The sequence below is a fragment of the Streptomyces sp. NPDC088745 genome, from assembly GCF_044751045.1.
In the GTDB taxonomy this organism is placed as follows: domain Bacteria; phylum Actinomycetota; class Actinomycetes; order Streptomycetales; family Streptomycetaceae; genus Streptomyces; species Streptomyces cremeus.
This window is the reverse complement of sequence record NZ_JBIVLB010000005.1, coordinates 1-112,098: the sequence shown is the minus strand read 5'-3', so window position 1 is coordinate 112,098 and position 112,098 is coordinate 1. Positions and strand designations below refer to the sequence as shown.

Here is a 112,098-nt window from a genome sequence, read left to right as displayed (position 1 = left end):
GCGTCCTCGTCCTCGTCGGCGTATTCGGCCTCGGCCTCGGGCTCGGCGTCCTCCTCGTACTCCGCCTCGGGCTCGCCCTCCTCCTCGGCGCCCTCCTCGTCGTACTCGGCCTCCGGGTCCTCTTCCTCGGCGTCCTCGTCGAGTTCCTCGTCCTCGTCCTCGTACTCGGCCTCGGGGTCGTGGTCCTCGTCCCCCTCCTCCTCGGCCTCCTCGTCGTGCTCGGCCTCGGGCCGGTCGTCGTCGGAGTCCTCGGGGGCGTCGTGGCCCTCCTCGCCCTCGTGGCCCTCCTCCTCGGCGCGGGCCTCCTCCTCCTCGGCGATGGCGTCCTCGTGGGTCTTGACGACCTCGCCGTCCTCGATGGTGCCGCGCCATCCGTCGTCGATGTCGCCCTTCATCGAGATGTGCCGCGCGTAGTTCTTGAGGTCGAGCCGGGCCCGGCGGCCCTGGGCGCGCCAGATGTTGCCGGTCTTCTCGAACAGCCCCTTGGGGTAGTACTCGATGACCAGGCACACCCGGGTGAGGTTGTCGCCCAGCGGATGGAAGGTGACGACGCCCTTCGTGGTGCCCTTGGCGCCCTCGGAGGTCCAGGAGAGCCGGTGGTCCGGCAACTGCTGGGTGGTGTGCGCCTTCCAGCTCCGGTTGGACCAGAAGACCTTGAGCTTCCAGTCCGACGTGGTGTCGTCGGCGGTGGTCGCGCTCTTGACGCCCTTGGCGAAGGAGGAGAAGTCCTCGTAGCGGGTCCACTGGTCGTAGGCCACCCGGACCGGCACGCCGACGTCGATGGTCTCCAGGATGACGGTGGGCTTGCCGCCACCGCCGCCCTTCTTGCGCTTGCCCTTGCCGCCGAACAGGCCGGAGAACGCGTCCTTCGCCTTGTCCTTCACATGACCGGCGCCGAGTTCCACCGCGGTACGCATCGGGCCCTTGCCCTCCGCGATCTTCCGGCCGCCGTCCAGGGCGAGCTTGGCGAAACCGGGGCTGTTGCCCTCGGCTATGTCGTTCAGCTTGTTCGTGGACTCGCCCAGCTTGCGGCCCGCGCCGGTCAGGATGCGGGTGACCTGGGCGGCCATGTAGGCCTGCGCCTCCTGCTTGAGGCGGTCGGTGATGTCGGGATCCGGCTTCAGCGAGCTCGCCGCGCCCTTGAGGTCAGCCACGGTTCTGGCCCCCCTTCGCGGTACCCGTCCTGCGGGCCGCGGTCTTCTTCGCGGTGCCGCTCGCGCCGGAGGCGGTCTTGCGGGCGCCGCCGGCCGCCTTCTTCGCCGTGCCGCCACCGGTCTTCTTCGCGGTGGACGAGGCGGTCTTCCGGGCCGTGCCCTGCTGCCCGGCGGAACGGGTGCCGCCGGTGGCCTTCTTGGCCGTGCCCGAGGAGGCCTGCTTGCGGGGGCGGGACTGGCGGCGCGGTTCGTCGCGCTCCTCCTCGGCCTCCGGCTCCTCGTCGTACTCCTCTTCGTCTTCGTCCTGGCCCTTGCCGCCCTTGTCGCCCTTCAGGCTGCTGATGTCGGGGACGACCCCGGCGGCCTTGTCCTGGACGTTCAGGGTGCGGTCGTGCAGCTTGTCCGCGAGCCCGCTGAGCTGGCGGTTGATGATCGCGCCGGTGGCGGCCTTGCCGACGCCGCGCATGTCCTCGCGGAGCTGGTCGCCCATCTCCTTGAACTGCGGGTTGTTCTGCAACTGCGAAGAGGCGAAGTCCATCAGCGCCTTCGGACTCAGCTGCAGCTTCTTGCCGGCGACGAACGTGCCGACGGCGAAGGCGAACTTCAGCTTCTTCGTCCGCCCCAGCAGATAGCCCGCGCCCACGGCGAGCCCCAGTCCGAGCCTGTTGTTCATTGTCCTTGCATCCCCTTCTGCTTCTGCTCCAGCCTGTCGAGGAGCGAGTCCTCCAGCCGGTCGAATTCGGCCTCGTCGATCTCCCCGGCCTCGAGGCGCTCCTCGAGGGCGCGGAGTTCGGCCTGGATGGCCGCCGGGTCGTAGTACTGCTTCTCCGCCTCGTCCACCACCTTCCGCAGCACCCAGCCGGTGCCGCGGACGGGGGCGAACGGCAGCAGAAGCAGCTCTCCCAGGAGCCCCACGGGGCTACTCCACGAAGCTGTACGGGGGCAGCGGGCCGTTGACCTGGAGCACCAGGTGCGGGGCCTCCCGCTGGAGGGCGTCGACGGCCTCGACGAAGTCGGCCGACTTCTCGCGCTCGACGAGGAAGGACACGTTGGCGAGCCAGCCGGTGGACTCCGGACCCGGGTTCGTGTCGACGGCGGCGCCTTCGAGGGACTGGTGGACCAGCTTCCCGTCGGACTTCTCGCGCTGCTGCACCGCGGCCACGACCCGTTCGCCCAGGGCGAGCTTCTGCTCGTACGTGCCGCCCCCCGCGGCCCTGTTGGCCTCGTTGAGGGTGCGCAGCTCGGCGTCGGAGGCCAGCACCTGGTGGAGCACGGCCTCCTCGTCGTGCGTGGCCTTCACGTTGTACTCGACCTTGCCCTCCAGGGCGTCGAGCCGCTCCAGGTAGTGCTTCTCGCGCTCGCCGAGGACGTTCTTGACCGTCTCGTCGTCCGCCGAGACGCTGCCGAAGCGCATCGGCAGGACCGCGCCCTGTGCGCCGGCCTCGGACAGCACGCTCTGGTGGGCGAGCAGGTCCCGGCGCTTGGGGCGCAGGTTCTCCGGCGCCTCGCTGACCAGGGCGGTCAGTTCACCGGTCTTGATGGCGTAGACCGGCTGCGGCGGATCGCCGACGCCGCCCATCTCCTCGGGGAGCGCGGGATGCGACGCCCGGGTGATGCCGTAGACGTACGTGCTCATTCCTGCTCCTCCTTACGGCGCGTCGTGGTGCGCCGGGCCCGCGGCTTGGACTGGGTGCTGCCCTCACGGGCTTCCTGGAACGCGCCGGAGATGGTCTCGGCGGCACCGGACAGGGCGCCCTTGGTCTTGCCGGACGCGCCCTTCTCCATCATGTCGCCGGTGATGTCGGTCAGCCCCGAGGGCTTCTTCGCGCCGGTCTCCAGGTCGAGGCGGTTGCAGGCCTCGGCGAAGCGCAGATAGGTGTCCACGCTGGCGACCACGACACGGATGTCGATCTTCAGGATCTCGATGCCGACCAGGGACACACGGATGAACGCGTCGATGACGAGCCCCCGGTCGAGGACGAGCTCCAGGACGTCGTAGAGGCCGCTGGTACCGCCGCCGCCTCCACCTTGCTGTGCCGGAACAACGGACATGTCGCCCGAGTCTCCTTCTCTGTTGGGTGCGCGGGGGCCGGTGCTACTTCTTGTCGGCCTGTCCACGCGCATAGCGGCCGACGCGGCGATATCCGGTGAGCTCGCCGTCGGGGTCCAGCTGGACCTCGTACGAAGCGAGCAGGCTCATGGTGTCGGGGACGCGCTCCAGTTCGAGCACCTCCACGCGCAACACCCAGCCACCCTCGATCTGCTCGAACGAGGACACGGATTCGGCGGGCATGCCGGTGAGTTCGGAAATCTGCTCGCGCGCCGCGCGCAGGACCTGCATGGGTCCCGGCTTCTTCGGCGGCTGCGCGGCAGGCTTCTCGTCCTTCGCGGCCTGCTCTCCGCTCTGCTCTTCGCGCTGTTCGTCGTCGGCCTTGGACGGGGTCTTCTTCGTGGTGTTCTCAGATGTGTTTGCCATGTCTGCCTCGGAGGAGCGGGTAACCGCACACGTCTGGCGCAAACCCTCCCGAGGAGAGAGTTGTTCGAATCACGCCGGGGTAACCGTCGCGCCATGACAACCACAGACAGCAGAGAGTTCCCGGAGGTCCGCACGCGCATTCCGGCGCGGCTGGACCGGCTCCCGTGGTCCCCCTGGCACTGGAGGATCATCATCGGCCTCGGCACGGTGTGGATCCTCGATGGCCTGGAAGTGACCATCGTCGGCAACATCGTCGTGCGGCTGGCCGAAGAGGGCAGCGGCATCGCGATCACCACCGCGCAGGTCACCACCACCGCGGCCGCTCTCTACGTGGCGGGCGCCTGTGTGGGCGCGCTGGTCTTCGGCCGGCTCACCGATCTCTTCGGCCGCAAGAAGCTGTTCCTCATCACGCTGGCGGTGTATCTCGTCGCGACGGCGGCGACGGCCTTCTCGGAGTCGGCGTGGTTCTTCTTCCTGTGCCGTTTCGTCACCGGGCTCGGCATCGGCGGTGAGTACGCGGCGATCAATTCGGCGATCGACGAACTCATCCCGAGCCGGCTGCGCGGCCGCATCGACCTGATCATCAACGGCACGTTCTGGGCGGGCGCGGCGCTGGGCGCGCTGGCGTCGGTGGTGCTGCTGAACACCGACGTCTTCCCCAAGGACGTGGGGTGGCGGCTGGCCTTCGGCCTCGGCGTGGTGCTCGGCGTGGCGATCCTGCTCGTACGACGGCACGTGCCGGAGAGCCCGCGGTGGCTGATGGTGCACGGGCGGGAGGAGGAGGCCGACCGGATCGTCAAGGAGGTCGAGCAGAAGGTCCACGACGAGACGGGGTCGCCGCTGCCGGAGCCGGAGGAGGAGATCACCGTCCGCCAGCGCGGGTCGATCGGCTTCCTGGAGATCATCCGGACGGTGTTCTCGCAGTACCGCAAGCGGGCGGTCCTGGGCCTGTCGCTCTTCGTCGGGCAGGCGTTCCTCTACAACTCGATCACCTTCGGGTACGCGGTCATCCTGGAGAAGTTCTTCGGGGTGGGGACCGGGTCCGCCGCGTACTACTTCGCGGTGATCTGCGTGGGGAACCTGCTGGGGCCGCTGCTCCTGGGGCACTTCTTCGACTCGGTGGGGCGGGTGCCGATGATCGCGGGCACGTACATCCTGTCCGGGGTGCTGCTCTTCGGCACGGCGATGCTCTTCCAGAACGGGGCGCTGACCGCGACGACGATGACGGCGTGCTGGTGCGTGGTGCTCTTCTTCGCGTCGGCGGGGGCGAGTTCGGCGTACCTGACGGTCAGTGAGGTCTTTCCGCTGGAGACCCGGGCGATGTGCATCTCGTTCTTCTACGCGGTGGGCACGGCGCTGGGCGGCATCACCGGGCCGATCCTCTTCAACGGGCTGGTCAGCAGCGGGAAGCCGGCGGACACGACGCTGGCGTTCTGCATCGGGGCGGCGCTGATGGTGGGGGCGGGGGTGGTGGAGGCCTTCCTGGGCGTGAAGTCGGAGCGCAAGTCGCTGGAGTCGATCGCGGAGCCGTTGAGCGCGGTCCGCTAGGCGGCGGGGTTGTGGGCCGCTCGGGCGCGGGGCGGCGGGGGGGCCGGGGGGCTCGTGGTTCCGCGCGGGCGCGTCGTGGTCGCCCGCGCGGTTCCCCGCGCCCCTGGCGGCATGCCCTTCGGGCCGCCGTCCCCCGGCTCCGTCCCGCCTTCCGCTAGCGCACCACGGTCTTCTCCACCATCAGCCGGACCGCCGCCGCGATCGACTCGGCGTCGATCCCGGCCCCGTACAACTGCTCGTCCGGCGTCGCCGAGCCGGGCATGCTCGACACCGCGAGCCGCACCAGGCGCGGCACCGGGCGGCCGTCCGCGTACGCCTCCGCGACCGCGTCGCCGAGGCCGCCCTCGGGGCGGTGGTCCTCGACGGTGACCAGACAGCCGGTCTCCTCGCCGGCCGTCCACAGCGTGGGCGCGTCCACCGGCTTGACGGAGTACAGGTCGATGACGCGGACCGCGATGCCCTCGGCGGCGAGCAGGTCGGCGGCGGCCAGCGACTCGTGCAGCGTGGTGCCCGCCGCGACCAGGGTCAGCCGGTCGTCGTCCGTGCGGCGCAGCACCTTGCTGCCGCCGACCGGGAACTCCTCGTCGGGCCCGTAGAGGACGGCGTCCTCGCCGCGCCCGGTGCGCAGGTAGCTGATGCCGTCGAGGTCGGCCATCGCGGCGACGAGCTTGGCGGTCTGGTTGGCGTCACTGGGGTACAGGACGGTGCTGCCGTGGATGGCGCGCATCATCGCCAGGTCTTCCAGGCCCATCTGGGAGGGGCCGTCCTCGCCGATGGCGACGCCCGCGTGGGAGCCGACGACGTTCAGGTTGGCGCGGCTGACCGCGGCCATGCGCAGGAAGTCATGGGCGCGGGTGAGGAAGGCCGCGAAGGTCGAGACGTACGGGACGTGCCCGCGTGCCTGCATGCCGACGCCCGTCGCGACGAGGAGCTGTTCGGCGATGTAGCACTCGAAGTAGCGGTCGGCGTGGTCCTTCGCGAAGTACTCGGTGCGGGTCGAGTCGCCGACCTCGCCGTCCAGGGCGACGACGTCGCCGCGCGCCGCGCCGAGCGCGGCGAGCGCCCGGCCGTAGGCGTCCCGGGTGGCGACCTTCTCGCCGCCCTTCTCGAAGGCCGGCAGGTCGAGTTCGCCGCCCGCCGCGGCGTGCGGGGCGCGGTCCTCGGCCGGCCGGTGCATGTCCACGTGCCGGGCGCGTACGCCGCCGAGTTCGGCGATCGCCGCGGTCGCGTCCGGGAGCGGCTTGCCGTGCTTGCCCTCCTGGTCGGCGACGGCCTCGACGCCCTTGCCCTTGACGGTGCTCGCCAGGATCGCCGTCGGCCGGCCGGTGGTCGAGCGGGCCTCGGCGTAGGCGCGGTCGACGGCCGCCGGGTCGTGTCCGTCGACCTCGACGGTGTGCCAGCCGAAGGCCTTCAGCCGTCGGGCGTACGCGTCCAGGTCGCGGCCGTGGCGGGTGGGGCCGCGCTGGCCGAGCCGGTTGACGTCGACGATCAGGGTGAGGTTGTCGAGCCCCTCCGCCCCGGCGTGCTCCACGGCCTCCCACACGGAGCCCTCGGCCATCTCGCTGTCGCCGCTGATCACCCACACCCGGTAGGGAATCCGGTCCAGCCGCCGGCCGGCGAGCGCCATGCCGACGCCGACCGGCAGCCCCTGCCCGAGCGAGCCGGTCGCCACGTCCACCCAGGGCAGCCGGGGCGTGGGGTGGCCTTCGAGCCGGCTGCCCCGGCTGCGGAAGGTGAGGAGTTCCTCGTCGGTGATGGCGCCGGCCGCCCGGTAGAGGGCGTAGAGGAGGGGCGAGGCGTGGCCCTTGGAGAGGATCAGGTGGTCGTTGCCGGGGTGGTCGGGGCGGTCGAAGTCGTAGCGCAGGTGGTGCGCGAGGAGTACGGCGGCCAGGTCCGCGGCGGACATCGACGAGGTCGCGTGCCCCGATCCGGCGGCGTCCGTGGCGCGCACGGAGTCGACCCGCAACTGCTGTCCGAGCTCGGTGAGTTCGGCGACGGAGAGACCTGAGGTTCCTTCGGTGGGCATGTTTCTCCTCGTACGGGTCTGGCCCGCCGCTCCGCCTGAGGTGCGGGGCGCGCGGGTGCGGAGGGGCCGTGGTCCCGGGACCCGTCCCGCGTGCCCGCGGGCGACGTACCCAAACTCCGTGATCGGTGTGTTTCCGGGCGTCCTGCCGGGATACTCGGCAGACTGACGCCGCCGGCGGGCGCACGGACCGTACAGACCGCACGCGCGTACGGCATCCATGGATCACGTTCGGACGGTCCGCGTCCGGGCAGCTCGCCCCACCGTCGGGAGGCACATCCCCATGACCGCATTCGGCTACTTCCTCAGCTGCGAGGAGTTCGGCCCGGCCGAGCTGGTGGAACAGGCCCGGATGGCCGAGCAGGCCGGCTTCGAGGCCCTCTGGATCTCCGACCACTTCCACCCGTGGAACAGCGAGCAGGGCCAGAGCCCGTTCGTCTGGTCGGTGATCGGCGCGCTGTCGCAGGCGGTGTCGCTGCCGGTGGAGACGGCCGTGACCTGTCCGACGGTACGGATGCACCCGGCGGTGGTGGCCCACGCGGCGGCGACGGCGTCGGTGCAGTTGGGCGGCCGCTTCCGGCTCGGGGTGGGGTCGGGCGAGGCGCTCAACGAGCACATCCTGGGCGGCCCGTGGCCGAGCGCCCGCGTCCGCCTGGAGATGCTCGAAGAGGCGATCCTGCTGATGCGCAACCTCTTCGACGGCAACGAGGTCAGCCACGAGGGCAAGCACTACCGCCTGGAGAACGCCCGCCTCTACACGGTCCCCGACGAGCCCGTGCCGATCGACGTCTCCGCCTTCGGCCCGAAGGCGATGTCGCTCGCCTCCCGCGTCGGCGACGGCCTGATCACCATGAAGCCCGACGAAGGCGCGGTGACGCGTTTCCGCAAGGGCGGCGGCGGCGCGAAGCCGGTGAGCGGGGGCTTCAAGGTCTGTTACGGACAGGACCGCGAGGCGGCCGTCCGCACCGCCCACCGGCTCTGGGCCCCGGAGCAGCTCCCGGGCGAAATGGGCCAGATCCTGCCCACGCCCCGGCACTTCGAGCAGATCTCCACGCTCGTCACCCCGGACATGGTCGCCGCGAACGTCGTCTGCGGCGACGACGTGGACGCCCACGTCGGCCGGCTGCGCGCCTACACCGGGGCCGGCTTCGACCGGGTCTACGTCAACCAGATCGGCCCCGACCAGCGGGGCTTCTTCGACTTCTACCGCACGAAGGTCCTCCCCCAGGTCCAGGAGCCCTGAGATGAGACTGACCCAGGCCGCCCACCAGCCGTCCCCCGCCTGGCGCGCGGCACTGCGCGCCCGGCTCGCCCACCTCCCGGCCCGGATCAAATCACTCGCCCTGCGCCGCCGCGACGCCTGACGGGCGGTGCGACCCGATGAGCCCCCTGCTCCCCCTGGAACGTCTCGACGTGGCCTGCTACCTCGTCCCCACCGACGCCCCGGAGGCGGACGGCACGCTGAGCTGGGACCGTACGCCGGTGGTGGTGGTCGAGGCGCGGGCCGACGGGACGGCGTACGGCACGGGCTGGACGTACGCGCCCCGGGCGGTGGGCGCGTACATCGCCCAGGAGCTCTCCCCGCTCCTGCTGGGCCTGGACGTGCTGGACATCCCGGCGGCGCACGCGGCGATGTGCGCCGCGGCCCGCGACCACGGCCGCCCCGGTCTGGTGGCGGCCGCGGTCTCCGCCGTCGACATCGCCCTCTGGGACCTCAAGTCCCGTCTGCTGGACCTCCCGCTGGCCCGTCTGCTGGGCGCGGCCCGGCGCACCGTCCCCGTCTACGGCAGCGGCGGCTTCACCACGTACCACGACACGCACCTGGCGTCGCAGCTCGGCGGCTGGGTGCACGGCCAGGGCATCGACCGGGTCAAGATCCGGATCGGCGAGGCGTGGGGCCGGGCGGCGGTCCGCGACCTGGACCGGGTCCGGCTGGCCCGTGAGGTGATCGGCTCCCGGGCGGAGCTGTACGTGGACGCCGGCGGGGCCTACACCCGCAAGCAGGCGGTACGGATCGGGGGCCCGCTCGCCGAGCACGGCGTGGGCTGGTTCGAGGAGCCGGTCCCGGCGGACGACCTGGCCGGGCTGCGCCTGGTCCGCGACGCGGTCGTCTGCGACGTGACGGCGGGCGCGGCGGGCGACCTCGCGTACTTCGCCCGCGCGGCGGCGGACCAGGCGGTGGACTGCCTGGTCCTGGACGCGACGCGCTGCGGCGGCCTGACGGTGTTCCTGCGCGCGGCCGCGCTCGCCCAGGCCCACGGCCTGGAGGTCTCGACCCGGGGCGCGCCGCACGCCCACGCGCACGCGGCGGCGTCCGTCCCGAACCTGCGCCACGTGGAGTGGTTCCACGACCACGTGCGGGTGGAGTCCCTCCTCTTCTCCGGCGCCCTGGACCCGACGGGCGGCTCACTCCGGCCGCACGCCTCCCCGGGTCACGGCGTGTCCCTCCGCCACGAGGACGCGGAGGCCTACCGGGCCGCCTGACCGGACGGGGCAGCGGCCGAAGGACACGCCCGCGCGGGGCGACCGGCCACGACGCACCCGCGCGGCGACCGTGCGGAGCCCGCGAGCGGCGGCGAAGGGGCGGGACCGGCCGCCCGGACCGCCCACGACGTCACGCCGCCCACGCCGTTCACGCCGTCCACATGACAAGACTCCCGTCTCACATGCCAACACCCCGGCATACGGTGTCCCCACCACACCCGGACCCCCGGACGAAGGGCCCCGCCATGCCGGAAGAGACCGCCACCTACACCCACGGCCACCACGAGTCCGTGCTGCGCTCCCACACGTGGCGCACGGCCGCCAACTCCGCCGCCTACCTCCTCCCCCACCTGCGCCCCGGCCTGCGCGTCCTGGACGTGGGCTGCGGCCCCGGCACGATCACCGCCGACCTGGCCGCCCTGGTCGGGCCCGCAGGACACGTCACCGGCGTCGACTCCGCCCCCGCGATCCTCTACCGGGCCCGCGCCACCGCCGCCGAACGCGGCCTGACGAACGCCGACTTCGCCGCCGCCGACGTGCACGCCCTCGACTTCCCGGACGGCGCCTTCGACGTGGTCCACACCCACCAGGTGCTCCAGCACGTCGGCGATCCGGTCACCGCCCTGCGCGAGATGCGCCGCGTCTGCCGGCCCGGCGGCATCGTCGCGGCCCGCGACAGCGACTACCGGGCGATGACCTGGTATCCCGAACACCCCGTCCTGGACGCCTGGTCGGCCCTCTACCGCCGCGTGGCGCGCGCCAACGGCGGCGAGCCCGACGCCGGCCGCCGCCTGCGCTCCTGGGCCCTGCGCGCGGGCTTCACCGACGTGACGTCCTCCGCCGCCACCTGGTGCTACGCGACCCCCGAGGAGCTGAGCTGGTGGACCGGTCTGTGGGCCGACCGCACCGTCGCCTCCTCCTACGCGGCCCGCGCGACCGGGGACGGCCACGCCACCGAGGCGCAGCTCCAGGAGATCGCGCGGGCCTGGCGCGCCTGGGGCGCCCAGGAGGACGCCTGGTTCATGGTCCCGCACGGCGAGATCCTCTGCCGCGCCTGACCGGAACGGATCACGTGCGCCGGCCGCCCCAACTACCCTCTCCGGCATGGAGATCCGGGGAACCACACTGCGCATCTACGTGGACGGCGCCGACGCCCTGGCCACCACGGCCGCCTTCTACGAGCGCATCACCGGCGTCACGGCGCAGCGCTTCAACCGCGGCGGGGTGTCCGTCGCCGCGGTGGGCTGCTTCCTCGTGATGAGCGGCCCGCCCGAGGAGATCGACCTGCTCCGCAAACTGACGGCGACGGTCGCGGTGGACGACGTCACCCGGGCCCATGTCACGCTGACCGCCGCCGGCGCGCAGATCATCGCGGGCCCGGTGCCGACCCCGGCGGGCCGCAGCCTGATCGCCCTGCACCCGGACGGCTCGGTCTTCGAGTACGTGGACCGCAACCCGGCCCGCTGACCTGCGGAAAAGGCCGGACGGCCGCTCAGGACGGCTGCCGGGCGCCGGACGCCCCGGGCAGCGGCCCGTCGGTGACCGTCGCCCACACCTCCCTCACCTCGGCCGACCCCTCCCGCAGGTCGGCGACCTCGAAGCCCGCCTCGAACACCGCCCGGGCCGCCTGCCGGTCGCCCTCCGCGACCAGCAGCCGGGCCTCGATCAGGCGGAAGCGTCCGGTCGCCCGGGTCCCGGCGTCCAGGCCCTCCCACACCGTCCGTGCCTCGGCGGTGCGTCCCACCGCGAGCAGGGCGTCGATCGCCTCCCGGCCCAGGGCGGCGGTGGCCGCCGTCCACTGCTCGCCGTCGCGGCGCTCCCCGCGGAGGTCGGCGAAGGCCTCGGCGTACAGGTCGGCGGCCCGCTCGCAGTGCTCCGCCTCGCAGTCGGCGAGGGCGAGGTTGCGCAGCAGGGGCCAGCGGGAGGCGGCCCGTCGCAGGCCGCGCTCCCAGCTCCGTACCGCCTGCGCGAGGTCCCCGGCGTGCCACTGGGCGACCCCGAGGTGGTACTCGGTGAGGGGTTCGGCGGGGGCGGTCTCCAGCATGTCGCGCCAGTGCGGGGCGACCAGCGACGGGCCGGGCGGGGCCGCCTCGCGCGGGGCCGGGAAGACCCCGGAGCGCAGCAGCTCCAGCCAGGGCCGCTGCTGTTCGCCGACGGTCGACTCGGGGAAGGGCGTGCCGGGCAGCTCGTGTCCGCCGCGCAGCACCTCCAGGGCGCCCCAGCCGGAACCGGTGTGCAGGATCTCCCCGGGTTCCTGGTCGGCGTGGGCGAGCCAGGCGGTGTACGCGGCCTCCACGGCGGCGCGGGGCAGGGCTTCGCCGAGGGCGCGCTCGGCCTCGGCGCGGGCGGCGGCCCAGTCGTCGCCGTGCACCGGGGCCGGGTCGGCGGACAGGGGCCCGTACGCCTCCAGCCAGCTGACGTCGGCGCCGGGCTCCAGGGGCACGTGCTCCAGTTGGGTACGGGCAAGGCCGGCCTGGATCTCGGCGTAGCCGCCGGTGCCGGGCTCGGTGAGCCACTCCTGCCACCGGCGGCCGTCCGCGCCCGTGCCCCAGACGAACAGCTTGCGGCCGCGCAGCCGGTCGGTGGAGGTCTGGACGAGCCCGGTGCCGGAGGCGTCGAGGGAGACGATCCACTTCCGGGCCTCCCCGGGGATCTCGTAGAAGTAGTCGGCGGGGTCGGCGCTGCGGGTGGGATAGGTGCGGTCCGCGCCGTCGGAGCGCGGGACCGGGACGCGGGCGAGGGTGTGCTCGTACCCGAAGCGCCAGGCCTCGTCGGCGGGGGCCAGGACGCGGGTGTGCTCGTCCTCGGGGACGGCGGTGTTGGACCACCAGTAGACGGGCGCGGGGCGCTCGTGCGGATTGCGGACGCGCACGCCCGCGTACAGGAAGTCGGAGTCGGCCGGCAGCCACAGGTCGATCTGGAAGGGCAGGTCGCGCAGCCGCTCCCACTCCCAGAGGCGGACCATCTCGCCGCCGTCGGGGGCGGGCACGACTGCCGCGTGCAGCGGGGCGCAGGTGAGGGCGGTGTGGCCGGTGGCGCCGATGTTCCACTCGATGCCGCCGGAGAACCAGGCGCCGTTGAGGGCGAAGCCGGCCGGTTGCAGGACGGGGTTGCGGTACACCAGCTCGCGGCCGGTGGACTTGTGGTGCAGGGAGTGGATCCGGCCGCCGAGGCCGGGGAGGACGGTCGCCCGCAGACGGTCGTTCTCGATGACTATCGCGTCGAACCCGGTGTCGGCGCGCTCGCGCCCGTATCCGTCGCGGGTGCGCACGGGAAGCGTGGTGCGCAGCGGCGCGTTGCCGATCTGCCGCTTCATGTCGCGCGGCAGCCCCTCCTTGGTCCGCTCGTCCAGCTCGTGCACCCCGCCGGGGGCGCACAGTCCCGGCAGCGGGTTCTCCGGGCCCAACGGGGCCGCGGGCAGGGTCAGTCGGTCGCGTCGCACGCTCGTGGCCACAGGAACCTCACTCGATCACCGGCACGCTCGGGCGCACGGGTCCGCGCACCCCTCTTCCGCGACCATCCGAACACGCTGGGTACCGGCCTGACCAGGGGTTCCGGCGAGCCGGATTAAGCGAAGGCGGAAAGTGGGCGCTCCCCGTAGCCTGCTTGCCGGGGTCCGCCACCGGGGCGGACGGACACAGCGGAGGGGCTGACGCCGCATGGGCACGCAGCACACGTACCGGGTCATCGTGCGGGGCGCCTGGGACGGGCTGACCGAGGAGAGCCGGACCCGGCTGCTCGCCGGGAAGGACGCGCACGGACTGGCCTCGATGCAGTTCTCGGCCGAGGGTTCGCTCACCTACGACGTGCCGCTGAAGCACTTCTCGATGCGGTACGTCGTGGAGTCGGACGCGGCGGACGGCCCGGAGATGGCGGGCGCGATCGCCGAGGACCGCGCCGAGACGCACCTGAGGTCCCTGGGCCACGCGCACACCGAACTGCGCTCCACCGTGACCGACATGGACACCATGAAGATCAACCGGAAAGCGCGGCGGTGAGGTCGACCTCGACGAGCTGGCCGGCGAATCCGAGCTGTGCCACGCCCAGCAGGGTGCTGGCGCCGGTGAGGGCGGGGGCGAGCGGGGAGGCGAGCAGCCGTGCCCACACCGCCCCGAGTGCCGCCCGGTCGTCCGTGACGACGTAGACGACGCTGCGGACGACCTGTTCGGGCCCGGCGTCCACGGCGGCGAGCGCGGCCAGCGCGTTGGCCACCACCTGGTCGGTCTGGGCGAGCACGTCGCCGGGGCCGACCAGGTCGCCCGCCGTGTCGAGCGGGCACTGCCCGGCGAGGTGCGCGGTGCGGCCCGCCTCGACCACGGTGACGTGGTGGTAGCCGGGGGTGCGGTGCAGGGTGCCGGGGTTGAGCCGGGTGATGTGATCACTCATGGGGGTCATGCTGCGGGGCCGACTCCCCTGTCCGCAAAGGGTTTCGGGGCCGGTACTCGGGGGCGGTGACCGCCCAGCGTTCGTGGTCGCGCCAGGCGCCGGCGAGGAAGAGGAAGTCCGGCGAGTAGCCCTCGTAACGGAATCCGGCCCGGCGCACCAGCGCCAGCGACGCCTCGTTGCCGGGCTGGATGTTGGCCTCCAGCCGGTGCAGTCCGAGGCGGCCGAAGGCGTGCCGGATCACCAGGTCCAGGCCCTCGGACAGCAGGCCGCGCCCGGCGGCGTGGGCGAACGCGCCGTAGCCGAGGGCGCCGCTCTGGAAGGCGCCCTCGACGATGTTGTTGATGTTGACGAATCCGGCGATCCCGCCGTCGTCCCGGGTGCAGACGAGGAAGCCGACCCGGGAGGGGCTTCCGACAAGGGCGCCCGCGTACCCGTGGAACGCCTCGACGGTCTCCGGTGCGGTCAGCCACCGCCCGTGCAGTGCGCGGCTCTCGCGGGCCCGTGCGGTGAACTCCGCGGCGTCCTCGCGGCGGAACGGCCGGATGCCCACCCGGGGGCCTTCGGCGAGGTAGGGGGCGGGGCTGGTGCGTGGTTCGGACATCCGGCCAGGCTACGACTGCCGGGCGGGGCACTTCTCGTTGGTCTTGACCACACCCAGCTCCAGCGTGCCGCCGCGCAGCTTGGTGCCGGCCTTGGGCGACTGGGTGCACACCTTCCAGTTCGGCGGCCACAGCACCTTGCGGTGCTCGCCGCTGAGGTCGTGGATCTTCAGGGCGGTCTCCGCGCTGACCGTGCTGTAGACGCGGAACAGGTTCCGGCCGACGAAGTTCGGCAGCGGCTGCGGCTCCTCGGCCGCGACCGCCGCGACCGGCGCGGGGGCCGCCGGGACCGCCGGGGCGGCCGTCGCCGCTCCCGTCGTGACCGCCGTCAGGGTCAGTACCGCACCGGCCGCCGCCATCGCCGCACGCTTGCGTACCACTTGTGCCTCCTGCGTCACTGGGGGAAGGCAGACGTCCTCCCCTCTCGCCCCCCAGCATGGGCAGACACGGCGTGCTGACGGGCAGTCGAGGCAGCCGTACGGGTGATGCGCGCTGTTACGGTCCCGGCATGACCGACACCCCGAAGCGCATCGAACGCGTCCCGTTCGCCGGCGACGAGAAGGCGACCCTGCTCGCCTCGCTGGACCAGCACCGCGACATCGCCCTGTGGAAGCTGGAGGGCCTGGACGACGAGCGGTTGCGCCGCCCGATGACTCCGACCGGCACGAGTCTGCTGGGGCTGGTGAAGCACCTGGCGGCGATCGAGTACGGCTGGTTCTGCGAGACGTTCGGCTACCCGGCCGAGGAGCTGTGGTTCGCTCCCGAGGACGACCTGACCGTCGGCCCCGACGAGACGGCGGCGCGGATCGTCGCACTGTACGGCCGGGCCAGGGCGGCCGCCGACCGGGTGATCCACGACCTGGACCTGGACCACCTGGGCACGTCCTGGGACGGCACGAGGGTGTCGCTGCGCTGGGTGCTGGTGCACATGCTGGAGGACACCGTCCGGCACACCGGCCACCTGGACATCCTCCGCGAACTCGTCGACGGCGCGACCGGCGACTACCGCGACACCTGGGAGACCGGCGCCGCCTCGTGACGGCGGGTCACACCAGCGCGGGGGCGTCCAGCGTGAGCGTCCCCGCGTCGGCGTCCAGCACCGCGGGCACGCCCAGCGGCACGGTGAGCGCCGTCGCCGCGTGGCCGAAGCCCAGCTCCTCGACGACCGGCACCCCGAGCGCGCCGAGCCGGTCGAGGAGCACCGGGCGGATCTCGCTCTCGTACGGCCCGCAGCCGGCCCACGACCCGAGGGCGATCCCGGCGATCCCGTCCAGCCAGCCGGAGCGCAGGAGTTGGGTGAGGAGGCGGTCCAGCCGGTAGGCCTCCTCACCGGTGTCCTCGACGGCCAGCAGGCCGCCGCGCGCCGAGGGCCTGGCGTGCGGGGTGCCGAGCTCGGCGGCGAGCAGCGAGACGCAGCCGCCGAGGGTGACACCCGCCGCCCGGCCCGGCACCAGGGTGCGGGCGGTGGGCAGGCCGAGGACGCGCACGGACTCGGGCTCGAAGAGGGTGGCGCGCAGGCTGTCCTGGGTGGGCCCGTCCTTGACGAAGGCGACGGTGGCGGTCATCGGCCCGTGCAGGGTGGCGACGCCCATGCGGGTGGCGAACGCCTCGTGCAGCGCGGTGATGTCGCTGTACCCGATGAACGGTTTGGGCCGCCCGTACGCGGCGGTGGCCTCCCGCATCGCCGCCCAGTCGACCAGGTCGACCATGCGCTGGGCCCCGTATCCGCCGCGGGCGCACATCACGGCGGCGACGGCGGGGTCGCACCAGGCCTCGGTGAGGTCGCGGGCCCGGTCGGCGTCGTCGCCCGCGAGGTGGCCGAACTCCGGGTGCCGGTCGAGGACGTGCGGCAGCACCACCGGGTCCAGGCCCCAGCCGCGCAGGACGTCGAGCCCCGCGTCCAGCCGTTCGGCGGGCACCGGGCCGCTCGGGGAGACGATCGCGACGCGCGCGCCCGGGCGCAGCCGGGCGGGGCGGGACAGTTCGCCGAGGCCGGGAAGCCCGCGGGTCACTTCCGGAACTCCAGGGGCGGCACATCGTCCCGCTCGACGCCGAACACCTGGACGTACAGGCCGAGTTCCGCCTCAAGCGCCCGCCGCAGGGTCTCCGCCCTGCGGAAGCCGTGCCCCTCCCCCGCGAAGGCGAGGTAGGCGTGCGGGATGCCGCGGCCCGCCATCCGCCCGACGAAGCGCTCCGCCTGCACGGGCGGGCAGACCGGGTCGTCCAGGCCCTGGAGCAGCAGGAAGGGGGCGGTGATCCGCTCGGGGCTCGGGGAGCGTTCCGCGTAGACCTCGGGGCAGGTGGCGAGCGGCCCGACCAGGGACTCCAGGTACTGGGACTCCAGGTCGTGGGTCTCGTCGTCGGCCCAGGAGACCAGGTCCAGGACGGGGTAGATGATGGTGCCGCAGGCGTAGACGTCGGTGTCGGCGAGCGAGACGGCGGTGGTGAAGCCGCCCGCGCTGCCGCCCCTGATGGCGAGCCGGTCCCGGTCGGCGGTGCCCTCCTCGGCGAGCGCCAGGGCGACGGCCGCGCAGTCCTCGACGTCGACGACGCCCCACTGGCCGCGCAGCCGCTCCCGGTACTCGCGTCCGTAGCCGGTGGAGCCGCCGTAGTTGACCTGGGCGACGCCGATGCCGCGCGAAGTGAAGTAGGCGATCTCCAGGTCGAGCACGAGCGGCGCGTGTCCGGTGGGCCCGCCGTGCGCCCACACCACGTACGGCGGCAGCTCGTCGGCGGGGGCGATGCGGCCGGGGTGGTGCGGCGGGTAGAGGTGCGCGTGGATGTCGCGGCCCTCGGGGCCGGTGAAGGTGCGGATCAGGGGTTCGGGGTAGTAGGCGGGGTCGACCGGGTCGTCGTGCGGGGAGCCGATGACGCGGGCCCGGCCGGTGGCGGTGCACAGTTCCACGACCTCGTGACCGGTGCGCGGGCTGGCGGCGACGCCGACGATCCGGTCGCCCTGCACGGCGAGGGTCGCGGCCCACGCGGTCCAGGGCCCGGCCGCGTCCACGAGTTCGCCGGTCTCGGGATCGAGTATGCCCAGCGCGGTGGCGCCCCGGCCGTGCACGACGGCGATCAGCCCGGTGTCCAGGGGGTGGAACCAGCGCTGCCCGATCTGCCAGAGCGGCCCGCCGAACTCCTCCTCGCGGCCCATGCACAGCGCCCCGCTGACGCGCCCGCCGTCCCTGCGCAGCCGGTACAGCTCCCACCAGCCGCCCCGGTCGGAGGAGAACAGCAGCGTCCCGTCCCGGTCCCACTCCACCTGGCAGACGGACTCCTCGGGGCCGCCCGCCAGACATCGGGTCCCGACGAACCCCCCGTCGGAGACTTCCGCGACCAGCGCTTCGGTGCCGTCCCACGACATCCGGGGGTGGTCCCAGCCGATGTAGGCGACCTGGGCGCCGTCGGGCGAGATCCGGGGGCCGGTGACGAAGCGGTGCCGTCCGTCGCTCAGCTCCCGTACCGCGCCGCGGTCCGCGGCGGCGGTTCCGTCCAGCGGCACGGCGGCGATCACCCGGCGCACGTCGGTGGGGGCCTCGCCGGTGAACTCCTCCAGGACGCACCACACCTCGTCGCCGCGCAGCACCGGGTCCGCCCAGCGCAGTCCGCCGCCGACGGCGGAGACGGGGGTCAGCGGGCGCGGCCCGGGGGCGCCGGGGGCGTCCGGTTCGTAGGCGTAGAGGCGCTGGTCGGAGAAGTTCACGAAGACGACGAGCGGCCCGCCGGCCGGGCGGACGGCGCCGGTCCAGGGCAGGCCGCCGTACTCGACGACCCGGCTGCGCACGTCCCACGGCGCGGGCAGCACGACGTCCTCGGCGCCGCCCGCGCGCAGCCGCACCAGGGCCTGCCTGCCGTTCTCCTCGGGGCGGGGCGCGGTCCACCACACCTCGTCGCCGACGAAGCCGGCGAACTGCGGGGCCCCGCCGTGCGACGCCGCGAGCGCGGCGTCGATCGGCGACGGCCAGCTTCCGTAAGCCCCGGTGGGCACCATGCTGCCAACTCCCCCTGCTGCGGTCTGTGCTTCGGTACGGATCCGTACGGATCCACGGCACGAGCGGTTCACGCGTGCCGTAGGTAATGGTCCAGGACGCGCACCCCGAAGTGCAGTGCTTCGACCGGGACGCGTTCGTCGACCCCGTGGAAGAGTGCACCGTAGTCGAAGCCCTCGGGAAGCCGCAGCGGCGAGAAGCCGTAGCCGGTGATGCCGAGCCGGGAGAACTGCTTGGCGTCCGTGCCCCCCGACATGCAGAACGGCACCACATGCCCTTCGGGTGCGAACTTCCGCACGGCAGCCGCCAGTTGGCGGTACGTCGCGGAGTCGGCCGGCGCTTCGACGGCGGGCGAGCGGTGGTGGAACTCCCAGTCGACGTGCTCCCCGGTGAGGGCGTCCAGGGTGGCCCGGAACTCGTCCTCGCCGCCGGGCAGAAACCTTCCGTCGATGTACGCGGTCGCGCTGCCGGGAATGACGTTGACCTTGTACCCGGCGTCCAGCATGGTCGGATTCGTACTGTTGCGCACGGTTGCTTCCACGAGGGCCGCGGCCGGGCCCAGCTTGTTCAGGACGGCGTCGACGTCGTAGCCGGGGTCGCCCGGGTCGGGCACGTCCAGGTCGTGCAGGACGGCCAGTTCGCGCAGACAGGCCCGTACGGTCGGGGTGAGGCGGACCGGCCAGTCGTGCTCGCCGATCCGGGCGACGGCGGCGGCGACGCGGCTGACCGCGTTCTGCCCGTTGACCTTGGAGCCGTGGCCCGCCGTGCCGTACCCCGTCAGCTTGAGCCAGGCCGTGCCCCGCTCCCCCGCGGCGATGGGGTAGATCCGGCGGCCGGGGCCGGCGTGGAAGGTGTACGCGCCGGACTCGCCGATGCCCTCGGTGCAGCCGTCGAAGAGGTCCGCGTGCTCCTCCACCAGGAAGTCCGCGCCGTCGACCGCGCTGGCCTCCTCGTCGGCGGTGTACGCGAGGACGATGTCCCGGCGCGGGCGCACCCCGGCGCGCGCCCAGGCCCGTACGACGGACAGCACCATCGCGTCCATGTTCTTCATGTCGACCGCGCCGCGCCCCCACACCACCCCGTCCCGCACCTCGCCGGAGAACGGGTGCACCGACCAGTCGGCGGGCTCGGCGGGCACGACGTCCAGGTGGCCGTGGACCAGCAGGGCGTCGGCGGACGGGTCGGTGCCGGGGATGCGGGCGACGACGTTGGTACGGCCCTCGGTGCGTTCCAGGAGCCGCACGTCCAGGCCGGCGGCGGCGAGGCGCTCGGCCGCGTACTCGGCGGCGGGGCGCTCGCGGCAGTCGCCGCCGCCGCGGTTGCTGGTGTCGATGCGGATGAGGTCGGAGGTGAAGGACACCACCTCGTCCAGTGCCGTCTGATCCACCACGACGTGATCATCCATACTGCTCCTCCACGGCGGCCGAGACGATCGTCGTGACCGCCTTGAAGGTACGAATGCCCTCATACATCGTGGGGCTGGTGTAGGCGACACGCCGTTCACCGGATCGGGCCACTCCGGGGACGACGGTCGCGGCGTCCGACAGGTGGGCGGCGTCGAACTCCAGCTCCACGGTGAACGGGCCGCCGCGGACGGGCTCGTGGCGTACGGCCAGCGCGGCCGCCTCCTTGGCCGCGGCCCGGATGTCGGCGGCCGTGCGGGCGGGCGGGCGGCAGACCGCCGCGTACCGCGAGACGTGCTCCTTGACGGCGACCTTGCGCGCGCCCGGCGCGTACCCGTCGGCGTCCCGGCAGGTCAGGTCGTCGCCGGTGACCAGGACGACCGGGACTCCGTACTCCGCGACGACGTGCGCGTTCAGCAGGCCCTCGCTGGCGCGCCTGCCGTTGAGCCAGACGCCCGTGATGGAGTTGGCGAGGTAGGTGTGGGCGAGGACGCCGTCGTCGCCCGCGCCCGTGTGGTAGCCGACGAAGGCGATGCCGTCGACGTCGTCGTGCTGGACGCCCTCGACCATGCTGAGCGACTTGTGGCGGCCGGTGAGCATCCGGGCGCGTTCGTCGAGCCGTTCGAGCAGCAGGTTGCGCATGGTCCAGTGGGCCTCGTTGACGAGGACCTCGTCCGCGCCGCCGTCGTGGAAGCCGAGCACGGCCGCGTTCACGTCGGAGGTGAACATCGCCCGGCAGCGCTCCCACTGCGGGGTGCCCGGCAGCACGTCGGCGGGCCAGGTGACGCCGGTGGCGCCCTCCATGTCGGCGCTGATGAGGATCTTCACTTCCGGTCCCGCCCTTCGTCGCGCGGCGCGGGCCGGTCCTCCCGCCGCCGAGGTCACTTCGGCACAGCGGATTCACCGTACTCAACGGGGCGGCCCGGCGGCCGCCGCGGGCCCGCCGGGCCGCTTGCGCCGCGCCCGCGGCAACGATGTCACGGGCGGTTCACCCGTCCGGCCGCCCGACCACGAGCCACTGCGAGGGCAGTTCGATGCGGGTGCCGTCGGGGCGGTATTCGGTGGTCGTCAGCGGCAGTTCCCCGCCGGCCAGTACGTCGAGTCCGGCCGCCCGGAAGAGGTCCGGCACCTGGCCGTCCGGCATCACGCCGGGGGCGATGCCGTGCGCGAGGACGGGCCGGAGCTTGGGCGGCGGGCCGTCGGGGCCGAGGGCCAGCTCGCGCAGGATGCGCCCGGCGCTCTCGTCGGGCTCGACCACGAAGGCCCGGCCGCGCTCGCCGAGCAGGACGGCCACCGCCGCGGCGAGCGGCGCCCGGTCCAGGGGTTCGCACTGGTGCAGGACGCAGCGCAGGTACACCTGGGCGTCGCCGAGTTCGCCGTGCAGCCGCTGGACGGCGGCGGGCTCGGTGGCGTCGGCGACGCTGAACGCCACCTGGCCGTCGGGGTCGCCGCGGCGGGCACGGGCGACGGCGGCCGGGGCGAGGTCCACTCCCGCGACGTGCTCGAAGCGGTCGGCGAGATAGAGGGTCTGGGTCCCGTTGCCGCAGCCGAGGTCGACGACGGGCAGGGCCGGGTCGGTCATGTGCGGCTCGAACAGGGCGAGGTGGATGCCGGCGGTGAGGGCGGGCTCGGCGTCCCACAGGACGGCCCCGGCCCGGTCCGGAACGTCCTGCCAGAAGCCTTCCCAGGCGTCCTTGTAGCGGCTCGTCACGCTCATGCTCAGCTCCCGGGGGTGCGATGGGCCAGGTGTGAAGATCGCTTCCACCGTCCCCCGCACTGAGGCGCACGACAAGGTGTCGACATACACCTTTGTCGGCCGTTCGAGCTGCGCCGACGGCCGTGCACGCCGCGCACGCGCCGTGCGCGCTGGGGTTGACAGAACGGAAGCGGACGGTCCCCGGAGGGTGTCCGTCCACTTCCGTCCGCCCGGTGCGGGACGCGGCGCCACGGGGGTGGCGCGGGGTGGCCCCGGGGTGGCGCGGAGGTGCGTCGCCGACGTCAGTCCTCGTGGCCGAGCTGCAGGTCGCGCTCGGTGCGCCCGCCGCCCGCGACCTGCAGGACGGTGGCCACCGGCGGATAGCCCGCCGCGATCACCGTGTACTCGCCGGACGACAGGTCCACGAAGCGGAAGGTGCCGTCGGAGCCGGTGGTGAGCGTGTCCACCACGTTGCCCGCCGCGTCCAGCAGGGTGACCCGGGCGTCCTCGACCGCCCGCCCGCCGCCCGCCCGCACGGTGCCGCGCAGCACCGCGCCGCCGGCCAGCTCGACGTCCTGCCGGGTCTCGCGGGAGGCCTGCACGCTCACCGGCAGCGCGGCGGGCCGGTAGGCGGGGGCACTGGCCGCCAGGGTGTACTCCCCCGCCACCAGCTCCGAGATGACGTAGGCCCCGTCACGGCCGCTGCGGGTGGAGGCGACCACCTCGCCCCGTACGTCCGTGAGCGTCACGGCGGCGTCCCGCACCGGGTTCCCGTCGGCGGTGAGCACCGATCCGGCGAGGCGGCCGGCGCCGCCGAGGACGACGTCCAGTTCCACCGGCCGCTCCCCCACGGTGACCGTGACGGCCTGCGGCTGGTGGCCCTGGGCCGCGGCGATCAGGACGTACGAACCGGGTCCGCGCACGCTCAGCGCGTACCGCCCGTCACCGCCGCTGGCGCCGCGCCCGACCTGCCGTCCGCCGACGTCGATGAGGGTGAGCGCGGCGCTCGGCACGACGGAGCCGTCGTGGTGCTGGACGGTGCCGCAGACCGGCACCCCTCCCGACTGCTGCACCGGAAGCGGGAGTTGGGGCGTGGGAAGCGGCGGCGCCACCAGGGTCTCGGGGGCCTCGGGTGCTTCGGCGGGGGCGTTGTGCGCGGACACCAGTGGTTTCTCCTTGAGGAAGCAGGCGATGAGCAGGCCGAGCACGAGCACCGGCACGAGGTAGAGGAAGATGCGCGGCATCGCCACGGCGTACGCCTCGATGTAGGCGTCGCGCAGCGGCGGCGGCATGGCGTGCACCAGTTGCGGGGTGATGGACGCCGGGTCCGGCAGGACGACGCCCGACGGCAGCGAGCCGGCGAGCGCGTCCACGAGCCGTCCGGCGAAGAGGGTGCCGAAGACGGCGGCGCCGATGCTGCCGCCCATCTGCCGGAAGTAGTTGTTGGCGCTGGTGGCGGTGCCGAGGTCGCCGGGTCCGACGGAGTTCTGCACGGCCAGGACGAGCACCGGCATGATCAGCCCGATGCCGACGCCGAGCACGGCCATCCACAGGCTGTACTCCAGTTGCGAGGTGCCGATCTCCAGGCGGGACAGCAGCCACATGCCGAGGGCGGCCAGCGCGCTGCCGGCGATCGGGTAGACCCGGTAGTGCCCGGTCTTGCTGATCAACTGTCCCGAGACGATGGAGGCGATGACGACGCCGCCCATCATCGGCAGCATCAGCAGCCCGGACTCGGTGGCACTGGCCCCGTCGACCATCTGGAGGAAGGTCGGCAGGTAGCTGGCCGCGCCGAAGAGGGCGATGCCGACGACGGCGCCGACGAGCCCGGTGATGTTGAAGACGGAGTCGCGGAACAGCCGCAGCGGAATGATCGGTTCGGGTGCGTAGTGCTCGACGACGAGGAACAGCAGGGACGTTCCGGCGGCTCCGGCGGCGAGCCCGAGGATGACGCGCGAGTCCCAGTCGTACTCCGTGCCGCCCCAGCTCGTGATGAGGACCAGGCAGGTGGACGCGGCGGCGAGCAGGACCGCGCCCATGATGTCGAGCCGGGGCCGGATGGTCGGCTTGGGCAACTTCAGCACCACGGCGACGACGGCCAGGGTGACGAGGCCGAACGGCACGTTGATGTAGAAGCACCAGCGCCAGGAGGCGTGGTCGGTGAAGAACCCGCCGAGCAGCGGTCCCGCGACGGAGGCGAGCCCGAAGGCCGCGCCGATCAGGCCCATGAACCGGCCGCGCCTGCGCGGCGGCACGATGTCCGCGATGATCGCCTGCACGCCGATCATGAGCCCGCCCGCGCCCGCGCCCTGGAGCGCGCGGAAGGCGATCAGCTCGTCCATGGTCCGCGACCAGCCGGCCAGCCCCGAGCCGACGACGAAGACGACGATCGCGAAGAGGAAGACGCCCTTGCGGCCGAAGAGGTCGCCGAGCTTTCCGTAGATCGGCAGGCCGATGGTCGAGGTCAGGAGGTAGGCGGTGATCGCCCAGGACATCCGGTCCAGGCCCTGGAGATCGCCGACGATCTTCGGCAGGGCGGTGGCGACGATCATCTGCTCCAGGGCCGCGAGGAGCAGCGCGAGCATCAGCCCGAAGAAGACGAGCCGGATCCGGCGGGGGCTGAACTCACCGGCGGGGGCGCCCTGTCCGGGGCCGGGCGGACTTCCGTCGGAGGCCGTGCCCGACCGGTCCGGCCGTACCGCCTGCTCGATGTCGAACACGTCCTGCCCGGCGGGGACATGACCGGACGCCCGTGCGTCCCGGTCGTCCTCCACCAGAGTGCTGCCGCCCACGTCACTGCTCCCCTCGTCGCGCCTCTCGTCACGCCTGCGCCGCCCATTTGTCGCATCGGGCGACAAGGCGGAGCAAGCGCGACGATTGACGCGCAGGGGGTACGCGGGGTGAATTCGGGCCGGTGGGAGCCCCTACGGCGTACAACGGACCGGCACGGAAGACCACTCGAACCGGTGAGTCGGCCTGCTGCCCGTAACGGCCTTGGCGGTGCGGGGAGTTACTTCTTCTCGACCTCGGCGGCGAGGTTGGCGAGCACCGCGTCGTGGATGCGGGCGAGGCCCTTGGGCGCGAAGGTGCGCTCGAAGAAGCCGCCGATGCCGGTCGCGCCGTTCCACACGGACGTGACGACGGCCTTGGCGGAACCCTCGCCGGCGGGGGTGACGGTCCAGGTGGTCACCATGGAGGAGTTGCGGTCCTTCTCCACGAGTTGGCCGTCGGTCGGCTCGGTGACCTCCAGCAGGCAGTCGCGGACCCGCTTGCTGGTGGCCTGGAGCTTCCAGTGCACGAGGGTGCCCTCGCCGTCGCCGCCCTCGCGCACCTCGTACTCGCTGAAGTGCTCGGGGAGGATCTTGCCGCGCGTGCCGCTGTAGTCGGCCAGCGTGTCGAACACCGTCTCCGCATCCGCCGCGATGATGCGCTCCGTCGTGGCCTCTACCTGCGCCATGCCTCTTCCTCCAGCACTTGAAATCCTCGCGGGGGCGCCCGCCGGGGCGGCGGGCCCCTCTCAGTGGGTGCGCTCACCCAACCACCTCGGGGGCGGGGGCCAAAATCGGGGCGACGCCCCGTCGGTAGGGGGCTAGCGTTCCGCCATGGACACCGCAGCGCCGCCCGCCCCGCCGAACACCCCCGTCCGCGTACGCCCCATGACTCTCGACGACGTTCCCGCCGTGGCCGCCTGCCGGGTGCGCGGATGGCGGCACGCCTACGCGGGGATCGTGCCGCGGTCCTCCCTCGACCGCCTGGACCTCGCCGAAGAGGCCGCCTTGCGCCGCACCCACTTCACGCAGGCGGGCCCCCGGGTGGTGAACCTCGTCGCGGAGCGCGGCGGGCAGGTCGTCGCCTGGGCCTGCTTCGGGCCGTACCGGGAAACGGACGGCACGCCCCCGCACAGCACCGCCGAGCGGCCGGCCGCCGAGCTGTACACCCTCTACGCGCTCCCCGAGCACCACGCGACGGGCGCGGGCCGGGCGCTGATGGCCGCGTGCCGGGAGCGGGCGCGCGCCGCCGGATTCGCCGCGCTGAGCCTGTGGGTGCTCAAGGAGAACGCGGTGGCCCGCCGCTTCTACGAGAAGGCCGGATGCGTCCGGGACGGCGCCGAGGAGTCCCACGAGCTCGACGGCGTCGCCCTCCGGGAGGTGCGTTACGTCAGCCTGCTGAGCGCCGCCGCTGCCGCCGCCCCCAGCCGGGGGTGATCGAGCGCCGCGTCCAGCACCTGCGTCGCCCGTACGTCGCGGAGCCGCCCGAGGCCCTCCACGCAGGCCAGCGCCACCCGCCAGTGCGGGTCGTTCGGGGCGAGCAGACCGCGCAGGGTGGTGATCAGCGCGGGCACGGACTCGGGGGCGCGGAGCTCGGTCAGCAGGCGCACGGGCTGCATCGCGTAGGCGGTGCGCAGGGGGTTGGTGGCGAGCGCGGCCGCGGCCTTCGCCGTCCGCGGGTCGCCGAGCCTGGCCAGCGCGTACGCGGCGGAGACACAGCGTTCGGGGTCGCGGTGGTTGAGCAGGAGGACGAGGGACTCGAAGGCGCGCCGGTCGCCCGCGCAGCCGAGCCGGAAGGCGGCCAGCTCCCGTGCCCAGAGCGGCTGCTCCGGTGCGGTCAGGACGCGGGCGAGTATCGCGTGGTCGTCGGTGCCGATGAGTGTCTCGTAGGCGGCGGACTCCCCGGCCTCTTCGCCCAGCCGGTCGATCAGGGACCGCAGTTCCTCGTCCATGCGGCCAGCGTAGCCAGCGCGGGGGGACGGCGGGCGGCGCAGATCACATCCGGCCACCCCCGCCGGGGGCTGGCGCGCTCGTTACTCGGCGGTTAGCCTCAAGTGAGCGGGCCGCCCCCACCACGGGGCCCAACACCCGCTGACAGATCGACTCTTGGCGGCCTGGTGACGCAGCCGCTCGGAGAGCCAGTCGGTTCGGCGTTCTCGCTCCACGCGTACGGCACCGGCCCCGGGACAGGGCCCCGCCGCTTGCAGCACCCCCTCTCACGACGCCTGCCGTCCGCCCGCGCCCTCCTGTCGCGCGCGCCGACGGTCCGTCGGCCGCCCTTCGCGCAGACGCCCCTCGTCCCAGTCGTCACTCATCCCTGGAGTCCCGTGATGGACACCCCTGTCTCCACCACCCCTCTTTCTCCCCTCGCCACCGTCGCCGTCGTCGGCCTCGGCACCATGGGCACCGGAATCGCCGAGGTCCTGCTGCGTGCCGGACGGACCGTGATCGGCATCGACCTCCACGCCGACGCCGTGCACCGGGCCGTCGCCGCCGTCGAGGCGTCCACCGCCCGCGCCGTCCGCAAGGAGCGGCTGAGCGAGATCGACCGGGCGCAGGCGCTGGCCCGGTTCCGTACCGCTGTCGACCTGTCCGCGGCCGCCGACGCGGACCTCGTGATCGAGGTCGTGCCCGAGTCGTACGAGGTCAAGCACCAGGTCTTCCGCGCCCTGGACGGCATCGTCCGCCCGGACACCATCCTCGCCACCGGCACCAACGCGCTCTCCGTGACCCGGCTCGCCGCGGACTCCGCGCGCCCCGAGCGCGTGCTCGGGATGCACTTCTTCAACCCGGCCCCGGCGATGAAGCTGGTCGAGGTGGTCTCCTCGGTGCTCACCGCGCCGACCGCCGTCGCCGCCGTCACCGACCTCGCGCACGACCTGGGCAAGGAGCCGGTGGCGGTCGGCGACCGCCCCGGCTTCGTGGCGGACGGGCTGCTGTTCGGCTACCTGAACCAGGCGGCCGCGATGTACGAGGCCAAGTACGCCTCCCGCGAGGACATCGACGCGGCGATGAGGCTGGGCTGCGGCCTGCCGATGGGCCCGCTCGCCCTGCTCGACCTGATCGGCATCGACACCGCGCGCACCGTCCTGGAGGCCATGTACGCGGAGTCGCACGACCGGCTGCACGCCCCGGCCCCCGTCCTCAAGCAGCTCGGCGCGGCCGGGCTGACCGGCCGCAAGGCGGGCCGCGGGTTCTACACGTACGAGGCTCCGGGCAGCGCGACCGTGGTCGAGGACGCCCTGACCCCTCCTGCCGCCGCCCCGCCCGCCGACGGCCGGGAGATCCGCTCGGTGGGCGTCGCGGGTTCCGGGACGATGGCCTCGGGCATCGCGGAGGTCTTCGCCAAGGCCGGGTACCAGGTCGTCCTGGCGGCCCGCAGCGGCGAGAAGGCGGAGGCGGCCAAGGCCCGCATCGGCACCTCCCTGGCCCGCTCGGTCGCCAAGGGCCGGATGACGGCCGAGGCCCGGGAGGACACCCTCGGCCGGATCGCCGCGGCGGGCTCCCTGGACGCCTTCGCCGACGTGGACCTGGCGCTGGAGGCGGTCGCCGAGGACCTGGAGGTCAAGCAGCAGCTCTTCGCGGCGTTCGACAAGGTCTGCAAGCCGGGCGCGATCCTGGCCACCACCACCTCCTCGCTGCCCGTCGTCGCCTGCGCCCGCGCCACCTCGCGGCCCCAGGACGTGATCGGGATGCACTTCTTCAACCCGGCCCCGGCGATGAAGCTGGTCGAGATCGTCCGTACGGTGCTGACCGCCGACGACGTGCACGCCGCCGTCCGCGACCTCACCGTCAGGATCCGCAAGCATCCGGTGGACTGCGGCGACCGGGCCGGCTTCATCGTCAACGCGCTCCTCTTCCCGTACCTGAACAACGCGATCAAGATGGTGCAGGAGCACTACGCGTCGCTGGACGACATCGACGCCGCGATGAAGCTGGGCGGCGGCTACCCGATGGGCCCCTTCGAGCTCCTGGACGTGGTCGGCCTGGACGTCTCGCTCGCCATCGAGCAGGTCCTGCACCGCGAGTTCCGCGACCCGGGCCTGGCCCCCGCGCCGCTGCTCGAACACCTGGTGGCGGCGGGCTGCCTGGGCCGCAAGACCGGCCGGGGCTTCCGGGAGTATGCGCGCAGGTAGGCAGGCGGGTTCGTCCGGGTGGGGCGGGCTGCTGGAAGACGGCGGCGGCCCGCCCCCTCAGGCGCGCTCTCCTGCGCGGATGGGTTACGTTCAGGGCATGCCCCAGGCCCCCAGGACTTCCCGAACGAACTCCGCACCCGACGTGCCCGAGAGCGCGGCGGGTTCGCGCGCGGCCGCTCAGCGCCTCAAGATGCGCCGCGAGCTGTCCGCCGCCGCGATGGAGCTCTTCGCGACGAAGGGGTACGAGGCGACCACCGTCGACGAGATCGCCGCGGCGGGCGGCGTCGCCCGGCGCACCTTCTTCCGCCACTTCCGCTCCAAGGAAGAGGCGATCTTCCCCGACCACGACGACACGCTGGTGCGGGCCGAGGCGGTGCTCCACGCGGCGCCCGCGCACGAGCACCCGCTCGACACGGTGTGCCGGGGCATCAAGGAGGTCATGCGGATGTACGCGGCGGCTCCCGCCGTGTCCGTGGCCCGCTACAAGCTGACCCGCGAGGTGCCGACCCTGCGGGAGGCGGAGATCGCCTCGGTGGCCCGTTACGAGCGCCTGTTCACGCGCTATCTGCTGGGTCACTTCGACGAGCACGACCACCAGCCCGGCAACGACGACCCGCTGCTCGCGGAGGTCGCCGCCTCCGCAGTGGTCACCGCGCACAACCACGTCCTGCGCCGCTGGCTGCGGGCGGGCGGCCAGGGCGACGTGGAGACGCAGCTCGACCACGCCTTCGCGATCGTCCGGGACACCTTCGGCACCGGGATCGGGGCCGGGCGCACCGCCCGCGGTGAGTCCGCTCCGGCCGAGTCCGCTCCGGCGGCCGTCCGCCGGGACGGCGAGGTGCTGGTGGCGGTGGCGCGCACGGACGCGCCGCTGGACGAGGTCATGCGGACCATCGAGGAGGCGCTGAAACAGCGTTGAAGCAGCGCTGAAACAGCACGGAGAGAGCGCGCCGGGTCCCGGGCCGGGCTACTGAGACGCACACCACGAAAGAAGCCGTTTCCCCTGGTGGGAGCGGCTTTTTTCATGCCCCAACGCGGCCGAACCGGACATCCGGCGGCCCGCTCTCGATCGATCATCGCGCAGATGCGCAGGCCAGTGACCAAGTGAGCGAATTTGTTGGCACTCAGTGCCTTGCGGCCTGTCACGGGGTGCCATACGTTGATGTTGTCCGGGTGGCCGGGACGCGGCGAACGCGCACCCCGGCTGTCCCCGCCCGCCCCCCGGTGGGCGCACCCGGACGCCTGCGTCACAGGCACCTCCCGCGCACACCCCCGCGCCGCCGAGAACACCGCAGCACCGCCGGACCGACGGCACACCTCCACCCCACCACCCCCTCACACCACCCTCAGCACCCCGACGACCCCTCAAAGCGCTCCTCCCTCAAGAGCCGCTCCGCCGGAGGCACACCGTGAAGGAAATCCTGGACGCGATCCAGTCGCAGGAAGCGACGGCCGCGGACTACGCCGCCCTCTCGCTCCCCGAGTCGTACCGCGCGATCACCGTGCACAAGGACGAGACCGAGATGTTCTCGGGTCTCACCACCCGCGAGAAGGACCCCCGCAAGTCGATCCACCTGGACGACGTGCCGGTCCCCGAACTCGGCCCGGGCGAGGCCCTGGTGGCGGTGATGGCCAGTTCGGTGAACTACAACTCCGTCTGGACCTCGATCTTCGAGCCGGTCTCGACCTTCAGCTTCCTCGAACGCTACGGCCGCCTCAGCGAGTTGACGAAGCGTCACGACCTGCCGTACCACATCATCGGCTCCGACCTGGCGGGCGTCGTGCTGCGCACCGGCCCCGGCGTGAACGCCTGGAACCCGGGTGACGAGGTCGTCGCGCACTGCCTGTCCGTCGAGCTGGAGTCCTCCGACGGCCACAACGACACGATGCTCGACCCCGAGCAGCGCATCTGGGGCTTCGAGACCAACTTCGGCGGTCTGGCGGAGATCGCACTCGTCAAGTCCAACCAGCTCATGCCGAAGCCGGACCACCTGAGCTGGGAGGAGGCCGCCGCTCCCGGACTGGTCAACTCCACCGCGTACCGCCAGCTGGTCTCCCGCAACGGGGCCGGCATGAAGCAGGGCGACAACGTCCTGATCTGGGGCGCGAGCGGCGGGCTCGGTTCGTACGCCACCCAGTTCGCCCTCGCGGGCGGCGCGAACCCGATCTGCGTCGTCTCCAGCGAGCAGAAGGCGGAGATCTGCCGGTCCATGGGCGCGGAGGCGATCATCGACCGCAGCGCCGAGGGCTACAAGTTCTGGAAGGACGAGCGCACCCAGGACCCGAAGGAGTGGAAGCGCTTCGGCAAGCGCATCCGCGAGTTCACCGGCGGCGAGGACATCGACATCGTCTTCGAGCACCCGGGCCGCGAGACCTTCGGCGCGAGCGTGTACGTCACCCGCAAGGGCGGCACGATCACCACCTGCGCCTCCACCTCCGGGTACATGCACGAGTACGACAACCGCTACCTGTGGATGTCCCTGAAGCGCATCATCGGCTCGCACTTCGCCAACTACCGCGAGGCGTGGGAGGCCAACCGCCTGATCGCCAAGGGCAAGATCCACCCGACGCTCTCGAAGGTGTACTCCCTCGAAGACACCGGGCAGGCCGCCTACGACGTCCACCGCAACCTGCACCAGGGCAAGGTCGGCGTCCTCGCGCTGGCCCCGCGCGAGGGGCTCGGCGTCCGCGACCACGAGAAGCGCGCGCAGCACATCGACGCCATCAACCGCTTCCGGAACGTCTGATGGCCACCGACCGCCAGCCCGGTAACGAGCGCCGGAAGGACCGGCCCTGGCTCATGCGGACGTACGCCGGTCACTCGACCGCCGAGGCGTCCAACGCGCTCTACCGCAACAACCTCTCCAAGGGCCAGACCGGGCTGTCGGTCGCGTTCGACCTGCCCACGCAGACCGGTTACGACCCCGACCACATCCTCGCCCGCGGCGAGGTCGGCCGGGTCGGGGTCCCCGTCTCCCACCTCGGCGACATGCGCCGCCTGTTCCAGGACATCCCGCTGGAGCAGATGAACACCTCGATGACCATCAACGCCACCGCGATGTGGCTGCTGGCCCTCTACCAGGTGGTCGCCGAGGAGCAGGGCGCGGACGTCTCCCAGCTCCAGGGCACCACCCAGAACGACATCGTCAAGGAGTACCTCTCGCGCGGGACGCACGTCTTCCCGCCCGGGCCCTCCCTGCGGCTGACCACCGACATGATCTGCTACACGGTCAACAACATCCCCAAGTGGAACCCCATCAACATCTGCTCGTACCACCTCCAGGAGGCGGGAGCCACCCCCGTCCAGGAGATCGCGTACGCGATGTCGACGGCCATCGCCGTGCTGGACTCGGTCTTCGCCTCCGGGCAGATCCCGGACGAGCGGCGCGGCGACGTCGTCGCCCGCATCTCGTTCTTCGTGAACGCGGGCGTCCGGTTCATCGAGGAGATGTGCAAGATGCGCGCCTTCGGCCGCATCTGGGACAAGATCACGCGGGAGCGGTACGGGATCGAGGACCCGAAGCAGCGCCGCTTCCGGTACGGCGTCCAGGTCAACTCGCTCGGCCTGACCGAGGCCCAGCCGGAGAACAACGTCCAGCGCATCGTGCTGGAGATGCTCGGGGTGACCCTCTCCAAGGACGCGCGCGCCCGCGCCGTCCAGCTCCCCGCCTGGAACGAGGCCCTGGGCCTGCCCCGCCCGTGGGACCAGCAGTGGTCCCTGCGCATCCAGCAGGTCCTGGCGCACGAGTCCGACCTCCTCGAATACGACGACATCTTCGAGGGCTCGCACGTCATCGAGGCCAAGGTGTCCTCGCTGGTCGACGAGTGCCTCGCCGAGATCGACCGCATCCAGGACATGGGCGGCGCGCTGGCCGCCGTCGAGTCCGGCTACCTCAAGTCCGAGCTGGTCGCCTCGCACGCGCTGCGCCGAGCCCGCATCGAGTCCGGCGAGGAGAAGATCGTCGGCGTCAACTCGTACGAGGCGACCGAACCGAGCCCCCTCACCTCGGACCTCGACACCGCGATCATGACCGTCGACCCGGCCGTCGAGGCCCGCGTGGTGGCCGCCCTCGGGGAGTGGCGCACCACCCGGGACGAGGCCAACGACCGCCAAGGTATGGGCGACCCGCTGGTCTTCCCCTCCACCGCGCAGGCCGTCGAGCGCCTCAAGGAGGCCGCCGCCTCCGACGAGAACCTGATGGAAGCCACCCTGGAGTGCGTGCGCGCCGGTGTCACCACCGGCGAGTGGGCGGGGGCGCTGCGCGAGGTGTTCGGCGAGTTCCGCGCCCCGACCGGCGTGTCCTCCGCCCCGGTGGCGGTCACCGCGGAGCCCGGGACGCCGTTGGCCCTCGTACGCGAGAAGGTGCGGCGGACGGCCGACGAGCTCGGGGCCGGGCGGCTGCGGCTGCTGGTCGGCAAGCCCGGTCTGGACGGGCATTCCAACGGGGCCGAGCAGATCGCTGTCCGGGCCCGTGACGCCGGCTTCGAGGTGGTCTACCAGGGGATCAGGCTGACCCCCGAGCAGATCGTCGGCGCCGCCCTCGCCGAGGACGTGCACTGCGTGGGCCTGTCCATCCTGTCCGGCTCGCACGCCGAGCTGGTGCCGGACGTACTGGAGAGGCTGCGGGAGGCGGGCGCCCCCGAGCTCCCGGTGATCGTCGGCGGGATCATCCCGGGCGCCGACGGAGAGGCATTGAAGAGGGCGGGCGTCGCCGCCGTCTTCACCCCGAAGGACTTCGGCATCACGGAGATCATCGGCCGTATCGTCGACGAGATCCGCACAGCGAACAAGCTCCGCCCCCTGGACATCTCGGAGGTCCCCGCATGACCGTGAATCGTCTTCGTCCCCGCCGTTCGTGTCTCGCGGTGCCGGGCTCGAACCCCCGCTTCCTGGAGAAGGCCCAGGGGCTGCCCGCCGACCAGGTCTTCCTGGACCTGGAGGACGCCTGCGCGCCGCTCGCCAAGCCCGAGGCGCGGCACACCATCGTGAAGTTCCTCAACGAGGGCGACTGGACCGGCAAGACCCGTGTCGTGCGCGTCAACGACTGGACGACCGAGTGGACGTACCGCGACGTGGTCACGGTCGTCGAGGGCGCCGGCCAGAACCTCGACTGCATCATGCTGCCGAAGGTCCAGGACGCCCAGCAGGTCGTCGCGCTCGACCTGCTCCTGACCCAGATCGAGAAGACGATGGGCTTCGAGGTCGGCAGGATCGGCATCGAGGCGCAGATCGAGAACGCGCGCGGTCTCAACAACGTCAACGCGATCGCCGAGGCCTCCCCGCGCACCGAGACGATCATCTTCGGCCCGGCCGACTTCATGGCGTCGATCAACATGAAGACGCTGGTGGTGGGCGAGCAGCCGCCGGGCTACGGCGCCGACGCGTACCACTACATCCTGATGAAGATCCTGATGGCGGCCCGCGCCAACGACCTCCAGGCGATCGACGGCCCCTACCTCCAGATCCGCAACGTCGACGGCTACCGCGAGGTCGCCCGGCGTGCCGCGGCGCTCGGCTTCGACGGCAAGTGGGTGCTGCACCCGGGCCAGGTCGAGGCGTCGAACGAGATCTTCTCGCCGTCCCAGGAGGACTTCGACCACGCCGAGCTGATCCTCGACGCGTACGAGTACTACACGTCCGAGGCGGGCGGCAAGAAGGGCTCCGCGATGCTCGGCGACGAGATGATCGACGAGGCCAGCCGCAAGATGGCGCTGGTGGTCTCGGGCAAGGGCCGGGCAGCCGGCATGAAGCGCACCTCGAAGTTCGAAGCCCCGGAGGCCTGATCACCATGCAGTTCGGACGCACCTTCGAGGAGTTCGAGGTCGGCGCGGTCTACAAGCACTGGCCCGGCAAGACGGTCACCGAGTACGACGACCACCTCTTCTGCCTCCTCACCATGAACCACCACCCGCTCCACCTGGACGGCAACTACGCGGAGAAGACGACCGACTTCGGCAAGAACGTCGTCGTCGGCAACTACGTCTACTCCCTGCTGCTCGGCATGTCGGTGCCGGACGTGTCGGGCAAGGCGATCGCCAACCTGGAGGTCGAGTCGCTCAAGCACGTCGCGCCGACCTTCCACGGCGACACGATCTACGGCGAGACCGTCGTGCTCGGCAAGACGCCGTCGAGGTCGAAGAACGACCGCGGGATCGTCCACGTCGAGACCAGGGGCTACAAGCAGGACGGCACGGTCGTCTGCGTCTTCCGCCGCAAGGTGATGGTCCCGACCGAGACGTACATCAAGGAGCGCGGCGGCGAGCAGCCGGGCCGCCCGGAGCCGAAGACGCAGGAGAAGTGACCATGGCCCGTCTCGCCCAGACCGCCGGACTGACCGACGTCCAGCAGGAAATCCTCTCCACCGTCCGCAGCTTCGTCGACAAGGAGATCATCCCGGTCGCGACCGAGCTGGAGCACCGCGACGAGTACCCCACGCAGATCGTCGAGGGCCTCAAGGAGCTCGGTCTCTTCGGCCTGATGATCCCCGAGGAGTACGGCGGTCTGGGTGAGTCCCTTCTCACATACGCGCTCTGTGTGGAAGAGATCGCCCGCGGTTGGATGAGTGTGTCCGGAATCATCAACACGCACTTCATCGTGGCGTACATGCTCAAGCAGCACGGGACCCAGGAGCAGAAGGACGCCTTCCTGCCCCGGATGGCGCTCGGCGAGGTGCGCGGAGCCTTCTCGATGTCGGAGCCGGCGCTCGGCTCGGACGTGTCGGCGATCACCTCCAAGGGGGTGCGCGACGGCGAGGAGTACGTGCTCAACGGCCAGAAGATGTGGCTGACGAACGGCGGCACCTCCTCGCTGGTGGCCGTCCTGTGCCGCAGTGACGAGGGTCACCCGGAGGGCACGGCCCCGCACAGGTCGATGACCACCTTCCTGGTCGAGAAGGAGCCCGGATTCGGTGAGGTCCGCCCAGGCCTCACCATTCCCGGCAAGATCGACAAAATGGGGTACAAGGGCGTCGACACCACCGAATTGATCATGGACGGACTGCGCATTCCGGCCAATCGTGTGCTCGGCGGGACCACCGGCCGAGGGTTTTACCAAATGATGGACGGTGTCGAGGTCGGCCGCGTCAACGTCGCCGCCCGTGGCTGCGGCGTCGCCCAGCGTGCCTTCGAGTTGGGCGTCTCGTACGCCCAGCAGCGCCACACCTTCGGCAAACCGATCGCCCAGCACCAGGCGATCCAGTTCAAGCTGGCCGAGATGGCCACCAAGGTGGAGGCCGCCCATGCGATGATGGTCAATGCAGCACGCAAAAAGGACAGCGGGGAACGAAACGACCTCGAAGCAGGGATGGCCAAGTACCTGGCCTCCGAATACTGCAAGGAAGTCGTCGAGGACGCCTTCCGCATTCACGGCGGTTACGGGTTCTCGAAGGAGTACGAAATCGAGCGCCTCTACCGCGAGGCACCCATGCTGTTGATCGGTGAAGGTACCGCCGAGATCCAGAAAATGATCATTGGGCGGCGTCTGCTGGAGGAGTACCGGTTGCAGGGCTGATTGTCACCTTTGCGTAGATTTGGACGCGAAGAAGATCACACCCTGTCATCAGCTTCCGGCCGCTGACTCGCTTTCCGGCTTGCCCAGTTGCGGCCCGCAACCGATAGCATCGCCGGAAAGCCGCCGTCCCCCGTCTCCGCGCGGCATCATCCGCTACGAAGGTCTTCCATGCCCCACAGCCAAACCTCTGCACCACGCGACGGCGTCCCTTCGGGTCTCATCCCCAAGGGCCGCCTTGCTCGCGGAGCATCGCCGTGGCTCCTGCCGACCGTCGCGACCGCCGCCCTCACGCTGGCCAAGTCGCGGAAGTCGGGTCGCTGGGCCGCCGCAGCCGTTCCCACCACCGCGCTCGCGGCGGGGATGCTGTGGTTCTTCCGCGACCCCGAGCGCGAGATCGCCCAGGGCCGGGTGATCTCGCCGGCCGACGGTGTGGTGCAGAGCATCATGCCCTGGAAAGACGGACGTACACGCGTCGCGATCTTCATGAGCCCGCTGAACGTCCACGTCAACCGCGCGCCCCTGGCGGGCACGGTGACGTCCGTCGAGCACGTGCCCGGCGGTTTCGTTCCCGCGTTCAACAAGGAGAGCGAGAACAACGAGCGCGTCGTCTGGCACTTCGACACGGAGCTCGGCGACATCGAGATGGTGCAGATCGCGGGCGCTGTGGCCCGCCGCATCGTTCCCTACCTTCCGCAGGGCACCAAGGTGGAGCAGGGCGAGCGGATCGGCCTGATCCGCTTTGGATCGCGCGTGGACATCTACCTTCCGGAAGGTGTCGAAGTAGCGGTCGAGGTGGGACAGACCACTACCGCGGGGGTGACTCGAATTGACCGTGACTGATCCAGAGACGCAGGCCGGCTGGGTTCCTGAGGCCGAGGCCGACGGCGACACGGAGGACATGCCGCTCAGTCTGAGACTGTCGATAGCGGACACCCTCACGCTCGGCAACGCCACGTGCGGCTTCATGGCGGTGTACTTCACCACCACCGGAATCCTCATCCCGCACCTCCAGGGCAGTGCCGAGACCGGCATGGCGCGCAACAGCGCCGCCACCGCCGTGATCCTGATGCTGCTCGCCGCGATCTTCGACCTGTGCGACGGGCTGGTGGCCCGCAAGCTGCGCAGCTCGCCGATGGGCGCGGAGCTGGACAACCTCTCCGACCTGATCAGCTTCGGGCTCGCCCCCGCCTATTTCGTCCTCGTGTACGGAATGGTGGCGGACGACGCCCAGCAGAAGGTGGCGGCGCTGGCCGCGATCGTGGTGCTGCTGGCGGTGGTGCTGAGGCTTGCGCGGTTCAGTTGCGTGACCATGAAGGACGGCATGTTCCAGGGCATGCCGAGCCCCTTCGGAGCGCTCACGGTCGTCTCGATCGTGCTCCTCGAGCTTCCCTTCGTCGCCACCCTCCTCGCCGTGATCGGCGTGGCGTGGCTGATGGTGAGCCGGGTCGAGTACCCCAAGCCGCGGGGCATCCTCGCGGTCGCGATGCTCAGCTGGATCGTCGGGGCGATGGGCATGCTGGTCGCCTGGGCGTTCAACGCCCCCGGCGGTGAGCTGCTGCTCCAGACCGGCTGCGTGCTCCAGGTGGTCCTGGGCGCCGTGATCCCGCTGTTCGCCACGGCGCGCCGGGTGAACACCTTCCGCGGCAACCGCCGCGAGGCGCGGGCGGCGCAGCTCCCGTAGTCCCGTCTTTTTTCACGTCAGAGGGCCCCCGCCCGGTGCGAACCGGTGCGGGGGTCCTCTTTCGTGTGGCCCTCAGGGGCCTCAGGTGGACGTCTGAGCGCCTGCGGGGGTGAACGGGGCCCCTCGGGGGGAGGCGGTGCCCGCTAGCGAGGAGGAGGCAGCGCCCTGCACAGGGCCGCCAGGGCGGAGCCGTACGCGTGGTCGGCGGGGGTCGCGTAACCGACGACCAGACCGTCGGGGGCGGGTCCGGCGGCCCCGGGGTGACGGAAGCGGGCGAGGCCGTCCAGGGCCAGCCCCTGGTGGGCGGCGGCCCGCAGGGCGTCCGGCTCGGTGCCCGGCGGCAGGCGCAGGACGGCGTGCAGTCCCGCCGCGATGCCGGTCGCGCGGATGTGCGGCGCGTGCGCGGCCAGGACCGACAGGAGCTGGTCGCGGCGGGAACGGTAGCGCTGACGGGTGCGGCGGACGTGCCGGTCGTAGTGGCCCGACTCCAGGAAGTCGGCGAGCGTCAACTGGTCCGGGGCGCTCGCCCACGCCTCCCGCTCCCCCTTCACCGCCAGCACCGGCCCGACCAGGTGGGCGGGCAGGACCATCCAGCCCAGCCGGAGCGCCGGGGAGAGGCTCTTGCTGAGCGAGCCCAGGTACACGACCCGTTCGGGGTCCAGACCCTGCACCGCCCCCACCGGCTCCCGGTCGTAGCGGAACTCCCCGTCGTAGTCGTCCTCCAGGACGAGGCCGTCGTGGGCCCGCGCCCAGTCCACCGCCTGGGTGCGCCGCTCCGGGTGCAGCGGCCCTCCGGTGGGGAACTGGTGCGCCGGGGTGAGCAGCACGCCCCGAAGCCCGCGCACCGCGCCCAGCGCCCCCACGTCCGCCCCGGCTTCGTCGATCTCCAGCGGCACGGTGCGCACTCCCGCCTCGTGCAGCAGGTCCCGGTGGAAGGGCAGGCCGTACGCCTCGACCGCCAGCGGGCCGCGCAGGACCCCGCGCGAGGGGCCGCCCACGCCCCCGTACAACAGCCTCAGCCCGTGGGCGAAGCCGGAGCAGATGACGATGCGGTCGGGGGTGGTGCGCACGCCCCGGGCGCGGGAGAGGTACTCGGTGAGGGCGCGGCGCAGTTCGACGCGGCCCTGCGGGTCGCCGGGGCCGAACGCCTCGTGGGGGGCGGCGGTCAGGGCACGGCGGGAGGCGGCGAGCCAGGCGGTGCGGGGGAAGGACGTGGCGTCGGGCACGCCCTGGCGCAGGTCGTGGACGGGGCGCGGCGGGGTGGCCGTCCGCTGCGGCACGGACACGGGGCGCGGGGGCGCGGCACGGTCGGCGACGCGGGTTCCGGAGCCCTGCCGGGCGGTGAGCCAGCCTTCGGCGACGAGCTCGGCGTAGGCGGAGGCGACGGTGTTGCGGGCGACGGCGAGGTCGGCGGCGAGCGAGCGGTACGGGGGCAGGCGGGTGCCGGGGGCGAGCCTGCCGTCGCGGACGGCGTCGCGCAGCGCACGGGTGAGGGCGGCCTGCCGTCCGCCCTTGCCCTCGGGGAGGTTGACGTGGAGGTCGACGCCGATGCGTTCGGCGGAATTGACCCATGACTCGGGCATGGAACGGCACCCTACCCAAGGTCATGGCGGGCCGTTCCATCGGCCGATCCACCGGCCGGGGCGGGCGGTGGCGCCGGGGGCGCGGCGGGCCCGGGGTTTCGGGACGGTCCAGGGAGGCCGGACCGTCCCGGGGGAGATCCGGTCGGGCCGGGGCTAGCGCTCCACGTACTCGCGCAGGTGGCGGGCCGTCAGGGTGGTGCCGGACGCGACCAGCTCCCTGGGGGTTCCCTCGAAGACGATGCGGCCGCCGTCGTGGCCGCCTCCCGGGCCGAGGTCCACGAGCCAGTCCGCGTGGGCCATCACCGCCTGGTGGTGCTCGATCACGACGACCGTGTTCCCGGCGTCGACCAGCCGGTCGAGGAGGGCGAGCAGTTGGTCCACGTCCGCCAGGTGGAGCCCGGTCGTGGGCTCGTCCAGGACGTAGGTGGCGGCCTTCTCCGCCATGTGGATGGCCAGCTTCAGGCGCTGCCGCTCACCGCCCGAGAGCGTGTTCAGGGGCTGGCCGAGCCGCAGGTAGCCCAGCCCCACGTCGCCCAGGCGGCCGAGCAGGGCGCGGGCCTGCTTGCCCGCCGCGCCCCCGACCGCGCCGTCGTCCGCGAAGAAGTCGTGGGCCTCGGCGACCGACATCCCCAGCACCTCGTGGATGTTCCTGCCGTTGAGCGTGTAGGCGAGCACCTCCGCCGTGAAGCGCTTGCCGCCGCAGGTCTCGCACACCGACGAGACCTGGGCCATCACCCCGAGGTCCGTGTAGACCAGGCCTATCCCGCCGCACGTGCCGCAGGCGCCCTCGGAGTTGGCGCTGAAGAGGGCCGCCTTGACCCCGTTGGCCTTGGCGAAGGCGTTCCGGATGGGAGTCAGCAGGCCCGTGTACGTCGCCGGGTTGGAGCGGCGCGAGCCGCGGATCGGTGACTGGTCGGCGACCACGACGCCCTCCCGGCCCGGCAGGTTGCCGTGGATGAGGGAGCTCTTGCCGGACCCGGCGACGCCGGTCACCACGGTCAGCACCCCGGTCGGCAGGTCGACGCCGACGTCCTTCAGGTTGTGCTGGTTCGCCCCGGTGATCGACAGGACGCCCGTCGGCCTGCGCACCCGCGCCTTCAGTCCGGCCTTGTGCGCGAGGTGCCGGCCGGTCAGCGTCCCGGACGTCGCCAGGCCCGCCACATCCCCGCTGTAGCAGAGCTCGCCGCCTGCCGTACCGGCTCCCGGGCCGAGGTCCACCACGTGGTCGGCGATCCGGATGACCTCCGGCTTGTGCTCGACGACGAGCACCGTGTTGCCCTTGTCGCGCAGCCGCAGCAGCAGGTCGTTCATGCGGCGGATGTCGTGCGGGTGCAGTCCGGTCGTCGGTTCGTCGAAGATGTACGTGACGTCGGTGAGCGGCGATCCGAGGTGCCGGACCATCTTGACGCGCTGCGCCTCGCCGCCGGACAGCGTCCCGGCCGGGCGGTCCAGGCTCAGGTACCCGAGTCCGATCTCGACCAGGGAGTCCAGCAGTTCCCGCAGGTTCGTCAGGAGCGGGGCGACCTCCGGGGCGGCGAGCCCGCCGACGAACTTCGCCAGGTCGCTGATCTGCATCGCGGAGCACTCCGCGATGTTCACCCCGTCGACCTTCGAGGCGAGGGCGGCCCGGGTCAGCCTGCTGCCGCCGCACTCGGGGCAGTCGGCGAAGACCACCGCACGGTCCACGAAGGCCCGGACGTGGGCCTGCATCGACTCGCGGTCCTTGACCAGGACGGTGCGCTGCATCCGGGCGGCCAGGCCCTCGTACGTGAAGTTGTTCCTGCCGACCTTCACCTTCGTGGGCGGCATGTGCAGCAGGTCGGCCCACTCCTGCTCGGAGTAGTCCTGCACCTTCTTGTCGGGGTCGAAGAAGCCGGAGTTGACCGTGATCTGCCACGGCCAGGAGTCCACCGGGGAGCCGGGCACGATGATCGCGCCCTCGTTCAGCGACTTCTTCCGGTCGACGAGCTGGTCCACGTCGATGTCGGAGACCTGGCCCATGCCCTCGCACTCGGGGCACATGCCCTCGGGCACGTTGAAGCTGAACGCGCCGGCGCTCGGCAGGTTCGGGGTGCCGAGCCGGCTGAAGACGATCCGCAGCATGGCGTACGCGTCGGTCGCGGTGCCCACCGTGGACCGGGAGTTGGCGCCCATCCGCTCCTGGTCGACGACTATCGCGGCGCTGAGGTTGTGCAGGGCGTCGACGTCGGGGCGGCTCTGGCTCGCCATGAAGCCCTGGAGGAAGGCGCTGTACGTCTCGTTGATCAGCCGCTGCGACTCGGCGGCGACCGTGCCGAAGACCAGCGAGGACTTGCCGGAGCCGGAGACGCCGGTGAACACGGTGAGGCGGCGCTTGGGCAGGTCCACCGAGACGTTCCGCAGGTTGTTCGCACGGGCGCCGCGGACCTGGATGAGGCCGTGGCTGTCGGCCGGGTGCGGGCCGGAGGGCCCCTGTCCGGCGGCGCCGGGCCCGGCCGGCGGGTGTGAAGGCTGCTGCGAGAGCGCCGCGTCGGCGTTTTCCGAAGGCATGGCACGACCTTACGGGCCGCCACTGACAACGGGCGGTCCCCCGATGTCCGGCTCCCGGCGGGACCGCGGGGGGCGGCATCCTCCGGGTCCCGGCGGCCCCCGCGGCCGGGAACTCCTCCGGTACGGGGCTGGCCGGTCCCGTACCGGAGGAGTTCCGCGACGTACCGCGCCGTCCGGCGGCTACTTCCCGAACGGGAAGCTCTCCGCCGCCTCCGAGGCCGTCGCCGGCTGGACGACCTTCAGGCCGCCGGGCGTGTTCGCGTCCGGCTGCATGACGACCGACTGGCGGGTGGAGGGGGCCTTGGGGTCGGTGAAGTCGTGGGTGATGCCGAAGCCGTTGTCGAAGGCGTTCATCGAGCGGACGGCCTCGGCCATGCCCTCGCGGGTGAGGTTCTTGTCCTTGCAGGCCCGGGTGAGGACCTCCTCGAAGATCTTGCCCGCCGAGTAGCCCGCCGCGACGCCGTTGTCCAGGGCGTCCTTCGGGTACGCCGCCCGGTACGCCTTGGCCAGGGCGGCGGGGCCCGGCTCCGGGGAGCCGATGGGCAGGGTCGAGGAGGCGATCCAGTAGTTCTTCTGGAGGGCGGGGCCCGCCGGAGTCGCCAGGAGCTGCGGCGAGAACGCCGAGTTGTTGCCGATGATCGGGACGGCGAAGCGGCCGGCCGCCGCCACGCCCACCAGGGAGGCCGCCTGGCGCGGGCCCGCGCTGAGCACCACGGCCTTGACGCCCGCCTTCTTCAGGGCGGTGACCTGGGCGGTCATGTCGTTGTCGGTGGGCTTGATCTTCTGCTCGACGATCGTCAGCCCGGCCTTCTCGGCGGCGTACCGCGAACCCTGGAGGGCGTTCTCGCCGTAGTCGCCCTCGAAGTAGACGTGGCCGACCTTGTCGCCCTTGGCGATCTTCTTGCGGGTGAGCAGGAAGTCCAGCGCGTTGACGGTCTCGACGTCGTACGTCGCCCCCACGACCCGTACGTACGGGCTGCCCAGCAGCGAGGCGGACCACGCCTGCGGGAGGATCAGCCCCTTGTCCTGCGTCTCGACGCGCTGCTTGACCGCCGCGACGAAGGGCGAGCCGATGAACTGGACGTACCCGGCGACCTTCGGCTCCAGTTCGGTGTAGGCCGAGACCGCCTTCTGGGGGTCGTAGCCGTGGTCGCGGACGGTGAGTTCGACGGTGCGGCCGCAGATGCCGCCCTTGGCGTTGAGCTCCTTGGCCCACAGTTGCTGGGCCTGGGTCAGGCTCTTGCCGAGGGAGGCGTACACGCCGGTCAGGTCGGTGAGGACGCCGAGCGGGATGACCTTGTCGGTGATGCCGTCGCCGGTCCGCACGCCCTGCGCGTCCTCCTTGCCCTGGCCGCCGGTGCCGGCCTTGCTGCTGCATCCGGCGGCGGCGAGGGCGAGGGCGAGGAGGGCGGCCGCCGCGGCGGTGGTGAACCTTCGTTCCGTCATGTGTTTCTCCTTCGGGTCCTTCGGAGACGGAGGCGGGAGAGACCGCCGGGCAGGAACAGGACCACGACGACGACCGCCGCGCCGTACAGATAGCGGGACGCCTCCCCCGGCGCGATGCCGCCGCCGGTGCCGGGGGCGGCCACCAGGGGCAGCGCCTCGCTGTAGCGGGTGAGGAGCTGGGGCAGGAGCGAGACGAAGACGGCGCCGGTCACCGCGCCGCGCACCGAGCCGAGCCCGCCGATGACGATCATGGCGAGGAACTCCAGGGAGAGGACCATCCCGAAGTACTCGGGCACGGTCCGCTGGAAGACGAGCGCGAGCAGCACCCCGGCGAGACCGGCGTACATCGACGACAGCACGAACACCGACGCCCGGTAGCGGGCCACCGGCACGCCCATCACCCCGGCCGCGACGCGGTGGTCCCGGATGGCGTTCATGGCCCGCCCGGGGCGGCCGCGCAGGATGCCGCGGGCGAAGAGCGCGCACGCGAGGAGGGCGGGCAGGGCCGCGTACCAGAGCTTCTCGGCGGACTCGAAGGGCACGCCCGCGACGACGGTCCGGGTGTCGTCGAAGGTGACGCCGAAGAGGGAGAGGGCGGGCACCGCGCGGCCGTTGAAGCCGCCGGTGAGGTCGCGGGCGTTGAACAGGACGTGCTGCCCGATGAAGATCAGCGCGAGGGTGGCGATGCCGAGGTACGCGCCGCGCAGCCGTCCCGCGATGGGGCTGAACAGCCCGCCCGCGAGCCCGGCCGCGCCCACCGCGAGGACGGCGGCGAGCCAGCCCGGCAGGCCGAGGCCGGTGAGGCCGTGCCCGTTCTCGACGCCGGGCCGGGCGGCGAACACGCAGTAGCCGTACGCGCCGACGGCGAGGAAGAAGGCGTGCCCCATGGAGAGCTGGCCGGTGGCGCCGGTGAGGAGGTTGAGCCCGATGGCGGCGATGGCGGCGGCCATGGCGAAGAGCCCGGCCTGGAGCCAGAACCGGTCGAGGTAGAAGGGCAGGGCCAGGAGCAGCACCCCGAGTGCGGTCCAGAGGTACGTACGCGGACGGCTCAGGGCGGCCCCGGCCCGGCCCGCCCCGGTCCCCCGGCCGGAGCGGGCAGCCAGAACGGGCGGGGCGGAAGGCCCCGCGTCCGGGGCGACAGGTCCTGCGGCCGGGGCGGGCGCGTCGCGGGGCGGGCGGTCGTGGTCAGACACGGGCGAGCTCCTTCGTGCCGAACAGGCCCGCCGGGCGGATCAGCAGGACCGCGACCATCACCAGGTAGGGGGCGAGGTCGCCGATGCCGCGGCCGAGGAAGGACAGCTCGCCCTGGTACCCCGTGGCCAGGGATTCGACGACGCCGACGATCAGACCGCCCGCGAGCGCGCCCGTCGTGGAGTCGAGGCCGCCGAGGATCGCGGCGGGGAAGGCCTTCATGGCGGCGAGCGAGGTGGCCCGTTCGAGGCCGGGGGTCGGGAAGACGGTGAGGAAGAGCGCGGCGACGGCGGCGAGCGCGCCCGCGACCGCCCAGGCGGACAGCGAGACCCGGCCCAGCCGGACCCCCATCAGGGCGGCGGTCTGCGGGTTCTCGGCGGCGGCGCGCATCGCCACGCCCCAGGAGGTGAAGCGGAAGGCGAGGAGGAAGGCGGTGATCAGGAGCGCCGCCGCGACCAGGGCGGCGATGCGGGTGTGGGCGAGGGAGAGGGGGCCGAAGGTGGCGACCTGGTCCCCCCACGGGTCGCCCGGGGAGAGCACGCGGGTGCCGATGCGCCGGGTGAGCTCCGTGACCAGGAGGATGTCGACGCCGATGGTGACGATGGCCAGCACGCTGTGGTCGCCGCCCCGGTAGCGGCGCATGACGAGGAACTCGACGGCCGCGCCGACGACCGCCGCGCCCGCGACGCCGACGGCGAGCGCCGCCCAGAAGCCGAGGCCGTCGTGGAGGACGGCGGTGAGGTAGCCGCCGGCCAGCAGGAGCGAGGCATGGGCGAAGTTGACCACTTCGGTGGCCTTGAAGATGACGACGAAACCGAGGGCGATGAGCGCGTAGACGGCGCCCGTCGACAGCCCGCCGAGGAGGAGTTCGACGAAGGTCGTCATGGTGTGGGAGCCCCCAGGTAGGCCCGGACGACGGCGGGATCGTTCTGCACCTGGGCGGGGGTGCCGTCCGCGATGCGTCTGCCGAAGTCGAGTACGGTCACGGCGTCGGCGAGCCGCATCACCACCCCCATGTCGTGCTCCACCAGGACGATCGAGATGCCGAGGCCGTCCCGGACGCCCGCGATCACGGCGGCCGTCGCCCGTCGTTCGTCGGCGGTCATGCCCGCGACGGGTTCGTCCAGGAGGAGCACGCGGGGCTCCATGCACAGCGCGCGGGCCAGCTCGACGAGCTTCTGCTGTCCGTACGGGAGTGCTCCCGCGGGTTTCTCCAGGTCGTCCGCCAGGCCGACGAACGCGGCTATCTCGTGCACGCGCCGCAGGTGGGCGCGGGCCTCGCGGGCGGCCGACGGCAGCCGCAGCCCGGCGGCGAGGAAACCGGTCCGGGTGAGCCGGTGGCGGCCGAGCAGGAGGCTGTCGGCGACGGTGGCGCGGGGCGGCAGCGCCAGGTTCTGGAAGGTGCGGGCGACCCCGAGGGCGGCGACGCGGTGCGGGGGGAGGCCGGTCAGTTCGGTGTCGCCGAGACGGACGCTGCCGGAGTTCGCGCGACAGACGCCGGACAGGACGTTGAAGCAGGTCGACTTCCCCGCCCCGTTGGGGCCGATGACGGCGTGCACGCTGCCGGGCTCGACGGTGAAGGAGACGGAGTCGAGCGCGGTGAGGCCCGCGAACCGCACGGTCACGTCCGTCACGCGCAGGGCCGCCGCACCGTACGGGGAACGGTTCGTGTTCACGCCGTCCACCTGCTCAGCGTCGGCGCCGCCGCCCGGGCCCGGTCCGCGTCCTCGGCGGCGGTCTCGTCCACCACCCCCAGGTAGCGGCGGCGGACCTCGTCGGACGCGGCCAGCTCGGCGGCCGGGCCGTGCAGGACGACCTCGCCGACGTCGAGGACGTACGCGGTGGTGGCGAGCCGCAGCGCGAGGGCGGCGTTCTGCTCGACCAGCAGGACCGAGGCGCCGTCGGCGTTGATCCGCCGGACGGTCTCTGCGATGCGGTCGGCCATCAGCGGGGCCAGCCCGAGGGACGGCTCGTCCAGCAGGAGCAGCCGGGGGCCGGACATCAACGCCCGTCCCAGGGCGAGCATCTGCTGCTCGCCGCCGGACAGCAGCCCCGCGCGCTGGTGGGCGCGGTCGGCGAGGACCGGGAAGAGTTCGTGGACGCGGGCCCGCGCCCGCCGGGCGGCGGCACGCCCGCCGCGCGCCCCGAGGGCCCCCGCGCGGAGGTTGTCGGCGACCGTCATCCGGGCGAACACCTGCCGCCCCTCCGGGACGTGGACCAGCCCGGCCGCCACCACGCGGGCGGCGTCCACGCCGCGCAGATCGCGGCCGTCGTACGAGACCGAGCCCGCGGTCCGGGCCCCGCCGTGGTGGCGCAGGGTGCGGGAGACCGCCCGCAGCAGCGTCGACTTGCCCGCGCCGTTGCCGCCGAGGACGGCGACCACCGACCCGGCCGGGACGTCCAGCGCCACCCCGCGCAGGGCGCGCACCGGGCCGTACCCGACGGACAGCCCGCGCACCTCCAGGGCGCCGGGGGGAGAACCTGACGAGGAACGGGGAGACCCCACGGGAGCGGCTCCTTCCACTGGGTCCTGCTGGGTGCGGGTCCCGCCGGGTTCGCTCCGGACGGTTCGCCATGGGGGCACACACCAGCACCTGGCACGAGTAACCGTCCAGCGGGTACGGCCGAATCGCTGCCGATGACCAGTACCGGGCACGGCACGTTGTGCACGGGCACAGGAGGTCTGTCCACCGCGCCCCAGCGGTGGCATCCTCACCGGTCATGGACGGCCGCAGAGCACGCACGGACCAGGAGCGGACGGTGCTGGCAGCCGCGTCCGCGGTGCTGATCGAACGCGCCGGGCACCTCACGGACCTGCTGATCGGCGAACTGCGCGCGCACTCCCCGCACTACGACCTCGCGGTACCGGCGGACGAGCACTGGCAGCAGATCGACGAGGCGCTGCGGTACGGGATCGAGGCCATCACGGCGCCCCGGTCCGCGCCCCGCCGGGACCTGGAGTTCGCCCGGCAGCTCGGCCGGCGGCGGGCGGAGCAGGGCCTGCCGCTGGACCTGCTGCTGCACGCGTACCGCACGGCCGGATACCTGGTGTGGGACGAGCTGCTCGACATCGTCTCGGCGAAGGACCCCGGGGCGCTGCCGGTGCTCGTGCACACGGCGGCGCAGGTGTGGGCGGCCGTCGACCGGCAGGCCGCCACCGTCGCCGACGCCTACCGCAGCACCGAGGAGGACATGCGGCGGCGCAGCGACGAGCGCGTGCAGGCGCTGCTGGACGCCCTGCTGGAGGGGCGGTCCTCACCGGCGGTGGTGGCGAACGCGGCGGCGGGCCTCGACCTGCCGGAGCAGGGCCGGTACGCGGTCGCCGTGCTGCGGGCGGACCGGCGGGAGCGGTTCCACCGGGTGACGGCGGCGGCCGGGCTGCGGTTCTTCTGGCGGATGCGCACGGACTGCGAGATCGCGGTGGTGGCGCTGGGGGACGACGCGGGGCTCGGGGAGCTGGCGGCGGAGCTGGAGCGGCGGTGCGCGGGACCCGGCGGGCTGAGCCCGGTGGTGGACGGGCTCGCGGAACTGGGGCTGGCCCGGCGGCTCGCCGAGACGGCGATGCTCACCTGCGGGGCGGCCGAGCCGCCGGGCGGCTCCCGAATCGTACGGCTGGACGAGCGGCTGCCCACCGCGCTCGTGGTGGGGCAGCCGGAGCTGGCGGCGCGGCTGGTCGCGGAGGTGTTCGGGCCGCTGCTGGCGCTGGACCCGGGCGACCGGGCGGTGCTGCTGGAGACGCTGGACGCGTGGCTGGGGGCGGAGGGGTCGGCGGGGCGGGCGGCGACGCGGCTGTACTGCCACCGGAACACGGTGTTCAACCGGTTGAGGCGGTTGGAGCAGTTGACGTCGCGGTCGTTGTCGCGGCCGAGGGACCTGACGGAGATGACGCTGGCGCTGGACGCCTTCCGCCTCACCCCGAACTGACCGCCCCTCCACGGCCCCGACGCCCCCTTCCGCCCCCGTCCCCCTGGGCGTCGCAGCCGCACCCTTCGCCGCGAGCCCCCTTGGGCGACGGGGCCGCCCTTCTCGCTTTCCCAGCCCCCTTGGGCTTCGCCCCGAGTTCCCTTGGGCGACGGGGCCGCCCCAAGGGGGCGGAACGGGCGGGCAAGGGGGCGGCCCCTCCCGCTCCCGGCCCACCCGGGTGCCGCCCCCGCCCAAGCGCCTGTGCCGGACGCGTGGCCCGGCTCAGGCCGAGAGCCCAGCCCCGTACCGGACGCGTCAGCCCCGCCCGGCTCAGGCAGAGAGGCCCCGGACCCGCCCCTTCCCTAAAGCGCTCGCCGCGCGGCTAGTGCACGGTTCCCGTGCGGATCCGTCGTGGCTGGGCGCGCAGTTCCCCGCGCCCCTGAAGGGGCGCACCGCAACCGGCGCGGGAAGGCGGGGTCCGAGCCGTCTCCCGGCCGGGGAGGGAGGTGTGGGTCGGTCAGGTCAGGAAGTCGTGGGCGATGGACTCCGCCACCCGCTCCAGCAGCTCCCCGGCCCGCTCCATGCTCCTCGCCGGATCCGGCTCCAACGCACTCAGCGCGTACGCCCGCCGGATCCCCGCCCTGCCGAGCGCCTCCGCCGGCAGCGCCAGGCGGCCGCAGACCGCCACCACCTCCACGCCCGCCGCCCGGGCGGCGGCCGCCACCCCGGCCGGGGCCTTGCCGTGCAGGGTCTGCTCGTCGAGCGAGCCCTCCCCGGTGATGACGAGGGTGGCCCGCTCCAGCGCCGGGGCGAAGCCCAGCACGTCGAGCATGACCTCGATGCCGGGACGGAAACGGGCTCCGAGGGCCGTCAGCGCCCCGTAGCCGATGCCGCCCGCGGCCCCCGCACCCGGCGAGTCCGCCACGTCCGGGCCGCCCGCCACCGGGCCGAGGACGGCGGCGAAGTGCGCCAGCGCCGCGTCCAGCGCGGCCACGTCCTCCGGCGAGGCCCCCTTCTGCGGGCCGTAGACCGCCGGGGCCCCCTTGGGGCCGGTCAGCGGATTGTCCACGTCACTCGCGAGGATCAGGTCCACGCCCCCGGCGGAGCCGAAGCGCGGGTCGAGCCCGGACAGGTCCGCGCTCGCCACGTCCGCGAGCGGACCGCCGCCCGGGGCGACCGGATTCCCGTCCGCGTCCAGGAAGCGCGCGCCGAGCGCGGCCAGCATCCCGGCCCCGCCGTCCGTCGTCGCGCTGCCGCCCACGCCGAACACGATCGTCTTCGCGCCCGCGTCCAGCGCCGCCCGCAGCAGCTCGCCCGAGCCGTAGGTGGTGGCGGTGAGGGGGGCGAACACGCCGGGCGGGAGGTGCTGGAGGCCCGAGGCCTCCGCCATCTCCACCACCGCCGTGCCGTCCGCCTCCCGGAACGCGTACGCCGCCGTCCGGCCCTCGCCGCGCGGGCCGGTGACCCGTACCTCACGACGCTCGAAGCCCGCGGCGACCGCCGCGGCCACCGTGCCGTCGCCGCCGTCCGCGACGGGCAGGGACTCGACCTCGATTCCGGGGACCGCCTTGCGGAGTCCGGCCGTGACCCGCTCGGCGACCTGTACCGCCGTCAGTGAGCCCTTGAACTTGTCGGCGGCGATCAGCACCCGTGCCTTCGCACCGGTTCCGCCACTCGCCGCACTCTTTGCTGCTCCGTCCGCCACCTTGCATCCCTTGCTTTCGAACAGGCAGTCGCGCCGTCCCGACCTTAACCGCCTTGTCCACCCCCTGCCCATGGCCGCTTCCGCCGGCGGAACCCCAGGCCGCCCCCGCCACACCCCTCCTGACGGCGCGCCAACCCCCCATACCACGACATTGCGCACCATAGGGTGTGCGGCATGAGTACGGAATCCCTCGATCCACCCCAGCCGCCCCCGGAACCCTCCGGGGGGACCGGGCCGGACACGGCCCATCCCGCCGCCGACGGCAGGCCCGACCACACAGTGATCGTCATCGGCGTACTCGCCGTGGCCGCCGTCGTCGCCTGGGCCTTCTTCGGCAAGGACTCCTTCGAGAGCGCGTCGTCGACCGCCCTCTCCTGGGTCCTGGACAACTTCGCCTGGCTCTTCGTGATCGCCGCCGACGTGTTCCTGCTGATGTGCCTGTGCATCGCGTTCAGCCGCTTCGGCCGGATCCGGCTCGGCAAGGACGACTCCGAGCCCGAGTTCACGAACCTGGCCTGGATCGCGATGATGTTCAGCGCGGGCATGGGCATCGGGCTGATGTTCTACGGGGTCGGGGAACCCCTCCAGCACTACCTCACCCCGCCGCCGGGCAGCGGCGCCGAGGCCGGCACCGGGGACGCCGCGCGGACGGCCCTGGAGTACTCCTTCTTCCACTGGACGCTCGGCCCGTGGGCGATCTACGGCGTCGCCGGCCTCGCCCTCGCGTACGCCACCTTCCGCAAGGGGCGCGGGAACAGGCTGAGTTCGGCCTTCGTGCCGCTGCTCGGCGAGAAGCGCGCCGAGGGCTGGCAGGGCAAGGTCATCGACCTGCTCGCCGTGTTCGCCACCGTCTTCGGCACCGCGACGAGCCTGGGCCTCGGCGCGCTCCAGGTGGCCCAGGGGCTGAACATCGTCACCGGCATCCAGGACACCAAGGCCGTCGAGCTGATCATCATCGGCTCGCTCTCGGCGGCGTTCGTACTGTCCGCCTTCTCCGGCCTGCACAAGGGCGTGAAGTGGCTGAGCACGGCGAACATCGTGATGGCCGCCCTGCTGATGCTGTTCGTGTTCGTCCTCGGGCCGACCGTGTACATCCTGGACGCGATCCCCGCCTCCATCGGCGGCTACCTCGACCAGCTGCTGCCGATGGCGACCCGTACGGGCGCGTTCGGCGACGGCGACTGGCTGGGCGCCTGGACGATCTTCTACTGGGCGTGGTGGCTGTCCTGGGCCCCGTTCGTGGGCACCTTCATCGCCCGCATCTCCAAGGGCCGCAGCATCCGTGAGTTCCTGATCGGCGTGCTGCTGGTGCCCAGCGGCGCGACGGTGGTGTGGTTCTGCGTGATGGGCGGCTCCGCCATCCGCCTCGACCAGACCGGCGTGGCGGACATGGCGGGCTCGGTGAAGGACGGCGCGGAGGCCTCGCTGTTCGCCCTCCTGGAAGCGCTGCCGCTGGGCACGGTCACCTCGGTCATCGCGATGCTGCTGGTCATGACGTACTTCGTCACCAGCGCCGACTCGGCGTCCCTGGTGATGGGCTCGCTGACCAGCCGCGGATCGCTGCATCCGCCGACCTGGCTGGTGGTGCTGTGGGGCGTGCTGATGGCGGCGGTCGCGGCGGGTCTGCTGGTCGCGGGCGGTCTGAACTCCCTCCAGACGGCGACGATCCTGGTCGCGCTGCCGTTCGTCGTCGTCATGCTCACCCTGTGCTGGGCGCTGGTGAAGGAGCTGCGCGAGGACCCGGGCGCGGGCCCGGCCCGCCACCACGCGCTGCACGGCCTGCGGGACGCGGTGCGGGCGATGGTCGGCGACGCGATCACCGAGCAGGGCCCCGACCGGCGGCACCCGAGGCTGCGCCGGGCGGCCAAGTCCCGCACCGACGACTGAGCGCGCGCACCTGAGCACAAGGGGCGCGGCGTCGCGTGCCGCGCCCCTTCCGCGTGTCCGACGGGCGGGGTGCTCCGCCCGGCCGCCGCCCGCGCGGACGTACTACCGGGTGCCGGAGGGCGGTTTGTAGGGTGGCCGGATGACCCAGGAGATCCAGGACTACGCCACGTACATTGCCTCGCTCCCCCGCGTCCTCGCCGGGGCCGCGGTGCTCTTCCGGGACGAGGAGGGCCGGGTGCTGATGGTCGAGCCGAACTACCGGGAGGGATGGGCGCTGCCCGGCGGCACGATCGAGTCGGACGCGGGCGAGACCCCTCGGGAGGGGGCGCGGCGGGAGACGCTGGAGGAGATCGGCCTGGACGTCGAACCGGGGCGGCTGCTCGCCCTCGACTGGGCGTCGGCCCCGAACCGCCCGCCGATCGTGGCCTATCTGTACGACGGCGGGGTCCTGACCGGGGCCCAGTTGGCGGCGATCCGCCTCCAGGAGGCCGAGCTGATCTCCTGGCGCCTGGTCCCGGTCGACGAGATCCCGGCCCACGCCCTGAACCACCTCTCCGGCCGCATCCTGGCAGCTCTGGCCGCGCTGGCCGACGGCACGGGCGCGGTGGAGCTGGAGAACGGCCGCAGGGTGCCGCAGACCTGAGCCGCACCTCACCCCGGACCCGCCTCCCCGGCACGTGCTGCCCCCGAGGCCGACGCCTCCCCCGCGCCGGGCGCGGAAGCCGGCCCCTCGCCCGCGTCCGGCCCGGAGGCCGACACCTCGCCCGCACCGGACGCACCGGACGCACCAGCCCCCGCCTCCCCGGCAGGGGCCCGCCGCACTCCTCGTTCCAGCCCCAGCGTCACCAGCACCGACAGCCCCGCCATCACTCCCATCGCCGCCCCCACCGGCACCAACTGGGCCACCGCCCCCGCCAGCGCCGCCCCCACCCCCTGCATCGCCAGCATCGCCGACCCGTGCAGCCCCAGCGCATGCCCGCTCAGCTCGTCCGGCGTCAGTGCCAGCAGCCGCTCCTGGAGCAGCAGCGTCGCCGCGAAGCCGACCGAGGCGACGAACACCACGCCCACCGCCACACCCAGCGGCGGCCCCAGGAAGAACACCAGGTAGGGCGCCGCGAGCAGCAGCCGCAGCGCCGGCCCGCCCCGCGCCCGCCACCGCGCCGGCACGAACCGTCCCACCAGCGTGTCCCCGACCAGCATGCCGCTCGCCGCGCTCGCGAACAGCAGTCCCGCGCGGTCCGGTTCGTACGGCACGTACAGGGACTCGCATCCCACGATCAGCCCGTTCGGCACGCACAGCATGAGGTACACGTGGCGGCGCGGCTTCGACGACCACAGCACGCCGTTCGTCCGCCAGGTCGCGGTGACCGAGGCCCGCCCCCGCGCCCTGGCCGGCCTGCGGCTCAGGCCGAAGCGCGCGATGCCCGCCGCCGCGAGGTACATCCCCGCCCCCACCAGCAGCGTGACGCGCGGCGACAGCAGCGCCACCAGGAGCCCGCCGGTGGCGAAGCCCAGGATCTGGGTGGCCCCGTTGGACATGTTGAGCACCGAGCGGCCGATCAGGAAGCCGTCCCGGGGCAGGATCTCGTGGAGCATCCCGTACGTCACTCCGCCGCCTAGGGAGGCGAACATCCCCAGCGTGAACAGGACCGCGAAGGAGGCCCCCACCGGCAGCCCGGGTATCGCCTGCACCGCCGTCGCCACCGCGAACAGCAGCCAGATCCCGGTGAGCGCCGCCCGCGGGGGCACCCGGTCGGCGGCGCTCAACAGCGTGGTGGCGCCCACGAGTTGGGCCAGGGACGGGCCGAACATGGCGAGGGAGGTCAGCAGCGGGGAGCCCGTGGCGGAGTGGACGAGGACGCCGAGGGCCAGACCCGACACGGTCTGCGCCGCCGATCGCACGGAGGCGACCAGGAACAGCGGAGTGAACTCCGGCTGCCGGAGGAGTTCGCGGTAGGTGCGCATGGAAGGAGTCTGAGAGGCCCGTCGCGGCTCTCGTAATGTTTCGCACGGACGCGAAAGGACGGTGCGCGGGGAAGCGAAAGGACGCCGCGCAGGCAGGCGAAGGGACGTTTCGCGGAGAACGCGGAGAACGCGGGGAAGCGAAGGGCCGGGAGGAAGGTAAGGGGCCGGGCATGGGCTGGTGGCAGGTCGACGCGGACACGCTCGCGCGCGGACGGTTCGTCGTTTCTCCGCTGTGCGAGACCATTTCGAGCCTGAAGGTGCTCCAGCGGCACGCTCCCGCCGCGCATCCGGGCGCGCGCGCCTGGCTGGCCGAGCACCTGCCCGCCTTCCAGGAACTCGTCCGCGCCGACCCGCTCACCCCGCTCCTGCTCGACGCGGCCTTCCGCCCGCACTGGAACGCCGACTTCATCACCCCGACGCCCGCCGCCGAGGGCGGGCAGAGCTTCGAGGAGGAGCTCGCGGTCCTGCGGGCGACGCCGCCGGAGCGGGTGCGGGACGACCTCACCGTCGCCCTCGGCGGTCCGCCGCCGCCCGCGCTGTGCCGCCCGGACCTCGCGGAGCGTGCCGCCGACCTCGTGGAGTGGGTGTGGCGGCGGACCGTACTTCCGCAGTGGCCGGTGCGCAGGCGGGTGCTGGAGGCGGACGTCGTGGCGCGGACCGCGCAGTTGAGCCGGGGCGGCTGGGCCGCGGCGCTGGAGGACATGCGGCCGGGGCTGCGCTGGCTGGGCGGCGACCGGCTCCAGATCAACACGCACGAGCACGCGCCGCGGGAGACCTCCGGGGCCCGGCTGCTGTTCGTCCCGGTCGGCTTCGACACGAGCTGGGTGTCGTGGGAGGGACGGCACCGGTACGCGGTGGTGTACCCGTGCGCGGGCGCGCTGGCCGAGCCGGACCGGCCGCCCGCCCCCGAGGCGCTGGGCGCCCTGCTGGGACGGGGCCGCGCCCGTGTCCTGGTGCTCCTGGACGCACCGCGCAGCACCACGCACCTGGTGGCGCTGACGGGACTGCCGCTGGGGTCGGTGGGACGCCACCTGAAGGTGCTGCTCGACGCGCGCCTGGTCCGCCGCCGCCGGGCCGGCCGGTCCGTGCTGTACTACCGGACCGAGTCCGGGGACGTACTGGTCGGCTCGCAGCAGGACGACGCGACGGAGGACCGCGCCCCGGCCGGCACGGGAGCCGCGGCGGCGCAATCCCGGTGACACGCCCGGGCGGGCGCGCATAACCTCCGGCCATGACACTCGTGGCGATCTTCAGCGGGGCCGGCATCTCCACCGACTCCGGCATCCCCGACTACCGGGGCCCCGCCGGCCTGTGGCGGCGCGAGCCGGACGCCGAGAAGCTCGTCACGTACCGCCACTACATGGCCGACCCGGAGATCCGCCGCAGGTCGTGGCTGATGCGGCGGGAGCTCGCGGCCCTGGGCGCGGCGCCCAACGCGGCGCACCGGGCGGTGGCCGAGCTGGACCGGCGGGAGGGGTTCGCGGTGCGGGTGATCACACAGAACGTGGACGGGCTGCACCAGGCGGGCGGCATGCCGGACCGCAAGGTGTTCGAACTGCACGGCACCGCGCGGGCGGTGGAGTGCACCGCGTGCCGCGCGCGGTCGTCGATGGACGAGGCCCTGGAGCGGATCGACGCGGGCGAACCGGACCCGGCGTGCCGGGCGTGCGGCGGAATCCTGAAGGCGGCGACGGTGATGTTCGGGCAGGCCCTGGACCAGGGGGTGCTGGGCGACGCGACGGCGGTGGCGAAGGCGTGCGAGGTGTTCGTCGCCGTCGGCTCCACGCTCCAGGTGCAGCCCGCCGCGTCGCTGGCCGGGGTGGCGGCGGAGCACGGGGCGCGGCTGATCATCGTGAACGCGGAGCCGACTCCCTACGATCCGCTCGCCGACGAGGTGGTGCGGGAGCCGATCGGGACGGCGCTGCCCGGGCTGCTGGCCGCGCTGGGCTAGAAGAGGGCGGCTTCCGCCGGGACGCCGCCCTCGAAGGCGAGGAGGCGCTGCTTGCGGTCGAGGCCGCCGCCGTATCCGGTGAGGCTTCCGGTGGAGCCGATGACCCGGTGGCAGGGCACGATGATGCCGACCGGGTTCTTGCCGTTGGCGAGTCCGACGGCCCGGGAGGCCCCCGTGTTGCCCATGTGCTGGGCGAGTTGGCCGTACGTCCGGGTCTCTCCGTACGGAATCCGCTGGAGCTGTTCCCACACGGACCGCTGGAACGGGGTGCCGTGGAGGTGCAGCGGGACGGTGAACTCGGTCAGCTCCCCCCGGAAATAGGCGTCGAGCTGCTCGATGACCTCGGGGAACGGTTCGGGGTCCGGGTCGCCGAAGGTCTCCTCGGCGGGGCGGTGGCGCTGGCCGACCATGTAGAGGCCGCACAGGACGCCTTCGGTGGCGACGAGAGTGAGCGGGCCGTACGGGCTGTCGACGACGGTGTGCTGTCTGCGGGACATGGCGGGTCAACTCGCTTCGCGCGGGAGGTGGTTGATGGGGTGGGAGTCGGTCGCCCACAGATACTGGACGGCGTACGCGCGCCAGGGGCGCCAGGCGGCGGCGCGCGCGGTGAGGGCGGCCGGGGTGTGCGGCAGGCCGAGGCCCCGGGCGGCCTTCTTGACGCCGAGGTCGGAGGGGAGGAAGGCGTCCGGGTCGCCGAGGGCGCGCATCGCGATGACCTCGGTGGTCCAGGGGCCGAAGCCGGGGAGGGCGAGGAGCTGGGCGCGGGCGGCGTCCCAGTCGCTGTCGACGCCCAGCCCGATCGAGCCGTCGGCGAGCGCGGCGACGAGGGTGGTGAGCGTGACGCGGCGGCTGCGCGGCAGGGCGAGGGTTTCCGGGTCGAGCCCGGCGAGGGCGGCGGCGGACGGGAAGAGGTGGGTGAGGCCGCCCTCCGGGTCCTGGACCGGGGTGCCGTGCGCGGTGACCAGGCGGGCGGCGTGGGTGCGGGCGGCGGCCGTCGACACCTGCTGGCCGAGGACCGCCCGTACGGCGAGCTCGTCGGTGTCGGTGGTACGGGGCACCCGCCTGCCGGGGGCGCGAGCCACCAGCGGGGCGAGCAGCGGGTCGGCGCTGAGGCGCTCGTCGACGGCGACCGGGTCGGCGTCGAGGTCGAGCAGCCAGCGGCAGCGGCTGATGGCGTGGGTGAGGTCGCGCAGGTCGGTGAGGGAGAGCCGGCAGTCGATGTGGCCGGGGCCCGGGGAGAGGGCCACGATGCCGTGCCCGTACGGGAGCCGGAGGGTACGCCGGTACGCTCCGTCGCGCCACTCCTCGACGCCGGGGACGGCGGTGGCGGCGAGGTGGCCGAAGAGGTTGTCGGGGTTGAGCGGAGCGCGGAACGGCAGCCGCAGCGCGATCACCCCGGGGGTCTGCGGGCCGCCCTGGCTCCTTCTGCGGCGTTCGCGCAGTTCGCCCGGGGCGAGGCCGAAGACCTCGCGGACGGTGTCGTTGAAGGTCCGCACGGAGGAGAACCCGGCGGCGAAGGCGATGTCGGCCATCGGGAGCGGGGTCGTCTCGATGAGGAGCCTCGCCGTCTGGGCGCGCTGGGCGCGGGCCAGGGCGAGGGGCCCGGCCCCCAGCTCGGCGCGGAGCTGGCGTTCGACCTGCCGGGTGGAGTACCCGAGCCGGGCGGCGAGGCCGGGCACGCCTTCGCGGTCGACGACGCCGTCCCGGATGAGCCGCATGGCGCGGGCGACGGCGTCGGCGCGGGCGTTCCACTCCGGGGAGCCGGGGCTGGTGTCGGGGCGGCACCGCTTGCAGGCCCGGAAGCCGGCCTGCTGACAGGCGGCGGCGCTCGGGTAGAAGGTCATGTTCTGCGGCTTGGGCGGCACGACGGGGCAGCTGGGGCGGCAGTAGATGCGGGTGGTGGTGACGGCCGTGAACACCCAGCCGTCGAAGCGGGCGTCCTTGGACTGCACGGCACGGACGCAGCGGTCGGTGTCGGTGTGCATGGCGCGGATGCCGGCTTCCGGAGTCCCGGCCGGCGCTTCGGTGGGTGTCATGGGTCCAGCATCCGGCACCGGGGGTGCGGCGGCTGGCGGAAATCCGACATCAAGGTGCCGCGGCCAGGGCCTGCTCGAAGTGCCCGAGGGCGGCGTCGTCGAACAGTACGAACCTGATGTCGAGCAGGGGCTCGCGCGCGGCCTCCCGGACGGTGCGCACGGCGGTTCGGGCGCCGTCGGAGAGCGGCCAGCGGTAGACGCCGGTGGAGATGGCAGGGAAGGCGATGCTGCGGGCGCCCAGCTCGCCCGCCAGGCGCAGGGACTCGCGGTAGCAGGAGGCGAGCAGCTCGGTCTGGGCGCGGTCGGCCTCGCCGGTGAGCTGCGGCTGGTGAACGGGGCCGACGGTGTGCACGACGTACTGGGCGTGCAGATTCCCGGCGGTGGTGACCACCGCCCGGCCGGTGGGGAGGCCACCGCCGTAGTGGGAGGCGCGCAGCTTGCGGCAGTCGGCGAGGACGGCGGGCCCGCCGCGGCGGTGGATGGCACCGTCCACGCCGCCACCGCCGAGCAGGGTCGAGTTGGCGGCGTTGACGATGACGTCGACGTGCTGGTCGGTGATGTCACCGCGGACGAGGGTGATGGTGGGCACGGGCTGTGTCATGCCCGCATTCTCCCCGCCCGGAACCCGCGAGGGGTACGGGGAGCTGCACGACCAGCCACAACGCGTCCGCGCGTCCACGCAGGGTTACGGGAAGGGGCGGGCGGAGGAAAATCCGCCCTGCGCCGGGCGCCGCCCTCCTACTCCCCCGCCAACAACCCCCGCACCCGCTCCACCACCTCCGCATCCCTTCCCACCGCGAACGGCAACGCGTTCCCTCCCCCGATCCGATACCGCTCCCCCACCCGCGTCCGGTCCGTGCCTCCCGCCTCCTCCACCAGCAGCAGCCCCGCCGCGTGGTCCCACGCCAGCTCCCACGAGAAGGCGACCGCCTCCAACTCCCCCCGGGCGACGGCCAGATACTCCAGCCCCGCCGACCCGCACGGCCGCACCTCCACCCCCGGCACCGCCAGCCGCAGCAGGGCGTGCTTCTCCTCCGGGGTCGTGTAGTCGGGGTTCGAGATCGCGACCCGCACCGGAGCACCGGCCTCCGGCGAGCCGGCGCGCAGGGGCCGCCCGTTCAGGGTCGCGCCCCGGCCCCGTACGGCGACGGCCATCTCGTCCAGCGCGGGGGCGAACGTCCAGGAGGCCTGGAGTTCATCGCCCCTCGCCAGCGCCACCAGCGTGCAGAAGGCCGGGTCCCCGGCCACGAACTGGCGCGTGCCGTCGACCGGGTCGACGATCCACACCGGGGCGTCGCCCCGTATCGCCTCGTAGACCGCCGGGTCCGCGTGGACGGCCTCCTCCCCGACCACCACCGACCCGGGCAACAGCCGGGTCAGGGCCGCCGTGAGGTGCTCCTCCGCCCCCCGGTCCGCGACCGTGACCAGGTCGTACGGCCCCTTCTTCTCCACCACCTCGTGCGCGGCGAGCTGCCGGAAGCGCGGCATGATCTCGGCTGCGGCCGCCTCCCGGACGGCCGCCTCCACTGCGTCGACAAGCTGTTCATCGATCATGCCTCCAGCAAAGCACGCCCCTCTGACAACTGATCCAAAAGCGGAGGAATGCCCGGACCCGGGATAGCGTTGTCGCAGGCCAGAGCCAGAACAGCAAGAACAGCCGGGAAGCCGTGAGGGGCGTGCCGGGCGGAGCAGCGGAGGCGGCAGACAGTGCACGGTGAGTACAAGGTCCCCGGCGGCAAGCTCGTCGTCGTCGACCTCGACACGGAGGCGGACGGACGCGGCGGCGAGGTGCTGCGCAATGTGCGGGTCGCCGGTGACTTCTTCCTGGAACCCGACGAGGCGATCGTCGCCATCAACGGCGCGCTGGAGGGGGCGCCGGCGGACACGGACGCCGCCGGTCTTGCCGCCCGCATCGAGGCGTCGCTGCCCGAGGGGACGGTGATGTTCGGCCTCAGCTCCGAGGGCGTCGCCGTCGCGGTGCGCCGCGCCCTCGCGCACGCCACGGACTGGACCGACTACGACTGGCAGCTCATCCACGAGGCCCCGCAGTCGCCCGCCCTGCACATGGCGCTCGACGAGGTCGTCACCGCCGAGGTGGCCGCCGGCCGCCGCCCGCCGACGCTGCGCGTCTGGGAGTGGGCCGCGCCCGCCGTGGTCATCGGCAGCTTCCAGTCGCTGCGCAACGAGGTCGACCCGGAGGGGGCCGAACGGCACGGCATCCAGGTGGTGCGCCGGATCAGCGGCGGCGGCGCGATGTTCATCGAGCCGGGCAACACGATCACGTACTCCCTGTCCGTCCCCAGCGCCCTGGTCCAGGGCCTGTCCTTCGCGGACAGCTATGCCTACCTGGACGACTGGGTGCTCGGCGCGCTCGCCGACATGGGCGTCAAGGCCTGGTACCAGCCGCTGAACGACATCGCCACGGACGCCGGGAAGATCGCCGGCGCGGCCCAGAAGCGGATGGTCGCCGACGAGGGCGCGGTGCTGCACCACGTGACGATGGCGTACGACATCGACGCGGACAAGATGATGGAGGTGCTGCGGATCGGCAAGGAGAAGCTGTCCGACAAGGGCACCAGGAGCGCCAAGAAGCGGGTGGACCCGCTGCGGCGACAGACCGGGCTGGCGCGGGAGGCCGTCATCGAGCGGATGATCGCCTCGTTCCGGGGGCGGTACGGACTGGAGACGGGCGCGGTGTCGGCGCAGGAGATGGCGCGTGCGCAGGAGCTCGCGGAGTCGAAGTTCGGCACGCAGGAGTGGACGGCGCGGGTGCCGTAAAGAGGTCGCCTGGACGAGCTGCGATGAGGCCATGGCCGGGTTCACGTGGGCGAGCAACGGGCCCGGCGAAACATAACGATGCCAGCACATGCCCCCGGCCCTCACCCCTCCAACTTCGCCCGCACCTCCCGCACCACCTCCGCCGCGTCCCGTACCCCGTCCTCGTCCGGCCGCCGCAGCGCCTCCGCCACCCGTGTCTCCATGTCCCGCGGCGCGCAGGGGAGCTGCGCCGCCGTGCGCAGCGCGCCCTTCTCGTTCACGCACCACACCCGCCCGTGTGCCAGCATCGCCTGCGCCAGCACTCCGAACGCCCTCGACAGGCACAGCGACACGTGCAGCGTGTCGCCGCCCCGCGCCGACTTCCGGGCGTTCGCCACCGAGAAGTCGGCCTCCCAGGCCGCCCCGATCAGCGCCGAGCGCAGCGCCCGCGGGTACTCCGCCGTCGCCGCCCGCAACGTCCCCAGCTCCCCCGAGGGGTCCGCCAGCACCCGGCACAGCGCGACCTCTCCCGCGTACGCCGGCGACCAGAAGCCCAGCGGGTGGCCCGCCTGCACGCCCACCTCGTAGCGGCCCCCGCGGCAGTCCTGCCAGACCCGCTCGACCCGGTCCAGGTCCCGCAGCACCCAGTCGACGGACACGCCGTCCGCCTCCAGCCAGGCCCCGCCGTTCACCCACGGACCCCAGCCGCCGGGCCCGGCCACCTCCACGGGCCGGCCCGTGTGATCAGCGGCGAGTTCGGCCAGGCGGGGCACGTCCACCGAGCCCCGGTAGTACACGCCCAAGTCCCAGTCGGAGTCCGGGCGGTGGGACCCCCGGGCACGGCTTCCACCGAGCGCGACGGCCACGACACCCGGGGTTCCCACGAGCCGTTCCGCCATCTCTGCGACGATCTTGTCCATCCTGTTCACGGGCCGGAACCCTACCCCCGCCGGAGTTGTCGGTGCGCGGGAATACCCTGGGGCCCTGAAGCACAGTGGCGTGAGGAGTCCGAGGTGTCGCCGATGCTTGACGCAGTCGTCGTGGGGGCGGGCCCCAACGGGCTGACCGCCGCAGTGGAGCTGGCCCGCCGCGGCTTCTCGGTGGAGGTGTTCGAGGCCAAGGACACCGTCGGCGGCGGCGCCCGCACCGAGGAGCTGACACTGCCGGGCTTCCGCCACGACCCGTGCTCGGCCGTGCATCCGCTGGGTGTGGGGTCGCCCGCCTTCCGGGCGCTGCCGCTGGAGCGGTACGGACTGGAGTGGCTGCACCCCGAGCTGCCCATGGTGCATCCCTGGGACGACGGGACGGCGGCCGTGCTGTCGCGCTCGGTCGCGGAGACGGCGGCCTCCCTGGGGGTGCGGGACGCCGGTGCGTACCGCCGTCTGGTCGCTCCGTACCTCGGGAAGTGGGACGGTCTCGCGCAGGACTTCATGTCGCTGCCGCTGACCGCGCTCCCCCGGCACCCGTTCCGGCTCGCGCACTTCGGGATCGACGGCCTGCCGCCGTCCACCTGGCTGATGCGCCGCTTCCGCGACGAGAAGGCCAAGGCGCTGATCGCCGGGCTCGTGGCGCATGTCATCGCCCCGCTCGACGGCCTGGCGACGAGTGCGATCGGCCTCCTGTTCGCGCTGGCGGCGCACGAGAACGGCTGGCCGGTCCCGCGCGGCGGCTCCCAGGCCATCCCGGACGCCCTGACCGCGTACCTCCGTGATCTCGGCGGGGCCGTCCACACCGGTTACGAGGTCAAGCGCCTGGACGACCTGCCGCCGGCCCGTGCGTACGTCTTCGACACCTCGCCGACCGCGCTCGCCCGGATCGCCCGTCTGGGCAACGCGTACGAGAACTACCGGTACGGCGCGAGCGTCTTCAAGATCGATTACGCGCTGGACGGGCCGGTTCCGTGGACCGCCGAGGAGGCCCGCCGGGCCGGGACGGTGCAGCTCGGCCCCACCCGGGGGGAGATCGGCAAGGCCCTGCGCCAGGTCGCGGGCGGCACGCCCCCCGAGACCCCCTTCCTGATCACGGCCCAGCCGAGCGTCGTCGACCCGACCCGCGCCCCCGAGGGCAAGCAGGTGTTCTGGGTGTACGGACACGCTCCGCACGCCTGGCAGGGCGACCTGACGGACGCGATCGAACGCCAACTCGAACGCTTCGCCCCCGGTTTCCGCGACCTCGTCCTGGCCCGCGCCACGGCCGGTCCCCCGGAGCTTGCCGCGCACAACGCGAACTACGTGGGAGGGGACATCGCCTGCGGCGCCTTCGCGGGCCTCCAGGCGCTGCTGCGCCCGAAGCCGTCCCTCTTCCCGTACGCCACGAAGCACCCGGCGGTCTTCCTGTGCTCCGCGGCGACTCCGCCGGGCCCCGGCGTGCACGGCATGTCGGGCCACAACGCGGCGAAGGCGGTCTGGCGCCACCTGCGGGCCGTCGACCGGGGCTGAGCGCTCCGGGCCCCTGGTCCCCGGCCCGGCAGGTTGCCCGCCGTGCGGCCCCGCCCACCATGGCCGTCATGGACCCGCCCGGCCCCGGACGGCAGACCTACGACCGTCGCTCCCCGTGCCACGACCTCCACAGCGCCGCGTACGCCCCTCCGGAGGCCACGAGGGCGTCGTGGGAGCCGAGTTCGGTGATGCGGCCGCCGTCCATCACCGCGATCCGGTCGGCGTCGTGCGCCGTGTGCAGCCGGTGCGCGACGGCGATGACCGTACGTCCCGTGAGCACGGCGGCGAGCGCGCGCTCGGTGTGGCGTGCCGTGCCGGGGTCCAGGAGCGCGGTGGCCTCGTCCAGGATCAGCGTGTGCGGGTCCGCCAGCACCACGCGTGCCAGCGCCAGTTGCTGGGCCTGTGAACCGTCGAGCCGGTGGCCGCCCGCGCCCAGGACGGTGCCCAGCCCGTCGGGCAGCTCGTCCGCCCACTCCGCGCCGACGGCGGCCAGCGCGGCGCGCAGGTCGGTGTCGGTGGCGGCCCGGCCCGCGATCAGCAGGTTGTCGCGGACCGTGCCGAGGAAGACGTGGTGCTCCTGCGTGATCAGGACCACCTGACGGCGCAACACCTCCGGCCCGAGGTCGCGGACCGGGACGCCGCCGACCGTGACCGCGCCGGTGCGGGGCGCGTCGATGCCCGCGAGGAGTCTGCCCAGCGTCGACTTGCCCGCGCCGGACGGGCCGACGACCGCGAGCCGTTCGCCCGCGCGCACACTCAGGTCGATGCCGTGCAGCACATCGGGCCCGCCGTCGTACGCGTGGTGCACGCCCGTGACCTCGATGCGGTCGTCGGCGGGGGTGCGGGTGGTCCCGGCGGGTGCGGCGGGAAGCTGCCCGAGGCCCTCGACCCGGGCGAAGGAGGCACTGGCGCTCTGGAGCTGTTCGAGGCGCTGGAGGATGGTGTCCAGCGGGGCGGACAGCTGGCGCAGGTACGCCGCACAGGCGACCACCGCGCCCAGGCTCACCGCGTCGTGCGCGAGCAGTACGCCGCCGAGGGCCAGGACGCCGACGACGGGGACGGCGTACGAGACGTCCACGGACGGCAGGAGCACGATCCGCAGGTACAGGGTGCGCAGGCGGGTGCGGCGGCACTCCTCGATCGCCGCCCCGCAGGCGTCGACGCGCCGCTGCTGGAGGCCGTACGCCTCGACCGTCCGCGCGGCGGAGGCGGTGGCCGAGAGGAGTTCGGCGAGAGCGGAGTTGGCGGCGCCCTCGGCGAGGTAGGCGCTGCGGGCCCGGCGCACGTACCAGCGGACGGGGAGGCAGATGCTGCTCAGGCCCACGACGGCGCACAGGCCGAGCAGCGGGTCGATGACGAAGACCGCGCCGAGGACGAGGAGCGCCTGCACGGCGGCGATCAGCACGTCGGGGCCGATGTCGCGCAGGGTGACGGCGACGGACGCGACGTCGTTGCTGCCCCGGTGGGTGACGTCGCCGGTTCCGGCGCGCTCGACGACGGAGGACGGGAGCGCGAGCACCCGGTCGACGAACCGTTCCCGCACCCGGGCCGAGGTCCGCTCGCCGAAGCGGTCGCCCGCCAGCCGGGCGTACCGCGTGAGCAGCAGTTGGGCGAGCGCGCATCCGGCCATGGCGAGGGCGAGCACGTCCACGGCCGACGCCCCGGCGCCCGCGCTGACGGCGTCGACGATCCGGCCGAGCAGCCAGGGCCCGGCGAGTCCGGCGACGACCGCCAGCGCGTTGAGGGCGATCAGCGCGGTGAAGGCGCCTCGGTCGAGGCGGATCAGCTCGCGTGCCGCGCGGCGCAGGTGCGCGCCGTCGGCGACGGGCAGTTGCCCGTTCGTCGTGTCCGGGGACCCGGCGGCCGGGGTGGGGGCGGTCATCGGGCCGCCTCCTGAGTCTGCCGGGGGTTGCCGTTTCCGGTGTCCGCCTCGCCCCGTGCGACCAGCCGCCGGTAGTCCGGGCTGCGGCGCAGGAGTTCGCGGTGGCTTCCGGTGGCGACGGCCCGCCCGTCGACCAGGAGGCACACGGTGTCCGCCCGGTCCAGCAGGACCGGTGACGTGGTGGTGACGACGGTGGTGCGTCCCTCGCGCGCGGTCCGCAGTCCGGCCGCGACGGCCGCCTCGGTGTGTGCGTCCAGTGCCGACGTCGGCTCCACCGCCAGCAGCACCTCGGGGTCGGCGAGCAGCGCCCGTACCAGCCGGACGCGTTGCCGCTGGCCGCCGGAGAGGCTGCGGCCCTGGGCGTCGACAGGTGTGTCGAGCCCGTCGCGCAGGCCGCGCACGACATCGTCCGCGACGGCCGCGTCGAACGCGCGGACGAGGTCCTCCTCGCTCCGGTCGCGGCGGCCGGCGACCACCGCGCGCAGTGGCCCGGCGAAGAGGTCGGCCTCGTTGTCGGCGACCAGGACGCGTGCGCGGACCTGCTCCGGGGCGATGGCGTCGAGCCGGGTCCCGCCCCAGGTCACCGCGGAGGCGGTGAACATGCCGAGGCGTTCGACCACCTCGGCGGTCTCCGACAGCCTGGCACCGACCAGCGCGGTCAGCTCACCGGGGTTCACCGACACGCCCGAGGCCGGATCGTGCAGCACCGACGGCCGTACGGGTGCGTCCACGCCGGCCGAGGGGTCCGCGGTGTCGGGCTCCAGGTCCAGGAAGCGCAGCAGCCGCCGTGCGGCGACCAGCCCGCGGCTGAGGTCGGAGCCGCCCTCGATGAAGAAGGACACCGGGATCGCCAGCACCGCCACGTACCCGTACACGGCGACCAGCTCCCCCACCGTCAGCGTCCCTTCCGCCGCCATCCGGGCCGCGAGCCAGGTGACCACGGCGAGGAACAGCATCGGCAGGCCGGCTCCGAGGGCGCCGATCCAACTGGTGACGGCGGCGACCCGGTAGCCCTGGTCCTGGAGCACCCGCGAGTCGCGCCGGTAGCGCTCGGCGTACACCTCTTTGCCGCCGAGCCCGGCCAGCACGCGCAGACCCCCGACGATGTCCCCGAACCGGGCCGCGAGAACGCCCTGTTGTTCCCGGTACGGCTCCTGCGCCCGCTGCACACGCCCCAGCAGCGGTCCGAGCGCAAGGGCGATCAGGGGCACGCCGACCAGCACGACCACCGCGAGCTGCCAGGAGACCGAGAACAGGAACCCGGCCACCACCACGCAGGCGACCGCCGCGCCGACCCCGGGCCCGGTGATGGTCAGCACGCTCGCCATCGCGGCCGCGTCGCCGAACCCGATGGTGACCACTTCCCCGGCCCCCGTCCGCCGGGGCAGCGCGGCCCCCAGCCGCACCGTGTGGGCGACCACGATCCGCGCCGTACGGAAGACGGCGTCCATCCTGATCCGGGTCATGGTGCGGTGCCGCAGGATGGCCAGGCAGGCGTTCAGCACCCCGACTCCGAGCAACACCGCGCACCACAGGGCCAGTTGGCGGCCGTTCCCCGGGGCCAGGCCGTCGTCCACCGCGCGGGAGAGCACATAGGGCGGCAGGGTCAGGCCGACCATCCAGGCACTGCCCCACGCCGCTCCCGCGGCGCACCGGCCTCGCTGGCGGAGGACCAGCCACCACAGGTACCGCCCCGGGCCGCGCCGCTCCGGACCCCCCCCGGCCCGTAGGTGCATCGATCATCCACCGACCCTACGGGAGGGCCCGCGGGCGCCCGTCACCGGCTGCGGCCGCCCCGTACCGGAGCCATCAGCAGCACGTACAGCACCAGCGCCGCCGCGAACCCGACCGCCCAGCCGTAGTCGGCCAGCGGCCGCAGGAAGGGGATCAGGCCGTCCTCGGGGAAGGGCCCCTTGCCGGGAGCGGAGTGCGAGCCGCCGACGGCGAGAATCCCGCCGGCCAGGAAGACGGCCACGGCACGCAGGTTCCAGCCGCCGGTGTACCAGTAGCGCCCCTCGGGCCGGTACAGGTCGGCCAGTTCCAGGACGGTCCTGCGGATGATCCAGTAGTCGGCGATCAGGATTCCCGCGACCGTGCCGAGCAGTCCGCCGACCACGCCGAGCCAGGTGAAGATGTACAGCTCGGGGGTGGCCGTGAGCTTCCACGGCATGATGAGGACGCCGACGACTCCCGTGATGAGCGCGCCCGTTCGGAAGTCGATGAGCTTCGGCGCCAGGTTGGCGAGGTCGTACGCGGGCGAGACGACGTTCGCCGCCAGGTTGACCGAGACCGTCGCGACCAGCACCGTCACCAGCGCGAAGAGCAGCCCGAAGACGTTGTCGGTCTTCGCGGCGAGCGCGACCGGGTCCCAGACCGGAGCCCCGTACACCGCCTGCGAGCCGGAGGTGACGAAGACGGAGAGCAGCGCGAAGAGCGTCATGGTCGTCGGCAGCCCCAGCGACTGCCCCCATACCTGGGCGCGTTGGCCGGCGGCGAAGCGCGTGAAGTCGGGGATGTTGAGGCTGAGCGTGGACCAGAAGGCGATCATCCCCATCAGGGCGGGGAAGAACACCGGCCAGAAGTCGGCGCCCCAGCCCAGCGTGGAGGGCTGGTCCAGGAGCGGCCCCACTCCCCCGGCCTTGACGGTGATCCACACCAGCAGCACCAGCGCGCCGACGATGACGAAGGGCGCGGCCCAGTTCTCGAAGCGGCGCAGCGTCTCCATCCCCCGGTGGATGATGGCGAGTTCGAGCGCCCAGAAGAGCACGAAGCACAGCCAGAGCGTCCACGGCTGGCCGCCGATCCGCGACGCCTCCGCCCAGCCGCCGAAGACCTTACCCAGCAGGACGAAGACGCCCTGTCCGCCGATCCAGGTCTGGATGCCGAACCAGGCGCACGCCACCCCGGCCCGGATCAGGGCCGGCAGGTTCGCCCCGCGCAGCCCGAAGGAGGAGCGCGCCAGCACCGGGAAGGGGATGCCGTACTTGGGTCCTGCGTGCCCGGTGAGCAGCATCGGGGCGAGCACGATCACATTGGCCAGCGCGATGGTGACGACCGCCTGCACCCAGTCCATGCCGAGGGCGACGAGCCCCGACGCGAGCAGCCAGGAGGGGATGTTGTGCGCCATGCCGACCCAGAGGGCGGCGAAGTTGTACGTCGTCCAGCGCCGCCGGTCCACCGGCACGGGGAGCAAGTCGTCGTTGACGTAACGGGATGCGGGCGGGACCGCACCGGTGGGCAGCTCCACGCGGCCCCCTCGCGCGGGGTCGGGCACCGGGCTGCCGGGGGGACTGCCGGGAGGGCTGCCGGGCGCGCCGGACGGCGGGCTTCCTGACGGGCTTCCTGGACCGGTGGCGGTCATGGGCCGACCCCTTCTTCGGAGAGTGCGGAGTGCCGGGCCTTTCGTCGGGGGCGCCTTGCCTGTCGTACGCGCGGACCGCCCGCACGTGGGTGGGAGGGGTTTCAGGAGGAGGCGAGCGCGGGGATGACGGACGCCCCGTACGCGTCGATGGTCCGCTCCCGGGCGTCGTGCATGTCGTAGAGGGCGAACTGGTCGACGCCCAGGCCGCGCAGGACGCGCAGCTTCTCGATGTGCGCCTCGACCGGCCCCAGCAGGCAGAACCGGTCGACGATGTCGTCGGGCACGAAGTCGGTGTCAGGGTTCCCGGCGCGCCCGTGGTGTGCGTAGTCGTACCCCCGCCGGGCCTCGATGTACGCGGTGAGCGCCGCCGGCACGAGGTCGGAGTCCGTGCCGTACTTGGCCACCAGGTCGGCGACGTGGTTGCCGACCATGCCGCCGAACCAGCGGCACTGGTCGCGGGCGTGCCCGAGGTCGTCGCCGACGTAGGCGGGGGCGGCGACGCAGATCGTGACCTCCGAGGGGTCGCGGCCGGCGTCGGACGCGGCGTCGCGCACGGCCCTGATCATCCACTCGGTGAGGACCGGGTCGGCGAGCTGGAGGATGAACCCGTCGGCCTTCGCCCCGGCGAGCGCGAGCGCCTTGGGCCCGTACGCGGCCATCCACACCGGCAGCCTCCCGTCCCGCACCCAGGGAATCCGTACCGACTGGCCGTCCACCTCGGCCTCGCGGCCCTCGGCGAGGTCGCGGATGACCTCCATGGCCTCGCCGAGCCGGGCCAGCGTGTTGGGTCTGCGTCCGGCGACGCGCATGGCGGAGTCGCCGCGGCCGATGCCGCAGACGGTGCGGTTGCCGTACATGTCGTTGAGGGTGGCGAAGGTGGAGGCGGTGACCTCCCAGGTGCGGGTGGAGGGGTTGGTGACCATGGGGCCGACGGTCAGCCGTTCGGTGTGCTCCAGGATCCGGCTGTAGATGACGAACGGCTCCTGCCACAGCACGGCGGAGTCGAAGGTCCAGCCGTGGGTGAAGCCGTTGCGTTCGGCTCGGCGCATCAGGCCGACGACCTCGGATGCGGGGGGATCGGTCTGCAGGACGAGTCCGAAGTCCATCGGCATGTGGGGCGTACCTCCCGGCTCAGGTACTGACGGCGCGTCGGCCGGTCAACTGCCGTGCGCACAGTGCGATTTCAGCCGCGGCGGCGCCACGCCGCCGGGGCCGTGAAGGGGTCAATCGTGGACCCCGCCGGGGACCTTGGCAAGAGGGACACCACGCGCGTCCACGTGCGGCGTCGCCGGGTTCGCCCGTACGGGGGAAGAACCGCCGCGGCTCCTCCCCCGCCTCGGCGGCGGCCGTCAGCAGGGTGGCCGGTGTCCGCCGTGCCGCAGGGCGCGCGGTCCGCCGGCGGTGAGGATCGCGGCGACCGAGGGCGGCAGCGGGCTGCCGTCCTCGCGCACCGGCACGGGCGGGTCGACGACCACGCCGACGCCGGGGCCGCGCAGGGCCGCGTCCTTCACCCGCACCCGGTCCAGCGGGGACGGGGTGAGCACCCTCCGCTCGCGCACGAAGGCGATGAAGCTCTCGAAGTCCCGCTGGTGCCGGTAGGGCTCGCGGTAGGCGGTGAGCGCCGGGTAGCCGTCCATGCCGAGGAGGGTGTACGAGGAGGTGGCGAGCCGGTAGTCGCGGTCGACCCGCAGCGGGGCGCCGTCGATGCGGACGTCGGCGGGGTCGACCCGGTCGCCGACCGCGCCGGACGCGTCGAAGGCGTACCGGACGTTCCCGGAGACGGCCAGCGGCGCGAAGCGCAGCGTCCCGTCCGGTCCGGTGGACCACTGCTGCTCCAGGGCGTCGTGGATCTGCTGCCCGCTGACCCGCACGCACACCGTGGGACTGCCGTACCCGACCGCCCGCCAGGCCTGCCCGAAGGCGACCGCGCCGTCGGCCCCCGGCGTCAGGTCGCCCCGTACGAGCGACTGCCCGACGGTCGGCGCGAGCGGCACCAGGGCGAGCTGCGCGGGAACGAAACGATGGACGTTCGAATCGTCGTACGACGGTACGGGCCTGCGCGCGGCCCACAGCGTCCAGTCGGCGGCGAGGTCGCCCATGGTCGACTGGCCCACGGTGTTGCGGGAGCGGGTGAAGGGGCCGCGCTGGACGGCGACGCGGCTGCGCTCACGGGTGGCGGCCTGCCCGGCCCAGTAGTCGGCGATGGCCTTGAGCCCGGGGTGCGGGGTGACGTCGCGGGTGTTGGGGTGGCTGGTGGAGACGGTGAGCTCGCGGACGACCCTGCCGGTGCGCGGGTCGAGGCGGAGGTTGATCTCGTTGACGACCTGTCCGTGGAACCCGGCCTCGACGAAGGGCCGCGGCACCCCGGCCGGGTCGGGGAGCATCATGTTGAACCGGGTGTGCCAGTGCCCGCAGACGATCGCGTCGATGTCGGGCGAGACCCTGAGCGCCAGCTCGTAGGCGGGTCCGGACGGATCGCTGCCGCTGTTGAAGTCGCCGCCGGCCACCGCGCCGTCGTGCATGCTGAGCACGATCGCGTGCACGCCGCGCCGCTTGAGTTCCCGGGCGCACCGGTCGGCGGTGGCGGCCTGGTCGAGGGTCCTGAGCCCCGGGTGGAAGGAGTTCGGGAACGACTCGCTGCCGAACACGGTGAGATGGATGAACCCGACCGGGATGCGCCGCCCGTCCGGGCCCCGTACGTACTCCACGTGATACGGCGGCAGGACGGTCCGGCCGGTGCGCGTCCGCACCACGTTGGCGCTGTAGTAACGGAAGTCGGCGCCGCGGAACCGTCTCCCGGTGGAGTCGCGGAAGCCGGTGTCACGGCCGACGACGGGGTGGGCGCGCCCGTCCTGCATGTGCTCCGTGAGGTGGGCGGGCGACTTGTCGAACTCGTGGTTCCCGGCGGTCGCGAAGTCGAGGCCCAGGGCGTTGAGGGCCTCGATCGTCGGCTCGTCGGAGAAGGCGGCGGCGTCGAACTCCCAGCCGGAGAAGAGGTCGCCGGGCGCGAAGAAGAGCGAATTCGCCCGCCCGGCGCGCAGCCGCTCCAGGTGCGTCCCCAGGGCGGCCACTCCGCCCACGGTGTACGTCTTGCCGCCGTTTCCCCGCACGACGGCGTCGCTGCCGACGGGGCCCTGCAGGTACCCGTGCAGATCGCAGATGTTGAGGAGTTGCAGGTCGACGTACTCGTCGGCGGTGGCGGCGTCGCGGGCCGCGTCGGAGGCGTGGGCGGGAACGCCGAGGGCGGTGGTGGTGGCGAGGGCGCCGAACGCGGTGAGGAAGGAGCGGCGGCCCGTGTCGTATGACGAACGCTGTTGTCCCATGAGGAAGTTGACCGGTCCACTGGTGCGTGTCTGAGTCACCCGGCGATGGTGCGAATACGGAGGTGAAGCGGGCGGGTCGACGGGGCGTCAGCCGCGTGGCGGGGCCACGGCAGCCCCGTGAACCACTCGGGTGCCGCCGTGCCTCCGTCCGTCCTGTGCTGCTACTTCTTGGGCTTGACCGGTCCCGCCTCGTTCGTCACCCGTACGACGACGCCCCGGTCGGCGTTGGCCCGGGTCAGGGCGTGCGGGCCCGAGACCGGGTTCCGCGGCAGGCGGTAGCCTTCGGGGGCGACGGTCTCGCGGACGTAGTACGAGCCGAGCTTCAGATCCCCGAAGTCGCAGCGTCCCCGCGCGTCGGTGGCGCAGCCGCTGCCGATACGGGTGTCGGTGCGGCCGGTGGTCTGGAGGCCGGGGACGCCGTTGGTCTCACGCCACAGCTCCACGACGGCGCGGGGCAGGCCGCGCCCGGTGCGCGAGTCGACCTTGTGGACGTGCAGGCTGCCCTTGACCTCGGGGACCACCGGTGTCCTCTTGTTGCGTACGGTCACGCTGACGCCTTCGCGGGCCTTGGCCTCGGTCAGGACCAGCGGGCCGACGACGCCGGGTTCCGGCAGGTCGTACCCGGCCGGGGCCCGGGTCTCCTGCCAGTAGTAGGAGTTGCCGGCCCGGACCGTGGCGCGGCAGACGCCCTGCGCGTCCGTGGTGCACGGCGCGCCGCGCCGGCGGTCGGGGCGCGCGCCGGAGGTCTGGAGACCGGAGACGCCGTTGGCCTCGTGCCAGAGCTGGAAGACCGCGCCGGGCAGCGGGGCCCCGGTGGCGTCGTCCACCTTGACGACCTTGACCTCGCCCTCCGACGGCAGCGGTGTGCCGCAGGTGGGCAGGTCGCCGTCGAAGGGGTACGCGTGGAACTCCTGGCCGCCACCGCCGGTGGGGAGGCTCCGGTGGGTGACGGAGCCGGTGGTGAAGAAGCGGCCGTTGACGCCGGGCAGGGTCACGTCGGTCTCGGATGCCTGGTTGCCGATCAGCACGCTGCCCTGGAACTGGCCGGTGCCCTTCAGCTCGACGGCGGAGGCGTCGGGGAAGTTCCACAGGAGGCGGTTGCGGAGCTTGTTGAAGGAGTCGCTGTCGTCGAAGGTGCCGCTGTAGGTGTTGACGGTGCGCCGGGCGCCGAGGACGTTGACCAGGACGGTCGCCCCGGCGGGGATGCCGCGGAACTCGATGCCCTGCTGGCCGCCGCCCCGTGCGACGAGGTCGAAGTCGGCGTTGAAGACCTGGAGCTTCGAGGAGCCGTCCCCGGTGAAGAGGGTCCGGCCGCCCTCGTTGACGGAGGTGCCGGTGGCCGGACGCGGCCCGGAGCCGGTGTCGGCGTAGCACTGGCTGGCGTCGGAGAGCTGCTGGCGCAGGCCCAGGTACGGGGTGGCGGCGCCCGCGTCGAGGGTGCTGGTGCCGACGATGGTGCCGGTGGCGGGGCCCGCGTGGCGCACCACGCCGTCCTCGGCGAGGAGCCGCTGGCCGGTGGCGATGGTGACGGCGCCGCCGGTGACGAGGTAGTCGGAGCCGACGGGCGGCGGGACCCGGGAGCCGACGCCCGCGACGCCGACGTTGTAGACCTGGCTGCCGTCCGGGGACTTGTTCATGTCGAACGAGCCGAGAACGACGACCCGCCCCTCGGCCTCGGCCGCCTTCCCGCGGACCCGGAAGTCACCGCCCGCGAAGACGTTGATGCCGTTGTCGTACCCGGCGATGCCCCCGTTGCCGACGGGCGGGAAGGGGTCGGGGCAGGAGCCGGGAACGCAGGGCCCGAGACCGCCGGGGAGGGGGTCGGCCGCTGCGGCTGTCTTCGCAGGCGCGGTGCTCGCCTGCGCCACCACGGGAAGCAGAACGGCCCCGGCCGCCAACCAGGCGACTGTCACCGCCCTCAACCCTCGGGATCCGCGTCCACCAGGTACTGTGCGCATTTCTCACTGCCCTCAGTCACGCCCCCTGACCCGTGCAGGGGTTCTCGGGATCACCCGCCCTGCGGGGCGGGCGCGCGGAGATCCTGCCAGCGTTCGCGCCCGGAAATTTGCTGACGCGCCGTCATGTGGAGTTGTTCATCTGGATGCCGGTGAGGGCTCCGGCCGACACACCGGGCCCCGCCGCGCCTCTCGACACCGTCCGCACCGCCGACCGCCCCACCGGGCCCCGGCCCGACCAGGACGGCTACCCGAGGTACTGGGAGGTGGCACGCGCCAGATACAGGCCGTGGCCGGGCCGCCCGTGAAAACGGCCCCGCTCGATGACGACCTCCCCCCGGGACAGCACGGTCTCCACCCGCCCCGTCACACGCTTGCCCTCGTACGCGGAGTAGTCGACGTTCATGTGATGTGTCGCCGCCGAGATGACCTGTTCAGCCGCCGGGTCGTAGACGACGATGTCCGCGTCCGCGCCCGGGGCGATCGTCCCCTTCCTCCCGTACAGGCCGAACATCCTGGCCGGGGTCGCGCACGCGATCTCGATCCAGCGGCGGCGGGTGAGGTGGCCGTCGACGACGGCCTGGTGGAGGAGGTCCATGCGGTTCTCGACGCCCGGGAGCCCGTTGGGGATCTTGGAGAAGTCGCCGCGGCCCCGTTCCTTCTGGCCGGTGAAGCAGAAGGGGCAGTGGTCGGTGGAGACGACCTGGAGGTCGTTGGTGCGCAGGCCCCGCCAGAGGGCCGCCTGGTGTTCCCGGGGACGCAGGGGGGTCGAGCAGACGTACTTCGCGCCCTCGAAGTCGGGCTCCGCGAGGTTGTCGGTGGAGAGGAAGAGGTACTGGGGGCAGGTCTCGCCGAAGACCGGGAGGCCCTTGTGGCGGGCCGTCGCGATTTCGTTGAGGGCTTCCTCGGCCGACACGTGGACCACGTAGACCGGAGCGCCGGCGACCTGCGCGAGCTTGATGACGCGGTGTGTGGCCTCCGCCTCCAGGAGGGCCTTGCGGACCTCGCCGTGGTACCGGGGGTCGGTCTCGCCGCGGGCCAGGGCCTGTTCGACCAGGACGTCGATGGCGAGGCCGTTCTCCGCGTGCATCATGATCAGGCCGCCGTTGGACGCGGCCTTCTGCATCGCGCGCAGGATGTCGCCGTCGTCGCTGAAGAAGACCCCGGGGTAGGCGGTGAAGAGTTTGAACGAGGAGACTCCTTCGGCGACCAGGCCGTCCATCTCCTTGAGGGACGACTCGTTCACGTCCGACATGATCATGTGGAAGCCGTAGTCGATCGCGCACTTGCCGTCGGCCTTCGCGTGCCACGCGTCGAGGCCCGCGCGGAGGCTCTGGCCCGGGGGCTGGATGGCGAAGTCGATGATCGTGGTGGTGCCGCCCCACGCCGCCGCCCGCGTGCCGGACTCGAAGGTGTCGGAAGCGAAGGTTCCGCCGAACGGCATCTCCATGTGGGTGTGCGCGTCCACGCCGCCCGGGATCACGTACTTGCCCGTGGCGTCGATCGTGCGGTCCGCCGTCCAGCTCTGGGTGCCGGGGGCGGCCAGAGCCACCACCCGGCCGCTCTCGATCAGGACGTCGGCGTGCGTCTCCTCGGCAGCGGTGATCACGAGACCGCCGGTGATCTGCGTGCGTGTCATGGCTGTGCTCTCCTTCGCTGCGGCCCGTCTGCCGGCTCGCTCCCACGGCGCGTCCGCCGCCGGGCTTCGCGTGCCGCGCGTCCGCCCTCGATCCGTGCGTCGGCGTGGTCTTCGTTGGGGGGCGGCCCGCCGCGCGGAGGGCCGCCCCCGGGAGGGACGAGCTGGACTACACGCTCCGCAGGGCGCGTTCCAGGACGGCCGCGCCCTCCTCCGCCTCCGCCACCGTCAGCGAGAGCGGCGGGGCGATGCGCAGCACGCTGGTGTTGTGGCCGCCGCCCTTGCCCAGCAGGAGGCCGCCCTCGCGGGCTGCTTCCTGGACCTGGCCGGCCGCCTGCGGCCAGGCCTGGTCGGTGCCGGGGCGGACGATCTCGATGCCCGCCATCAGGCCCCGGCCGCGTACCTCCCGTACGCAGGGGGTCGCCGCGCCGATCGCGCGCAGACGCTCCAGGAGGAGGCCGCCGACGCGGCGGGAGTTGCCCTGGAGGTCGTGTTCCAGGAGGTACGAGAGGTTGGCGAGGCCGGCGGCCATGGTGATCGGCGAGCCGCCGAAGGTGGAGATGGAGCCGGAGTCGATGCAGTTCATGACCTCGGAGCGGGCGACGACGCCGCCGATGGACATGCCGTTGCCGATGCCCTTGGCGAAGGTCATGATGTCCGGCGGGCCGTTCTCGGCGTGTGCCTGCCAGCCCCAGAAGTGGTCGCCGGTGCGGCCCCAGCCGGTCTGCACCTCGTCGGCGATCCACAGGATGCCCTCGCGGGCGAGCACCTCGCGGAAGGCCGCGTAGAGGCCGTCGGGCGGGGAGGTGAATCCGCCGACGCCCTGGATCGGCTCGGCGATGAGTGCGGCGACCTGGCCGCGGGTCTGGCCGAGCACGTCCTCCAGGTCGGCGACGCACGCCTCGATGAACTGGGCGTCCGAGAGGTGCGCGAAGGGGCCCCGGTAGCGGACGCCTCCGTGGACGTACAGCGTCTGGAGCGGGGAGAGGCTGGTCGGCGACCAGTTGCGGTTGCCGGTGAGGCCCACGGTGGAGAAGGAACGGCCGTGGTAGCTGTTGCGCATCGCCAGGAGCTGGTTGGAGCGGCGGTACGTCGTCGCCAGCATCAGCGCGGTGTCGTTGGCCTCGGTGCCCGAGGTGGTGAAGAAGACGCGGGCGTCGGGGATGCCGGAGAGGTGGGCGACCCGTTCCGCGAGGTCGATCATGGGGCGGTTGAGGTAGAGGGTGGAGGAGTGGATGAGGCGGGACGCCTGTTCCGTGACCGCCTTGGTGACCTCGGGGAGGGCGTGCGCGGTCATCGTGGTGAGGATGCCGCCGAAGAAGTCGAGGTACTTGCGGCCCTCGGCGTCCCAGACGTGGCGGCCCTCGCCGTGGGTGAGCTCGATCGGGTTCTGGTAGTAGAGGGCGAGCCACTCGGGCAGGACGGCCTGGTGGCGGGAGTGCAGGTCGGTCATGGCTGGGCCAGTCCTTCGTGGGGTGCGGACGCGTCGGAGTTCAGGGCTTGACCAGTCCTTCGTACGCGTCGGGGCGGCGGTCGCGGTAGAACGCCCACTGCTGGCGCACGTCCTCGATGAGGTCGAAGTCGAGGTCGCGGACCACCAGTTCCTCGCTCTTGTCGGACGCCGGCTCGCCGACGAACTGGCCTCGCGGGTCCACGAAGTAACTGGTGCCGTAGAAGTCGTTGTCGCCGTACTCCTCCTGCCCGACGCGGTTGATCGCGGCGACGAAGTACTCGTTGGCGACGGCGGCGGCCGGCTGCTCGAGCTGCCACAGGTGGGCGGAGAGCCCGCGCGAGGTGGCGGAGGGGTTGTAGACGAGCTGGGCGCCTTCGAGGCCCAGTTGCCGCCAGCCTTCCGGGAAGTGGCGGTCGTAGCAGATGTAGACGCCGACGCGGCCGACGGCGGTGTCGAAGACCGGCCAGCCCAGGTTGCCGGGCTTGAAGTAGTACTTCTCCCAGAAGCCCTTGACCTGGGGGATGTGGTGCTTGCGGTACTTGCCGAGGTAGCTGCCGTCGGCGTCGATGACGGCGGCGGTGTTGTAGTAGAAGCCGGAGGACTCGCGCTCGAAGACCGGGACCACGATCACCATGCCGGTCTCACGGGCCAGGTCCTGCATGCGGCGGGTGGTCGGCCCCTCGGGGACGGCCTCGGCCCAGCGGTAGTGCTCGGCCTCCTGGACCTGGCAGAAGTAGGGGGCGTTGAACACCTCCTGGAAGCCGATGACCTTCGCTCCCTGCCGGGCGGCCTCCCGGGCGTGCTCCTCGTGCTTGGCGATCATGGATTCGGTGTCGCCGGTCCAGGTGGCCTGGACCAGAGCGGCGCGTACGACGTGGGCCATGACTCGACTCCGTTCAACCCGTTCAACCCGTACGGCTCGCACGACCCGCACGGCCGGACGCCCCGGACGTCCGACGGGACGTCAGAGACCCTCTACGCCCGTAGAGTTGGGACGTGGATGCTTGAACGTAAGCCGCGGCGCGGGGCGGGGCAAGACCATCGCCGCGAACCGGCGGAGTCGATCATGTTTCACACCCGCAGGGGTGAAGCCCCCCGCTCCGCGCCTTGACCGCAGGGCCCCTCGGCGAGCCGCCCGAAGCCTCAGGTCGCGAGCTCGATCCGGATGCCCACGTGCGGCCGCCGGCCCCGGCGCACGAGCCGCGCGGGCAGGTCCGTCATCCAGTACTGCCAGGTGTACTTGCGCGCGATCATCCCGCGCACCTCGCGCAGCCCCTCCGCGTCGAGCACGGTCGCCCGGCCCTCGACGGTCGGGGCGCCGGGAGTGAGCCTGCCGCGCAGGTCGCAGGCGGTGACGGTGACCCGGCCGTCGCGCCGGATCCGCTTCACCTTCCAGGACTCCTCGTTGGTCCACACGTACAGCGCCTCGCCGTCGCCCGCGACCCAGACGGGAGTGGCGACCGGGGTGCCGTCCTTGCGGAAGGTGGTGAGGCTGATGTAGCGGGTACGGGAGAAGGCGCTCAGGAGGTCCATGCGCCGACCCTACGCGCGGCCCCCCGCCGCGCGGAGTCCGCTTCCCGTTTACGCCGTGCCCACGACCGGCATCAGTTCGCACTGCACCAGCAGCCCGTCCAGGGACAGGCCGAGCGTGCCCGCGAGCGCGGCGACCGTGAAGAAGGCCGGAGTCGGGGCGCGGCCGGTCTCGATCTTCCGCAGCGTCTCCGCGGAGAGCCCCGCGGCGGCGGCGACCTCGACGATCGTGCGGCCGCTCGCGGTGCGGGCTTCGCGCAGCAGCCGGCCGAGGCGTTCGCCGCGCTCGTGCTCTTCGGGGGTGAGGGGGGTTCGAACCATGGCGTTATTCTAATACCTCTCCGACCGGTATAGTAATTGGCATGGTGGAGATCAAGACAGACGCGTCCGTGGACGCGATGCGTGAAGCGGGCCGCGTGGTGGCCCGGGCCCTGGCGGCGGTCGAGAAGACGGCGGCGGTGGGGGTGTCCCTGCGGGAACTGGACGAGGTGGCGCGGGAAGTGCTGCGGGAGGCGGGGGCTGGCTCGCCGTTCCTCGACTACCACCCGGACTGGGCGCCGGTCCCCTTCCCCGCGGTCATCTGCGCTTCCGTGAACGACGCGATCGTGCACGGCATCCCGACGGACTACCGGCTGCGGGACGGCGACCTGGTGAGCATCGACTGCGGGGCGAGCCTGAATGGCTGGGTCGGCGACTCGGCGATCAGCTTCACGGTGGGCCGGGCGCGGGAGGCCGACGTGCGCCTGATCGAGACGGCCCGGGCGGCCCTGGAGGCGGGGATCGCGGCCGCGGTCGTCGGCAACCGCACGGGCGACATCGCCCATGCGGTCGGCACGGTGTGCCGGGCGGCGGGTTACGGCATCCCGCAGGGCTTCGGGGGCCACGGAGTGGGCCGTACGATGCACGAGGGCCCGGAGGTCCCGAACGAGGGGCGCCGGGGGCGGGGCATGAAGCTCCGGCACGGGATGGTGATCGCGATCGAGCCGATGCTGATCGGGGGCGGCGGGGACGGGTACGGCTCGGCGCCCGACGGCTGGACCCTGTGCACGACGGACGGCAGCCGCGCGGCGCACGTGGAGCACACGGTGGCGGTACGGGAAGGGGGGCGGGCCCGGGTCCTGACGGCGCTCTGAGAAGCGCCCCGAACCGGCCGGGCGGCCGTGCCCCTTCAGGGGCGCGGGGAACTGCGCGAGCAACCACGACGCGCCCGCACGTTTCCCACCGGGGGTGGTGCCCCTTCAGGGGCGCGGGGAACTGCGCGACCAGCCACGACGGACCCGCACGGGAACCGTTCTCCTTGGCCGCGCGGCGAGCGCTTTAGGTGGAGGGGCGGGTCCGGGGCCTCTCTGCCCGAGCCGGGCAGGGCTGAGGCGTCCGGCACGGGGGCTGGTATCCCGGCCTCGGCGGAGGAGCGTGCCCCGCACAGGCGCTCACGCAGGGAGCGGCACCCGGGTGGACCGGGAGCGGAAGGGGCCGCCCCCTTGCCCGCCCTCCCCCAAGCTCTCGGCTTCGCTCGAGCAGGGGGCACCCCCCTCCCCCCCCTTGGGGCGGCCCCGTCGCCCAAGGGGGCGAGGGGTGGTGGAACGGGAGCAAAGAGGGGGCCACTCAGCCGGGGCACGGACCCAGCACCGGCCCGTGCAGCTCCACCCGGCTCGGGTAGGCAGGCCCGAGGAGCGGTCCCACGGCCAGGCAGGCCATACCGGACGGCCCCGGCGAGCCTACGGCCGGACCACCATCGCCGAACCACCCCCCCGCCGCACCCTCTCCGCCGCCGCCAGCCACCGGCCGTCACCCAGCCGCTGCACCCCCGTCGCCGCCCCGATCTCCGGGTTCAGCTTGAAGACGTGCCCGAGCCGCTCCAGCTCGCCCCGCACCGCGCTGTCCCACAGCCCCGGCTCCAGCTCGGTCGCGGCGGCGTTCCGCTGGCTGGCCCGCGGCGCGGCAATCGCGTCGACCAGCGGCAGGCCCCGGTCCACGTGCCCGATCAGACTCTGCAGCACGGTCGTGATGATCGTCGCCCCGCCCGGCGACCCGAGCGCCAGCACGGGCCGGTCGTGCCTGTCGAGGACGATCGTCGGCGAGATCGACGACCTCGGCCGCTTGCCCGGACCGGGCAGGTTCGGGTCGTGCACCGCCGGACTGGCCGGGGCGAAGGAGAAGTCCGTCAGCTCGTTGTTGAGCAGGAAACCCCGCCCGGGCACGGTGATCCCGCTGCCGCCGGTCGACTCGATGGTCAGCGTGTACGCGACGACGTTCCCCCACTTGTCCGCCGCCGTGAGGTGCGTGGTGTTCTCGCCCTCGTACGTCGTCGGCGCGGCCTTCCCCGGACTTCCGCACGTCCGCGACGGGTTGCGCGGGTCGCCCGGCGGCAGCGGGCTCACCAGCGCCTTGTCGTCCTTGATCAGGCACTCCCGCGAGTCCGCGTACTTCTGCGACAGCAGTCCCCGCGTCGGCACGTTCTCGAAGGCCGGGTCGCCGACCCACCGCCCCCGGTCCGCGAACGCGATCCGGCTGGCCTCGATGAACCGGTGCAGGTACTTCGCCTGGGACGCCTTGCGCAGGTCGGTCCGCTCCAGGATGTTGAGCGCCTCGCCGACGCTCGTGCCGCCCGACGACGACGGCGCCATCCCGTACACGTCGAGCCCCCGGTAGGAGACCTTCGTCGGGGCCCGACGCTCGGTCTCGTACGCGCGCAGGTCCCTCTCCCGCAGGTCGCCGGCGCGCACCGTGCGGGTGGCCTTCGGGTCGACGGGCGGCTTCTGGACCGTACGGACGATGTCGCGTGCGAGGTCGCCGCGGTACAGCGCCCCGACTCCGTCCCTGCCCAGCTTCTGGTACGTCCGCGCCAGGTCGGGGTTCTTGAACGTCGAACCGACGACCGGCAGCCGCCCTCCCGGCAAGAAGAGCTTCGCGGAGTCCGGGAAGTCCCGGAAGCGGGCCTCGTTGCCCTGCGTCTGCGAGCGGAACGTCGCGTCGACGGTGAAGCCGTCCCGCGCCAGCTTCTCGGCGGGCTTCAGCAGGGTGCGCAGCGGCTTGGAGCCCCACGCGTCCAACGCCCTGTCCCAGGTGGCCGGCGTGCCGGGGGTGCCGACGCTGCGCCCGCTGGTCATGGCCTCCTCGAACGGGATCGGCTTCCCGTTCTCGACGAAGAGGTTCTTGTCGGCGCTCTTCGGCGCGGTCTCGCGCCCGTCGATGGTGCGCACCGTGCGGGACTCGGCGTCGTAATAGACGAAGTAGCCTCCGCCGCCGATGCCCGCCGAGTACGGCTCGGTGACGCCGAGCGCGGCGGCCGTGGCGACGGCGGCGTCCACGGCGTTGCCGCCGTTCCGCAGCACCTCGATGCCCGCCGCCGACGCGTCCGCGTCCACGCTGGCCACCGCCCCGCCGTATCCGACGGCGACCGGCACCTTGGCGGGCGCGGCGTCGGCCTGCGGCGGACTCGCGGCGCCCGGCGGGGCCGCCCCGCCGACCGTGACGACGACGGCTGTCGCCGCCAGCAGGGTCAGCGCCCGAAATGCGGGCCGGGTGGACCGGGTGGGTCGGCGCATGCGTACCTCCAGGCGTGAGACGTCCGCGCAGCGTAGCCCCGGCGCCAGGCCCCCGCCAGGTGCCACGTGGTACGTCTCGCCCCTCGGGCCGGAACGTCATCCGTACGCAACAAGCCCGCCGGGCCCGGCTGCCGCCACGAAGCCTCCCGCCCGCCTCGCACCGGGGGCGTCACCGCCTAACCCACCTCCAGTTCCAGGGACTTGATCCCGTTGATGAAGTGGGAGACGAGTCGCCGCGGCGGCCCGGCCGTCCGGTAGCGCGGCAGCACCCGCAGCGCCTCCTCGTGCAGGACGCGCAGTTGGAGGCGGGCGAAGTGCGCGCCGAGGCAGACGTGCGGGCCGTCGCCGAAGGACACGTGCGGGTTGGGCGAACGGGTGAGGTCGAGGCGGTGCGGGTCGGCGAAGACCCGCTCGTCGTGGTTGGCGGAGGCGTGGAAGACCACGACCTTGTCGCCCGTACGGAGCTTCCTTCCGGCGAGTTCGGTGTCCTCGGCGACGGTCCGCCGGAAACTGAGCACGGGCGGATGCCACCGCAACAGCTCCTCCACGGCCCGCCCCGTCTCCACGTCCCGCATGGCCTCTTGAGCCGCCGGGTCCTCGGCGAGTGCCAGGAAGCCACCGGGTGCGGCACTGCGGACGGTGTCGTTGCCCGCGACGGTGAGCAGGAAGAAGAACATCTCCAGCTCGGCGTCGCCCAGCCGGGCCCCCTCCCCCGCCGTCCGCGCCGTCGCCAGCGCCGTCATCAGGTCCTCGCCGGGCCGCTCGCGCTTGTACGCCGCCAGCTCGCGGGCGTACGCGAACATCTCGCCCAGCATCGCGGGCGAGCGCGGGTTCACCGGCCGCCCGTCGGGCCCGCGCACCAGCCGGTCGGCCTCTTCGGGGTCCTGGTAGGCGATGACGCGTTCGGTCCAGTCCAGGAGCAGGCCGCGGTCGGCCGCCGGGACGCCGAGCAGGTCGGTGAGGTTGAGCAGCGCGTACTCGTCGGTGACGGCGGCGACCAGGTCGAAGACGCCGTCCTCGGCGTCCCGTACCGCCGCTTCCAGCAGCGTACGGGCCCGCTCCCGCACCCGGGCCTCGAACCGGTCGATGCGTCCCGGCGTGAAGGCCCCGCTGACGATCCGCCGCAACTTCCCGTGCTGCGGCGGGTCCTGATTGAGCATCATGCGCCGCACGAAGGGCAGGTCGGCCGGATCGGGGTCGCGGATCTGGGTGGCCCCGAGACAGGACGAGAAGACCCGGGCGTCCTTGAGGACCCGTACGACGTCGGCGTGCCGGGTCACCGCCCAGAAGCCGGGCCCGGCGGGCCAGCCGAGCACCTCGTACTCGTCCTGCCAGGCGACCGGCGCCGCGTCCCTCAGCCACCGGTAGTCCTCGTGCGGGACGCCCCGTGCGTACCGGCGCGGGTCGTACACGTCAGGAACGTCCCGCACGTCCTTCACTCCGCCCCGGCCCCGGCCTCGTCCCCGTCCGCGCGCAGGAAGTCCTCGACCGTCCGCACGAGTTCGAGGGGCGTCTCGTCCATGGCGTAGTGCCCGGCGCCGCCGATCTCGGCCAGTTCGGCCCGCGCGTACCAGCGCATCCAGGTCTCCCGCGTCAGGGCGGCCCCCAGCGCCGGGTCGAGCGCGCCGACGACCGCGAGCGCGGGCACGGGCGACCCCATGACGTCCTCGTGGAAGTCCTCTCCGGCCCACGAGTCCAGCCACGCCCGGAACGCCTTGGCGTCGCTGCGGCCCACCGACTGCTGGACCATCCGGTCGAGCCAGGCGGACGGCCGGTTGCCGCCGGTGGTGAGGTCGAGGATGACCCGCCGGTTCTCGGGCCGGTCGGCCGCTTCCGCGAAGAGTTCCCACTGCTCGGGGGGCATCGGCAGCCCGCTCGCCGGCACCGGCGACACCCCCACCAGCCGCCGCACCCGCTCCGGAGCCGCGGCCACGACCCGCTGGACGACGCTGCCGCCCATGGAGTGCCCGACCAGCGAGAACCGCTCCCAGCCGAGGTGATCGGCGACGGCGAGCACATCGGCGGCGCCCTCGCGGGTGGTGAAGGACCCGCCCGTGTTCAGCGACTCCCCGTACCCCCTCAGGTCGACGAGGGCGTACCGGAAGGTCTCCAGATCGAGGTCGGGCAGGATCGCGGCGTAGGCGCTGCGGTCGGCGAACCACCCGTGCACGGCGAGCACGTGGTGCGAGCCCTCGCCGACGAGGGTGTGGGGCAGGACGTGAGGGGCCATCGGGTCTCCGATCGGACACTGCCGAGCACCCGGCTCGGCGGGCCTCCACGGTGGCCCGGCGGGGCCGGGGGGACAAGACCGCGTCGCAGCGGAACGGTTCCTGGTCGGCAGCCGAATCGGAGTTGCAGCGTCCGTTTGCTTGCATGGGCAGTTGCACGCCAGAGATGTTCCATGATTTTTTTCTGGGCCCACCGCCCGGCTCGGCAAACGCCTCGCCGAAGTGCTTCTGGCATATTCGGCCCCATCGGCTCTCTCTGGACGGTTTCTGACCGAAATCCGTTCTCACGCGCCATGGAATGAGCTCGACGAGTTCCCTTTCTGAACGCTTCACCTTTCCGCCTGCCGCACGTCCGTGCGAATTCTCCGAGTGCATCGCGGACGCGAAGAATTCCCACCGTTTGCAGGAGAGGAAAAGCCCAGGGGAGAGGAAGCCAAGGGGGTTTCGGGCGGGCTAGGGTGACGGAAATAGGGCCTTGAGGCATGCACCGCCTCAAGGCCCACTCCGGAACTGCACCGACAACCAAGGAAGAGCCATGTCCAATTCCGACAGCACGGACCCGTTACCCGAAGACCCGGCCTCCGGTGAAAATACCACTCACCCTCCACCGGCAACCCCGCCCCGTCGACGGAATCCGAACCTTTTCGAACGGTTCGGAAGCCCCGCCCTCTCTCTCGCCTGCGCGGCATGGTCGGCGTTTCACCACGCGGGACCCGACCTTGCCGACCTCGCGAGCCTGCTGCCCCCTCTGTTCCAGATCACGAGGGGGCTCTTGTCCCGCAGGCGCGACTCCGACGCCTAGGCGGCAACGGGCGGCCGGCCCGGCCGCCCGCCCGCCCCTCATGGGTCTCGGGCTCGCACACGTCGTCAACCCCACTGCGACATCGCCCGATTGTGGTCTGTCCCACCGCTCGGCCTGTCCCTAGCATGAGGCCACACCCGCGGCCGTGCCGGAACGGCCGCGGACCCTGGGGGACACATGAATCAACAGAAGACGGTCGGCCCGCACGCGATCGACGTCGACACACCGAGCGTGGCCCGCATGTACGACTGGCTGCTCGGCGGCATCGAGAACTACCAGTCCGACCGCGACGCCTGCGTGGAACTGCTCACCATCGCGCCCAGCACGAAGGAACTCGCCCTCAACAACCGCAACTTCCTTCGCCGGGTGGTGCGTGTCCTCGCCGAGGACTACGGAATCCGGCAGTTCGTCGACCACGGCTCCGGCCTGCCGACCCAGGACAACGTGCACCAGATCGCCCAGCGCGTCGATCCCGCGTCACACGTGGTCTACATCGACAACGACCCCATCGTCCTGGCCCACGGCCGCACGACGCTGGAGGAGAACGAACAGACCGCCATCATCAAGGCGGACATGCGCGACCAGGACTACATCACCGGGCACGCCGAGTACCGGCGGCTCATCGATCCCACCAAGCCCACGGCTGCCCTGTTCGTATCGGTCCTGCACTGTGTCCCCGACGAGGACGCGCGCACCCTCGTCGACACCGTGCGCGCCCGTCTCAAGCCCGGCGACTTCATGGTGATCTGCCAACTGGCCAGCGAGCAGGCCGACGTTCGCGAGCGGGTGACCCGGCTGATGGACGTCAGCACGGGCGGCCACTGGGGCAGGGTGCGGAAGCCCGAGGAGGTGGAGGCCTACTTCGAAGGGCTCCGCATCCTCGACCCCGGATTCGGGAAGGGCGACGGCAAGGCGCCGCTCTGCGATGTCACCGACTGGCGGGCGGACTCCCAGGTGGTGCCCCGGCAGAAGAGCCAGGAGTGGATCGAGTGGGGCGGCGTCGGCGAGGTGCTGTAGCCGTCGGACGCGGTGGCCGTCAGGCACGTTTCTCGTCGGCCGCCGCGCGCTCCGCCGCCCCGAGGCGGGCCTGCTGCCGCGCGATCGCCTCATCGAGCATGTCCGCGCTGTCCCGTCGTGACGCCGCGACGTAGCTCAGCTCGTTGAGCACATGCCGGTACAGGTCCACCTGCGGCGGCTTGCTCAGGTAGAGCGCGCTGTCGATGAGCTCGACGTACACCAGCTCGGCCGGACCGCCGTCATGGAACTTCAGATGGGTGATCGGATAGCTCGGCGCGATGCTCGCGCTGACGTCAGTGTCCTCGAAACGCACGATGCGGACGTGGATGCCGCCGCCGTTCGCCACTCTCTTCAGGTGCAGCAACTGCTCCAGCATGACCCGGGGGCCGCCCACCGGGCGCAGCAGGACACTTTCGTCCAGCAGCGCCACCATCATGGGCGACTGGGCCCCCCGCAGAATGCGCTGCCGGCGAAGGCGCAGCTCGACGCGTCTCTCGATCTCCAGCACTGTCGCGCCGGGCACGGCGGCGCCGACCACCGCCCGCGCGTAGTCCGGCGTCTGGAGGAGCCCCGGAACTATGTGGTTCTCGTACGTGTAGATGCGTTCCGCCGCACCCTCCAGCCCGATCAGCCGACGCAAGTACCCGGGAGTCACATCGGCGTACTGGCTCCACCAGTGGCTCTCCTGCGTGTGCCGCAGCAGGCTCTCGATCTCGAACGTCTCCATCGGGCTCAACCGGTAGTACTTCATCAGGTCCCGGACGTCCCGCTCCTTGGGAGGGCTCTCGCCCCGCTCCAGGCGGCTGACCTTCGAGACCGACCCCCTGATCACCGGGGCGACGTCCTTGAGCCCGAGCCGGCGCTCCTGGCGCAGTTGGCGCAGATGCTCGCCGAGCACCCGGGCGGCGGCCTCCGACTTCCCCCGGAACGCCCCGTCCCGTGCGGCTCCCCGGCCGATCCGCTCCTCCGGCACGTCGTCTCGGAAGCGATCGGCAGGCATGCACACTCCAGGGGAAGGCGACACGAAGGGCCAGCGTCCCAGACTGGGGCTGCCGCACCCGCCGGGACAACCTTTGCCCAAAGCTGTGCGGGGGCCGGTGTCCCGGCCCCCGCACAATCCCCTTCACCGGGACGGAGTCAGTTCCCGAATCCGTCGAACTCCCCGGCCTTCGCTCCGGCCACGAAGGCTTCGAGTTCCGCCCCGGTGTAGATCAGGGCCGGCCCCTCCGGGTCGCGGGAATTGCGCATCGCGACCGATCCCCCGGGAATCGCCGCCAGTTCGACGCAGTTGCCGCCCGCGCTGGCGCTGCTCTTGACCCACGTGACGCCCGGGATGCTGCTCGCGGCAACACCGTTGCACATCTGCATTCGGCCACCTCTCTCGAGTGCGAAGACCCTCGTGAAATCCCATATGCAATTGCACGGGCGAGGGATACGAGGAGCGTAGACCCGCGTGCCGCAGGCACGTAGTCCCCCAAAAGAGTGTGGTTGAGCGGGAATTGACCCCGCGATGCGCTGCCTCGTTCGAGGAATCGTCACTGCCGGGCCGCATACGCACGGCGCCCCGCGCCGCCCGGCTTCAGCGCCGCAGGTCCTCCACGTACAGGGTGGGCGGCGCGTACGCGCGCAGCATGCGCAGCGCGTCGTCCAGGGCGAAGGCGAAGACGTACGTCTCGAAGCACAGGCCCTGCTTCACGCGCGGCGCGCTGCCCGTCATCAGGGAGAACCTGCGGTACGCGGCCCGCGGGCGCGAGACGTACGGCAGCGCGCCCGCCGAGGACGCGCGGGCCTCCACGATCAGGAACTGGCCGGCCCGCACACCCGCCACCCGCACCGCCAGGACGTCGTCCCAGGGGATCGTGCGCTCGGCGAGGAGGGGCAGCCGCACCGAGACCCCGTCCCGGTCCGCCCCCAGGGTCAGCGGGCGGACCAGGTAGCCGCAGTAGGTCACGGTGACGAACAGGAGCAGCAGGCCGAGGAAGGACATCAGCGCACCGGAGAGCGCGGCGTTGTTGCCGCCCCGGACGACCGCGAAGACGGTGTAGCCCCACATCACGGTGACGACCACCGCCGCGATGGGCATCGCCCTGACGACCCCGCGCAGCGGCAGCTCCATTCTGGTGTCCCCCGCCGGGACCGCGTCCTGCGGATCCTGGGGGCCCTGCGCCTCCGACGGGTACGGCGGGTCCTGCGGGTCCTGTGCATGCGTCATGGTCAGAGCTTCGGCGCTGTGCGGTCCCGGCACCAGTACCCGACGGTGATCGGCCCGGTCCGTCCACCGGACCGCCGCGGTCCCGGCCCGTGACCGCCTGCTGCGGCGTCCGGCCGGCGAACCTGCCCGGCAGTGGCCGACGGCGGGGGTGATCATGATCCTCCCCGTGGTGATCCGCCGCTGGAAGTCCGGCACACACCACGGAACCCTCCACGAGGACACGGTTCCTTCGCCGCCGCAAGGGGCCGCAGGTCCCGCTGTCCAGGGACTTTCGTCCGCGGCCGCTGCGGGACTTGTCACAAACCCCTTCCCCCGTTTGGTGCAACCGGGGCCTTCCGGATTACCTCCTACAGAGAGGACGAACGACAGGCAGACGCACCCGCACGACCACGCACCGCCACGGAGGTTTTCCAGTTGACCCGCATACGCCGCCCGCACGCCCGGCTCCGTACCGTCACGCTCGCCGGTACCGCCGTGCTCGCCGCAGCCGCGCTCACCGCCTGCAACGGCGACGGTGGCAGTGCGGCCGCCGCGGCCGCCAAGGAGACGCCGCAGACCAAGGTGTCGGTGAGCGCCTCCGGCAAGCAGGCCAAGGCGGGCGAGCCGGTCAAGGTGACCCTCACCGGGGGCGGCAAGCTGGACTCGGTCACCGTCAAGGACACCAAGGGCGGCACGCTGACCGGCCAGATATCCGCCGACGGCACGTCCTGGACCTCCGCGCGCACCACCTCTCCCGGCACCAGCTACACCGTCGAGGCGAAGGCCGCCGGCGCCACCGCGACCAAGGCGGACTTCACCACGCAGGCCGCCGACAAGGTCAACAAGCTGACCATCGCCCCCGGCAAGAACACCACCATCGGCATCGCGCATCCGGTGTCGATCGTGTTCGACAACCCGGTCAAGAACAAGGCCGACGTCGAGAAGCACCTCAAGCTCACCACCTCGAACAACACCGAGGGCTCCTGGGGCTGGATGACCGACTACTCCGGCAAGGACCGCGTCGACTGGCGCCCCAAGGACTACTGGAAGTCCGGCACCAAGATCACCCTGAACGCCGACCTGAACGGCGTGGACTCGGGCAGGGGCGGCGGCTGGTTCGTCCGCGACTACACGACGAACTTCACGGTTGGCAAGAACCAGATCGTCAAGGTCGACCTCGACAACCACCGCCTGAAGCTGATCCGCGACGGCGAGACCGTCAAGGACGCCCCGATGTCGGCGGGCACCCCGGGCGGCGACAAGGCGTCCTGGCGCGGCAAGACGGTGCTGATGTCGAAGGAGGGCACCATCAACATGCGCTCCGAGACGGTGGGCCTGACCGGCAGCGACAGCTACGACAAGATGGTCGACTACTCGATGCGGCTGACCTGGTCGGGCATGTACGCGCACGCGGCCCCGTGGAACAGGGCCTACTTCGGCAACACCAACCACAGCTCGGGCTGCATCGGCATGAGCGACTCCGACGCCAAGGCCGTCTACGACGCCGTGCAGATCGGCGACCCCTTCGAGGTCACCGGCTCCGGCTCCAAGGGCACCCAGGCCCTCAACAACGGCTACGGCAACTGGAACGTCTCCTGGGCCGACTGGCAGGCCAAGAGCGCCCTGAAGAGCTGACGGCGGCACGGCCCCGGCCCTGGTCCCCCGGCCCTCGGCGGGCACCACCCGTCCGGCACGCAGCTGACCTTCTCGTCCCCGCGGCCGACGCGCGTGACGCGTCGGTTCCGCTTCGGCACGAGTGATCCCCGGCTGCTGCCGGACAGGCGTGCTCCCGCCATCGGGCTACTGCCTGCTGGGCAGCAGCGTTCCCGCCTCGGCCGGTCCGATGTCCACGGCCTCCGTCTTGGGATTGCGTCGCTGACGCCTGGCCACCCAGTTGGCGAACCAGGAGAGCAGCATGCACATCCCGATGTAGATCGGCGAGATCACCAGAACTACGGGGATGAAAGGCAGATCGTAGTCGAGGTTGGACGCGATGAGCTTTCCGGCATGGAGGAACTCCTCATAAGTGATCAGGTATCCGAGGGAGGTGTCCTTCAGCGCGACCACCAACTGGCTGATGATGGTCGGCAGCATCGCCCGGACCGCCTGCGGCACCAGTACATGCGTCATGACCTGCGTCTTGCGCATGCCGAGCGCGTAGGCGGCCTCCCGCTGGCCGCGGTCCACGGAGGCGACCCCGGTACGGAACACCTCCGCGAGCACCGAGCCGTTGTAGAGCGTCAGCCCGGCCACCAGCGCGGGCAGCGGCTGGACCTGCAACGCCACGAAGATGAAGAAGATCATCACCAGTACGGGCATGGCGCGGAAGAACTCCACGCACAGCCCGGCGAGCCGGCGCAGCGGGCGGTGCTCGGACAGACGCCCCACCGCGAGCAGCGCGCCCAGTGCGAGCGAGAGCACCGCCGCGTACGCGAACGCCTTCAGCGTGTTGGCGAGTCCGTGGAGCAGCAGCTCCTGGATGCCCTTGTACTGGAACGGGGTCCATTTGGCCGCCGTGAACTGGTCGGTGTCGAACAGGAGATGCACGATCCAGGCGAGCAGCGCGAGCAGCAGGACCGTGGAGGCGATCCCGTACATCAGGTGCCGTCGCCGGGTCCTGGGGCCCGGGATGTCGTAGAGGGCGGTGGAACGGGTGGACAGGGCGCGGCTCATCGGGCGACTCCCCAGCGCTTCTCCAGCGCGTGGAAGAGCGCGCTGATGGTGAGGGTGACGATCAGGTATCCGAGCGCGATCCAGACGAAGGACCAGATGACGCTGTAACCCAGCTCGTTGAGGGTCTTGTACGTGCCGAGCAGCTCGGTGACGGAGAACGCGCCGGCGATCGCCGAGTTCTTGGCGAGCGCGATCAGCGTGGACCCGACGGGCGGGATCACCGACCGGAACGCCTGTGGCAGCACCACGGTCGACAGCGTCTGCCCGAAGGTCATGCCGAGGCTGCGGGCGGCCTCGCCCTGTCCGAGCGGCACGGTGTTGATGCCCGAGCGCAGCACCTCGCAGATGAACGCCGAGGTGTAGCAGCCCAGTGCGAGGACCGCGAACAGCTGGAAGGGCAGTACCAGTCCGAACCGCGGCAGCCCGAGCAGCACGGCGAAGAACAGCAGCGTGAGCGGGGTGTTGCGCAGCACCGTCACCCAGGCCGTGCCGAGCGCCCGGAAGGAGCCGACCGGGGAGACCCGGCAGGCGGCCATGGCGAAGCCGAGCACGAGGGCCAGCAGGGAGGCGTAGACGGTCAGCTCGACCGTGCCGAGGAATCCTCTGCCGTACAGGGCGAAATTGTCGGTGAGTACGTTCATCGCGGGTGCCTCCCTCAGTTCGCCGGGTAGCGGTCGATGGGGGGTGCCGGGGTGGCTTTTCGGCCCGAGAGACCGAGCGTGACGTCGTAGGCCCTCTGCCAGTCGCCGCTCTTCTGGCGCGCGGCCAGGGCGTCGTCGACGGCGAACCTGAGCGCGTTGTCGGGGCGGGGGACGCCGATGCCGTAGGGCTCCTCGGAGAACGGCTCGCCGACGACCTTCATCTCCTCGGGGACCTTGGCCGCGTACCCCATCAGGATCGTGTCGTCGGTGGTGACGGCGTCGACCTGGTAGGTGAGCAGGTTGTCGACGCAGACCGAGTAGGTGTCGTAGGCGACGAGGTCCGCCTCGGGGTGTTCCGCGTCGATGCGCTGGTACGGGGTGGAGCCCGCGGCGGAGCACACCCGCTTGCCCGCGAGGTCGTCGGGGCCGTTGATGTCCTTCTCGTCGGTGCGCACCAGGAGGGACTGGCCGGCCAGGTAGTAGGGGCCGGCGAAGCCGACGAGCTTCTTGCGCTTGTCGTTGATGGTGTAGGTGCCGACGTAGTAGTCGATCTGCCCGTTCTGCAGGGCGGTCTCGCGGTTCGCGGAGGCGATCGTGCGGAACTGGACGGACGCCGGGTCGAAGCCCAGGGACGCCGAGATCATCTTGGCGATCTCGATGTCGAATCCGGAGTAGCGGCCGCTCGCCGGGTCCTTCTCGCCCATGTACGGCTGGTCCTCCTTGGCTCCGACGACGAGGTGGCCGCGGCGTTTGGCCTTCTGCCAGGTGGCCGACTCGGGCAGGGAGAAGCCCGGGACGACCCGGTAGCGCGGGAGCTGGTCGGGACGCGGGCCCTTGACGGGCGGGCTGCCCTCCTTGCCGCAGGCGACGGCGAGGAGCGCGAGGCACAGGACGGCGAGGAGCTTTCGAGTGTGCGACATGTCTCCGGGCCCCCTCAGTGCTTGAGGATCTTGGAGAGGAAGTCCTTGGCGCGGTCGCTCTCCGGGGCGGTGAAGAAGGCCTCGGGGGTGCGGTCCTCGACGATGCGGCCGTCCGCCATGAACACCACGCGGTTGGCGGCGGAGCGGGCGAAGCCCATCTCGTGGGTGACCACGACCATGGTCATGCCCTCGCTGGCGAGCTGCCGCATGACCTCCAGGACCTCGTTGATCATCTCCGGGTCGAGGGCCGAGGTGGGCTCGTCGAACAGGAGGGCCTTGGGGTCCATGGCGAGCGCGCGGGCGATGGCCACGCGCTGCTGCTGGCCGCCGGACATCTGCGCGGGGAACTTGTCGGCGTGCGCGGCGAGCCCGACGCGCTCCAGGAGTTCCCGGGAGCGCCGGTCGGCCTCCTCCTTCTTCCGGCCGCGCACCTTGATCTGGGCGAGCGAGACGTTCGCCAGGACGGTCTTGTGCGCGAAGAGGTTGAAGGACTGGAAGACCATGCCGACCTCGGCGCGCAGCTTCGCGAGCGCTCTGCCCTCCTCGGGGAGGGGGCTGCCGTCGATGAGGATGCTGCCCGACTGCGTCGTCTCCAGCCGGTTCATCGTCCGGCAGAGCGTTGACTTGCCCGAGCCGGACGGGCCGATGACCACCACCACCTCCCCGCGGCCGACGGTGAGGTCGATGTCTTGAAGGACGTGCAACTGTCCGTAGAACTTGTTGACGCCACGCAGCTCGATCAACGGATCGACGGCCATACGCTGCCCTACCCACTCTCAGCTGTGTCGAGGTCAGCGCAAACTATCCAGCCCGGAAAGGGACTTCACGCCCGACACGCACAAGTGGGACCAATCACCGATAACCGTATTTACGCGGTTGACGCGGGGGTTGGCGGCGCCGCGCCCGGGAGGACCGCCGTCGCCGCCACAGGCGTCGCACGGGTCACAACTCGGAGGCCTCCGCGTACACCTGTGACAACTCGGGGGCTCCGGTGGCCACCCAGTCGTGACCCGCCTTGACGACATCGAGGTCGCGCCCGGAGGCCAGCACCACCACGGGCTGCCCGTTCGGCCACAGGTGCCAGTGGGCGCCGGGCACGGTGCGCACGACGACGGTGCCGAGATAGAGGCCGGCGTCGTTGCCCAGCCAGGGCAGTTCCTCCCTGCCCTCCAGGTCGTCCGGGTCGTCGCGCCAGCGCGGCGGGAGCTGGTCGAGGGCCTCCAACGAGGCCGGGCTGTCGTCCAGTTCGAGGCCGTACTGCTTGACGCGGGCACGCAGGAGCTCGCACTCGGAGAGCAGCTCCGCGATGCCCTCTTGGTCGGCGCCGTCGGCCGCGTACACCGCGAACCCGCGTGCCGTACCGTGGCGCTTGCGCCAGGTGTCCAGGAAATTCATACCGCTCAGGTTCGCACCCACATGGCTCTGCACACCACAGGCGCGCGGGGGTTGACGCGCGCCCGGGGGCCCTCCCGGGGCCCGGCCGGGGCTCCGGGAGGGTACTGCGGCCTCAGAGGTTCAGGTCGACCACCACGGGGGCGTGGTCGGAGGCGCCCTTGCCCTTGCGCTCGTCCCGGTCGACATAGGAGTCGGTGACCGCCTCGGTGAACGGCTTGTTGCCGTAGACGAGGTCGATGCGCATGCCCTTGTTCTTGGGGAAGCCGAGCTCGCGGTAGTCCCAGAAGGTGAAGGGGTGGTCGTACTTCAGCGGACGCGGCACCACGTCGGACAGGCCCGTCTCGCGCAGGGCCGCCAGGGCGGCGCGCTCGGCGGGCGTGACGTGCGTGCCTCCTTCGAACAGGGCCGGGTTCCAGACGTCCGCGTCGGTCGGGGCGACGTTGAAATCACCCAGCACGGCGAACGGCCGTGCGCCCGCCGCGTCGTCGGCGACGGCGGCCTTCAGCGCCTCGAACCAGGCCAGTTTGTACGTGTAGTGGTCGTGCGTGACCTCGCGGCCGTTGGGCACGTACACCGACCACAGGCGCAGCGGGCCGCAGGTCGCGGAGACGGCGCGGGACTCCTGCGCTCCCCCGTACTCCGGGCCGCCGGGCAGGCCCTGCACGACGTCCTCCAGGCCGACCCTGGAGACCAGGGCCACGCCGTTCCACCGGCCGTCGGCGACGACGGCGGACTCGTAACCGAGTTCGCGCAACTGGGCGGCGGGGAACTGCTCGGCGGTCGACTTGGTCTCCTGGATGCACAGCACGTCCGTGCCGGTGTTCTCCAGCCAGGCCAGCAGCCGCGGCAGTCGGGCGGTGATCGAGTTGACGTTCCAGGTGGCGATGCGCATGGGTCCCAACCTACTCGTCGGGTCTGACAGTCGGCGTGCGTGTCGGTGTCCGAGCAGCTCAGAGCCTCGTGGAAGCGCCCGGTGCGAGGTGGTGGTGGTTCGTGGCGCCGAGGTTGCCGATGTGCTGGCCGTACAGGGGCAGGGCGAGGTCGGTCAGGAGCGCGTCGTGGATGTCGTACGCGTGGCGCGGTTTCACTTCCCGCACGTAGTCGATGACCTCGGAGACCTTGTTCCACGGCGCCATGACCGGCACGAGGAGGGTCTCGACGGGCTGGTCGGGAACGGTGAGCGCGTCGCCCGGGTGGAAGACCGCCCCGTCCAGCAGGAAGCCGACGTTCGTGATGCGGGGCAGGTCCGGATGGATGACGGCGTGCAGCTCGCCGTGCACCTGGACGTCGAATCCGGCGGCGCTGAAGGTGTCGCCGTGCCCGACGGTGTGCACCCGGCCGGGGAACGCGGCGGAGAGCTGCTCGGCGACGCTGCGCAGCGTCCAGATCTCGGCGGCCGGGTTCGCCTCCAGGGCGGCCCGCAGGTGCGGCTCGCTGAAGTGGTCGGGGTGCTCGTGCGTGACGAGGACCGCGTCCGCCCCGAGCGCCGCGTCGTCCTCGCTGAACGCGCCGGGGTCCAGCACCAGGGTGCGCCCGTCCTTCTCCAGACGGACGCAGGCGTGGGACTTCTTCGTCAGTTCGATGCTGCTGTGGGTGTCGCTCATGGCTTCCATCCTGCTACGGCTGCGGCGTGGTCTCCTGCCGGACCACCTCGCGGGCGGTCTCGAAGGCGGCCTGCGCCGCCGGGACACCGCAGTAGACGGCGCTCTGGAGCAGCACCTCGCGGATCTCGGCGGGGGTGAGCCCGTTGCGCAGGGCGGCCCGTACGTGGGTGGCCAGCGAGGCCTGGTGCCCGCCCGCGACGAGCGCGGTGAGGGCGACGACACTGCGGGTGCGCCGGTCGAGTCCCTCCCGGGTCCAGACCTCGCCCCAGGCGTACCGGGTCAGCAGCTCCTGGAAGTCGCCGGTCATCTCGTCCGCGCCGGCCAGCACCCCGTCGACGTACGCCTCACCGAGCACCTCGCGGCGCACCTTCATTCCGGCGTCGTACGGGTCGGGCCGCCCGGCGGCCGCCGCCTCGGGCGGGCCCTCGGGGGCGGCGGGCGCGGCTTCGGGGGCTTCCTCGGGGGCGGGCGGCACCGGGGCGAGCAGGGTCGTGCTGCCGTCCTCCCAGTCCGAGGAGAAGTGCCGTACGAGCAGGTCGGTGACGGCGGCGGGCTGCTCGACGGGCGTCAGGTGGGCGGCTCCGGGCACCAGCGCGAGGCGGGCGTCGGGAATGCCCGCGACCAGGGTGCGGGCGTCCCCGGGCCCGGTGACCTGGTCCTGCTCGCCGACCACCACGAGGGTGGGCACGGCGATCCGCCCCAGCTCGGGCCGTACGTCGAAGGCGGCCAGCGCCTCGCAGGCGGCGATGTAGCACCCGGGGTCGGTGGTGCGCACCATCTGCACGGCCCACTCGACTATGGCGGGCTGCGCCGCGGCGAAGGCCGGCGTGAACCAGCGCGCGGGCGCGGCGGCGGCCATGGGCTCCATGCCGTTGGTCCGCACGATGACGCCGCGCTGGCGGAACTCGTCGGCGGTGCCGAACCGGGGCGACGCCGACACCAGCGCCAGGGACGCCACCCGGTGCGGGTGCCGCAGTGCCAGCTCGGCTCCGACCGCGCCGCCGATCGAGCAGCCCGCGTACCCGAACCGCTGCACGCCCAGCCCGTCCAGAACGGCGAGCAGCCGAGCGGTCAGCTCCCCCACGGACGCCACGGGCCCGGCGGGGGCGCCGCCGTGCCCGGGCAGGTCGTAGCGGAAGACCCGCCAGGTGCGGGTGAGCTCGGGTATCTGGCGGTCCCACATGTGCCATGTGGTACCCAGTGAGGGACCCAGCACAAGGACAGGGGCGTCTTCTGGCCCGTCAAAGCGGTATTGCAGGGTGTTCATCGGTGTCTCACTCATCCGCATGACCCTCTCACCTGTCACCTCCAGTCCTACCGGCAGGGGCAGAAGGTGTGGGGGGACGCGGGCATGGACGCCATGTGGTCCGCCTCCACGATCAAGGTCATCGGCTCCGGCATCGACGACCCGGACTTCGCGGACAAGCTGTCCCGCCTGATCGGCGACCACGACGTGGAGACCCGCTCGATCTCGCACTCGGACTCGGGGAAGTCGACGTCGATCTCGATGCGGCAGGAACGGATCTTGCCCGCTGACGCGATCCGCGCGTTGCCCAAGGGCACGGCGCTCGCCTTCGCCACCGGTATGCGTGCCGCGATGCTCGACCTGCGGCCCTGGTACCTCGAAGACGACGCCGCCGAGCTTTCCGCGGCATCCGCTCGTGCCTCTCAGGCGATCACCGACCGTGCGCTGGCGAAGCACCAGGCGAAGAAGACCGACTTCACGAAGGCCGCATGAGCGGGGCCCGCCTGCACCTGGTGCCGGTCCGCTCCCGGGAAGCGAAGGACTTCGTGCGCGTCTGGCACCGCCATCACCCTCCACCGGCCGGGCAGATCTTCGCGGTCGGCGCCGCCGACGACGCCGGAGTCCTGCGGGCCGTGGCCGTCGTCGGACGCCCCGTGGCCCGGCATCTCGACGACGGCACCACGCTCGAAGTCACCCGGACCGTCAGCGACGGCACCCGCAACACCAACTCGCTGCTCTACGGCGCGTCGTGGCGTGCGGCGAAGGCCCTGGGATACCGGCGTCTGATCACGTTCACGCAGGAGGGCGAGAGCGGTGCCTCCCTGCGTGGAGCGGGCTGGCGGTTGATCGCCCGCCGTCCGCCGCGCCCTGGCTGGCACACCGCCTCCCGCCCGCGGGCCGGCCACGGCAACGACCATGTCGCCCGCTTCCTGTGGCAGGCCCCCGGCCCGGAGCCGACCAGCACCCCGTACACCAGCTCGTAACCCCGACCTCGTCTCCGTACGCCCTCACGGAAGTAGATCCGCGCATGGCCGACTTGACCGAACACATCCGCCTGCTCTCCGGCGTCCACGGCACTCTGAAGGAGTTGTCCGCCGAGGCCCGGCAGATCCGGGAGGGTGAGATCGCCAAGCCTGTCCGCGAGATCACACCCCTGAGCCTGCGGGTGCACGAACTGGCCCTGCAGTGCACCCGCCAGGTCCACGACCTGTCGGTCAGCGAGTACGCCGCGACGGAAGGTGGTACAGAAGCCCTGGCACTGCTGGTCGGCGCCTCCTATCAGGTCTCGCTCGCCGGCACTCTGTGCAACCTCGCCACCCACCTCCGCACCGAGATTTACCTGTACGAGGACGCCGACCCCACGGCCGCGAGCAGTGCCGACCAGCTGCGCCGCGCCGAGGACGAGATGCAGCGCGCCGCCACCACCTACCGGACCGTAGCGCGGCTGGCATCCCGCCACCTCGCCTCGTTCACCACGCCCTCGGCGCAGCACCGCAGCCCCGCGCAGACCGCCCCGAACCCACCGGAGCTCACCACCCGGCGCCGTGCTTAACAGCCCCGGCCCCCGCCTTGCAGGCAACCTGCAGCCCCGGACCGCGCCGCCCCCGCGGTGTGACGCCCGCCCCCCTTCCCTTGGAGAACTCGTGCACCTGTATGAACCGGTTGATCTTGAAGACATGCTGCCGCGGCAGGCCGTGGACGCGGTCACCGCCGATATGAACGAGCACCCTGCCACGCCCGACCCCAACGGTCTCTTCCACACCACCCGGCACACTGCCCTGCTCAGCCACCTCACCGCGCAGCTGGCTGCCGCCGTCGAGTACCAGCTCACCGTCGGCAGTCCCGATCTCCCACCCGCCACGACACTGAGCCGCACGGCCGTTCACCTCGGCCGGGCAGTTGCCCACCACGCCCAGGCTCTCGACGAACTCCTGTTGCTGGCCACCAGCCCCCGCAGCACCCTCCAGGAGCAGGTGTCCGCCCTCGATCAGCAGCGCAGCCTGCGCGTCCACCTGACCAATGCCCACGCAGCACTTACCGAGGCCCGCATCCTCCTCCACGCGCCACCGTCGGCGCCCCTTCCGCCCGCCCACCTACCACCGCGTTCCCCTGCGCTCGGACCTGCCGCCCCCGCTGTGCCAGCAGGGCCCAGCAACGGCCCGGCCTCCCGCTGGTGAAGCGTGACGCCCCCCAGGAGCGAGTGCTTCTCGCACCCCGCTATCTCGCCGGCGGCGGGCTGTCGCAGGCGCGGATCACCGCCACGATGGATCCCCTGGTGCGCGACTTCGGGTGGCCCGTCAAGCGCGGGCACGACACGGGCCGCATCGCCGTGACCAGCCCCGACCGCACGTTTTCCATCACCTTCGACCCAACGCGGGACGACGGACGCTGGTGGACAGTGCAACACCACGCCGGTGCCGACGACGCCGATTCCTGGCAAGCTGACATCACCCGCCATACCCCCATCGAGGCGGTCGCTGCGGCCCTTCAGCTCCTGCCGCTTCTCAATGGCGATGCACGACGTTTGGAGCGGCTCGGCCTTCTCCACGAGGACCCGCCCCACCGCCTCGCCCAGACCCGGGGCTGGACTGCCGACGGTCTCCAGCGACAACGGTATGCATCTCCCGAGGGCCGCTGCACCGTTCACCGCGAACCCGATGACCACCTCGCGTGGCGCATCGAGACCTCAGCACCCGGCGAGACACAGGCCGCGTGGCGGGCGGACTTCACCCACGCCACTCCCGCCGGTCTCGTGACCCGCTTCTTCGCCAACCTGAGCGGGCCCATCCCCGTCGAGCGCCGGTGCAGTGAAATCCCTCCGGCGCTCCGGGATCTGCCCGACGTCCGCATCATCCGCGCCGCCCCGAGACGGCCGCCGCTCACCGCCAGGCCCGCAGCACAACTGTCCGCCCGGCCACCGGCCGTCCGCTTGCGCAACACCCGCTGACCCGGCCCCTGCTGTCACACCAGGCAACGCACGGATCGTCCACACCGATGACCGCCCTCGATGATGCCCAGAACCCTAGGACCACCTCCTCTTGCCCCACCACGAACACGAACTGACCAAGAACGTCGCCGAACTCCGCGCTCTCGGCTATGACTTCGCTGCCTTCCACCTCACCCTGGAGGAGCTCGGCGTCCGTCCCGGCACCGAGGCGCTCGCGGAGTTCACGGAGCTGCTGCACACCTCCCACCAGCTCACGGTCCGTTCCCTGGAACAGCTGACCGCCCTGGCCACCGGTCCGTTCCCGGCGATTCCCGGCAGCAACCTGGCCCTGGACGCACTGTCCGGAGGAGTCGCCTGCGCCAGCGCGGCCAGCACCGAACTCGCACGCGCCATCAGCGACATCGCCTACGACAGCACACCCCGGCCGCGCTCCCCGACCATCAAGATCGACGCAGCGGCCATCCGCCTCGCCCGCCACCAGCAGGCCGCCCCGCTTCTCCACGGGCAGCTCGCCAGCGCCGCCGACCACGTCGACGTAGCGGCCACGGTCTTCCACTACCTGGCCACGACCATCGCCCAGGACATCGGCCACGACGACGCTGTGCAGAACAATCACCGCCCCGAGGTTCCGCAGGAGCTGACGCCGGGCCAGGTCCGGGCACTGCGGACGCTCGCCCTCGGCGAGGGACGGTGGGAGATGACGGACGAAGACTCCGGCCACATGCTCATCACGACCAAGGACGGCAGCACCGTCACCAACGCAGCGGTCCACCATCTGCTGGCCCTCAAACTGATCAGCGCCGGCCCCGGCGCCCTGCACGAGGGGCAGGCCCTGACGCTCACCCGTGCGGGCGAGCAAACCCTCGCCCACCACACCTCCCCCACCACTACTCGCACGCCGCTCCCGGCCCTCAATGCCGCACCGGCCCCCACTGCCGCATCGGCCCGAGGAGCACACCGATGACGTTTTCGGTGCCGAACCGCATACCGGCCGCGTCCGAGGACCGCTCCTTCGAAGGCGTTCCGCGGGCGTGGGAGATCTTCGGCCCGATGGTTGAACACTTCGGATGGGAGCTCTACCAGGCAGAGGGATTCCTGGCCGTCGGCTGCCCGTACAGCTCCTTGGGTTTCCGACTCGACCTGCGCCGGAAAGAAGCAGCGTCGTGGGAGCTGGAGCACCGGATCCCGCACTGGTTCGCGCAGTTCAGCCGCCACACCCCCGTCGAGGCCCTCGGGCTCATGGTCTACTCGCTGCCCCAGCTCCAGGGCGACACCCGCTTCGCCGAGAGCATCGGGTTTCTGCCTACCGGTGTATCCGAGGCCGCCGCCGACGCCCGGTGGGCCGCCTCCCGCACACCGGGCGGCATCGAGTTCGCCTCCCCCGACGGACACTCTTCGCTCCGGTACATGCCGCGGTCGATCGGCATCCACACCATGTGGGCGTTCCGGGGCTACAACACCGAGCACAACCGTGCCTGGGAAGCCCGCTTCACCCAGGGCACCCCAGCCCCGCTCGTCGCCCGATTCCTCACCACCCTCACCACCACTGCCACTGGGGAGCGCCGTACCCCGCTGGGCGGCGCCACCCCGCTGCCGGCCCTGGAGACCGCACTCACTTCTGGAGTTCGCCGATGACGTTCGATCCGTACGACCGCGTCCTGGTCTCGCCGCGGTATCTCGCCGGGGCCGGGCTGGACCGCCTGGGTGAGGCCATCGGCCCGCTGGTGAACCGGGCCGGGTGGAGCACCGAGCAGGACCGCACCCTGGGCACCCTGGCTGTGTTCAGCCCCGACTGCAATGTCACCATCGCCCTGGACACCGGGCACCAGCGCGGCGACTGGTGGACCGTGTCGCAGGAAGACCCCTCCTGGCGGGTTAAGTTCACCCGCCAGACCCCGATCGAGGCCATCGGCCCGATGCTCTACCTCCTCCCGCAGATCACGCTGGGCGACCACCGCTTCGACGCGGAACTCGGCGCAGCCCCTCCCGCCCTCCACGACACAGCAGGGCAGAGCGCCTGGTCGAAGGAGGAGCTGCCTGACGGGGTGCGGTACACCTCGCCGGACGGGCACTGCTCCTTGGAGCACACCCCGCAAGCGTCGGGCGAACAGGTGCGGTGGGTGTTCCAGCACTCGGTGTTCGACGGCTTCGACACCCACTGGACGGCCACCTTCTCCGCCACCACCCCCCAGCCCCTCGTTGACCAGTTCTTCAGCAATCTGGCCAGCGGCTTCCCCGTGGAACGCACCTTCATCGACCTTCCCTTCATCCTGCAGGGAACGGACGAAGCGCTCATCACCCCTGTGCACGGCACCCGGCTGAATCCCGGCCTCGATCACGCCGTCGCGCAGATCGCCCGCATTCCCGAGACGCCTCCGGCCCGACGCCGCTAAGCCCCCCTCACCCCCGGAGGCACCCCTGCCCGGCAACCCTTTCTCCCTTGAACCTGCCGAACAACTCCTGTCGCTGGCGGCCGACTTCACCCGCTTCACCGACGCCCACGCCCGGCATGAACTCAACGGGCCGACTCCCACCGTCCTGCTGAACGCTCAAGCGGTGTCCGCCCAGCACGCGGCGGACGAAGCCTCCGCCATCGTGGGCACCCTCAACGCCCAGCCGATGTACCACAGCCCCGAGATCCGCGCGGTGTACGCCCGCACGCGGCAGCTGGCCCAGCTCGCGAACGATGCGGCCGATCACCTCATCGACGCCGTCGACATCATCGAGCACACCGTTCAGCGGCTTCCCGTCGAACTCGGCGACGGCTTCCTGGCCGTCCTCACCGAGAAGGACGCCCGCCTGGAGGCCAGCAGACGCTTCACACTGGCCGCCAGCCTCACCGCCCTCGGCGCCCCCGACGCTCTGGCAGCCGCCGAACAGTACGTCGTCGAGCGCCGCAACCGCGGCTTCGTACCCGGCTACCGGCCGCCCGGCCTCACCCCGGCCCAGAACGGCACCCTGCGCGCCGTGGCCCGAGGAGATGTGGGCATCACCCAGGACAAGCCGTACCTGCGCCGCGAGGACTTCCGCATCAGCATCAGCATCAGCACCATCCGCGCCCTGGAGAGCCGCGGACTGGTGATGCGCGAGGAGTGCCCGGCCTGGTTGTGCGACGAGCGCGTCCACCTCACCGCAGAAGGACGCCGCGACCTCGCCGCCTCCTTCGCGCGCTCCCGCACCACCTCCCTGAGCGCCACCCGCCCGGCTGCACCCCTGCCGACAGCCGCCGCCGGCCACTCCCGCTGACCGCCCCCCTCACACCAAGGCCCCCCTTTTGGACACTGCTTCCGACGACCACCAGCTCTTCGACGTGACGCCACGGCCGAGTCTGCCCGAACGCATCCTGGCTCTTGCCGCCGACTACACGCGCCACGCCGACCTGCTCGCCGACCACCGCCTGACCTCCCCTGCCAAGGCGGACCAGCTGACAGCCCCCCGCAGGTCCGCGGAACGCCTCGTGCGTCTGTCCCGTGACCTGCTCCACGAGGTCACCGCCACCTTCCCCCGGCACAACACGGCGCCCCGCGACGCCGCTGCCCGTCTGCGTCAGCTCACCCACCTTTCCGAGCTCGCTGCAGCCCAGCTCGACGGGCTGCAGCGCACCCTGGAAGCCACCGGCTCTCCCACCACACGCAGCACCGCGATCACTGCCGCCCGCGGGCTCACCCGCCTCGCCGCCGAGGACCTCGCCGTATGCGCCTACACGGTCGCCGGCGAACTGCGCCTGCGCGGCATCGCCGACCACAGCGGGCAGGCACTGCCCCTGACCGCGACGGAGAACGACGCCCTGGCGGCCATCGCACGCGGGCACGTCGCCCTGACCGACCCCCAGCGGGTCCCGCACGTCGACGCCCGCACGCCGATGGCCATCGAGATCGTCCGCACGCTCACCGCACAGGGGCTGATCGAGGCCGTCCCGATTCCCCGCGAGTACGACTGGCGCGACCAGGCCCGCCTCCACGTCACCGAGAGTGGCCGCGCCCACCTCGTCGGCCTGGCCAGCCTCCCGGCCCCCACCGCGCTGCCGCCCGCGCGCCCCCTCGCGGCGAAGCCCGCCACCGCCCCGGCAGCCGGTACCGCCGCCCCACGCCGCTGACCTAGGCCCCCTCACAGAACACGCCATGCTCCTGCCCCCTGATGCATCCGAGCGTCTGCATGACCTCGCCTTCCGCTTCGACGCCCTGCACTCCCGTCTCGTCGACCTGCCCCCCTCCAACGCCCCGGAGTACCTGGGCGACCTGCGCCGGCACCTCACCGTCGCCCACACGCTGACCGACGACACGCTGTCCCTGCTGCACGACCTCCACCACACCGCCCCCGACGTCCTTGCGGTGAAGGAGCGAGGAGCGTTCGGTGCCCTGAGCATCGTGGCCACCCGGGCGGCCTCCCTCAGCGCCTGCCTGGTCGACGTTGCCACTGCCCCGCTCACACACGACGAACGCATCGAAGACGCGCTCGATCACCTGGAGGGATGTGCCGAGGGGTGCCGGGCCGCCGCCCGGCTCCTCACCGGCCAGCCCCGCTCTGCGCAGACCCCGCTGCGCCTGGCCTCGTCCGCGCCGGCCACCGACGCCGGCCCCCACCTCACCCCCTACCAGCACTCGGCCCTCCGACTGATCGCCCAAGGCCAAGCCACCCTGCACCAGGCCCCGTTCGGCCGTCCCTACCTCTCCGCGCCGGGCGGTCGGCAGATCCTGCTGACCACGTACGAGGCCCTCCTCCGGCAGCGGCTGATTGCCCGCGACACCCGCTTCCCGCTCCCCGTCGGGCAGCCCGTCACAGCCACCAGCCTCGGCCGCTCCGTCCTGGCCGCTCTCCCGCCGCCACCGGCCACTCCGGTGCCGGGACAGCCCCTGCGCCCGGTCCCGGCCGCGCACCGCCACCGGACCGGTGCCCGATGACCGCCCCCTCCATGCCTTCGGCGACGGGCAGGGAGCCCCGGTCGGAGAAGCGACGGACCGACCGCTACAACCGGGCAGAGCCCACCCCCACGCCGCTCCCTCGCCCTTTCCCGGCGCGCTGTGTGCCCGCCCCCGCCGAACCCTGCCCCGCTTCCGCGCGCCGCTAAGCACCGCTTTCTCGCCTTCTTCCCGGCTGCCGGACTCTTGGCGCCGCCCACTGCAAGGACATTTCCATCTCCTCTTCTTCGCCGCGCTTCCGCGCCATATCTCTCGGTGCGGGAATCCAGTCCAGTGCCATGCTCGCGCTCTCCGCCGAGGGAACTCTCCCCAAAGTCGACTATGCAATTTTCGCCGACACCGGGTGGGAACCTGCAGCCGTTTACGCCCACCTTGACCGCCTGGAACAGGAAATAGCGAAACCGGCCGGAATTTCTATCCTTCGCGTCTCTGCGGGCAATATCCGGGATGACGCCCTGAATCCGGACAAGCGGTTCGCCTCCATGCCGCTCTACATCCTTAACCAAGACGGCAAACCAGGGATGACCAGGCGCCAGTGCACGGGCGAATATAAGGTTAAGCCAATTAAGAAGACAATCCGCAGCCTTCTCGGATACCCCTACCCGACGCGTATCCCGAAAGACATCTGGGTCGAGCAGTGGATCGGGATTTCCACCGATGAATTCCATCGGGCAAAGGATTCCGACGTCAAGTACATGCGCAACCGGCACCCGCTGATTACCGACCTGGACTGGTCGCGGGCCGACTGCACTCGCTACCTCGCATCAATCGGCCTGGCTGAAACCCCGAAATCCTCCTGCCTGGGCTGCCCCTTCCACGGAAATGCCCAATGGCGCCACATCCGCGACACCAGCCCGGACGAATGGCAGGACGTCATCACCTTCGACGCCGCGATCCGCCAAGGGAACGCGCGCGCCAATGCCACCGGCAACCGCCTGCTCGGGCAGGCGTTCCTGCACCGCTCCCGGGTGCCCCTTGACCAGGCGCCGATCGACCACGTCACTGCCGCCGAATGGGCTTCTCTGCAAGCGGAGTTGGCGGAAGGGCTCGACGTCCAAGAACTGGAGCGGGGAGTCGAGGACGGGTGCTCGCCATGGTCCTGCCGCGGCGAACAGCCGGAACCGGAACAGGACGACTTCGGACTCGCCTCTTGATCCTTGACCTGTTCGCTGGGCCCGGCGGCTGGAGCTGCGCCCTGGCCGCCCTGGGCATCCGGGACGTGGGCCTGGAGTGGGACCCGTGGGCCTGCAAGACCCGTGCCGCTGCCGGCCAGTTGACGGTGCGCACCGACGTGGCGATGTACCCCACCCACCCGTTCGTCGGACGGGTGACGGGGCTTATCGCTTCGCCGCCGTGCCAGGCATGGAGCATGGCCGGCAAGCGCCTGGGCCTGCTGGATCAGCCGCTGGTCCACCAGGCGGTCGCCGACCTCGCCGCAGGCCGTGACACCCGGGAGAAGCTCCTTGCGTCCTGCCGCGATCCGCGGAGCCTGCTCGCCGCCGAGCCGATGCGCTACCTGCACGCCCTGCACGCTGAAGGCGGGCCGCAGTGGGTGGCGATGGAGGAGGTCCCCGACGTCCTGCCCCTGTGGAAGCAGTACGCCTCCATCTTGCGAAGCTGGGGGTTCTCGGTGTGGACGGGCATCCTCAACGCGGCGGACTACGGCGTGCCGCAGACGAGGAGGCGGGCGATCCTGCTCGCTTCCCGCACTCGCACCGCCGCCCCGCCGCCCCCCACCCACGCGAAGGTCGCCGAGCCCGTGTCGCTGTTCGGGCCGGGCCGCGCCCGCTGGGTGTCCATGGCCGAAGCCCTCGGGTGGGGCGCCACCGACCGCCCCACCCCCACCGTGTGCGCGGGCGGCGGCCCCGGGGGCGGGCCCGAGCCCTTCCCCTCCGGAGCCCGCAAGACCCTCACCGACGCCCGCGACCGCGGCACCTGGCAGTCCCGCCCCGAAACCGTCGTCCTCCAGTCCCGTCGGGAGGGCGCGGGCTGGGCAGCCCGGCACGGCTCCCGCGAGAACCGCCCCGCCGGCGGGCCCGCGCCGACCTTCACCGCCGAGGCACACCGCTGGTCGTGGTCGCTGCGCAGCAACAACCAGGCGAACGCCACCGTCCGGCATATCGACGAACCCGCGGGGACTCTGTTCTTCGGCCACCGCGCGAACGAGTGCATCTGGATCGCCGAACCCCCCAAGACGTCTGCGGCAGAGCAGGAGCGGTCGGCCCCGGAGTCGATCCGGATCACCGACACCGAAGCCGGAATCCTGCAGAGCTTTCCCCGCGACTACCCCTGGCAGGGCACCAAGGGACAGCGGTTCTCCCAGATCGGCAACGCGGTGCCCCCGCTCCTCGCCGCCCACCTGCTGGCCCCGCACCTCCCCGCCACGCTGAACCCCGCCGACTTCACCCTGGCCGCCTGATGCCTCACACCACACCCACCGAGGACGATCCCCTTGCGGACGAGGACTCGGCACCTGACCCGGTGGACTACGCCGAGCAGGCCCTCCTCGGCGCCCTCCTGAGTCGGCCCGCCCTCATCCACCAGCTCCCCTCTCTCTCACCCGGCGACTTCGCCCGGCACGCGCACGGTGCCCTGTTCGCCGCCATCACCCAGCTCGCCCCTCCTCCGGCCACAAACGCCAGAGGGGTGAAGGGGGCACCTGCGCTGCCGAGCCTGGAATGGATACGGAGCGTCTTCACCGCAGCCTCGGCACGTTCGCGCGGCCTGCACCTGCCCTATCTCCACCACTTGATCCACACCTGCCCCACCCCTGAGCACGCGCCTGCGTACGCACGGATCGTGCAGGCCGGCCACGCGCGCCGCAGCCTGGGCGCGCACGCGGAACGGCTGGCCCAGCTCACCCACGACACCACCCGTCTCGTGCCCGCCGCCGCGGTCGCCGACCAGGTACAGCGCCTGCTCCAGCACCTCGACACCCTCCAGCAACAGCACGGGTTCCACACCAGCACACCACCCCGCACACCCTCGGCCCCACTGCCCGGCAACGAGCCGACGGCGGACGAACTCAGCGCGGAACAAAGCCTGCTGGCCGGGCTCCTCCACCATCCCGAAAGCATCGCCGGACTGCCGCTTCGCCCGGCCGACTTCACCGACCCGCTGCACAGCGGCCTGTTCGCGTGCCTGACCGCCATGGCCCACCGAGGACACCCCATCGATCCGGTCACCGTCCTCACCGAAGCCCAGCAACGCGGCCTGCTCACCCGTCCCGACACCGCCCAGAGCGTGATGGCCCTCGTACAGCCCAACCCCGACGACCCCGCCTACTGGACCGAACAGATCCTCCACCACACCGTCCTACGCACCGCCCGCACGGCAGCACACCGCATCCGCGCCTACACCGTCGACCCCGCCACCACCGCCCACCAGCTGCTCATCGGCACCCGGCGCGCGCTGGCTGAAGTGACCGGCGCCCACCGCCGCTGGCAGCTCCAGCGCACCCCGCCAGCACCCCCACCGTCCCGCCCGCCCGTCACCGTCCGCGCGCCGACCGCCCGCACCGCCCCACCACCAGTGACCCGTACAGCCCGCTGACCCGCGGAGTTCCCGCTTCCCCCTTCCTTCCATGCAGCGCCTGAGTCAACTCGGGTTCGCCTGCGCCCTCGTCCCTCTTGCCGCAGCACTCGCCCACATCGCCCTGAGCGGTCCGGTCGAGGTCGTCACCGTGCGCGGTACTCGCCGCGTTCTTCACCACCGCCCTCAGCGTGATCGCACGAGCCGGCCACAACCTCCCGCGCACGGCATCACGCCCCGGGCGTCTCCCGGCCTTCTGTTCCTCACCTTCTGCTTCCCAGCGAATCGAGCACACATGACCCCAACCACCCCGGCCCCCGCCCATGTGCTTCTCGGCCCGCACCCCGGCACCAGTGCCGTCCTCGCCACCCTCCACGGCGACGACACCCGCCTCGCCCAAGCCCTGCTCCACCAACAGGGCTTCACCCCCGCCAGCGCACAGATCATGATCCTGGCTCGCATCGACCGCGAAGAAGCCCACTACACGAAGAACGCCATCACCGCGCTCCGCGAGGACGGCATCATCGTCACCGTCGCCAAAGCCCTCCACGAGGAACTGCACACCGAGTGGTCCTGGGCCGACCACCCCATGCACTGGCTCACCGACGAGGAGAAACGCGGCGTGTCCGCCGACGCGCAGCAGATCCACGACGACATCCGCGACGGCCGCCTGATCATCCACGCCCACGCCCACGACGGACACACCACCGTCGCCGTCGGCACCTACCGGGATGGCACCACCGTCAACCTGCACGGCGAGAACCACCTCTGGGTCGTTGCCACCACCAGCCCCACCGCCCGGGAAGCCCTGACACAGTTCGTGGGCCAGTACCACGACAAGGTCCGCCTCGGAGCGGCCCCACCGACCCACGTCGAAACCGAAGCCGCCCAAGCCCTCACTGAAGCAGCCCTTCTCACCCCGCAGGAAGCACCCACGCCCCCGTACGCCGCCGGCCCCGGCGACCACGACGCAGTCCTTGAGACCTTCCTCGACACCCACAGCGACTGGACACGCTGGCAGACCTGGTCTGATAACACCACCCACCTCGTCCACGACGAACAGACCCTGCGCATCGAACGCGAACACGAGACCACCCGGGGCGACACCGCCTGGACCATCGCCGCCTACGAAAGCCCCGTCTCCGACCGCCTCTGGCACCTCTCACTGACCACCGACACCCCCGAGCCGGTCCTGCGCACCGTGCTGGACACCCTCGCCGACAACGACCTCACCTCCCGCCCCGTGTCTGAAGAGTCCGTCCACGCCATCACCTCTCCCCTCTTCCAGGCCGGATGGAAACACTCCGCGGACGAGTACCACCAGGCCTGGGAAATCACCGGTGCCACGGGCCTGCAACTCAACCGCACCGCCACCTGGCACATCGAAGACGACACCTGGACCCTCTGGGGCGGCCCCAGCATCCACCACCCCACCTGGACCCTCACCGCCTCCCGCGCCGTCCCGGTGGAAATCCTTACCGCCCTCGCCGAAGAACTGACCACGGAAACACCCCCACCACCGACCCGCGCCCGCGCCCGCAACCAGCAGGACTTCCTGGCCGCACCGCCGCACCTGCCGACCGCGAACCGTGCCAAGCCGCACCCACAACGTTGATTCCCTGGCGCACTCCGAACACAGCAAGCACAGCGCGCTGCCCGGAAATCTCGGTGCGGCTCCCGTGCGCCAGCGCCAAGAACTCCTGCGCCGCACGCTCCCAGGTGTGCGCGCCACCGGGCCCTCCACCGCCGGATCGGGAGCATCCGTAAGTGAATAGGCGGCCCACGCCGCCTCGGCCAAGTTGTTGGTTGAAGGGGGATGGTGGCCACCAGCGGTACGAAGATGGGCCCGTGCCGAAGAATCCTCCGGAATCGATGCAGCACCACCTGCGCCAGCGTCTGAACCGTCACGCCCGTGAACGCTGGCCGCACGTGGACGCCATTACGGTCCGCTTCCACACCGGATACGCCTACGTGGCAGCACAGCTGCCCAGCGGCCAGAACCTGCCGCTGTGTCGCCTGCGCTTCACCGGCGTACTACACACCTGGGGCTTCGCCCTCTACTCGGCCAGCAACGACAGCTACCGGGACACCATCCTGCCCAGCGGACTGTCAGCCGGCTCCCCGGAGGAAGCCCTCGACTGCGCAGGCGCCCTCTACCTCGATGCTCTCGCACCTGTCATTCGGGTACCGGCAGGACTCGTGGTCCTTGTCGGCCCTCCAGCCTCGGGCAAGACCAGCTTCGTCCGGGCACTGATCGCACGTCGGCAGATCGACGCGGAAGCCGTGGTGTCCAGCGATGAGATCCGCGCGGAGCTTTTCGGCACCTCACCCGTACAAGCGGAATCCGACGCGGCGGACGCACGGATCTTCGGCGAACGCGACCACAGGATCATCGCCAGACTCGCAGCCGGACGCAGCGCAGTCGCCGAGTCGACGAACGTCACGCCGCAGGCGCGCGCACGACTCATCGCCATCGCCAGGCGCTTCAACGCCCCGGTGAGCATGCTGCGATTCAACCCGGACGTCACCGACCTCCTCCAGCAGTACACAGAGCGAGGCCGCACCGATCTCACCGCCGCAGACGTCCGTGCCTACGCCGCGGTCATGATCCGGGAGGCCAGTGCCGACCAACTCCGTTCCGAAGGCGCAACCACTGTCCACGATGTCCCGGGACGTCGCCAAGCAACCACACCCGCCGAAGCCGCCGCGCACTTCTCCTTCGCCTGACACAACCGACGGATCCAGACTCGCGGTTCAGTGCGGCATACGCCGGGCCTCCCGGCCCGGCCCGGTGTCGTGTTCCCCATCGGAGAAGCGTTCCGTACGGCCCCTGTGGATACGGGCCGTCACGGAACACCACGGCCCGGTGCCCCGGGGGGACCCACGGGACCGGGCCGGCTGTTCTGGGATGCTGCCGGATCAGTTCCAGCGGCTGTCGAGGACGAGGCCCCAGCCCGGGTCCCGGCGGCGCCACGTAATGTCTTCGTGCAACTCCCAGTTCGGGTCCTTGCGCGTCATCGGGTTCCCCTCCCTTGTGGTGTGCTGCCGAGCGCAGCAACGATCACGAGCGCACGGCCCCGCGCCCTCTTCACGAGCCCCCGACGTCCCCTCTCCTCGACCGCCGAGGGCACCGCGACGTCGACCGTCCGCCGGTCGACCCTGTCGTTTGAGGGGGTCTCCGCTTCCCTTGCCACGTCTTCGCAACCGTCGACGTCGTTCTCGGAGCGCCGACTGCCGCCGCGCAGAAGGGGGCCGGCAAGCGCCTCGACACCGACCAAACCATGGGGAGACGAGACGCTGGAGTTCGAGGCGGGTCGGGTGAGGGCGTAGGAGATCGCGGGACCGCTGGGAATTACCGGTACAGGACGATCGAGTTGATCGGGGTCAGGTTCAGGTACTCCCCGTAGCCGGGACCCAGTACCTTGCTGCAGTCGCCGGTGCCGTTGTAACCGGTGCACAGCTTCACATACGCGTCCTCGAACGGACCGTTCTGGTTGTTCAGGACCCAGTGCTGGTTGACCTGGTTCGACAGGTTGTAGGTGCTGTAGCGGAAGTACTTGTTGGTGATGTCTCCGGCGCCGATGTTGCTGTAGCGGCCCTCGGCGTAGATGCAGACGTTGCCGTCCGGGCAGCCGGCCCAGTCCCCCTGAGCGTCGGCGGAGGCACCGGACGCGCCCGTGAGTACGGTGGTGCCGGTCGCAGCGGCGACGGCGGCCACGGCCAGCAGGTTGCGAAGCTTGTTCCTCATGATGGTTCCCTCCCTGGCTCTGCTTGACATGTAAATGCCTACCAGGCGGCGTTGCCCGGGCAAGTAGCTTTACAGTGCGCGGCCGGAATGCTCCGTCAGATGTCCGGATCGCCCCGGTGAAATGGGAGTTGGGCAGACCGGCTCATCGGAGCCAGGGGCCGTGGTGGTGACTGAGCGTTTGGTTCTGTAGCAAGTCTCTGGCTCCGCAGGGTTAGTACTGCAACGGTCCTTGTCGTGACGGTTGGGCAGGTTGGTCGTTGCTCTGTTCATGGGTGGGGAACTCGTTGATGCCCGGTCGTGGGCGGGG

101 protein-coding genes and 1 pseudogene (1 of these 102 only partly in view) are annotated in these 112,098 nt (G+C 72.2%); 43 read left to right on the top strand and 59 right to left on the bottom strand.

The features are described 5' to 3' along the window. The 6 genes from ACIP93_RS15785 to ACIP93_RS15760 form a co-directional block, all read right to left on the bottom strand. Positions 1-1,070 carry the 5' portion of an SRPBCC family protein gene (locus ACIP93_RS15785; protein ID WP_401759735.1) on the bottom strand. The gene continues 160 nt to the left of window position 1, outside the view, so the window shows 1,070 of its 1,230 coding nt (coding positions 1-1,070); it begins with the start codon at positions 1,068-1,070; its stop codon lies off the left edge, out of view. Positions 1,071-1,146: 76 nt separating this feature from the next. Further along, positions 1,147-1,827 carry a DNA primase gene (locus ACIP93_RS15780; RefSeq protein WP_401759093.1) on the bottom strand — a complete coding sequence of 227 codons (681 nt, stop codon included), beginning with the start codon at positions 1,825-1,827 and terminating at the stop codon, positions 1,147-1,149. After that, entirely contained in the window at positions 1,824-2,069 is a 246-nt protein-coding gene (locus ACIP93_RS15775; RefSeq protein WP_345218417.1) for a gas vesicle protein GvpG, read from the bottom strand. Before ACIP93_RS15775 ends, ACIP93_RS15780 begins: the two co-directional genes overlap by 4 nt. Before the next feature lie 4 nt (positions 2,070-2,073). Continuing rightward, the gene (locus tag ACIP93_RS15770; protein ID WP_345218414.1) at positions 2,074-2,790 is read right to left on the bottom strand and encodes a GvpL/GvpF family gas vesicle protein; all 717 of its coding nucleotides are present in this window, start codon (positions 2,788-2,790) and stop codon (positions 2,074-2,076) included. Further along, positions 2,787-3,206 (bottom strand): gas vesicle structural protein GvpA, encoded by a 420-nt coding sequence (locus ACIP93_RS15765; protein ID WP_345218413.1) that lies wholly within the window; start codon positions 3,204-3,206, stop codon positions 2,787-2,789. Before ACIP93_RS15765 ends, ACIP93_RS15770 begins: the two co-directional genes overlap by 4 nt. Positions 3,207-3,249: 43 nt before the next feature. Then, entirely contained in the window at positions 3,250-3,630 is a 381-nt protein-coding gene (locus ACIP93_RS15760; RefSeq protein ID WP_345218411.1) for a gas vesicle protein, read from the bottom strand. A 93-nt stretch (positions 3,631-3,723) separates the two neighbouring features. Here ACIP93_RS15760 and ACIP93_RS15755 point away from each other — a divergent pair, with 93 nt between their 5' ends. Further along, positions 3,724-5,178 (top strand): MFS transporter, encoded by a 1,455-nt coding sequence (locus tag ACIP93_RS15755; RefSeq protein ID WP_345218409.1) that lies wholly within the window; start codon positions 3,724-3,726, stop codon positions 5,176-5,178. 154 nt (positions 5,179-5,332) lie between these two features. Here the strand turns inward: ACIP93_RS15755 and ACIP93_RS15750 are convergent, their stop codons facing one another. Beyond that, positions 5,333-7,204, bottom strand: a complete 1,872-nt coding sequence (locus ACIP93_RS15750; RefSeq protein ID WP_401759087.1) for a transketolase — start codon at positions 7,202-7,204, stop codon at positions 5,333-5,335. 280 nt (positions 7,205-7,484) lie between these two features. On the opposite strand from ACIP93_RS15750, the gene ACIP93_RS15745 reads away from it, so the two are divergent. The 4 genes from ACIP93_RS15745 (at position 7,485) to ACIP93_RS15730 (ending at position 11,152) form a co-directional block, all read left to right on the top strand. Next, positions 7,485-8,444, top strand: coding sequence for a TIGR03557 family F420-dependent LLM class oxidoreductase (locus ACIP93_RS15745; protein ID WP_401759084.1), 960 nt, complete (start codon positions 7,485-7,487; stop codon positions 8,442-8,444). 137 nt (positions 8,445-8,581) lie between these two features. Further along, positions 8,582-9,685 carry an enolase C-terminal domain-like protein gene (locus tag ACIP93_RS15740; RefSeq protein WP_401759082.1) on the top strand — a complete coding sequence of 368 codons (1,104 nt, stop codon included), beginning with the start codon at positions 8,582-8,584 and terminating at the stop codon, positions 9,683-9,685. Positions 9,686-9,930: 245 nt separating this feature from the next. Further along, the gene (locus ACIP93_RS15735) at positions 9,931-10,743 is read left to right on the top strand and encodes a methyltransferase domain-containing protein (protein ID WP_401759079.1); all 813 of its coding nucleotides are present in this window, start codon (positions 9,931-9,933) and stop codon (positions 10,741-10,743) included. A 46-nt stretch (positions 10,744-10,789) separates the two neighbouring features. Beyond that, positions 10,790-11,152: a VOC family protein gene (locus ACIP93_RS15730; protein ID WP_401759076.1), complete on the top strand. Its 363-nt coding sequence runs from the start codon at positions 10,790-10,792 to the stop codon at positions 11,150-11,152. 25 nt (positions 11,153-11,177) lie between these two features. Here the strand turns inward: ACIP93_RS15730 and ACIP93_RS15725 are convergent, their stop codons facing one another. Continuing rightward, positions 11,178-13,139 carry a DUF5107 domain-containing protein gene (locus tag ACIP93_RS15725; protein WP_401759073.1) on the bottom strand — a complete coding sequence of 654 codons (1,962 nt, stop codon included), beginning with the start codon at positions 13,137-13,139 and terminating at the stop codon, positions 11,178-11,180. Between the two features lie 205 nt (positions 13,140-13,344). On the opposite strand from ACIP93_RS15725, the gene ACIP93_RS15720 reads away from it, so the two are divergent. Next, complete coding sequence (locus tag ACIP93_RS15720) at positions 13,345-13,683, top strand: DUF6204 family protein (protein ID WP_401759070.1); 339 nt, start codon at positions 13,345-13,347, stop codon at positions 13,681-13,683. On the opposite strand, the gene ACIP93_RS15715 is transcribed toward ACIP93_RS15720, so the two are convergent. Genes ACIP93_RS15715 through ACIP93_RS15705 form a run of 3 tightly spaced genes read right to left on the bottom strand, consistent with a single transcriptional unit; the run spans position 13,661 to position 15,050 of the window. Further along, on the bottom strand, positions 13,661-14,071 hold the full coding sequence (locus ACIP93_RS15715; RefSeq protein WP_345218392.1) for a Rid family hydrolase: 411 nt from the start codon (positions 14,069-14,071) through the stop codon (positions 13,661-13,663). The genes ACIP93_RS15720 and ACIP93_RS15715 overlap by 23 nt on opposite strands. Continuing rightward, a complete protein-coding gene (locus ACIP93_RS15710; protein ID WP_401759066.1) occupies positions 14,064-14,672 on the bottom strand; it encodes a GNAT family N-acetyltransferase in 609 nt (202 codons plus the stop codon). Before ACIP93_RS15710 ends, ACIP93_RS15715 begins: the two co-directional genes overlap by 8 nt. 9 nt (positions 14,673-14,681) lie before the next feature. After that, positions 14,682-15,050 carry a hypothetical protein gene (locus ACIP93_RS15705; RefSeq protein ID WP_401759064.1) on the bottom strand — a complete coding sequence of 123 codons (369 nt, stop codon included), beginning with the start codon at positions 15,048-15,050 and terminating at the stop codon, positions 14,682-14,684. Positions 15,051-15,178: 128 nt separating this feature from the next. Between ACIP93_RS15705 and ACIP93_RS15700 the strand changes: the two genes are divergently transcribed. Then, positions 15,179-15,709: a DinB family protein gene (locus ACIP93_RS15700; RefSeq protein WP_345218386.1), complete on the top strand. Its 531-nt coding sequence runs from the start codon at positions 15,179-15,181 to the stop codon at positions 15,707-15,709. Positions 15,710-15,716: 7 nt separating this feature from the next. Here the strand turns inward: ACIP93_RS15700 and ACIP93_RS15695 are convergent, their stop codons facing one another. The 7 genes from ACIP93_RS15695 to ACIP93_RS15665 form a co-directional block, all read right to left on the bottom strand. Further along, positions 15,717-16,682: an LD-carboxypeptidase gene (locus ACIP93_RS15695; RefSeq protein ID WP_401759060.1), complete on the bottom strand. Its 966-nt coding sequence runs from the start codon at positions 16,680-16,682 to the stop codon at positions 15,717-15,719. Continuing rightward, positions 16,679-18,658, bottom strand: coding sequence for a prolyl oligopeptidase family serine peptidase (locus ACIP93_RS15690; RefSeq protein ID WP_345218383.1), 1,980 nt, complete (start codon positions 18,656-18,658; stop codon positions 16,679-16,681). Before ACIP93_RS15690 ends, ACIP93_RS15695 begins: the two co-directional genes overlap by 4 nt. 68 nt (positions 18,659-18,726) lie before the next feature. Further along, positions 18,727-20,061 carry a M20/M25/M40 family metallo-hydrolase gene (locus ACIP93_RS15685; protein WP_401759057.1) on the bottom strand — a complete coding sequence of 445 codons (1,335 nt, stop codon included), beginning with the start codon at positions 20,059-20,061 and terminating at the stop codon, positions 18,727-18,729. After that, positions 20,054-20,887, bottom strand: coding sequence for a M55 family metallopeptidase (locus tag ACIP93_RS15680; RefSeq protein ID WP_401759054.1), 834 nt, complete (start codon positions 20,885-20,887; stop codon positions 20,054-20,056). Before ACIP93_RS15680 ends, ACIP93_RS15685 begins: the two co-directional genes overlap by 8 nt. Positions 20,888-21,047: 160 nt before the next feature. Next, the gene (locus ACIP93_RS15675; protein WP_345218377.1) at positions 21,048-21,776 is read right to left on the bottom strand and encodes a methyltransferase domain-containing protein; all 729 of its coding nucleotides are present in this window, start codon (positions 21,774-21,776) and stop codon (positions 21,048-21,050) included. Positions 21,777-22,057: 281 nt separating this feature from the next. Next, positions 22,058-24,547: an MFS transporter gene (locus ACIP93_RS15670; RefSeq protein ID WP_401759051.1), complete on the bottom strand. Its 2,490-nt coding sequence runs from the start codon at positions 24,545-24,547 to the stop codon at positions 22,058-22,060. A gap of 218 nt (positions 24,548-24,765) precedes the next feature. Then, complete coding sequence (locus ACIP93_RS15665; RefSeq protein WP_345218373.1) at positions 24,766-25,212, bottom strand: SRPBCC family protein; 447 nt, start codon at positions 25,210-25,212, stop codon at positions 24,766-24,768. A 145-nt stretch (positions 25,213-25,357) separates the two neighbouring features. Here ACIP93_RS15665 and ACIP93_RS15660 point away from each other — a divergent pair, with 145 nt between their 5' ends. Further along, positions 25,358-25,960, top strand: a complete 603-nt coding sequence (locus ACIP93_RS15660; protein ID WP_401759047.1) for a GNAT family N-acetyltransferase — start codon at positions 25,358-25,360, stop codon at positions 25,958-25,960. Here ACIP93_RS15660 and ACIP93_RS15655 read toward each other — a convergent pair. Next, positions 25,909-26,475 (bottom strand): adenylosuccinate lyase, encoded by a 567-nt coding sequence (locus ACIP93_RS15655; protein ID WP_345218369.1) that lies wholly within the window; start codon positions 26,473-26,475, stop codon positions 25,909-25,911. The genes ACIP93_RS15660 and ACIP93_RS15655 overlap by 52 nt on opposite strands. A gap of 378 nt (positions 26,476-26,853) precedes the next feature. On the opposite strand from ACIP93_RS15655, the gene ACIP93_RS15650 reads away from it, so the two are divergent. The 9 genes from ACIP93_RS15650 to pssA all read left to right on the top strand — a co-directional run bounded on the left by ACIP93_RS15650 (position 26,854) and on the right by pssA (position 37,850). Next, positions 26,854-28,659, top strand: coding sequence for a 3-hydroxyacyl-CoA dehydrogenase family protein (locus tag ACIP93_RS15650; protein ID WP_401759044.1), 1,806 nt, complete (start codon positions 26,854-26,856; stop codon positions 28,657-28,659). 79 nt (positions 28,660-28,738) lie between these two features. Beyond that, positions 28,739-29,578, top strand: coding sequence for a TetR family transcriptional regulator (locus tag ACIP93_RS15645; protein WP_380837743.1), 840 nt, complete (start codon positions 28,739-28,741; stop codon positions 29,576-29,578). A gap of 490 nt (positions 29,579-30,068) precedes the next feature. Next, entirely contained in the window at positions 30,069-31,406 is a 1,338-nt protein-coding gene (ccrA, locus tag ACIP93_RS15640; protein ID WP_401759041.1) for a crotonyl-CoA carboxylase/reductase, read from the top strand. Positions 31,407-31,459: 53 nt separating this feature from the next. Further along, positions 31,460-33,487 carry a protein meaA gene (locus ACIP93_RS15635; protein WP_380837778.1) on the top strand — a complete coding sequence of 676 codons (2,028 nt, stop codon included), beginning with the start codon at positions 31,460-31,462 and terminating at the stop codon, positions 33,485-33,487. Continuing rightward, a complete protein-coding gene (locus ACIP93_RS15630) occupies positions 33,484-34,443 on the top strand; it encodes a CoA ester lyase (RefSeq protein WP_345218359.1) in 960 nt (319 codons plus the stop codon). Before ACIP93_RS15635 ends, ACIP93_RS15630 begins: the two co-directional genes overlap by 4 nt. Before the next feature lie 5 nt (positions 34,444-34,448). Further along, the gene (locus ACIP93_RS15625; protein ID WP_401759038.1) at positions 34,449-34,961 is read left to right on the top strand and encodes a MaoC family dehydratase; all 513 of its coding nucleotides are present in this window, start codon (positions 34,449-34,451) and stop codon (positions 34,959-34,961) included. Between the two features lie 2 nt (positions 34,962-34,963). Then, on the top strand, positions 34,964-36,169 hold the full coding sequence (locus ACIP93_RS15620) for an acyl-CoA dehydrogenase family protein (RefSeq protein ID WP_345218356.1): 1,206 nt from the start codon (positions 34,964-34,966) through the stop codon (positions 36,167-36,169). 168 nt (positions 36,170-36,337) lie between these two features. Continuing rightward, positions 36,338-37,009 (top strand): phosphatidylserine decarboxylase, encoded by a 672-nt coding sequence (locus ACIP93_RS15615; protein ID WP_345218354.1) that lies wholly within the window; start codon positions 36,338-36,340, stop codon positions 37,007-37,009. After that, positions 36,996-37,850, top strand: a complete 855-nt coding sequence (pssA, locus tag ACIP93_RS15610) for a CDP-diacylglycerol--serine O-phosphatidyltransferase (RefSeq protein WP_345218352.1) — start codon at positions 36,996-36,998, stop codon at positions 37,848-37,850. The genes ACIP93_RS15615 and pssA overlap by 14 nt, the downstream gene beginning before the upstream one ends. A 143-nt stretch (positions 37,851-37,993) precedes the next feature. On the opposite strand, the gene ACIP93_RS15605 is transcribed toward pssA, so the two are convergent. The 7 genes from ACIP93_RS15605 to ACIP93_RS15575 all read right to left on the bottom strand — a co-directional run bounded on the left by ACIP93_RS15605 (position 37,994) and on the right by ACIP93_RS15575 (position 47,105). After that, positions 37,994-39,433 carry a PLP-dependent aminotransferase family protein gene (locus ACIP93_RS15605; protein WP_401759034.1) on the bottom strand — a complete coding sequence of 480 codons (1,440 nt, stop codon included), beginning with the start codon at positions 39,431-39,433 and terminating at the stop codon, positions 37,994-37,996. 153 nt (positions 39,434-39,586) lie between these two features. Further along, positions 39,587-41,962 carry an ATP-binding cassette domain-containing protein gene (locus tag ACIP93_RS15600; protein ID WP_401759031.1) on the bottom strand — a complete coding sequence of 792 codons (2,376 nt, stop codon included), beginning with the start codon at positions 41,960-41,962 and terminating at the stop codon, positions 39,587-39,589. Between the two features lie 180 nt (positions 41,963-42,142). Further along, positions 42,143-43,408 carry an ABC transporter substrate-binding protein gene (locus tag ACIP93_RS15595; RefSeq protein ID WP_401759028.1) on the bottom strand — a complete coding sequence of 422 codons (1,266 nt, stop codon included), beginning with the start codon at positions 43,406-43,408 and terminating at the stop codon, positions 42,143-42,145. Beyond that, positions 43,405-44,511, bottom strand: a complete 1,107-nt coding sequence (locus ACIP93_RS15590) for a branched-chain amino acid ABC transporter permease (RefSeq protein WP_401759732.1) — start codon at positions 44,509-44,511, stop codon at positions 43,405-43,407. The genes ACIP93_RS15595 and ACIP93_RS15590 overlap by 4 nt, the downstream gene beginning before the upstream one ends. 82 nt (positions 44,512-44,593) lie before the next feature. Next, positions 44,594-45,484 (bottom strand): branched-chain amino acid ABC transporter permease, encoded by an 891-nt coding sequence (locus ACIP93_RS15585; RefSeq protein WP_401759025.1) that lies wholly within the window; start codon positions 45,482-45,484, stop codon positions 44,594-44,596. Beyond that, a complete protein-coding gene (locus ACIP93_RS15580) occupies positions 45,481-46,275 on the bottom strand; it encodes an ABC transporter ATP-binding protein (RefSeq protein ID WP_401759022.1) in 795 nt (264 codons plus the stop codon). The genes ACIP93_RS15585 and ACIP93_RS15580 overlap by 4 nt, the downstream gene beginning before the upstream one ends. Beyond that, positions 46,272-47,105, bottom strand: a complete 834-nt coding sequence (locus ACIP93_RS15575) for an ABC transporter ATP-binding protein (RefSeq protein WP_345218339.1) — start codon at positions 47,103-47,105, stop codon at positions 46,272-46,274. The genes ACIP93_RS15580 and ACIP93_RS15575 overlap by 4 nt, the downstream gene beginning before the upstream one ends. A 215-nt stretch (positions 47,106-47,320) precedes the next feature. Between ACIP93_RS15575 and ACIP93_RS15570 the strand changes: the two genes are divergently transcribed. Then, complete coding sequence (locus ACIP93_RS15570; RefSeq protein WP_401759019.1) at positions 47,321-48,523, top strand: PucR family transcriptional regulator; 1,203 nt, start codon at positions 47,321-47,323, stop codon at positions 48,521-48,523. Positions 48,524-49,019: 496 nt separating this feature from the next. Here ACIP93_RS15570 and ACIP93_RS15565 read toward each other — a convergent pair whose 3' ends face one another. Further along, positions 49,020-50,279: a glycerate kinase gene (locus ACIP93_RS15565; RefSeq protein ID WP_380837745.1), complete on the bottom strand. Its 1,260-nt coding sequence runs from the start codon at positions 50,277-50,279 to the stop codon at positions 49,020-49,022. Between the two features lie 102 nt (positions 50,280-50,381). On the opposite strand from ACIP93_RS15565, the gene ACIP93_RS15560 reads away from it, so the two are divergent. Then, a complete protein-coding gene (locus ACIP93_RS15560) occupies positions 50,382-52,094 on the top strand; it encodes a BCCT family transporter (RefSeq protein WP_401759015.1) in 1,713 nt (570 codons plus the stop codon). A 139-nt stretch (positions 52,095-52,233) separates the two neighbouring features. After that, positions 52,234-52,737: an NUDIX domain-containing protein gene (locus tag ACIP93_RS15555; protein WP_401759012.1), complete on the top strand. Its 504-nt coding sequence runs from the start codon at positions 52,234-52,236 to the stop codon at positions 52,735-52,737. Between the two features lie 8 nt (positions 52,738-52,745). Here the strand turns inward: ACIP93_RS15555 and ACIP93_RS15550 are convergent, their stop codons facing one another. Then, on the bottom strand, positions 52,746-54,059 hold the full coding sequence (locus ACIP93_RS15550) for an MFS transporter (RefSeq protein ID WP_401759009.1): 1,314 nt from the start codon (positions 54,057-54,059) through the stop codon (positions 52,746-52,748). Between the two features lie 170 nt (positions 54,060-54,229). On the opposite strand from ACIP93_RS15550, the gene ACIP93_RS15545 reads away from it, so the two are divergent. Both ACIP93_RS15545 and ACIP93_RS15540 read left to right on the top strand, forming a co-directional pair. After that, on the top strand, positions 54,230-55,258 hold the full coding sequence (locus tag ACIP93_RS15545) for a transcriptional regulator (protein ID WP_401759006.1): 1,029 nt from the start codon (positions 54,230-54,232) through the stop codon (positions 55,256-55,258). A 32-nt stretch (positions 55,259-55,290) separates the two neighbouring features. Continuing rightward, on the top strand, positions 55,291-56,010 hold the full coding sequence (locus ACIP93_RS15540; protein ID WP_345218329.1) for a Sir2 family NAD-dependent protein deacetylase: 720 nt from the start codon (positions 55,291-55,293) through the stop codon (positions 56,008-56,010). Here the strand turns inward: ACIP93_RS15540 and ACIP93_RS15535 are convergent. The 4 genes from ACIP93_RS15535 to ACIP93_RS15520 form a co-directional block, all read right to left on the bottom strand. Beyond that, positions 56,007-56,507 (bottom strand): methylated-DNA--[protein]-cysteine S-methyltransferase, encoded by a 501-nt coding sequence (locus tag ACIP93_RS15535; RefSeq protein ID WP_401759003.1) that lies wholly within the window; start codon positions 56,505-56,507, stop codon positions 56,007-56,009. The two genes, ACIP93_RS15540 and ACIP93_RS15535, sit on opposite strands and share 4 nt — an antisense overlap. Positions 56,508-56,513: 6 nt before the next feature. Then, on the bottom strand, positions 56,514-57,995 hold the full coding sequence (locus ACIP93_RS15530) for an AlkA N-terminal domain-containing protein (RefSeq protein WP_401759729.1): 1,482 nt from the start codon (positions 57,993-57,995) through the stop codon (positions 56,514-56,516). 100 nt (positions 57,996-58,095) lie between these two features. After that, positions 58,096-58,647 (bottom strand): O-acetyl-ADP-ribose deacetylase, encoded by a 552-nt coding sequence (locus ACIP93_RS15525; RefSeq protein WP_401759000.1) that lies wholly within the window; start codon positions 58,645-58,647, stop codon positions 58,096-58,098. Between the two features lie 137 nt (positions 58,648-58,784). Next, complete coding sequence (locus tag ACIP93_RS15520; protein ID WP_345218322.1) at positions 58,785-59,600, bottom strand: inositol monophosphatase family protein; 816 nt, start codon at positions 59,598-59,600, stop codon at positions 58,785-58,787. Positions 59,601-59,753: 153 nt separating this feature from the next. On the opposite strand from ACIP93_RS15520, the gene ACIP93_RS15515 reads away from it, so the two are divergent. Next, entirely contained in the window at positions 59,754-60,824 is a 1,071-nt protein-coding gene (locus ACIP93_RS15515; RefSeq protein WP_401758996.1) for a biotin/lipoate A/B protein ligase family protein, read from the top strand. 101 nt (positions 60,825-60,925) lie between these two features. Here the strand turns inward: ACIP93_RS15515 and ACIP93_RS15510 are convergent, their stop codons facing one another. After that, positions 60,926-61,723: a nucleotidyltransferase domain-containing protein gene (locus ACIP93_RS15510; protein WP_401759726.1), complete on the bottom strand. Its 798-nt coding sequence runs from the start codon at positions 61,721-61,723 to the stop codon at positions 60,926-60,928. 102 nt (positions 61,724-61,825) lie between these two features. On the opposite strand from ACIP93_RS15510, the gene ACIP93_RS15505 reads away from it, so the two are divergent. Continuing rightward, complete coding sequence (locus tag ACIP93_RS15505) at positions 61,826-63,241, top strand: phytoene desaturase family protein (RefSeq protein ID WP_401758993.1); 1,416 nt, start codon at positions 61,826-61,828, stop codon at positions 63,239-63,241. A 97-nt stretch (positions 63,242-63,338) separates the two neighbouring features. Here ACIP93_RS15505 and ACIP93_RS15500 read toward each other — a convergent pair whose 3' ends face one another. The 11 genes from ACIP93_RS15500 to ACIP93_RS15450 form a co-directional block, all read right to left on the bottom strand. Next, positions 63,339-65,123 carry an ABC transporter ATP-binding protein gene (locus ACIP93_RS15500; protein ID WP_401758990.1) on the bottom strand — a complete coding sequence of 595 codons (1,785 nt, stop codon included), beginning with the start codon at positions 65,121-65,123 and terminating at the stop codon, positions 63,339-63,341. Next, on the bottom strand, positions 65,120-66,859 hold the full coding sequence (locus tag ACIP93_RS15495) for an ABC transporter ATP-binding protein (protein WP_401758987.1): 1,740 nt from the start codon (positions 66,857-66,859) through the stop codon (positions 65,120-65,122). Before ACIP93_RS15495 ends, ACIP93_RS15500 begins: the two co-directional genes overlap by 4 nt. A 41-nt stretch (positions 66,860-66,900) precedes the next feature. Further along, complete coding sequence (locus ACIP93_RS15490; protein WP_401758984.1) at positions 66,901-68,484, bottom strand: NCS1 family nucleobase:cation symporter-1; 1,584 nt, start codon at positions 68,482-68,484, stop codon at positions 66,901-66,903. Between the two features lie 101 nt (positions 68,485-68,585). Further along, positions 68,586-69,590 carry a TIGR03842 family LLM class F420-dependent oxidoreductase gene (locus ACIP93_RS15485; protein WP_345219054.1) on the bottom strand — a complete coding sequence of 335 codons (1,005 nt, stop codon included), beginning with the start codon at positions 69,588-69,590 and terminating at the stop codon, positions 68,586-68,588. A gap of 243 nt (positions 69,591-69,833) precedes the next feature. Further along, positions 69,834-71,846: a bifunctional metallophosphatase/5'-nucleotidase gene (locus ACIP93_RS15480; RefSeq protein WP_401758982.1), complete on the bottom strand. Its 2,013-nt coding sequence runs from the start codon at positions 71,844-71,846 to the stop codon at positions 69,834-69,836. A 122-nt stretch (positions 71,847-71,968) separates the two neighbouring features. After that, positions 71,969-73,720 carry a choice-of-anchor A family protein gene (locus ACIP93_RS15475; protein ID WP_401758979.1) on the bottom strand — a complete coding sequence of 584 codons (1,752 nt, stop codon included), beginning with the start codon at positions 73,718-73,720 and terminating at the stop codon, positions 71,969-71,971. A 289-nt stretch (positions 73,721-74,009) separates the two neighbouring features. Then, positions 74,010-75,401: a dihydropyrimidinase gene (gene hydA, locus ACIP93_RS15470; protein ID WP_401758977.1), complete on the bottom strand. Its 1,392-nt coding sequence runs from the start codon at positions 75,399-75,401 to the stop codon at positions 74,010-74,012. Positions 75,402-75,567: 166 nt separating this feature from the next. Continuing rightward, a complete protein-coding gene (locus ACIP93_RS15465) occupies positions 75,568-76,851 on the bottom strand; it encodes an aspartate aminotransferase family protein (RefSeq protein WP_401758974.1) in 1,284 nt (427 codons plus the stop codon). A 40-nt stretch (positions 76,852-76,891) separates the two neighbouring features. Further along, entirely contained in the window at positions 76,892-77,734 is an 843-nt protein-coding gene (locus tag ACIP93_RS15460; RefSeq protein ID WP_401758971.1) for a nitrilase-related carbon-nitrogen hydrolase, read from the bottom strand. 260 nt (positions 77,735-77,994) lie between these two features. After that, positions 77,995-78,384: a PPOX class F420-dependent oxidoreductase gene (locus ACIP93_RS15455; protein ID WP_401758968.1), complete on the bottom strand. Its 390-nt coding sequence runs from the start codon at positions 78,382-78,384 to the stop codon at positions 77,995-77,997. Between the two features lie 48 nt (positions 78,385-78,432). Then, complete coding sequence (locus tag ACIP93_RS15450) at positions 78,433-78,702, bottom strand: helix-turn-helix transcriptional regulator (protein ID WP_345218251.1); 270 nt, start codon at positions 78,700-78,702, stop codon at positions 78,433-78,435. Positions 78,703-78,743: 41 nt separating this feature from the next. On the opposite strand from ACIP93_RS15450, the gene map reads away from it, so the two are divergent. Next, positions 78,744-79,514: a type I methionyl aminopeptidase gene (map, locus tag ACIP93_RS15445; RefSeq protein ID WP_401758966.1), complete on the top strand. Its 771-nt coding sequence runs from the start codon at positions 78,744-78,746 to the stop codon at positions 79,512-79,514. 585 nt (positions 79,515-80,099) lie between these two features. On the opposite strand, the gene ggt is transcribed toward map, so the two are convergent. The 3 genes from ggt to ACIP93_RS15430 all read right to left on the bottom strand — a co-directional run bounded on the left by ggt (position 80,100) and on the right by ACIP93_RS15430 (position 84,159). Then, entirely contained in the window at positions 80,100-81,929 is a 1,830-nt protein-coding gene (ggt, locus tag ACIP93_RS15440) for a gamma-glutamyltransferase (protein ID WP_401758963.1), read from the bottom strand. Between the two features lie 176 nt (positions 81,930-82,105). After that, positions 82,106-83,368 carry a cytochrome P450 gene (locus tag ACIP93_RS15435; RefSeq protein WP_401758960.1) on the bottom strand — a complete coding sequence of 421 codons (1,263 nt, stop codon included), beginning with the start codon at positions 83,366-83,368 and terminating at the stop codon, positions 82,106-82,108. Continuing rightward, complete coding sequence (locus ACIP93_RS15430; protein ID WP_401758957.1) at positions 83,365-84,159, bottom strand: alpha/beta fold hydrolase; 795 nt, start codon at positions 84,157-84,159, stop codon at positions 83,365-83,367. The genes ACIP93_RS15435 and ACIP93_RS15430 overlap by 4 nt, the downstream gene beginning before the upstream one ends. Positions 84,160-85,136: 977 nt before the next feature. Between ACIP93_RS15430 and ACIP93_RS15425 the strand changes: the two genes are divergently transcribed. Beyond that, positions 85,137-85,976, top strand: a complete 840-nt coding sequence (locus ACIP93_RS15425; protein WP_401758954.1) for an SAM-dependent methyltransferase — start codon at positions 85,137-85,139, stop codon at positions 85,974-85,976. Between the two features lie 19 nt (positions 85,977-85,995). On the opposite strand, the gene ACIP93_RS15420 is transcribed toward ACIP93_RS15425, so the two are convergent. The 3 genes from ACIP93_RS15420 to ACIP93_RS15410 all read right to left on the bottom strand — a co-directional run bounded on the left by ACIP93_RS15420 (position 85,996) and on the right by ACIP93_RS15410 (position 88,188). Next, a complete protein-coding gene (locus tag ACIP93_RS15420) occupies positions 85,996-86,976 on the bottom strand; it encodes a helix-turn-helix domain-containing protein (protein ID WP_401758951.1) in 981 nt (326 codons plus the stop codon). A gap of 137 nt (positions 86,977-87,113) precedes the next feature. Beyond that, positions 87,114-87,344: a DUF397 domain-containing protein gene (locus ACIP93_RS15415; RefSeq protein ID WP_345218237.1), complete on the bottom strand. Its 231-nt coding sequence runs from the start codon at positions 87,342-87,344 to the stop codon at positions 87,114-87,116. 211 nt (positions 87,345-87,555) lie between these two features. After that, the gene (locus ACIP93_RS15410; RefSeq protein ID WP_401758948.1) at positions 87,556-88,188 is read right to left on the bottom strand and encodes a PH domain-containing protein; all 633 of its coding nucleotides are present in this window, start codon (positions 88,186-88,188) and stop codon (positions 87,556-87,558) included. A 414-nt stretch (positions 88,189-88,602) separates the two neighbouring features. Here ACIP93_RS15410 and ACIP93_RS15405 point away from each other — a divergent pair, with 414 nt between their 5' ends. Beyond that, positions 88,603-89,802 carry an Ig-like domain-containing protein gene (locus ACIP93_RS15405; RefSeq protein ID WP_401758945.1) on the top strand — a complete coding sequence of 400 codons (1,200 nt, stop codon included), beginning with the start codon at positions 88,603-88,605 and terminating at the stop codon, positions 89,800-89,802. Between the two features lie 165 nt (positions 89,803-89,967). Here the strand turns inward: ACIP93_RS15405 and ACIP93_RS15400 are convergent, their stop codons facing one another. The 8 genes from ACIP93_RS15400 to ACIP93_RS15365 form a co-directional block, all read right to left on the bottom strand. Next, entirely contained in the window at positions 89,968-90,840 is an 873-nt protein-coding gene (locus tag ACIP93_RS15400) for an amino acid ABC transporter permease (protein ID WP_345218231.1), read from the bottom strand. Further along, entirely contained in the window at positions 90,837-91,481 is a 645-nt protein-coding gene (locus ACIP93_RS15395) for an amino acid ABC transporter permease (RefSeq protein WP_345218230.1), read from the bottom strand. Before ACIP93_RS15395 ends, ACIP93_RS15400 begins: the two co-directional genes overlap by 4 nt. Before the next feature lie 14 nt (positions 91,482-91,495). Continuing rightward, positions 91,496-92,401: a glutamate ABC transporter substrate-binding protein gene (locus ACIP93_RS15390; protein WP_345218228.1), complete on the bottom strand. Its 906-nt coding sequence runs from the start codon at positions 92,399-92,401 to the stop codon at positions 91,496-91,498. 14 nt (positions 92,402-92,415) lie between these two features. After that, a complete protein-coding gene (locus tag ACIP93_RS15385) occupies positions 92,416-93,159 on the bottom strand; it encodes an amino acid ABC transporter ATP-binding protein (RefSeq protein ID WP_401758940.1) in 744 nt (247 codons plus the stop codon). A 184-nt stretch (positions 93,160-93,343) separates the two neighbouring features. Beyond that, positions 93,344-93,796 carry a DUF6278 family protein gene (locus ACIP93_RS15380; protein ID WP_345218223.1) on the bottom strand — a complete coding sequence of 151 codons (453 nt, stop codon included), beginning with the start codon at positions 93,794-93,796 and terminating at the stop codon, positions 93,344-93,346. A 112-nt stretch (positions 93,797-93,908) separates the two neighbouring features. Beyond that, positions 93,909-94,688, bottom strand: coding sequence for an exodeoxyribonuclease III (locus tag ACIP93_RS15375; protein ID WP_345218221.1), 780 nt, complete (start codon positions 94,686-94,688; stop codon positions 93,909-93,911). Between the two features lie 58 nt (positions 94,689-94,746). After that, complete coding sequence (locus ACIP93_RS15370) at positions 94,747-95,400, bottom strand: MBL fold metallo-hydrolase (protein ID WP_345218219.1); 654 nt, start codon at positions 95,398-95,400, stop codon at positions 94,747-94,749. A gap of 13 nt (positions 95,401-95,413) precedes the next feature. Further along, positions 95,414-96,682: an alpha/beta fold hydrolase gene (locus tag ACIP93_RS15365; protein WP_401758937.1), complete on the bottom strand. Its 1,269-nt coding sequence runs from the start codon at positions 96,680-96,682 to the stop codon at positions 95,414-95,416. A 9-nt stretch (positions 96,683-96,691) separates the two neighbouring features. Here ACIP93_RS15365 and ACIP93_RS15360 point away from each other — a divergent pair. The 16 genes and pseudogenes from ACIP93_RS15360 to ACIP93_RS15285 form a co-directional block, all read left to right on the top strand. Further along, positions 96,692-97,138: pseudogene (locus tag ACIP93_RS15360) on the top strand (TraM recognition domain-containing protein); the annotation flags it as partial. After that, positions 97,135-97,629, top strand: coding sequence for an XF1762 family protein (locus ACIP93_RS15355; RefSeq protein WP_401758934.1), 495 nt, complete (start codon positions 97,135-97,137; stop codon positions 97,627-97,629). The pseudogene ACIP93_RS15360 and the gene ACIP93_RS15355, both read left to right, overlap by 4 nt. Positions 97,630-97,673: 44 nt before the next feature. Continuing rightward, complete coding sequence (locus ACIP93_RS15350) at positions 97,674-98,198, top strand: hypothetical protein (RefSeq protein WP_401758932.1); 525 nt, start codon at positions 97,674-97,676, stop codon at positions 98,196-98,198. Between the two features lie 124 nt (positions 98,199-98,322). Beyond that, a complete protein-coding gene (locus ACIP93_RS15345) occupies positions 98,323-98,823 on the top strand; it encodes a hypothetical protein (RefSeq protein ID WP_401758929.1) in 501 nt (166 codons plus the stop codon). A gap of 23 nt (positions 98,824-98,846) precedes the next feature. Continuing rightward, the gene (locus ACIP93_RS15340) at positions 98,847-99,593 is read left to right on the top strand and encodes a DUF317 domain-containing protein (protein ID WP_401758927.1); all 747 of its coding nucleotides are present in this window, start codon (positions 98,847-98,849) and stop codon (positions 99,591-99,593) included. Positions 99,594-99,684: 91 nt separating this feature from the next. Next, entirely contained in the window at positions 99,685-100,557 is an 873-nt protein-coding gene (locus ACIP93_RS15335; protein WP_401758924.1) for a hypothetical protein, read from the top strand. After that, positions 100,554-101,228, top strand: a complete 675-nt coding sequence (locus tag ACIP93_RS15330; RefSeq protein WP_401758921.1) for a DUF317 domain-containing protein — start codon at positions 100,554-100,556, stop codon at positions 101,226-101,228. Before ACIP93_RS15335 ends, ACIP93_RS15330 begins: the two co-directional genes overlap by 4 nt. Next, on the top strand, positions 101,225-101,986 hold the full coding sequence (locus ACIP93_RS15325) for a DUF317 domain-containing protein (RefSeq protein WP_401758918.1): 762 nt from the start codon (positions 101,225-101,227) through the stop codon (positions 101,984-101,986). Before ACIP93_RS15330 ends, ACIP93_RS15325 begins: the two co-directional genes overlap by 4 nt. 163 nt (positions 101,987-102,149) lie before the next feature. Further along, a complete protein-coding gene (locus tag ACIP93_RS15320; RefSeq protein WP_401758915.1) occupies positions 102,150-102,839 on the top strand; it encodes a hypothetical protein in 690 nt (229 codons plus the stop codon). A 28-nt stretch (positions 102,840-102,867) separates the two neighbouring features. Next, positions 102,868-103,689 (top strand): hypothetical protein, encoded by an 822-nt coding sequence (locus tag ACIP93_RS15315; RefSeq protein ID WP_401758912.1) that lies wholly within the window; start codon positions 102,868-102,870, stop codon positions 103,687-103,689. A gap of 25 nt (positions 103,690-103,714) precedes the next feature. Next, a complete protein-coding gene (locus ACIP93_RS15310; protein WP_401758910.1) occupies positions 103,715-104,494 on the top strand; it encodes a hypothetical protein in 780 nt (259 codons plus the stop codon). A gap of 296 nt (positions 104,495-104,790) precedes the next feature. Beyond that, positions 104,791-105,666, top strand: coding sequence for a hypothetical protein (locus ACIP93_RS15305; RefSeq protein WP_401758907.1), 876 nt, complete (start codon positions 104,791-104,793; stop codon positions 105,664-105,666). Then, positions 105,663-106,931 (top strand): DNA cytosine methyltransferase, encoded by a 1,269-nt coding sequence (locus tag ACIP93_RS15300; protein ID WP_401758904.1) that lies wholly within the window; start codon positions 105,663-105,665, stop codon positions 106,929-106,931. The genes ACIP93_RS15305 and ACIP93_RS15300 overlap by 4 nt, the downstream gene beginning before the upstream one ends. Then, positions 106,931-108,064: a DnaB-like helicase N-terminal domain-containing protein gene (locus ACIP93_RS15295; protein ID WP_401758902.1), complete on the top strand. Its 1,134-nt coding sequence runs from the start codon at positions 106,931-106,933 to the stop codon at positions 108,062-108,064. Before ACIP93_RS15300 ends, ACIP93_RS15295 begins: the two co-directional genes overlap by 1 nt. Positions 108,065-108,338: 274 nt before the next feature. Further along, complete coding sequence (locus ACIP93_RS15290; RefSeq protein WP_401758899.1) at positions 108,339-109,658, top strand: DUF317 domain-containing protein; 1,320 nt, start codon at positions 108,339-108,341, stop codon at positions 109,656-109,658. A gap of 233 nt (positions 109,659-109,891) precedes the next feature. Beyond that, positions 109,892-110,770 (top strand): AAA family ATPase, encoded by an 879-nt coding sequence (locus tag ACIP93_RS15285; RefSeq protein WP_401758896.1) that lies wholly within the window; start codon positions 109,892-109,894, stop codon positions 110,768-110,770. Between the two features lie 625 nt (positions 110,771-111,395). On the opposite strand, the gene ACIP93_RS15280 is transcribed toward ACIP93_RS15285, so the two are convergent. After that, entirely contained in the window at positions 111,396-111,791 is a 396-nt protein-coding gene (locus tag ACIP93_RS15280) for a hypothetical protein (RefSeq protein WP_401758893.1), read from the bottom strand. Between the last annotated feature and the right edge of the window lie 307 nt (positions 111,792-112,098).

Excerpts from the sequence above, each read along its gene's own strand:
- ACIP93_RS15780 (WP_401759093.1), bottom strand. The coding sequence starts at position 1,827 with ATGAACAACAGGCTCGGACTGGGGCTCGCCGTGGGCGCGGGCTATCTG.
- ACIP93_RS15770 (WP_345218414.1), bottom strand. The coding sequence starts at position 2,790 with ATGAGCACGTACGTCTACGGCATCACCCGGGCGTCGCATCCCGCGCTC.
- ACIP93_RS15765 (WP_345218413.1), bottom strand. The coding sequence starts at position 3,206 with ATGTCCGTTGTTCCGGCACAGCAAGGTGGAGGCGGCGGCGGTACCAGC.
- ACIP93_RS15760 (WP_345218411.1), bottom strand. The coding sequence starts at position 3,630 with ATGGCAAACACATCTGAGAACACCACGAAGAAGACCCCGTCCAAGGCC.
- ACIP93_RS15755 (WP_345218409.1), top strand. The coding sequence starts at position 3,724 with ATGACAACCACAGACAGCAGAGAGTTCCCGGAGGTCCGCACGCGCATT.
- ACIP93_RS15750 (WP_401759087.1), bottom strand. The coding sequence starts at position 7,204 with ATGCCCACCGAAGGAACCTCAGGTCTCTCCGTCGCCGAACTCACCGAG.
- ACIP93_RS15745 (WP_401759084.1), top strand. The coding sequence starts at position 7,485 with ATGACCGCATTCGGCTACTTCCTCAGCTGCGAGGAGTTCGGCCCGGCC.
- ACIP93_RS15740 (WP_401759082.1), top strand. The coding sequence starts at position 8,582 with ATGAGCCCCCTGCTCCCCCTGGAACGTCTCGACGTGGCCTGCTACCTC.
- ACIP93_RS15735 (WP_401759079.1), top strand. The coding sequence starts at position 9,931 with ATGCCGGAAGAGACCGCCACCTACACCCACGGCCACCACGAGTCCGTG.
- ACIP93_RS15730 (WP_401759076.1), top strand. The coding sequence starts at position 10,790 with ATGGAGATCCGGGGAACCACACTGCGCATCTACGTGGACGGCGCCGAC.
- ACIP93_RS15720 (WP_401759070.1), top strand. The coding sequence starts at position 13,345 with ATGGGCACGCAGCACACGTACCGGGTCATCGTGCGGGGCGCCTGGGAC.
- ACIP93_RS15715 (WP_345218392.1), bottom strand. The coding sequence starts at position 14,071 with ATGAGTGATCACATCACCCGGCTCAACCCCGGCACCCTGCACCGCACC.
- ACIP93_RS15710 (WP_401759066.1), bottom strand. The coding sequence starts at position 14,672 with ATGTCCGAACCACGCACCAGCCCCGCCCCCTACCTCGCCGAAGGCCCC.
- ACIP93_RS15700 (WP_345218386.1), top strand. The coding sequence starts at position 15,179 with ATGACCGACACCCCGAAGCGCATCGAACGCGTCCCGTTCGCCGGCGAC.
- ACIP93_RS15690 (WP_345218383.1), bottom strand. The coding sequence starts at position 18,658 with ATGGTGCCCACCGGGGCTTACGGAAGCTGGCCGTCGCCGATCGACGCC.
- ACIP93_RS15685 (WP_401759057.1), bottom strand. The coding sequence starts at position 20,061 with ATGGATGATCACGTCGTGGTGGATCAGACGGCACTGGACGAGGTGGTG.
- ACIP93_RS15675 (WP_345218377.1), bottom strand. The coding sequence starts at position 21,776 with ATGAGCGTGACGAGCCGCTACAAGGACGCCTGGGAAGGCTTCTGGCAG.
- ACIP93_RS15665 (WP_345218373.1), bottom strand. The coding sequence starts at position 25,212 with ATGGCGCAGGTAGAGGCCACGACGGAGCGCATCATCGCGGCGGATGCG.
- ACIP93_RS15660 (WP_401759047.1), top strand. The coding sequence starts at position 25,358 with ATGGACACCGCAGCGCCGCCCGCCCCGCCGAACACCCCCGTCCGCGTA.
- ACIP93_RS15655 (WP_345218369.1), bottom strand. The coding sequence starts at position 26,475 with ATGGACGAGGAACTGCGGTCCCTGATCGACCGGCTGGGCGAAGAGGCC.
- ACIP93_RS15650 (WP_401759044.1), top strand. The coding sequence starts at position 26,854 with ATGGACACCCCTGTCTCCACCACCCCTCTTTCTCCCCTCGCCACCGTC.
- ACIP93_RS15645 (WP_380837743.1), top strand. The coding sequence starts at position 28,739 with ATGGGTTACGTTCAGGGCATGCCCCAGGCCCCCAGGACTTCCCGAACG.
- ACIP93_RS15635 (WP_380837778.1), top strand. The coding sequence starts at position 31,460 with ATGCGGACGTACGCCGGTCACTCGACCGCCGAGGCGTCCAACGCGCTC.
- ACIP93_RS15630 (WP_345218359.1), top strand. The coding sequence starts at position 33,484 with ATGACCGTGAATCGTCTTCGTCCCCGCCGTTCGTGTCTCGCGGTGCCG.
- ACIP93_RS15625 (WP_401759038.1), top strand. The coding sequence starts at position 34,449 with ATGCAGTTCGGACGCACCTTCGAGGAGTTCGAGGTCGGCGCGGTCTAC.
- ACIP93_RS15620 (WP_345218356.1), top strand. The coding sequence starts at position 34,964 with ATGGCCCGTCTCGCCCAGACCGCCGGACTGACCGACGTCCAGCAGGAA.
- ACIP93_RS15615 (WP_345218354.1), top strand. The coding sequence starts at position 36,338 with ATGCCCCACAGCCAAACCTCTGCACCACGCGACGGCGTCCCTTCGGGT.
- ACIP93_RS15605 (WP_401759034.1), bottom strand. The coding sequence starts at position 39,433 with ATGCCCGAGTCATGGGTCAATTCCGCCGAACGCATCGGCGTCGACCTC.
- ACIP93_RS15600 (WP_401759031.1), bottom strand. The coding sequence starts at position 41,962 with ATGCCTTCGGAAAACGCCGACGCGGCGCTCTCGCAGCAGCCTTCACAC.
- ACIP93_RS15595 (WP_401759028.1), bottom strand. The coding sequence starts at position 43,408 with ATGACGGAACGAAGGTTCACCACCGCCGCGGCGGCCGCCCTCCTCGCC.
- ACIP93_RS15585 (WP_401759025.1), bottom strand. The coding sequence starts at position 45,484 with ATGACGACCTTCGTCGAACTCCTCCTCGGCGGGCTGTCGACGGGCGCC.
- ACIP93_RS15570 (WP_401759019.1), top strand. The coding sequence starts at position 47,321 with ATGGACGGCCGCAGAGCACGCACGGACCAGGAGCGGACGGTGCTGGCA.
- ACIP93_RS15565 (WP_380837745.1), bottom strand. The coding sequence starts at position 50,279 with ATGGGCAGGGGGTGGACAAGGCGGTTAAGGTCGGGACGGCGCGACTGC.
- ACIP93_RS15560 (WP_401759015.1), top strand. The coding sequence starts at position 50,382 with ATGAGTACGGAATCCCTCGATCCACCCCAGCCGCCCCCGGAACCCTCC.
- ACIP93_RS15555 (WP_401759012.1), top strand. The coding sequence starts at position 52,234 with ATGACCCAGGAGATCCAGGACTACGCCACGTACATTGCCTCGCTCCCC.
- ACIP93_RS15550 (WP_401759009.1), bottom strand. The coding sequence starts at position 54,059 with ATGCGCACCTACCGCGAACTCCTCCGGCAGCCGGAGTTCACTCCGCTG.
- ACIP93_RS15545 (WP_401759006.1), top strand. The coding sequence starts at position 54,230 with ATGGGCTGGTGGCAGGTCGACGCGGACACGCTCGCGCGCGGACGGTTC.
- ACIP93_RS15540 (WP_345218329.1), top strand. The coding sequence starts at position 55,291 with ATGACACTCGTGGCGATCTTCAGCGGGGCCGGCATCTCCACCGACTCC.
- ACIP93_RS15535 (WP_401759003.1), bottom strand. The coding sequence starts at position 56,507 with ATGTCCCGCAGACAGCACACCGTCGTCGACAGCCCGTACGGCCCGCTC.
- ACIP93_RS15530 (WP_401759729.1), bottom strand. The coding sequence starts at position 57,995 with ATGCACACCGACACCGACCGCTGCGTCCGTGCCGTGCAGTCCAAGGAC.
- ACIP93_RS15525 (WP_401759000.1), bottom strand. The coding sequence starts at position 58,647 with ATGACACAGCCCGTGCCCACCATCACCCTCGTCCGCGGTGACATCACC.
- ACIP93_RS15520 (WP_345218322.1), bottom strand. The coding sequence starts at position 59,600 with ATGATCGATGAACAGCTTGTCGACGCAGTGGAGGCGGCCGTCCGGGAG.
- ACIP93_RS15510 (WP_401759726.1), bottom strand. The coding sequence starts at position 61,723 with ATGGACAAGATCGTCGCAGAGATGGCGGAACGGCTCGTGGGAACCCCG.
- ACIP93_RS15505 (WP_401758993.1), top strand. The coding sequence starts at position 61,826 with ATGCTTGACGCAGTCGTCGTGGGGGCGGGCCCCAACGGGCTGACCGCC.
- ACIP93_RS15500 (WP_401758990.1), bottom strand. The coding sequence starts at position 65,123 with ATGACCGCCCCCACCCCGGCCGCCGGGTCCCCGGACACGACGAACGGG.
- ACIP93_RS15495 (WP_401758987.1), bottom strand. The coding sequence starts at position 66,859 with ATGCACCTACGGGCCGGGGGGGGTCCGGAGCGGCGCGGCCCGGGGCGG.
- ACIP93_RS15490 (WP_401758984.1), bottom strand. The coding sequence starts at position 68,484 with ATGACCGCCACCGGTCCAGGAAGCCCGTCAGGAAGCCCGCCGTCCGGC.
- ACIP93_RS15485 (WP_345219054.1), bottom strand. The coding sequence starts at position 69,590 with ATGGACTTCGGACTCGTCCTGCAGACCGATCCCCCCGCATCCGAGGTC.
- hydA (WP_401758977.1), bottom strand. The coding sequence starts at position 75,401 with ATGACACGCACGCAGATCACCGGCGGTCTCGTGATCACCGCTGCCGAG.
- ACIP93_RS15465 (WP_401758974.1), bottom strand. The coding sequence starts at position 76,851 with ATGACCGACCTGCACTCCCGCCACCAGGCCGTCCTGCCCGAGTGGCTC.
- ACIP93_RS15460 (WP_401758971.1), bottom strand. The coding sequence starts at position 77,734 with ATGGCCCACGTCGTACGCGCCGCTCTGGTCCAGGCCACCTGGACCGGC.
- ACIP93_RS15455 (WP_401758968.1), bottom strand. The coding sequence starts at position 78,384 with ATGGACCTCCTGAGCGCCTTCTCCCGTACCCGCTACATCAGCCTCACC.
- ACIP93_RS15450 (WP_345218251.1), bottom strand. The coding sequence starts at position 78,702 with ATGGTTCGAACCCCCCTCACCCCCGAAGAGCACGAGCGCGGCGAACGC.
- map (WP_401758966.1), top strand. The coding sequence starts at position 78,744 with ATGGTGGAGATCAAGACAGACGCGTCCGTGGACGCGATGCGTGAAGCG.
- ggt (WP_401758963.1), bottom strand. The coding sequence starts at position 81,929 with ATGCGCCGACCCACCCGGTCCACCCGGCCCGCATTTCGGGCGCTGACC.
- ACIP93_RS15430 (WP_401758957.1), bottom strand. The coding sequence starts at position 84,159 with ATGGCCCCTCACGTCCTGCCCCACACCCTCGTCGGCGAGGGCTCGCAC.
- ACIP93_RS15425 (WP_401758954.1), top strand. The coding sequence starts at position 85,137 with ATGAATCAACAGAAGACGGTCGGCCCGCACGCGATCGACGTCGACACA.
- ACIP93_RS15420 (WP_401758951.1), bottom strand. The coding sequence starts at position 86,976 with ATGCCTGCCGATCGCTTCCGAGACGACGTGCCGGAGGAGCGGATCGGC.
- ACIP93_RS15415 (WP_345218237.1), bottom strand. The coding sequence starts at position 87,344 with ATGCAGATGTGCAACGGTGTTGCCGCGAGCAGCATCCCGGGCGTCACG.
- ACIP93_RS15410 (WP_401758948.1), bottom strand. The coding sequence starts at position 88,188 with ATGACGCATGCACAGGACCCGCAGGACCCGCCGTACCCGTCGGAGGCG.
- ACIP93_RS15400 (WP_345218231.1), bottom strand. The coding sequence starts at position 90,840 with ATGAGCCGCGCCCTGTCCACCCGTTCCACCGCCCTCTACGACATCCCG.
- ACIP93_RS15395 (WP_345218230.1), bottom strand. The coding sequence starts at position 91,481 with ATGAACGTACTCACCGACAATTTCGCCCTGTACGGCAGAGGATTCCTC.
- ACIP93_RS15390 (WP_345218228.1), bottom strand. The coding sequence starts at position 92,401 with ATGTCGCACACTCGAAAGCTCCTCGCCGTCCTGTGCCTCGCGCTCCTC.
- ACIP93_RS15385 (WP_401758940.1), bottom strand. The coding sequence starts at position 93,159 with ATGGCCGTCGATCCGTTGATCGAGCTGCGTGGCGTCAACAAGTTCTAC.
- ACIP93_RS15380 (WP_345218223.1), bottom strand. The coding sequence starts at position 93,796 with ATGAATTTCCTGGACACCTGGCGCAAGCGCCACGGTACGGCACGCGGG.
- ACIP93_RS15375 (WP_345218221.1), bottom strand. The coding sequence starts at position 94,688 with ATGCGCATCGCCACCTGGAACGTCAACTCGATCACCGCCCGACTGCCG.
- ACIP93_RS15370 (WP_345218219.1), bottom strand. The coding sequence starts at position 95,400 with ATGAGCGACACCCACAGCAGCATCGAACTGACGAAGAAGTCCCACGCC.
- ACIP93_RS15365 (WP_401758937.1), bottom strand. The coding sequence starts at position 96,682 with ATGAGTGAGACACCGATGAACACCCTGCAATACCGCTTTGACGGGCCA.
- ACIP93_RS15355 (WP_401758934.1), top strand. The coding sequence starts at position 97,135 with ATGAGCGGGGCCCGCCTGCACCTGGTGCCGGTCCGCTCCCGGGAAGCG.
- ACIP93_RS15350 (WP_401758932.1), top strand. The coding sequence starts at position 97,674 with ATGGCCGACTTGACCGAACACATCCGCCTGCTCTCCGGCGTCCACGGC.
- ACIP93_RS15345 (WP_401758929.1), top strand. The coding sequence starts at position 98,323 with ATGCTGCCGCGGCAGGCCGTGGACGCGGTCACCGCCGATATGAACGAG.
- ACIP93_RS15330 (WP_401758921.1), top strand. The coding sequence starts at position 100,554 with ATGACGTTTTCGGTGCCGAACCGCATACCGGCCGCGTCCGAGGACCGC.
- ACIP93_RS15325 (WP_401758918.1), top strand. The coding sequence starts at position 101,225 with ATGACGTTCGATCCGTACGACCGCGTCCTGGTCTCGCCGCGGTATCTC.
- ACIP93_RS15310 (WP_401758910.1), top strand. The coding sequence starts at position 103,715 with ATGCTCCTGCCCCCTGATGCATCCGAGCGTCTGCATGACCTCGCCTTC.
- ACIP93_RS15305 (WP_401758907.1), top strand. The coding sequence starts at position 104,791 with ATGCTCGCGCTCTCCGCCGAGGGAACTCTCCCCAAAGTCGACTATGCA.
- ACIP93_RS15295 (WP_401758902.1), top strand. The coding sequence starts at position 106,931 with ATGCCTCACACCACACCCACCGAGGACGATCCCCTTGCGGACGAGGAC.
- ACIP93_RS15290 (WP_401758899.1), top strand. The coding sequence starts at position 108,339 with ATGACCCCAACCACCCCGGCCCCCGCCCATGTGCTTCTCGGCCCGCAC.
- ACIP93_RS15280 (WP_401758893.1), bottom strand. The coding sequence starts at position 111,791 with ATGAGGAACAAGCTTCGCAACCTGCTGGCCGTGGCCGCCGTCGCCGCT.